Source organism: Halomonas cerina (assembly GCF_014192215.1).
Lineage (GTDB): Bacteria > Pseudomonadota > Gammaproteobacteria > Pseudomonadales > Halomonadaceae > Halomonas > Halomonas cerina.
On sequence record NZ_JACHXP010000010.1, the window covers coordinates 1 to 112,813 of the forward strand.

The window sequence follows — 112,813 nt, forward strand, 5'->3', positions numbered from 1 at the left end:
CGCGCCCACCATGGGCACCCCGAAGTGGGCTTCGTACATGGCCGGGACATTCGGCAACATGACGGCCACCGTATCGCCCCGGGTGATGCCGAAATCTTGCAACATGGATGCCAGTCGACGACAGCGGGCATAGGTCTGCTGCCAGGTGTAACGCGTCTCGTGGTAGATCAGCGCCGTCCTGTCGGGATAAACAGCGGCCGCCCGTTTGATGAAGCTCAAGGGAGACAGCGCAACATGATTCGCCGCGGTTTTCTCGAGAGCCTCATTGAAATGGCAAATATCATTCATGGATCAACCCCTGTTATTTTAGGGAAGGGTTCATAACCCGACCTTTCTACCGCCACGACGGCGGTACGAGCCATTCGCTGTTCAGCCGTCACCACGCTGATCGACGACCATGCCGCCATAGGGGCCGCGGCCTGAGCGTTCCCACGGCACAGTGGCACTACTTCCCCGGCTGCTCCCAGACGGGTTGACGCTTGCCGAGAAAGGCATCGATCCCCTCGCCTGCATCGGGGCTCATCATGTTCTCCGCCATCACATCACCGGCGAAGTCGTAGGCATCGGCCAACGCCATCTGACGCTGGGGATGGAACATGGCCTTGCCGAAGCGTACCGCCGCCGGACTCTTGCTCAGGATCTGTGCCACCTTGTCGTCAACGGCGGCGTCCAGGTCGTCGTCCTCGGTGACGGCACTCAGCAGTCCCCACGCCACTGCCGTCTCCGCATCGATAAATTCGCCTGTCACCAGCATGTCGAACGCCCGCTTGGGGGAGACGCTGCGTGACAGCGCGACGGCCGGGGTCGAGCAGAACAGCCCCACGTTGATGCCCGAGACCGCGAAGCTGGCCGATTGCCCGGCGATGGCCAGATCGCAGCTGGCCACCAGTTGGCACCCCGCCGCCGTGGCCATGCCCTGGACCTTGGCGATGACCGGGACCGGCAGGGCGACGACACTCTGCATCACCCGGCTGCAGCGGCGAAACAACGCCTGGTAATAGGCCTGGTCGGGATTGGCACGCATCTCCCGCAGGTCGTGACCGGCGCAAAACCCCCGCCCATTGCCGCCGATCACCACACAGCGGACGGCAGGGTCGGCGGCGATCGCCTCCAGCTCCCGCTGCAAGGCGGTCAGCAGCGCGTCGGACAGGGTGTTGAATTTATCCGGGCGATTCAACGTGAGGTAGACGGCCCCGTCTTTATTTTCCCTGAGAAGAATATCTTCCGAAGATTGACTGTGATTCATAAGTGACTCCCGCCAGGAATGGCTGATTAAACATCATTGATCGTCACCTCGGCGGTGATCGAGTTACGGATAAAACAATTCCTGTGGGCACCGGCGTGCATTCGGGATATCGCTTTCTGGTCGGGCATTTTATCACCCCCGAAGGTGATGCGCGGTGACAATTCGATACGCGTCACCTCCATCCCCTTTTTATCGTTGCGCTCCAGATAGCCAACCGGATCGTCCTCATAGGATTCGACCTGGTAACCCTGAAAATCGGCGATGGCCAGAAAAAACAGCATATGACAGCTGGACACCGCGCTGATCAGCATTTGTTCCGGGTCGGCACAGCCTGGATCGCCCTTGAACTCGACCGACGCGGAAACATCAACCTGCTGTTCACCGTTCAACGTAACTCGATGATTACGCGAATAGGTGCTGGCATCGCTTTCGTGGGGGGCACGCTGCCAACGAATGACGGACTGATGGACTGACATAGAAAAACCTCCTGAGCATGCCCGCAGGCTAAGCGATCCGAGAGACACCCGTAAAACGACGATTGCTAACCAGGTGGGTTAGTCCAGCTAATGTGAAAGCTGGCCCCCAGGCCCGTCGCCCGCCAGCCGACACTGTGATGGAGGGAAAGAGCGAAGGGGAAGCGAGTTAGGCGGGAAGGGCTGAATGAAAAAAAATAAGCCAAATGCTTAGGAACGATCACTTTACCCCCTTGATTGACTCCGGGTAGCCTGCATTCAGTGTGACGTCATGTGGGATACGGTTAGTAAAACAACATGAGTACTTAATATCAAACCGATCACCCGATGAAATCGCAAAACGATGACGCAATCCCGAACACTCCCGCTCAACCAGGAGCGTCTTTAAAAGCAAAACTCTTATATCCCTACAATAAATACGAGGAGGCCACGATGTCTTTGATGAATCGGAAATACGGAGAGGAACATCCTTATTGGGCGGCCGGTCCTTTCAAGATCCGTCTACCCTTTATCCACTACCGCTGGGAAAGTGCGGAAACCATCCAGGCCCTGATCATGTTCGTCGTCGCCATGGCCATGATCCCGCTGCTGGAGAAATACCTGGCCCTGCCCTACGAGGTGGCCCTGGCGTTCGTGGTGGTCTGCGGCATCGGCTTCATGCTGCCCAACCTGCTGGGAAGCCCCTTCGTCCCCGGCTGGATCACCCCCGCCATCCCGGTGGTCCTGTTGTTCATCGGCCAGTTCGAGCCCGGTCCCGAGGCCATCAGGGCCCTGGTGGGGCTGCAACTGGTGATGACGTTCATCTTCTTCTTCCTGGGTATCACCCGCCTAGGCACCAAGCTGGTCAACCTCTTCCCCAGTTCCATGAAGGCCGGCATCCTGATCGGCGCCGGCATCGCCGCCATCACCGGCGAGATCGCCGAGGGCGGCCGCCTGGCCAATACCCCCTGGGCGCTGAGCATCGGCTTTGCGGTCACCGCCTACATGCTGTTCTCCCTCTCCTTCCGCGATCTGATCGAGAAGCACCGCTGGGCCAAGATCATCTCCAGCTACGGCATGGTCCCCGGGACTCTAGTCGCCATGGGAATCGGCTGGATGATCAGCGAATACCCCCTGCCGGCGGTGGAATTCGGCCTCTCCTCTCCGGCCTTCGCCGAGATGTGGAACTACCTGCCCTTCACGGTAGGCTTCCCCGGCCTGGATATCCTATGGATGGCGATTCCCACCGCGATCATCGCCTACATCATCGCCTTCGGCGATATCATCGTTGGCCAGAGCCTGTTGGCCCGGGTCGATCACCTGCGTCCCGACGAGAAGATCGAAGTCAACGTCGACCGGGTGCATATCATCACTGGCATCCGCAACCTCCTTCACAGTCTGTTCGCCCCCTACCCTGGCCTGGCCGGTCCCCTTTTCACCGGCGCCATGGCCACCATCGCCGAGCGCTATCGCTACGGCCGGTCGGCCATGGACACCATCTACAGCGGCGCGGGAGTGTTCTGGATCGTCGGTTTTCTCGCACTGTTCCTGCTGCCCCTGGTCACCCTGTTCAAGCCGGTACTGCCGATCGCCCTCTCCATCACCCTGCTGATCACCGGCTACCTGTGCATCAGTGTCGGGGTGGAGCAGGTCAAGAACGCCACCGCCATGGGGGTCGCCGGCACCATGGGGGTCGTACTGGCGGTCTACGGTGCCACCTGGGGATTGGGTGTCGGTATCGTCCTCTATCTCATCATCGAAAAGCGCAGCAAGAAAGCGTTGGCGGAACATGTCGGAGAGGAGCCCGAAGAGCCTATCCATATCGAGGAAAAGGCCGCCGACTTCGGTAACACCTGACCTCTCTATAGCTTGCCACCGGCGATTGGCCGAGCCGGTCAATCGCCACTTACCAACAACAGTATGCATGCCCCTGAGCGTCGGTGAAATCGATATCGACGGAAAAGGGTTGAGGCGTTACCTTGGTGAAGGTCGCTTCTTATTCGGGGATAGGGAATCAATAGGCGTAATCAGATAAAGAAAAGCCCCCGAACCAGTCGCCTGGCTCGAGGGCTTTTTCATGACAGGCCAATGGTGGATACGGCTCCGATGGTCAGAGGCCGGCCCTGGCGGCACGGTGCGCATGCAGCTTCCGGTAGCTCTCGATCAGGCGCTGGTGCTTCTCCAGCCCCTCCAGCGCCAGACTGGTCGGCGTCAAGCCGTGGAAGCGAACGTCGCCGTTCACCGAGCCCACCACGGCGTTCATGGTCGCCTCGCCGAACATGCGCCGGAAGTTGTACAGGAAGTCCTCCAGTTCCAGGTCGTCATCGAGGAGGATCTCCAGTACCGCACTCACGGCGCGATAGAAGAGATTGCGCGCCACGGTGTTGTCGTTGTACTGCAGGAAGATGTCGACCCGCTCCAGCGCCTCCTCGTGCTGGCCCAGTGCCAGGTTGATCAGCAGCTTCAGCTCGAGGATGGTGAGCTGGCCCAACTCGGTGTTCTCGTCGAACTCGATGCCGATCAGGGTGATGATGTCCTGGTGGTCGTCGATCTGGCTCTCTTCCAGGCGCTCAAGCAGATCACTCAGCCGCGCGTCGCTGAGCTCGTGCAGGTGCAGGATGTCCTCACGGAACAGCAGCGCCTTGTTGGTATTATCCCAGATGAGGTCCTCCACCGGGTAGACCTCGGAGAAGCCGGGCACCAGGATGCGACACACCGGCGCGCCCAGGTCCTCATGGACGGCGATGTAGGACTCGAGGCCCAGTTCCTCGAGGATGCCGAACAGGGTCGACGCCTCCTCCGCGTTGGTCCCGGAAAAGTCCCAGTCGACGAAGTCGACGTCCGGCCGGGCGCTGAAGAAGCGCCAGGAAACCAGCCCCGAGGAGTCGATGAAGTGCTCGACGAAGTTGTTGGGCTCGGTGACGGCCAGTGAATTAAAGGTCGGCGGCAGGAAGTCGTTGAGGCCCTCGAAGCTGCGGCCCTGGAGCAGTTCGGTGAGGCTGCGCTCCAGCGCCACCTCGAAGCTCGGGTGCGCCCCGAAGGAGGCGAAGACACCGCCGGTCTTGGGGTTCATCAGGGTGACGCACATCACCGGGAACTGCCCGCCCAGCGAGGCATCCTTGACCAGTACCGGGAAGCCCTGGGCCTCCAGCGCCTCGATGCCCTCGACGATGGCCGGGTAGCGCGCCAGCACCTCCTGGGGCACGTCCGGCAGCGCCAGCTCCTCCTCGATGATCTGCTTCTTCACCGCCCGCTCGAAGATCTCCGACAGGCACTGTACCTGCGCCTCGTGCAGGGTATTGCCGGCGCTCATGCCGTTGCTGAGGTAGAGGTTCTCGATCAGATTCGACGGGAAGTAGACCACCTCGCCGTCCGAGTGGCGCACGAAGGGTAGCGAGACGATGCCGCGCGCCGTCTGGCCGGAGTTGGTGTCGATCAGGTTCGAGCCGCGAAGCTCCCCCTCCGGGTCATAGATCGCCCGGCAGTACTCGTCGAGGATGCCCGCCGGCAGCGCGTCATCGGGGCCGGGCTGGAACCACTCCTCGTTCGGATAGTGAACGAAGGCGCTGCCCGCGACCCGCTCGCCGAAGAACTGGTCGTTATAGAAGAAGTTGCAGCTCAGCCGCTCGATGAACTCGCCCAGCGCCGAGCACAGCGCGCTCTCCTTGGTGGCGCCCTTGCCGTTTGTGAAGCACATCGGCGAGGCGGCGTCGCGGATGTGCAGCGACCACACGTGAGGCACGATGTTGCGCCAAGAGGCGATCTCGATCTTCATGCCCAGATCGGCGAGGATCGCGGTCATGTTGGCGATGGTCTGCTCCAGCGGCAGGTCCTTGCCCTCGATCCAGGTGCCTTTCTCGTCATTCGCGTCGTCCTGCGGCGAGCCCAGCACTTTACCTTGCAACAGCGCCTGGGCGTCCTCGTCGATGTTCTCCACGGTCTCGATCTGAAACTCGGGCCCGGTCTGCACGACCTTCTTCACCGTGCAGCGGTCGATGGCGCGCAGTATGCCCTGGCGATCCTTGTCGGAAAGATCCGCCGGCAGTTCCACCTGGATCTTGAAGATCTGGTTGTAGCGGTTCTCCGGGTCGACGATGTTGTTCTGCGACAGCCGGATGTTCTCGGTGGGGATGTCCCGCGCGTTGCAGTACACCTTGACGAAGTACGCCGCGCACATGGCCGAGGAGGCCAGGAAGTAGTCGAAGGGGCCGGGGGCCGAGCCGTCGCCCTTGTAGCGGATCGGCTGGTCGGAGATGACGGTGAAGTCATCGAACTTGGCCTCCAGCCGGAGGTTGTCGAGATAGTTGACCTTGATTTCCATTGACAAAGCACCGGATTTGTGGTTTCAGGCGGGCGTAGCGCGTAACCCGCCATTATCCAGCTTTTCCGGCCCTTCGTCTTGGGCGAGTGGTCAAAAAATCGCCAACCCGGGCGATCCGGGGGAATGCCCCGCTCCGGCCCGAAGCCCTGACGTTGGCTGAAGGGCCTCATGATGCTACTGGCGCATGCCAGTGAGAGAGTCCCTGCCGTCTGCGTGAGAGGCGCCGACGGCGTCATGCCGACGATGATCAAAATCTGTAGCTGAACTCTATCATGTGAAAGTCTGCCCCGGTCGTGTCTGATCCATTAACGCCGGCATCGGAATAGTGAAGAAACCGATAGCCAAGCCCCAGCTTTTTATATAAAGGAATACTGATACCGGAGGTCAGGGCAAACTGGAAAGGTCCGCCATAATCCTGCGTCCCAAAGCGATACCGACTGAACAGTGCTCCACCTGCCCCCACATCCAGGATAAAACGCCCGTCTTCACTCCCCAGCGTCAACTCCGGGATGAGAGAAACGGCGAAAGCATTTCTCCCCGCTCCCCGCAAAATCCCGGCACTCGCCATCAAACGGGTGTCCATCCCCCAGCCTGACGTGGAGTAGCGCTTCCATGATAGCTCGAAGTTAGCCGACAGGTCGTACTCCTCAAAATCTTCCGGCGCCTCTTCTCCCAGCAAGGTCTGCTCTGAAATTCGTGCGCGTAGGCTGAGACTCTGTAGTCTCAGATCGTCAGAGTAGCTCAGGCTGGGAGCGAGAAGGCAACAGATGACGATCGGCAACAGCCAGAAATAAAATACACGGTGAGAAAGAGCGATTACCGGCAGCATATATTCTAGTGCAAGAAAGGTCGTTTCAACCATTCTTTTGTTAACGCCTGAGTTAGAGTTCAATTCCTCCAACATGTCCGAATACGACCCGGACAATAGCTGATGCGGCTCGACACCCAAGTTCTTCAGAAGACTATTGGCGATTCTTGTCCCGTAGCCGGCAGTTTCTTCCGCAGTTAGAGTGCAATTCCTCCAGCATGTCCGAATACGACCCGGACAATAGCTGATGCGGCTCGACACCTAAGTTCTTCATAAGACTATTGGCGATTCTTGTTCCGTAGCCGGCAGTTTCCTCCGCCGATAGCACTACCTCAAGTTCCAGAAAGTTTCCAAGCCCCGCAACCTCATCCACATGGACTCTTGTCTGCCCGATGAAGTATAAGCTTCTACGCTTTCTAACCGTAACGTAAAAACCGCCAACTGTTATAAGAGACAAACGCAACGGCCAATACAGTATGCCTAATGGAACTCTCCAGTACGACGAGGTTTTGGGGCCAGCACGATCCGCGCGCCTGTAGAAGATAATCTCCCCATTGCTTCCATTTACACTACGAAGCTTGAGCCTGCCAACGCGGAGACGGACGTAACTGTCCACTTGGTCAAGGACATATGGCCCCTTCGCATCCAGTTGTTTGAGCCGATAGACAACCGAATTGTGGTTTTCAATCTTCGCCTTGAGTTCAACGTTCTTTGACATTTTAATCCTATGAATTAACGAAACGCAGCCAATCCCGCGAAACTTCGTTCAAGAAGCTATATGGGGACTCATGCACAAATCCAGGCACATATTTGTCGCGCCGCTTTAATAGCAACATGCTGCAAAGCAATATTTCGGAGAAAACAAGATCAAGAATCTCGTTAGGAATACTTGGAAGAATGAAGTTGACGGCCGCACCATTCTTAGCCACCACAACGCTTCTTGAGTGTGGCAATTTATATTCCTCGAGAGCGTCACCTAATGGCACCACGCCAAGCGCTTGGTCACGCACCTCTGAAACATCGAACTCGGTATCTTTAGACCCAACGCTAGCTAAGATGACATTGTTTCGACACTCCTCGATCTCTTCGTATGTCATCGCACCATTTGGGTCGCCAGTTGCCGAAAATATTATGTCTGCGTGCTTAATTAGCTCTCGTTTCTTATGGACGCTGTAGCCATCGATAAAGGCGCCTAAGTTCTTAAAATCATGCTTATCATATACATATACGCTTAGATCAGCGGACCGTAGCGCGCGCGCTACATTCTTTCCGATCATTCCGTATCCGATAACTAGCGCGTTGCGTCCTGAAAGTGAAATTCCACTCTTGCGGAGAGTGTAGTCCATTGCGAGAACTGCATCTCTGCCCACAAATCTCGCTTCAATCTCTTTCAGCACACTTCTTGCGACTGAGAATATCGGAATCTTTATTGATGCAGCGGCATCAAGATACCGGTTGTGCCCGAAGGTCGTATCTTCGACGACGCCAACGAACAACTCGAGGTCAAGGGCTTCTCGGGAAAGCCTAGAGAGTGGCGCGGCAAAGTAGCCGCCAACATCAACAATCAGTATGCGTTTACCGTTAGCTTTCGCATTTTTGAGCGCTTCTTGCAGAAGCCGGTCGAGAAAATCCGTCTCTTCAAGTTCCTTGTAGGATTTGAAGTATGTTGGAAAGCCCTTGTCCTCCATCCGCCTTCGCACACCGGGGTCGATGGAGTAAGGCTTGGCAAGTACCGCGCCGAACTCTGCTCCAGCGTCATTCAGGTGATAGAGCATTTCCTCCGTCGTTGGCAACAGATGCTCCAAGACGAGCACTATAGTCTTCGAAAGTTGCTTACGATTGCGTTCCTGCCTAGCATACTTTCGAAATACTCGCAGCTGCGATTCGTGGAAGTGATAGGTCATGGGCCTCTCTATTAGCCTCGTTGCATTCTAACGCAGGCATAACGGGCCGGTTTGTGGAGCAGCAGCGGAACAAACCGGTTCCGTTGATGCATTAGTTAAGTGGATGTCAGGTGCCGAAATTCTCTCGGCTCCAGTTTTGTATCGGACAATATTTTGCGGCTAATGAGGTCTTTCCGAATTGCCAAAATCAATGCACCCAAAGCCTCTTCTTTTTCCTGGTGTGAAGCCTGCCTATCAGTGTGGACGGTGTCGATGAATGCGTATACCTTTCGGATTACGTCGTCTGGACAATACATCCAACATAAGTTGAGCTGATCTATAAAATGATTTTTAAGGTGTTTGCTTTCATCAGCTGTCCAGCTACTAACATAGAACCCCTTTAATGATTTTATCAGCTCCTGATACCTATCTTCTTTCCGCTGATATTCCTCCCAATACCTCTTTCGTCGCTCGTTCACGAACCACGCGACGACAGCTCCAGCTAAAGGAAGGAAAAACTTAAGGAACTCAATCATCAGATTTCAATTCCTTTCACTTAACTGTTCAGCATTTATTCGCCGAGCGGAGCATGGCGAATAAATGCCCATTGGACTAAACCGCCCATCAGGCTGCTATACAGCTTCTATAGGGTATTGTATTTGCCGGAGTGCGACCTGATGCCTCAGGTCGCGCGGGCACAGATCTGGTGTGACGCGTTCGGGCAGTGATGTGAGTCATGATCCCCCTCTCCTCCGGACCCAATTTTCCCAACGTAGCGCGCCGATTGATCAAAATCCATCAACCCCGGCTTATTCATGAGGCAGGCCTGAAAACGAAGATAGTCGGGTAGACCGGGCGATCGCCCGACCCGGCCCCCCACAGATCCGGACATGCGCAATTAACGCATCCGGCTCTTCAACCATCAGTTTCGCTGAAGGATCAGCATTGGTGCACAATCCTCGCCTTGGGGAACGGCAGTACCTTGAAGAGTTGAAGCGCTTTCCGCCACACAATATTTGCCTTTTGGGATCGCCGGCTCAGCCATTTGATCCAACACCACTTCACCCGATGGCGAAACGTCTGTATGGACCGCATGTTGCCGCGAATACCATAGTAGGCAACGTGGCCCTGGACCTTACGACTCAACTTCCTGTGCTGTTCCCGAATCGGCAAATGACGGTTCCACCGGCACCACTGCGCGATGCGCTTGAGCCCACGCCGAAACCTATCTTTTCGCCGTCTTGCGCTTGATAACCAAGAGCCCGCGGCGTGACTTCCCCCAGTAGTGGGTGAAGCCCAGAAAGTCGAAGGTCTCGACACGCTGATCTCGATGCGGGCGGAACCTCACCAGACGGGTCTTGGTCGGGTGCAGGGTGAGACCGAAGCGCGCGAAGCGCTTGGGCAGCACCTCCAGCACCTTGCGGGCGTCGGCTTCGCTGCTGAACGCGAGCACGGCATCGTCGGCGAAACGTACCTCGAACGCGCGTCCGCGCAGGCGTGGCTTGACGTCTTCCTCAAACCACTCATCCAGCACGTAGTGGAGATAGACGTTCGCCAGCAACGGGGATATCACACCCCCTTGCGGGCTGCCTAACTCACCCTTCTGCTATTGCCCATCTTCCAGAACCCCGGCCTTGAGCCACTTGCCGATCAGGCGGAGGATCACACCGTCCTTCACTCGTTGCTGCAGAAAGTCACGCAGGTGCCGGTGGTCGATCGTGTCGAAGAAAGCCTGGATGTCCAGGTCGATGACCCAGCCACCTCCCATCGACGACAGGCCATCCCACACCGCCTTGATGGCCTGGTGCGCCGAGCGTCCCGGCCGAAAGCCGTACGAACAGTCCAGAAAGTCATGCTCGTAGAGGGGCTCCAGCAGGGACACCACGGCACGTTGCAGGACCTTGTCTTCGAAGGTGGGAATGCCGATCGGCCGTGTGGTGCGCCCATCCCCCTTGGGGATATGGACACGCCGCACCGGCGGCGCCCGATAGCACCCGCTCTTGGCCGATTCCAGCAGACGCTGGATGTTGGCCTCGGAGTCGTTCGCGAAGTCGTCCGCCGTCTGGCCATCGATCCCGACGGCACCGTCGCGGCGGGTCATCAGGGTGGCCGTCTTCAACCACTGGGCGTCGATATGATGCGCCAGTGACGTGAAGGCACGCTGCGGGAAGCGCTCTGCCAGCGCTGCTATCCGCACTTGTTTCGTGGACATGACCTCAGGTTCCTGAGCACCTGTCATGTTGCCCTCATGCGGTTCTGATGGTTGGCCACCCCTTCCCTCCACCGGGTCCCGTCGAGCCGGTTCTCCGCTTTCATGAGTACTATGGGTGGCTCCGACTCCCATTCCCCCATCTGGCCGGCTCGCTGCCCTTGCCGTGCCATACCTTCTGAGTGACTGTTGTTTCGCTCCCATCACCGCCGGTCACTACAGCGCTGGGCCAGGGAGCTTGGGGTCAGGTGGCTCCCGTACCTGGCGTTGTTGAATCGAAGGAGGGAAATGGGCCTCCCAGGTTCCTGGGAACCCCCTGTGTGAGCATGCCCTGCTCTAATGACCCCGGCGACCCTCTCTCACCAAGCCTGTTCGGTGAGTTCGTGTTGCCTTCCGCTATCCGCAGGGCGTCGGCGATCGCATGGTGAAAATTTCGGGGCTCAATGACACGGCCTACTCACTTGCTGCCTACGCTTCACAGCGGCGGTTACCCGACGCTGCGCAAGACTCGCTACCGGATGGCGGCTACCCTTGGCCGGGTGGGAATTGCACCCACTGGGGTTCATTTCACCCTTTCTGCAGGCACTGAGCCTGTTTCCGGGTGACCAGGCTTCGCCTGGCGCACGCGAATGGTATTCTCTAACGGAATCAGTCTGTTCCGGCAAGAACACGATTCCAAGAGGCCATTCGCCATGGGTGAAAGCGTATCTCCCTGGACTCCCTCCTGCAACGGCTCTGTCAGCGTCCAGCTGAGTGGCCACGCCACGAGCAGTGATTCGGGCGCGTTACTGCTGCGCGAAGCCCTCGATCGCAGCGGCGTGATCGAGGCGCTGGAAGACCATCTGGTTGATCGACGCCATCCGCTGCGCATCCGTCACTCGCTGGCCAATCAGCTGCGAACCCTGGTGCTGCAGCGTGCGATGGGCTGGATCGACCTCAGCGATACCGACACGCTGCGCCGTGACCCGCTCTGGCAGTTGGCCTGCAGCGATGCGCGCGGGATGACACCCTTGGCCCAAGATCGGCCATCTCAAGCCACGCTGTCGCCGCTGCTGACCTGCCTGGGCCGCAACGACAACATCGATGCCGTGCACGAGGGCCTGCTGCGACTGGTGGTCTGGCGTCTGACCTCGCTGAAGAATGGCGAACGCCCCGAGCAATTGACCTTGGACATCGATGGCTTGCCGATCGAGGTCCACGGCCACCAGGGCGGCTCGGCGTTTCATGGGCTTTATGGGGCACGTATCTACTCGCCGCTGATCGCCTCGCTGGCCGAGACCGGCGACATGGTCGGTGGCCTGCTGCGCGAGGGCAATGCCGGCCCAGCCGAGAATGCCGATACCTGGATCCCGCACTTGGTACGGCGGCTCAACGAGAGTACCGGGGCCAGTGTCCGGGTGCGCATCGATGCGGGCTTCACCGACAACGACACGCTGGAGGCCCTGGAAGATCGCGGCATCGAGTACCTGGGACGGCTGCGCAGTCACTCGGGCCTCCAAAAGCTGGCGGCGCCGTACCTGAAGCGGCCGCGAGGTCGTCCACCCGAGCACCCTCGAGAATGGTGCCACGACCTTGAGTACCAAGCCGGTTCCTGGCCGGCGCCACGGCGTGTGGTGCTGGTGGTACAGGAACGCCCCGATGACCTGCTGCTGCATGCCTTCTTCCTGGTCACCAACCTCGGCAAATTCGACTGGCCGCCGGAGAGGGTCCTGGCGCTCTACCGCAAGCGCGGCAGCGCCGAAGCACACATGGGCGAGGTGAAGTCGGCGTTGGATGTGCATCTCTCGTCGACCGATCGCGGCGCCTCCACCGTCCAGGACGTTATGGCCCGCAACGAGGTGAGCCTGCTGCTGAGCCTCTACGCCTATCAGGTTCTGCATGGGCTGAGGCGCCTGCTGGAGAGCCGGACGCTATAGGGTTGGAGCATGATGCGGATGCGCGAACAGGTGCTCAAGGTCGCGGCCACGCTGACGGTACACGCCCGGCGCATCACCGTGCACCTCGGCGATGCCGCCGACAAATGGTGGCCCACCTTGCTGAAGGGACTGCCTCGGCTGACGGCTCTGGTCTGATCTTCGGCGTCACCACGTTCCATGCAGCAGGCAAGGCGACCACAGTGGAGGTCGACGGCCACGGCTGTGCCGGCGATCGACATTGATTTCTAAAAGCTATAAAAAGGCCGGCCAAAAGCCGAGTCGGGTATAGATCAACCGGCTACCAAACGGCCGCACGACGTTGAAGTGGGCCGATACCGGCAACCCCTTGGCTCAACACCCTCATTCGGCGCCCTGATGAATGAGGCGGATCAACGGGACGAGTGTCGCCATGGCCCGCGAGCGGGCCGGATCGCCGAGTTCGTTGTGGTCGTATGGCGTTACTTCATGCTCAATAGCGTTGCGCCTTGTGGTTGGGTGGTCGGCCGCGTGTGAGTCGCCGGGGCGTGAGGGTCCCGATCACCCGCAGTGTCGGTTGCCCGCAGTGTCGGCAAGTGTAGGTTGGCTCCAAGTCGCCGACGGCAGTATCGGCATCCGGTGCCGTCTCGACGACCGCCAGCGCCAGGCGGATCTGTGCCAGGCGTCGTCGCCGGCAGCGATTGGCCAGAAAGCCGTAGTGACTGACCCGCATCAGCCCCTTGGGCAGGACATGGAGTAGGAAGCGGCGCACGAACTCCTCACCATCGAGGACGAGCTGTTTGTGTCGCTCGCGGTCGCGGTAGTCCTTGTAGCGCAGGGTCACCTGGTGGTCGCCCATGGCGAGGATCCGAGCGTTGCTGATGGCGATCTGGCGCGTGTAGCGCGCCAGGTAGCGGACCACGGCGTGCGTGTGCTCGAGACAGTCCTTGCTGTAGACCACCCACTCGGTGGCCATCAGGGCGTTGAGTCGATCATCGACGTCACCGGCCCGCCTGATCCGGTGGAGGTCGCCGGCCTTGGCGGCCTGGCGCAGGGCACTGACCAGGTGGCCACGCAAGTGGCGCGACAAACACGCCATGCGAGCCGCTTCGCTGCCGGGCCCCGGCTCGTGTCACACCCTGCGACACAGCTTCGCCACCCAGTTGCTGAGCCAGGGCACGGATATCCGCACGGTACAGGAGTTACTCGGACACAAGAGCGTGGAAACCATCCAGATCTACACGCATGTGCTGGGCAAGGGCTTTGCCGGCGTGCGCAGTCCTCTAGGAAAAAGGAAAGTCAGAAACACCGGGCACGCTACCGCCCCTACCCTGCACGCCGCGGTGGCCTCTGCCATCCGTGCGGTAGTCCCTTCATTTCTTGTTGCTGCGTTACCCGGCCATCTTCAGCGGCCTTTGGACAAGCCTAAGCAGGTGTAACGGCGGAGGCAAAGCGCCCGTTGGCTAACGCCAGGAGAAGAGTGGCCGCCACAGTCATCCCGCCTCAGGACCGAGCAGCCACCGGTGTTATTCCTCTCCCTCCTCCACCTCCAGTCGTCGGTGCCACTCGGCGATGCTCTCCTCAGGGTAGCCGGCGAAGCACTTGTCGTTTTCCCGCGCCTCGCCCGGAGCGTCTCGGCGCGCCCGCTCAGGTTGATGGCATAGCCGCCATCACCCGCCGTCTTGCAGCAGATGGAGCAGTAGCAGCGCTGGTAAGGATAAGGATGGAGCGAGTCGACGCTGAAGCGCACCGCGCCGCAGTGACAGGAACCCTCGAGCAGCATGTCGTCTCCTCCCGGCCGCGTGGCAACTTCCAGTCTAGGCGCTTTGCGAATCTGTCGGCGCACGTCGACTTGCCGAGACCCCCCATCACCTGCATCGACGGCAGGCTCAGACGTCCACCATCTGCCAGTTGCACAGCCCAGCCTGCTCCGGCGCGGCGGGAACGTGGTTGGCCGCACTGGTGGGAGCGACGTTTCGGTCATGGTCGGCATCACCAGGGGCAAGCCCAGCAGCATCAGTAGTGGCGATATCGTCATTGTGGCCACAGGCATCCCCTCTCTCGAGCATCGGGCAGTGGCCGAGTCGCCTGGTTCAGACGGTGCTCGCAGTCATGCAGGGCTTCCGGCCCGGTGATCGGCTCGCTGAGCCGACAACGGTCGGTTTCGATCAGTCCCACGTCGCTCAGCGCGATGGCACGCACGTTTTTCCGCCGCTCATCGGGTATCAGGAGTTGCATGTGCCCATCGATCAACGCGGGCTTCGACAGATCCAGCTCTGGCGAACCATAGGCATGGTTCGAAAAGCCGCTCAGCGCGTCGATCTCCACCAGACGCTCACCGCGACGTCGATAGACCCTCAGCACGCCGCCGATGTGGGGGGTCGTCACTGCGGCGATCTCCGCCTCACCGTTGCCGCTCAGGTCGGCGACGCCGACCGGGTTAAGCCAGCGGTTCGGCTGGCCGATGGGAGCCGACTGGGCCAGCATCTCGAGCTGGCGGTGGCCGAGGCCGACGAGCGCCAGTCGCGACCCGCTGTCACGGGCACTGATAATCACCAGCAAGGCCGGCGGCGACTGCTCTGTCAACTGCACGAGACGCGGCACAAGGTCCTCGAACACCTCATCGCTGGGCAGCTCCAACACCGCGTCTCGCCCGGCATCGGTGGTCGCGACCAGGCGCGCGTATTCATGCGGCCGCCCCAGGGCGAAGTGCCCGTATCGCTCGACCGGCTCGGCATAGCGGGCAGTGACGATCCGCTCCGCCCAAGCGGCAGGCGCCAGCAGCACGATCAGCGCACCTAGCGCGAGAAGGTAAGGATTCATCGTCCTGCTCCCCTGAGATGGGTGGCTACTGCGGACCGTGCCAGCCTGAACCATACTGCTCAGGCGCCTGATTCGTGAATATAGCGGGCCATTCGACTCATCCGATCGATCGTCGTGTCTCGACATGGGTGTCGCTCGCCATGATCGGTCGAGTCCGACAGACGCCTTCCGTGAATGGTGATCAAGGGACGCTGGATACGAGTGTGGTGGCTGGTCATCACGGTGTTGCTGTCGGCGGCGCTGGCATTGGAGGAAATGGGGTCTTTCCCTCATTGCTACTCCCCATCGTTCCTCGCCGAAACATCGGACCGGCCCTGAAGAGTGCTCCCTCGACGAGAGACGGCGGGCCCCGAGCCGGGACGTGGTGGATGCGCTAACGCTTATCCCCCCTACCAGTCATCCGGTTACGCCAGCCGCTTCCCAGTGAAATGCGATGAATCGAGAAAATGGGACCTTTTCCCGATTGTCTATCCCGGATGGCCGAACTCGCCTAGGGTGTAGGGAGAGGCAGGCAACCGGGGTATGACCGACGGAGCGCCGATGAGACGTCTGTTGTTTCTTGGCGCGACACTGATCCTGGTGGGCGTGGTCGCGGTGGCACTGCATCAGCCGGCGCCGTCGAGCGTGCCGGCCATGGGCCAGGAGAGCGCGGCGGCGGATCTCCGCTCCCGTCGCGGGGCGCTGGTGGATCAGGTCGTGTTCACCCGCGAGGATGAGGCGGGCCGAGTCACGGGCCTGATCGAAGCGGGCACCCATCAGGTCTTCACCCAGGGCATTTCCAATCCCGCCGTCTTCCGCCGGCTGCGCGATTCGCTCGCCACCGGCTACGACCTCTCCTACGGCACCTCTAGTGAGCTGACCCTGAACCCGGCCGGGCCGGAGTTGGCCGACGGCACCCTCAATCCCTTCCATGTGCCGGCCATTCGCGAGGCGCTCAACCGCCTGGTGGATCGCGAGTATATCGCCCAGGAACTCTATGGCGGCCTGGCCGAGCCGCGTTTCCTGCCGCTCTCCACCGCCTTTCCCGACTATGCCCGCCTGGCCGCCGTGGCCCGGGAGCTGGAGCTGCGCTACGCCCATGACCCCGACGCCGCCCGCGAGGTGATCCACCGCAAGATGGCAGCACTCGGCGCGCAGCTTCGCGAGGGCCTGTGGCACTACGAAAGCGAGCCGGTGCGCCTGATCGTGCTGATCCGCACCGAAGACCAACGCCGCCAGGTCGGCGACTATGTCGCCAACCTGCTGCAGGCGCTGGGCTTCATCGTCGAACGCCGCTATCGCACCGCCGAGGAGGCCTCGCGGATCTGGATCGCCACGGACCCCAAGGCCGGGCAATGGCACCTCTACACCGGCAGCTGGATCAGCATCGAGGTCCAGCGCGATCAGGCGGAGGTCTTCAGCTTCTACTACACCCCCCGGGGACGTGCCGAGCCCCTGTGGCAGGCCTACGAGCCGGCCCCGGCATTCGACGAACTCGCCGACCGCCTGCACCGCCGCGACTACCGCGACTGGGAAGAACGCCAGGCGATGATGGCGCGGGCGCTGGAGCTGGCCATGCAGGATTCGTCGCGGATCTGGCTGGTCGACCAGCTCAACGCCTCGGCGCGGGCCGCCAACGTCGAGGTGGCCGTCGATCTCGCCGGAGGGCTCGCCGGCTCGGCGCTCTGGCCCTACACCCTGCGCTATGCCGACCGGGTGGGCGGGCGCATGGTGTTCGGCACGCCGGGGCTTTTGACCGAGCCGTGGAACCCGGTGGCGGGCAGCAACTGGATCTTCGACCAGATGATCATGCGCGCGACCCAGGACCCGGTGGCGCTGCCCGACCCCTTTACCGGGCTCTATCGCCCCCAGCGCATCGCGCAAGCCGCGGTGACCGTGCAGGAGGAAGTGACGGTCGCGCGCACTCTCGACTGGTTGAGCGTCTCGACGGCGGCGGAGATCGTCGTGCCGGACGACGCCTGGATCGATTGGGACGTCGAGGCGGGTCGCTTCGTCAGCGTCGGCGAGGCCCACGACGCGCCCGTCACCGCCCGAACCCGGGTCCGGGTGCGCTACGATGCGGAGCTGTTCGCGCAGCGCTGGCACGACGGTTCGCCGCTGTCGCTGGCCGACTTCGTGCTGCCGTGGATCCTGACCTTCGCCCGGGCCGACGAGGCGAGCCGGCTCTTCGACCCTGCCTACCTGCCCACCTTCGAGGTCTTCCAACGCCACTTCCGCGGCTGGCGCATCGTCTCCCGCGACCCGCTGGTCATCGAGGTCTTCAGCGATCAGGTCTTCCCCGATGCCGAGACCCTGGTGGCCACTCGCGCGCCCGGGCCGCAGCCGTGGCACATCCTGGCCCTGGGGATCTTCGCCGAGCGCCAGGGGGAGCTGGCGTTCTCTTCCAACAAGGCGGACCGACGGCGGGTGGACTGGATGAGCCTGGTGGCCGGGCCCAGCGTGCCGATCCTCGCCCGCCATCTAGAGCGGGCCCGCGAGCACACCGCGTCGCCCTTCCCCGGCGTGCTCGACGAGTTGCTCGAGGAGGACGAGATCGCCGCCCGCTATCAAGCGCTCGCCGACTGGCAGGCGCAGCGCGGTCATTTCTGGGTCGGCAACGGTCCCTTCCTGCTCGATTCGGTCCATCCCGTGGCGGGCAGCCTGGTGCTCGAGCGCTTCCGCGACTTCCCCGACCCCGCCGACAAGTGGCTGGGCTTCACCCGTCCCGCCATTCCGGAACTCGACCTCGCCGGTCCCCTGGTCACGGCGCTCGGCACGGCGGACGAGGGCGACGCGGCGACGTTTCACCTGGCGGTGACCCTGGAGGGCGAGCCCTACCCGCCGGAGGCGATCGATCGGGTGCAGTTCCTGCTCTTCGACGGCCGCGGGACCCTGGTCGAGCGCGGCGCGGCCGAACCGAGCGCCCCCGGGCATTGGCGGATCGCCCCGTCCCCGGCGGCACTCGCCGGCCTGGGCGTCGGTGCCAACCGCCTGGAGGTCGCCGTGACCAGCCACCGCGTGGCCCTGCCGGCCTTCGCCTCGCACGTCTTCGCCACGGTGCCGCCCGGCGGCACGGAGCCCTCGCCATGAGATCCCGGCAGGCAGCGGCCGTCACCGAGCCCTCCGCCCGCCGCGGCGGGTGGCGCGACCTGCGCCGCCTGCTGCTCTACACGGTCAAGCGGCTGCTGGCGCTGTTCGTCACCGTGCTGGTCGGGGTCTACCTGACCATCCTCATCGCCAACATGGGGGGGCAGGTGGACGAGCTGCGCCGCGTGCAGATCCGCAGTGAGGCCGCCGAGGCCGTGCGTGCCGACCCCGCCTTCCAGGACATGCCCGCCGATGAGCGCAATGCCCTGATCGAACGGCAGGTGGCGCTGGAAGTCGAGCGGCTGCGCCTCGACGAGCCCTTCCTGGTGCGCAGCGTCGACTACCTGCAGCAGGCGCTGCGCCTCGACCTGGGGCGTGCCGAGCAGATGCACAGCGACCGGGGCTCGCGCGACGTCTACGACATCATCGTCGAGCGCCTGCCGGCGACCCTGCTGCTGTTCGGTACCGCCAACCTGCTGGTCTTCTTCGTCTCGGTGTTCGTGGCCCTGTTCCTGTCGCGGCGCTACGGCAGCGCGCTGGATCGCAGCGTGGTCGCCCTGGCCCCGACCTCGGCGGCGCCGGGCTGGTTCTACGGCATCTTCCTGATCCTCGTTTTCGCCTTCGTGGCGCCCCTGCTGCCCGCCGGCGGCATGGTGGCCGTGCCGCCGCCGGAAGACGGCTGGGCCTACGGCGCCAGCGTGGTGCGCCACATGCTGCTGCCGGTGGCGGCCATGTTCCTGTCGCAGATCTTCATCTCCATCTATTCCTGGCGCACCTTCTTCTTGATCCACTCCAGCGAGGACTACGTGGAGATGGCCCGCGCCAAGGGGTTGCCGTCAGAGCTCATCGAACGGCGCTACATCCTGCGCCCCACCCTGTCGCCGATCGTCACCAGTTTCCTGCTGATGCTGATCGGGCTGTGGAGCGGCGCCATCATCCTCGAGCAGGTGTTCAACTGGCCGGGGCTGGGCTCGCTGCTCTTCCAGGCCATCGGTTACCGCGATACCCCGGTGATCATCGGTGGCGTGGTGATCTTCGCCTACCTGCTGGCCGCGACGGTGTTCGTGCTCGACCTCCTCTACGCGCTGCTAGACCCGCGGGTGCGCCTGGAAGGAGGACAGCGATGAGCGGCGCACGCTGGCGGGAGGGGTGGCGAGAATTGCGCCGCTACCCCTCCGCGCTGCTGGGGCTCGCGATCATCGCCGCGCTGGTGGCGCTGGCGCTCTACACGCCGATCGCCATCCCCTACGGCGAGGCGCTGGCCAAGTGGCGCGGCAGCGAGGCCTGGCAGCGCAATCCCGTCAATGCGGCCCCGCTGTGGCTCGACCGCCTCACCGGCGGCGAGGCGCCGCGCACCCAGGTCGTCGCAAGCGAATCGGCGCCGGTCGAGGTGCGCGCCTTCGAGGGCGGGCGCCGCCTGCGCATCCCGCTCGCCTTCGACTTCGATGCCGGCGACTTTCCCAGCGAACTGAACCTCTTCCTGCGCGCCCCGGGCCATGCGCAGCCGCCCTTCGCGCGGCTGAGCTGGCAGACGCCCGACGGACGTGAGCTGGCGCTGGGCGGGTATCGCATCGGACCACGGGAGCGCATCTCGCTGTCCCAGGACCGGGCGCTGGAGCGTCGGCTGGGCGGGCTGGTGCCCCACATCGGCCTGCTGGCCGAGCCGGGCTCGGCGAACGAACCCGACGCCGAGCCGCGGGTGCTGCCCGGGCGCTATACGCTGCTGCTGGACGTGCTGGTCTTCGACGAGACGGCGGCCTTCGACGCCGAGCTGGTGCTCTACGGCCGGGTGCACGGCATCGCCGGCACCGACCATCAGCGCCGGGATCTCCGCCTAGCGCTGATGTGGGGCACGCCGGTGGCGCTCGCCTTCGGCCTGCTGGCGGCCGTGGGCACCACCGTCACCACCCTGGTGATCGCCGCCGTGGGGGTGTGGTATCGCGGCTGGGTCGATGCCACCATCCAGCGGCTCACCGAGGTCAACATGATCCTGCCGATCCTGCCCATCCTGGTGATGGTCGGCACCCTCTACTCGACCAGCATCTGGCTGATGCTCGGCGTGGTGGTGGTGCTGGGCATCTTCAGCGCCGGCATCAAGATGTACCGGGCGATGCTGCTGCCGATCCGCGAGGCGCCCTACATCGAGGCGGCCCAGGCCTACGGGGCGAGCAATGCGCGCATCGTGCTGCGCTACCTGATTCCGCGCATCCTGCCGGTGTTGATCCCCACCTTCGTCACCCTGATCCCCACCTTCGTGTTCCTGGAGGCATCGCTGGCCGTGCTGGGCCTGGGCGACCCGCTGCTGCCCACCTGGGGCAAGGTGCTCAACGATGCCCAGTCGCAGAGCGCGCTCTACAACGGCTACTACTACTGGGTGGTGTCGCCGGCGGTGCTGCTGATGCTGACCGGGCTGGGCTTCGCCATGCTCGGCTTCGCGCTGGACCGCGTCTTCAACCCGCGGCTGAGGAGCCTGTGATGCGCGACCGGACGCTGCTGCGCGTGGAGGCGCTCGAACTGCACTACCAGACCCGGCAGGGGGCGGTGCATGCCGTCGACGGCGTGAGCTTCGACCTGCACCGCCAGGAGGCGCTGGTGGTGCTCGGCGAATCGGGCTGCGGCAAGAGCTCGCTGGCCAAGGCGCTGATGCGCCTGCTGCCGCGCAACGTCCGCCACACGGCGGGGCGGGTCACCCTGGACGGCGTCGACGTCACGGCGCTGCCCGACGAGCGCTTCCGCCGCGAGGTGCAGTGGTCGCGCCTGGCGCTGGTCATGCAGGCCTCGATGAACGCCCTCAATCCCGTCGTGCGGGTCGGCGAACAGGTCGCCGAGCCCTTGCGGGTGCTGCGCGGCTGGCCCAGGGGCAAGGCCCTGGCCAGGGCCGCGGAGGTGTTCGAGCTGGTGGGGGTGTCCACGGACTTCCTGGCCCGCTACCCCTTCGAGCTCTCCGGCGGCATGCGCCAACGCGCCGTGCTGGCCATGGCGCTGGTCGCCGAGCCGGCGCTGGTGATCCTCGACGAGCCTACCTCGGCGCTCGACGTGCTCACCCAGGCGAGCATCATGAACGCCCTGAAGCGGGTCAAGCGCGAGCTGGGTACCAGCTTCATCCTGATCACCCACGACGTGGCCACCTCCAGCGAGTTGGGGGACCGGGTGGCGCTGATGTATGCCGGCCAGCTCGTCGAGGTGGCCGATGCCGCGCGCTTCTTCACCGAACCGGCGCATCCCTATTCGCAGATGCTGATGGCCAGCGTGCCGCGCCTGCACCAGCGGGCCCGCCCGGAGGCGATCCCCGGCGAGCCGCCGAGCCTGGTCGTCCCGCCCGGCGGCTGTCGCTACGCCGAACGCTGCCCGTATCGCTTCGCGCGCTGCGACAAGGACCCGCCCGCCTTCTCGCTCGGCGAACGCCACCGGGCCCGCTGCTGGCTGCACGCCGACGATGCTCCGGCCGGAGGTGGCGCATGAGCTCGCCCCCCACCCATGGCGCCGATGACAAGGCGCCGCTGATCGCCGCCCGCGACCTGCACACCTGGTTCGAACTGCGCCAGTGGGGCTTTTTGCGCGTGGGCGCGGTGCGGGCCGTGGACGGCGTCGAGTTCGCCCTGGCGCCTGGCGAGGCGGTGGCCTTCGTCGGCGAGAGCGGCTGCGGCAAGAGCTCGCTGGCGCGGACCCTGCTCGGGCTGCACCGCCCCACGCGCGGCGAGGTGCGCTTCGCCGGCCGCTCGCTCGGCGACCTCGAGGGGCGCGCGCTCAAGGCGTATAGGGCCGAGGTGGGCTACGTGCAGCAGGACCCCTACGGCGCACTGCCGCCCTTCCTGGACGTGCGGCGCATCCTCGCCGAGCCGCTGATCGTGCACGGGGTGCGCGACCGGGCCAAGCGTGAGCGGCGCATCCGCGCGGCCCTGGAGGAGGTGCGCCTGTCGCCGGCCGAGGCCTTCCTCGGCCAGTTCCCGCACATGCTCAGCGGCGGCCAGCAGCAGCGGGTGGTGATCGCCCGGGCGCTGATCCTCGCTCCGCGGCTGCTGATCGCCGACGAGCCGGTCTCGATGCTCGACGCCTCGGTGCGGGTGGAGATCCTCGAACTCCTGCGGCACATCCAGCGCGAGCGCGGGCTGACGCTGGCCTTCATCACCCATGATCTCTCCACGGTGCGCCACTACGCCGAGCGCATCTTCGTGATGTACGCCGGGCGCGTGGTGGAGAGCGCGCCGGTGGACGACCTGCTCGATCACCCCCAGCACCCCTACACCCAGGCGCTGCTCGCCGCCATCGCCGACCCCGACGCCGCCAACGCCACCCGGCTGCGCGAGGTGCCCGCCGGCGAGCCCCCGAGTCTGCTGCATCCGCCGGCGGCCTGCCGCTTCCACCCGCGCTGCCCGCACTTCATGGCCGGGCTGTGCGACGTCGAGGATCCCCCCGACTTCGAACCGCGCCGCGACCACCGCTCGGCCTGCTGGTTGCATAGGTGAGCGGTGGCGCCGGTGCGGAGGGCAATAGGCCAAGACAGGCACCGAGCGCCAACGAAAAGCCCCCGAGCCGGCTGACCGACTCGGGGGCGATGCCTCGGGGCAAAGATGGGCCAGCGACTCATGCGTTCACGGTCAGGACGGCGGGGCCGCGATCCCCGACCACTTTTCGTGTCGGCGGGCGACAGTGCAGGACGAGGCAACAGGGCAGCGCTGGGCAGCTGCAGACATGGCCGAGGCGTTAGCTTAAATACGGACCATTTCTGTCTTGACGATGGGGTCCACTATAACCCTCCAGCGGCATGTTGGTCGGGGGCAGGCCGTAGAAACACACCCTGCCGTTCACCGAGCCGACCACGGTACTACCGCGGGATGAATGGCATCGTGGTCATGCAGGCACCTGCCAATGGGAGCAATTCCTAACGTGAATTGGGCCGTACCAAACCCTTGGGTGGCTTGGTCGATCTCTTGTTCTCCCCCTTGAGTTTGGGAAGGCGTCCATACACATCCTGGTCTTTCATTGCGTGGTGCGGGGCACTTTCATGTCTTGTTCTGCCCAGGACCCTTGTTACGACGCTCCTCGGCAATATTACGATACCTCTCCGCCCAGAACGGCCCGAGATATTCACTGAATACACTTTCGGCGCGGTGCGTCCTGAGCCCCATGTCCCGGAGGAGCCAGTCCGTATAGTGAGCGATATATCCGCCGATGAAATGGGCTTCCGGTTGATCCGGAAACACCTTTGCGGTCCACTCCAGTACGCGGTCGATGTCCCTGTCCATCTCGTTCCGATTCGGCAATTCCAATTGCCCTTGGAAATACTGTGAGAGCCAATGGGCACTGATCTCTGATGTAAGCGGTGCGTTGCCAGAACTGGCATAACCGATGAAGCCCATACAGGGCTCGCCCGGCGGTAAAATATGGCGGTACAGTCGAAAATGGCCCGTCGGGCACACCTCACGCTGCAGCTCAGGTTCCAGAAACTTCACATCGCGCCGCCATCCCGTCGCGCAGATGACCGTGTCGCCGGCAATTTCCTCCCCGGTGTCCAGGCGCAAGGTTTCGCTGTCCACGAATGCGTCGACACCCGCCCGGCGGATGGAGACGAGCCCCTGCTGCACACATTCGTACAGCTCTGTACCGATGCCCTGATGATAGATGTAACGATGGATCGGTGCGTCCGGCACCATCTCCGCCGATATCCCCGCCTCGCGGGCCACTACCCGGCACTGCAGCCGCCAGAATAACCAAAGGACTGGCGCGAGTGGCCTGCCAATCCAGCGAAATACGCGCTCAGGGCGTGACAACGTATGAAAAGCAGGGAAAGTGAGGATTTCGGTGACACGATTGAAAATCCGCCTGTCAATGCGCTTTCCGGACAGATATCTCGGCAGCATCCAGTAGGGTCGACGGAACACCAATGTGCAGGAGAGCGCATTGTGTGCCGCGACAGCGGCGCAATCCATTGCGGACTTCCCAGCGCCTATGACCACAACTCTTTGATCCTTTAGCGCCTCTCGATCCGGAGTCTGGCTGGAGTGGATGATTGACCCGGAAAACCGCTCCGATCCGGGAAAACTGGGAATATACGGCCAGGACAGGACACCATTGCAGACCACAACGAAATCGAAATGATGCCCTTCCGGGTTTGTGCTGCCTCCAACCCGGCACGCCTCGACACGGAATCGGCCTCGCGAATCTTCATCCAAGTCGCGGCGCGATACCGAGAGTACTTCGGTCGCCAGACAGAGATCCGAACGGAGCTGGAACCGGTCAACGTAGGCTTCCAGGTAGTCACGGACTTCCTGCGCCGATGGAAACTCCGCCGTGCCCTTCGGGTAGGGGAAATCGGAAAACACATAGGTTTCGCGCGGATTGTTAGTGCCTAAACCCGGATAGGCTCGCGAGCGAGCCCAGACCCCGCCCAGGGTTGTCTCCTTTTCGAAAATGGTGACGCGAAATCCATCCTGCTTGAGCACTTTGGCACTGACCAGACCGGCTACGCCAGCGCCGATAATGCAAGCCGCTCCTCTATCGCTCATAAAATATCCCGCGAAGTTCCTGGCGGATCACTGGGTTCTCGGCAAAAATTCCACCAAGTGCTCGACCACCTGTTGGTAGCAAGGATGGGTGCCCTTCCTTTGGCCGAGGCTGTGTGAAAACGTAGCTCACGCTATACTCTACCCGTGACAGCTCGTGGAGGTGCCGATGAAGCGCTTCGTTGCAGGTGAGTCCCGGTCTCAAGCCACGTTGTTCCCTGAGCTTCTTGATGATTTTGTCTCGGAGGACAACCCGGTCCGAGCCATCGAGGCTTTTGTCGAGGCTCTCGACCTCAGACAACTCGGCTTCAAGGGAGTCGATCCTCAGGCCACCGGCCGACCCGCCTATCACCCCGCTGTACTCCTGAAAATCTATCTCTACGGATACCTCAATCGTGTCCAATCCAGCCGCCGCCTGGAGCGCGAGGCGCAGCGCAATGTCGAGCTGATGTGGCTGACAGAGCGCCTGGCGCCGGACTTCAAGACGATTGCCGACTTTCGAAAGCACAACGGCAAGGCGATCCGCGCCACCTGCCGAGACTTTGTCGTACTATGCCGGCGCTTGGGGCTCTTCTCACAAGCGATCGTTGCCATTGACGGGAGCAAGTTCAAGGCGGTTAACAACCGAGACCGCAACTATACGTTTGCCAAGATGAAGCGGCGTGCAGAGGAAATCGATAAAAGCATCGAGCGTTACCTACGCCAACTCGATTCAGCCGACCAAGGCGACCCCGCTGATACAGAGGCGCAGACAGCACAGCTGAAGGAAAAGATCGCCGCCCTCATCGAGGAAGTGCAGCAACTGCAATTCATTGAAATACAAAGAACCCAGGCACCTGACCAGCAAGTCTCGTTGACAGATCCTGATTCCCGCTCCATGACGGCGCGAGGCACCGGGGTAGTGGGGTACAACGTACAGACAGCTGTGGATAACCGGCATCACTTGATCATCGCCCATGAGGTCACCAACGTTGGTAGTGACCGCAGTCAACTTTCCAGGATGGCCAATCAGGCGCGTGATGCCAGCGGCATCAAAGATCTCACCGTCGTGGCTGATCGCGGTTACTTTAAGGGAGAAGAGATTCTCGAGTGCCACAAGGCTGGTATCACCACCTATCTCCCCAAACCGAAGACCTCACCGAGCCAGGCCAAGGGAATGTTTCCCAGAGAGACATTTCTCTTCATCCCCTAAAGCAACGAATACCGCTGCCCTGCAGGAGAGCGACTGATCTGGCGTTTCAAGAGCGTCGAAAAGGGTCAGACGCTGCATTGTTACTGGAGTTCAGCCTGCCCGACCTGCACGATGAAAGGGCAATGTACCACTGGTAAACACCGGCGTATCAAACGCTGGGAGCATGAGGATGTGCTTGAGGCGGTACAGTCTAGGCTGGACCAGAAACCGGAAATGATGCGTCTCAGACGCCAGACAGTCGAGCACCCGTTCGGCACACTGAAGGCCTGGATGGGAGCGACGCATTTCCTGACCAAGAGCCTCAAGAACGTCAGCACGGAAATGAGCCTTCACGTGCTGGCCTACAATATGAAACGCGTCATGAAGATCCTCGGCACCAAGGGGTTGATTCAGGCGATGCGGGCATAGTGTGCCTGCCGCTCTCTGTAGCGCCTGTAGCGCCTGTAGCGCCCTATGATGCTCTCCAGGAAAGATTTCTCGGGGCGCGCGATTTTGAATAACCTCGTATGTGACGATGACGGAAGTGCTTTGAGACGTCGCGTTGGTCGCTGGGCGTGGCCTGACAGCCGGATGCGGGAACAGGCAACGGATTTTTGGGTTTTCACACAGCCTCGGCCTCTTCCAGGCCAGATGTGACCAGCAAACTATTGCCTCAGGTCTGTAAGACCGCAGCTCAATTGGAAACAACTGTCCCAGCTGCGAACGACTGAGTACTACCGCTTGACGAGATCGGTCTGCCCAACGCCGGCCATCAGCCACGCGAGGTACGAGCGTCGGCTGTATGGCCTTGTTATGCATACAGCAGTCGGCCTCGCGGCTCCGGGATCGGCCGACCAAGTTCTCGTGCAATCTCGATCCACTCCTTAATGACTTGCTGAGCATTTGCTACGGCCTGTTCGTAAGTTTCTCCGTCAGCCATACAACCCGCGAGCTCCGGGACCTCGACGACGAAGGATTGGTCTTCATCGCTCCAGTAGATAATCAACTCATACTTAATCGACATCAGTCTCTCCCAACCGGTACTTGACCAGGATGTTCCTAACCTGTTTGACCTGATAAGGCTTGGCTTTGCTCCCTTTTGGCTGCAGGTTCACTATCTCTGCCACCCCATCCCGCGTGAATATATGGTGACTGCCTCTGACTCGTTCTTCGAATCCAAGTCGAACCAGAAGCTGGCACAGGAGTGAAAACTCAACATTCGTGTCTGAGCTTCCCGATAGGATCTTCTGTCTTATCTTCGAATATTTCCCCATTGTCTATTCATCCGTACGCCCACCGGGTTACAGTCTGCAACAGGTATTAGACAGCGTGCTCGTTGATTGACTTGAACGCGCGTGCTCGTTCAACAATCTTATCAATCGCGAATTTTTCTAGCTAACTCTTTGATCTTACGGAGCCTGAATCATGATTCGGCCACCTATGCAGGATTCGCGCGCTTGCGCGTTTTGCCAGGCCCAATAATACTGTATGCATATCCATGCATCGAGGGCCGCCATATGGATTCGCACAGCAGACCGCCGAAGCTGATGGACCGAGTGAAGGCCACCATGCGAGTGAAGCGCTACAGCCCACGCACCGAAAAGACCTACTGCTACTGGATTCGCTACTTCATTCGCTTCCATGGTGTCCGACACCCTGCCGTCATGGGTGGCACAGAGGTACGTGCCTTTCTGGAGCATTTGGCGGTGGAACGCCGGGTGGCGGCGGCCACGCAGAACCAGGCGTTGAACGCTCTCGTGTTTCTCTATCGGCATATTCTTGATCAGCCTTTAGGGGATATCGGGGAGTTCTCGCGCGCCAAGCGCCCTCGCCGGCTTCCGGTGGTGCTTTCTCACGAGGATATCATGCGAGTGCTGAGCCATCTGGCTAGCCCCATGCACCTGATGGCCACCTTGATGTATGGCTCGGGGCTGCGACTCATCGAGACCTGCCGGCTACGTGTTCGCGATATCGACTTCGAACGCCAGGTTGTAACGGTGAGAGCTGGCAAAGGCGACAAGGATAGAACCACACTGCTCCCAGCGATCAGCATTCCCTCCTTGCGGCAGAGCATCACCGTGGCCAACCATCGGCTTGATGATCGCCTGCAACATGGAGGCGTGCCCGTGACGCTGCCCCACGCCCTCGACCGCAAGTACCCCAATGCGGGAGTTTCCCTCGCCTGGCAATGGCTCTTCCCCGCCAGCCGCCCCTGTTTCGATGATACTGGCAAGGTGGTGCTGCATCATATCCATCCATCGGCGGTGCAGAGAGCCGTTAGGCACGCCATGCGGGCCGCTTCACTTACCCGTCCCGGCTCCTGCCACACCCTGCGACACAGCTTCGCCACTCAGCTGCTGAACCAGGGCACGGATATCCGCACGGTTCAGGAATTACTCGGGCACAAGAGCGTGGAAACCACCCAGATCTACACCCATGTGCTGGGCAAGGGCTTTGCCGGCGTGCGCAGTCCCTTGGGATAAAGGACCATCAGGGACGTCGGGCACGCTACCGCCTGCCCCACCTGCATGATGCGGCGGCGCTCCAGCCATCTCCTTCGGTAGTCTCTGCGAGTCCCTTGTGGCCATCTTCTGCGGCCTTAGCCCCAAGACTATGGAATCGGCGCCTCGGGTGCAAAGCTCACTTTGGCCATGTGCCGAAAGGGCACTTCTAGGGACACGATCCGGGCTGACCTCAGCGCGGCGGCGTGAGGTCGCGGCGCATGATGGTCACCGCCTCGCCGCGGTAGTGGCAATCCTCCAGGTCCTTCCAGCCCAGGCGCCGGTAGAGCGCCTGCTGATTCGGCGTGTAGAGGTAGAAGCGGTGGTAGCCGTGGGCCCGGGCCTCTTCCTCCACGGTGCGCCACTACGCCGAGCGCATCTTCGTGATGTACGCCGGGCGCGTGGTCGAAAGCGCGCCGGTGGACGACCTGCTCGATCACCCGCAGCACCCCTACACCCAGGCGCTGCTCGCCGCCATCCCCGACGCCGCCAACGCCACCCGGCTGCGCGAGGTGCCCGCCGGCGAGCCCCCGAGCCTGCTGCATCCGCCGGCGTCCTGCCGCTTCCACCCGCGCTGCCCGCACTTCATGGCCGGGCTGTGCGACGTCGAGGATCCCCCCGACTTCGAACCACGCCGCGACCATCGCTCGGCCTGCTGGCTGCATCGCTGAGCGCCGTCGGGTGGCTACACTGATTAGGATCAATCGACGAGGCGCTGAAGTATCTTTGAGAGGTGGGCCATGAGCAACGAGAAGAGCTATCAGGGCAGCTGTTTCTGCGGGGCCGTGCAGGTGACGGTGACCGGCGAGCCGGCCGGCATGGGCTATTGCCACTGCGCATCCTGCCGGCACTGGTCGGCCGGGCCGGTGAATGCGTTCACCCTGTGGAAGCCGAAGGCCGTGCAGGTCACCCGGGGTGCCGACAACCTGGCCAGTTACAGCAAGACCACGGGCAGTCGGCGCCAATGGTGCAAGACCTGCGGTGGCCATGTGATGACCGAGCACCCCGAGATGGGGCTGATCGACGTCTATGCCGCGATCATCCCCGACTACCCCTTCGTGCCGGCGCTGCACGTTCACTATCAGGAGTCCGTGCTGCCGCTGCGCGACGGTCTGCCCAAGATGCGGGACGTGCCGGCGGAGATGGGGGGGCTCGGGCGAGACGCTGGATGAGTGAACCACAGCGTCGAGCGCGGGCCGGCCAGTGGTGGTGCCTTGGGGTGGTAACCCTGTTGCTGCTGGGCTGCAGCGGTGGGGATAACCTCTCCGAGGTCCCCTTGCCGGTGCTGGCCAACCATCCCGAGGCCCACGACGGTAACCGGGTGGCGACCCAGGGGGTTGTGCGCCATTTCGAGGCGCCGTTGCACTACTGGATCGAAGACGAGGACCTGCACCGGGTCGAGATCTTTCCCCACGAGGCAATCGCCCCTTACCTGGGTGAGGCCGTGCGGGTGGAGGGGCGTTTCCGCTTCTCGCGCGACACGGGGCGCCGGCTGACGCTCGAGCGGGTCACGCCGCTCGACGAGGCCAAGTGAGCTTGGCCAGTGGGTTGGATGGCCTTTCCCCGGCCACCGCGGGAAAACGCCCGGCTCACTCCAGGGTGACGGGCGAGACGAATCCCGGCGGCTTCAGCGCCAGCACCGAACACTGCAATTGATAGAGCACCGCCTCGGCCGTGTTGCCGATGATGAAGCCGGGGATCCCGGTCCTCGCCACCGTGCCCATCACCACCAGGTCGGCCTTCAGCTTACCGACCAGTTCAGGAAGCTTCTTCTTCGCTCCCCCCATGGTCAGGTGTACCCGGGGGGACAGGTAGTCATAGGCGTCCGGCCCGATGCGCTCGCGAAGGTGATGCGTCAGCCTGTCCATCCCGACCTGGTGACGGGAATGCTCGCCCTCGACGATGTGTCGCTCCGTCGTGTCGGGATCATTGGCCCAGAGGCCCACGAAGCCGGCTTCCGGCGCATCCCAGGCATGCACGAGATGCAGCTCAGCGAAGTCGGACAGCGCCAGGGAGCTGGCGATATCCAGGATGCTGTCGTTGAGCGCCTGTTCTCCGGGCACGGCGCGGTGGACGTCGAAATCGACGGCCGCGACGATGCGCCGGTAGTTGGGCTTTTCCTCCGGTTTCATCAGCCACACCGGACAGGGGCACTTGCGCATCAGGTGCATGTCATCGCTGCCGAACAGCAATCGGCTCCATTCCGGGTTTTCCGCCGTCTTGATCACCAGATCATGGTCATCGCGCAGCACGGCTCGAATGACCTCGATGAATTTGATACCGGTCAGCACCTCGGTATGGCAGGTGATCCGGTCGGCGTGGGGCAGAATCAGCGATTCGATCCAGGTGCGGCGCTCGGCGATCACCGCTTGCCTGACCTCGACGGATGATGGACCTCGAGGCGCCAGCGAGAGATCCAGCATTTCCTCGGGGAGGACATCGATGAGGGTCAGCATCGCCTGGTTGTTCTCCGCCAGGGATACCGCTCGGGCGAGCCCCGCCTCCTGGGGGACGGAGGGCTCGATGACATAGAGGATATTCCTGAAACGTTTCATGCGCTCTCCCCTTCCCGAGGTTCGACTGATGATTGGGGGGCCATTACCCGGATGGCTGCTTCCCTTGCGGCGTCTGCATAGGGCACCAGCACCAGGTCCACGCCGTCTTGCTCGAAGCGTCGGGCATCCCGCTGATGTGAGACGGCGATCGCGACTTTTCCCGTGAACCCTTGCTGACGAAGGCCATGCAGGAGCATGCGATTGACGGCGCGATCCCGGAGGGTGCTGACGACCCAGCGAGCCTGGTGCAACGGCAGGGTCGCCAGGAACTCCGGATCTTCCGCATCCCCGTAGCACACCCGGTAGCGGTCGCGTGCATGTTGCTGGACGGTGGTAGGATCGAAATCCACCGCCAGGAGACGACAGCCCCGTTCCCGGAGGTCTGCCGCGAGGGCCGCCCCGTAGCGCCCCAGCCCGATCAGCAGGACATCCACTTCATTGTTGGCCCCCACCAGGCTATCGAGTTCCCGGTGCGGCACCTGGCGCTCGAAGAGCGACAGTCGCGGCGCCAGGCGCTCGTAGATGACGTGCGAGTAGAGAATCATGTAGGTGGACACGCTGATGGTGATCAGGCCGACGAGGGTGATCAGCCCCACCGTCTCCTGTTGCAGGTGTCCCAGGGTCAGGCCCATGGCCGCCAGGATCAGCGAGAATTCGCTGATCTGGGCCACCGTGAGGCCGGCGAGGAAGCCCGTGCGCTTGCGGTAGCCCATGTAGCCCATAATCGCCATGACGATCAGCGGATTGCCGACCAGCACGAAGAGGGAGAGGACCGCCGAGGAACCGAGTTGTGCCCCGAGGGTGCCGAGGTTCAGGGTCGCCCCCAGCTCGATGAAGAAGAACAGCAGCAGGAAATCGCGCAGGCTCACCAGGCGCGAGGCCACCTGTTCACGATAGGGGGTCGAGGCGATGGATACCCCGGCGAGAAAGGCCCCCACCTCCTTGCTGAACCCGAGGGCCTCCCCCGCCGTGGCGCCGATGACTGCCCAGGCGATGGCGAAGAGCATCAGGAGTTCCGAAGAATGGGCCAGCCGATGCAGCAGCCTTGGCAAGACATAGCGCATCAACAAGGCCAGTCCCGCTAGCATGGCAGCGCCCGTCAGCAAGACCTTCAGGGCTTCCCAGCCCATGTTGACGTCACCATCGGCCTGGCCGTAGGCGGTCAGGCCAATCATGACCAGGACCACCACGATGTCCTGCACGATCAAAAAACCCACTGCGATGCGCCCATGCAGGGAGTCCACCTCCCGCTTGTCGGACAGCAGCTTGACGATGATGATGGTACTGGAAAAGGTCAGGGCGACGGCCACGTAGAGGGCGGTCACCGGCGACATGCCAAGCCCCAGCGCGATGAGGTAGCCCAGTGCCGAGGTGAACACCACCTGCCCCAGGCCGGACGCGAGGGCCACCGGCCCCACGGTCCGAATGATGTGCAGGTCGAGCTTCAGCCCCACCACGAACAACAGCAGGGCGATGCCGAGCCGGGCGAACAGCTCGATCTCGGTTCGCTGCTCCACCATGCTCAAGCCCGACGGCCCGAGCAGGATGCCCACGCCGATGAAGGCGACGATCAGCGGCTGACGCAGCAACTGCGCCAGTGCGCCCCCCAGCACGGCGAGACCGAGGATCACTCCAATCTGGGCAAACACGCTCTCGAGCATCATTGGCGACTTCGCAGGTGATTAAGAGATTTGCTGATTATCCGGGATTGGTTCAAGTTACGGTCTCTCGCGCGCTCCAAAGCGCCGTTCCTCCTAGATTGAACCGAGATGACTGCGACAGTATCGAGGCTGCAGCAGCCCATCGCCTCAGTCTTCGCCCTCTTCCAGCCCCAACCGCTGGTGCCACTCGGCGATGCTCTCCTCGGGATAGCCGGCGAAGCACTTGTCGTTCTCCCGGGCCTCGACCTCAACCCAGCTGGCCTTGCTGTCCAACAGCAGGTGAACCCGCTCGGGCGGCACCGGCAGGTCGCTGTCGATGGCTGAGGCGAAGGGGTGGACCAGCCCCGGCCAGCGCGGGTCATAGACCCACAGCGCCGAGGCACAGTGGCGGCAGAAGTGGCGCTCGCCGGGGCTCGCCTCGCCGTCGATCACAGCATGGTAGACGCCCTTGTGCTCGGCACCGTCGATCTCGAGCGTCTCGGCACGCCCGCTGAGGTTAATGGCGTAGCCGCCGCCCCCGGCGGTCTTGCGACAGATGGAGCAGTAGCAGCGCTGGTAAGGATAGGGGTGAGGCGAGTCGACACTGAAACGCACCACACCGCAGTGGCAGGAACCTTGGAGCCGCATGGTCGTTCTCCCTGAGTGCCGTGGGTGCTTCCAGTCTAGTTGACAATCCTCCTCTCCCTGACGGAAGAGGATTCCCGGGTTGTCGCCTTCCCGGTTCCTGCTTCATCGCCCGTCGCCCTTGGTGATGGCACCGCCAGTCTTACACAGGCTCCACAGGCTTAACCTCCCGTGTGCCCCACGGTAGTTTGCTCGTGATGGCGGAGCTTGTCGGCGCCCGCCAGGATCGCCTTGCCCGCCTTCAAGATGTTGCGGGCCGCATTGATGTCGCGGTCGATGCCCCGAGTGCCGCAGGCAGAGCAGTCCCAGCGCCGGATGTCGAGCGGCATCGTGTCGGCGATGTAGCCGCAGTGGAAACAGCGCTTGGAGCTGGGATACCCCTTGTCGATCTGGACGAAATCGCGACCGTACCACTCGGCCTTGTAGGCGAGCTGGCACGTGAGCTGATGCCAGCCCACGTCGCTGATCGCCTTCGACAGTGACCGGTTCTGCAGCAGGTTCTTGACCTGCAAGCTCTCGGCAGCAATGACTTGGTTCTCGTGAATGAGCTGCGTGGTGAGCTTGTGGGTGGCATCCCGGCGCTGGTCGGCCCGCTTGGTGTGCAGGCGCGCCACCTTCTGCCGGGCCTTGGCCCGGTTGTTGGAGCCGCGCTGCTTGCGCGACAGTGCCCGCTGGGCGCGGGTCAGCTTGCGCTCGGTCTGCCGGATGACGCGCGGGTTTGGGATCTTGTCACCGTCGCTGGTAATGAGACGGTGCGTCAGCCCCAGGTCGAGCTATATTTAGCCTGTCAAAGAGAGGCGCTAACGCGCCTCGCGCTACCTCGGCGGTTCCTTCCTTCCTCGCACTCAAAGTACGAGGTTTGACGCGCAATCTGATCACTCCGGAAGGCAAATGCTGACGACGGTACCTCAAGCGCTGCTGTCGGGTAGTGTCCCGTGGTTTCCAGGCCCGACGCTCCTGCGTAGGCTGGAAAGGGCCAACCGCGTCGAACGGAAGCCCCTTATGCCACGACTGATCGATTTCCAGGACCCTGAGGAAAGCACACGCTGGCGTCCCATCAATGACGATGTCATGGACGGTGTCTCCGAGAGCGAGATGCGTGCCGAATCAGGAGTCAGCGTCTTTACGGGGAAGCTGTCGCTCGACCACGGCGGTGGGTTTGCCTCCGTGCGCCGCGAGCCTCAGGACTACCGGCTGGCGGGCCGGGCGGGGCTGCAAGTGGAGGTGCGCGGCGATGGACGGCGTTACCAACTGCGCCTGCACACCCACCAGCTATTCGACGGGGCGGCTTACCGCGCCGTCTTCCAGCCACCGGCGGGCGAATGGCAATGCATCGCCCTGCCCTGGGGAGTGTTTGAACCGGTGTTTCGCGGCCGTGTGCTGGAAGATGCCCCACCGCTCGACCCAGAGGACATCCAGCAGGTCGGCCTACTGATCGCCGACCGTCGCGCCGGGCCCTTCCGCCTGGAGATCGCCGGCCTCGAGCCCCTGGACGACGCCGATCAGGCTGCCGAGAGCGACGCTCGCCCCCTCGCAGCAGACTCCGTCGCGACGAGCGACGCACCTATGAATCAGGGCACACCCTCATCGGGCCGCCGACTGCGCCTGGTCTACGATGGCGCCTGCCCCATTTGCCGGCGCTATGTACGCTGGCAGCGCATTCGCCGCGAGGTCGGTGAGCTCGAGCTGATCGATGCCCGTCAGGACAGCGAGGCGCGTCGCGAACTCAGTGCGCAGGGTATCGACCTGGACCAGGGATTCGCCCTACAGATCGGCGATCGCTGGTATCACGGCGGCGACGCCCTGCATCGTCTCACCCTGCTCAGCACCCGCAGCGGCGTCTTCAACCGGCTAATGTATCACCTGTTCGCCAGCCCACAACGCACCGACCACCTCTACCCGTGGCTCAAGGCCTGTCGCAATGGCCTGCTGCGCATGCTTGGCATCTCGCCCATCGGCAACCTGCGACGACCAAAATGAGATACCCGTCTCTAGGCTGTTGCCAATGTGAATGCTCCCACGCAACTTGAGGGTGCCCAGGCGATGCCGCTGGCGTACCGCCTCGATCGCCGCTTGACTAGCGCATCACGCTGCGCATCGATGCGTAGGATGCGCGGCTGGTTTGCTCAACTGTCACTGGCATATCCGCTAACCGTCCTCTATCACTGTAGCCGTAGCCGCATGGTACGAAAGCGCCGGCGATACCGACTGGGGGTCAGGCCCACCCGGCGACTGAACAGGCGTCGGAAGAAGCTCGGGTCGGCGTAGCCGACCTGCTCGGCGACCTCGTCGATGGGGTCGTCGCCGCTCTCCAGGATCTGCTTGGCTTCCTCGAGGCGCAGGGTGTGTACGTACTCCATGGGCGTCATGCCGGTGGCGGCCTTGAAGCGGCGCTTGAAGGAACGCTCTGAAAGGCCGCTGAGTCTGACCATGCCGGCCACCGGTGAAGGGGTGTCGTAGTGCCGGGCGACCCACACTTGGCAATTGACGATACAGGCATCCTCGCTCTGGCGGTTGCAGGTCAGGGCCGCGTAGGGCTGCTGGCCCTCCTGATGCCAGTCGATCAAGTTGATACGCGCCAGACGCATGGCCTCGTCGACACCCACCAGCCGCGCCACTAAAAACAGCGCCAGATCAACCCAGGAGGTGCCGCCACCGGCCATGATCAGCCGCTCTCCTTCGCCACTTATCACCAGGCTACGATGGGCGTGAACACGCACCCGGGGGAAGCGACGCGCCAGGGCATCGCAGTAGGCCCAGTGGGTGGTGGCGTCCTGATTCTCCAACAGACCCGCCTCGGCGAGCAGCAGCGCCCCGGTGCAGGCGGCGGCCAGCATGGCGCCTCGGGCCTGGCAGGCCCGCAGCCAGGCGATCTCCTCCGCGTATCCCTCCAGACTGGCACCGGGCGCGACGAAAAGATCGGGGATACATACCACGGCCGGCGCCGGGCACTCGGCCATGGCGGCATGGGGCTCGATCCAGGCTCCGTTGAGGGCACGGAAGCCATGGCCATCTCGGGAGACGATCAGCGGCTTCAGCAGGGGCTCGCCCATCCGGCCGTGGGTCAAGAACTCCCAGTCGCGACCGGCCGAGCCCAGCAGGTCATACATGCCATACAGCGTGGAGGCGGTCGCATCCGGTCCGGCCAGAAGCGCCACGGTGGCTGCCATGCTGGCAGGTTCGACAAGCAGGCTCATGGCAGAAATCCCCCCTTTGCGTCGCGATCCGCCTGAGTGGCGGCCCGGCGCCAGGCGCTCAACCACGGCGGCCTGTTGTTGCTGACCTCGATCGGCCACCGCACCGGGCTGCTGAACGCCCTGGCCGGCCAGGCGCCGCTCACCAGCCAGGCCCTGGCCGAGCACGCCGGCCTCCAGGAGCGCTACGTGCGCGAGTGGCTCGGCGGCATGGTGGCCGCCGAGGTGATCGAAACCGATTCCGCCACCGCCACCTACTGGCTGCCCGACGAACACGCCGCGCTGCTCACCGATCAGGGCCCGGCCAACCTGGCTATCTATGCCCAGTTTATCCCCTTGCTGGGCAGCGTGGAGGATGACGTAGTGCACTGCTTTCGCGAGGGCGGCGGCGTACCCTACGCCCGCTATTCGCTGAGCCATTGCATGACCGTCTCGCTGGCCCAGGGCGGCGAGGGCCTGGGTACCATGTGGGGACGTGAACGCGCCCTGGCCTACCTGGAAGCGGCCGGCTTCCGTGATATCCGCGTCCATCAGTTGGAGCACGACATCCAGAACGACTACTTCGTCTGTCGGCTTTGAGCATTACACTGGGGGAGAAACCGGGCCGCCAGGCGGGTGCTGGGCGGCTCCTGCCCACCTCCACCGGCGGAGGCGACATGATCACCCTGGAGCATCTGCAGCAGGCGCAGGCGCGCATCGCCGATACCCTCTCTCCCACGCCCCTGGTGCTCGACCACGCCTTGAGCGACCAGCTGGAGCGGCGGGTGTGGCTCAAGGGCGAGCTCTTCCAGCGCACCGGCGCCTTCAAGCCGCGCGGGGCACTGAACTGGCTGCGTACGGCTCGCCCCGAGGAGCTGGCCGGTGGGCTGGGGGCCGTTTCCGCCGGCAACCACGCCCTGGGGCTGGCCTGGGCGGCCCGCGACGCCGCAGTCCCGGTGACCATCGTAATGCCCGAGAACGCCAGTCCCTTCAAGGTGGCCGGCAGCCGGGCGCTGGGCGCCGAGGTGATCCTGCATGGCGACATCAACGAGGCCTGGGCGTTGATGCATCGTCTGGTCGAGGAACGTGGCCTGACCCTGGTGCATCCCTACGACGACGAGCGCATCATCGCCGGCCAGGGCACGGTGGGCCTGGAGATCCTCGAGCAGGCCCCCGAGGCCTCCGTCATTCTCTGTCCCATCGGCGGCGGCGGGCTGATCGGCGGCATCGGCCTGGCCGTCGCCGCGCTGCGCCCGTCGCTGACCCTCATCGGCGTGGAGCCGGCAGGTGCGGCCAGCATGGCTCACGCCTGGTCCCGAGGTGGCCCGGTGCGGCTTGAGCGAGTCACGACCTGCGCCAAGAGCCTGGCCGCCGCCCTGGTCGGCGAGCACACCTATCCGCTGAGCCGAGCCCACGTCCACGCCCTCGCTGCGGTCGACGAGGCCGCCATCCATCGTGCCATGCGCCACCTGCTCTACCAGGCCAAGCTCGCCGCCGAGCCCGGTGCCGCCGTGGGCGTGGCCGCCCTGCTGGAAGACACGGTAGCCCTGCCGCCGGCAGGCGATATCGTGGTGGTGATCACCGGCGGCAACCTGGGCCGCGAAGAGCTCGAGGATTTTCTTTGAACACCGCAGGCACCAGGGACTGAGTGAATTCATGCTGTCACTCCCGGCGGAGGGACTAGCCTGAGAATCGCCACCCCGGCATGTCGCCGGCGGTCTAGCCATGAACGGAGGTGCACGATGTCCATATCGAACCATCCAGCCCGTCCCCTGCTGGCCATTCTGTTCGGCGCCTGTCTGCTGTTACCCACCGCCGCTTTGGCGATGTCTCACGGCGACGAAGAGGACATGTCGCAACAGGACGCCATGGAGCAGGAAGCCACGGACACGCAGTACATGGACAAGGACAAGGACGACAAGGCACATGACGACATGTCGGCGGATGACAAGATGATGGAGGACCAGGAGAAGATGATGGAGGAAAGCGCCGAGACGATGCAGGAAGATGCCACCCAGTAACCCCGCCTCTCCCGACCGGCCGCTCCCCGCGAGTGGCCGGTCGGTATCCCCGAGCAGTGCGCCGGGCCTCTTGTCCGCCATACGCTTTCGACAAGCCTCATCTTCGACAATCCCCATTGCGACAAGACAGCCAGCGAGAGAAGCTGAGCCTCGAGCACATGCCTGACAGGGAGGCTTGCTACGCCATGTGGGATCAACACGAAATACGCCTGTCGCCCCGCTCGCGGGGCTTTTACCTGATCACCGATGAGATTCGCGATCACCTGCCGCGGCTGGCCGAACTACGCATCGGCCTGCTCCACCTGCAGCTGCTGCACACTTCCGCCTCGCTGACCCTCAACGAGAACGCCGACCCGGACGTGCGCCACGACATGGACGCCTTCCTGCGCGACCAGGTGCCCGGCGACCTGCCCTACTTCCGACATACTCTCGAGGGCCCGGACGACATGCCTGCCCACGTGGCCGCCAGCCTGTTCGGCACCCAGCTGACCCTCGCCGTCCGCGACGGCCGCCTGGCGCTGGGCACCTGGCAGGGCATCTGGCTCGGCGAACATCGCGACCACGGCGGCGCACGACGCCTGATGGCCACCCTGCAGGGCGCCTAGCTCTTGGCCAGGCGGCATCTCGCTGCGGCGTATGCCGCCTGCGTCACCGGGGTCTATGCTGAAAGCATGGAGGACGACATCTGCGAAGGGAGGCCCATCACACGACCTGTCGGCCCGTGAGGCCGAGGGAGGCCTGTCATGACCATGCCGATGACACTCAAGGAGTACCTGCACGCCTGCGACATCGACTTCGAGGAGGTGCCCCACCCACGGGAAGTCAGCACCAGCCGCATCGCCCAGCTAGCGCATGTCGGTGGCAACCAGATGGCCAAGGCGGTCATGCTTCACGGCGACGCCGGCTATCGATTGGCCGTCGTGCCCAGCACCTGCGACACCGACCTGGAGCGGCTCTCGCAGCTGTTCAACGAGAAGCTGGAACTGGCCTCCGAGGCCGAGATCCAGCAGCAGTTTCAGGACTGCGATCCAGGGGCCACGACGCCGGTAGGCCAGGCCTACGGCCTGAAGGTCTATCTGGATGAGCAACTGCGCCATCAGCCGGACATCTACTTCGATGCCGGTGACCACGAGACCCTGGTCCACATGAGCGGTCATGAGTTCGACCGCCTGATGGCCCAGAACCCCTACGGGATGTTCAGCCGCCACCACTGAGGTGTCCGGCACGCTCGATACGGCCATGCCCCTGGCGGTTGTGGCCGTTCTGCGTTGCTCAAGCTGGCCGGGAGGCCTTCAGCAGTAGGTTGCGCGGGGTCAGCGCGCGGGCACAAAAGCTCCCGAGGGTCACCCGGAAGCCCGCCTCCTCGAGCCGCAGGGCCCGATCCAGCACCAGCCACACCTCGAGGGGGCGACGAAACAGGTGCCGCACGAGTTCCAAGCGTGACACCTCGGCCAGACGCTGCCAGCCGGCCCGTTCATGGGTCGCCCAGTCGACTCCCTCCGGTAGCACGAGCCCTTTCTGTTCGGCGGCCCAGCGACAGAAGTCGGCGAAGGTCGCCGGCAGACGGCCGTAGGCCAGGCTCGGTACCGGCAGGTAGGTGTTTCGTCCCCGCAGGCGACGCTGCAGCCGATCGAAACCCAGCCGCCAGGCATTGGCCCACTCTCGGTGACGACGCACCCCGCGCGGTGCCGTCACCGTCTCCTGGACGGCCATCGTCAGGTCCTCGCGGGTCAGGGAAAGCCGGTAGGCCGTCGACAGTTCGCGTCCCAAACGGGATAGCGGCCGATAGGTCTCGGCAGCGGTACGCTGGTAGCAGCAGGGCGCCAGAGTGAGCGAGGCGCCGCTCTGAGCCGCCAGCTCCAGCAGCCGCCCGTGAAGGTCACCGCAGGCATGCAATGCCGCCACCTGTGTAGCAGGTGTCAACCAGCGGCGGGCCTCGTCGTCCAGCACGTCCTGGTTAACCAGCCGCACCGGCAGGCCCTGCTGCTCGGCCAGGGCCTGCCCGGCCCTGCACAGCCCAGGCTGCCACTCCAGGGCCGTGACCCGTGTCTCCTGCAGCCGGCTCAGCGCCCGGGCGAGGTGTCCTTTGCCGGCACACCACTCCACCAGGGCCTGCCTCGTCGCCACCTGCGGGGCAAAGGCCGCAATCTGCTGCCACTTGCGTGCCCCGACCCCCTCCCCCCAGGCAGAGGGTAGATCGCCCGACGCGACGCCGAGATCGGGCAGCTCGACCAGGCGGGCCAGCGCCTCGACCGGAAGCCAAGCGGCCAGCGGCGAGGCCTCGAAGGGCGTGTCCTGCAAGCGCGCCACTTCGGCATCGGGCAGCGACAGCAGGGCCTCGGTCAGGCCGGGGCACGACCCTGTCCAGGAAAACTCGGAGTGCCGGAAAGGCAGGGGCTGCCACAGCGGCTGCCATTCGGCCAGCCGGACCGTCAGGCGGCGAAAATGCTCGGCGTGGGATAATGACATCGGGTGTGCTCGGAAACGGTGACGCCGCGCAGGGTAGCGCATCCGCTACCCGGCATCACGAAAGACAACTATGGGCTACGAAATGGGATGGTGATAAGGGATGCCGGCTTTGCAGTCCCTCGCTCACCGGTTACGGTGCAAGGGTACGACCACCCCCTTTTCACGAGGAGAGGCCCATGAGCCAACGGGATGCCTACGAACGCAAGCTCGCGGCCCAGCTGGACGAGCTCAACGCCGAGATCGATCGCCTCAAGGCCCGCGCCGCCAAGGCCGAGGCCGACTCGGAGATCGACTACCAACGCCAGATCGATGACCTGAAGGCGCGCCGTGAGCAGGCCCGCCAGAAGTTCCACGAGCTGCGTGATGCCAGCGAGGATGCCTGGGAGGAGGTTCGCCAGGGGGCCGAACGGGCCTGGCATGACCTGAGCGATGCCGTCCGCTCGGCCTCGAAGAAGTTTCGCTGATGCCCCTGGCCAGGACCTTGCCATGCCCCCTGCCCAACGCCCTCGTGCCCTGACCTACCTTCGCGCTTCCGGCCTAGCCCTGCTGATCAGCCTTGGCCTGCCGCTTACTGCCCTCGCCGAACGCTGCCCGATGCCGGGCCAGTGGCAGCGCGGCGACGGCACGCCGGTGGCCACCGACATCTTGATGGAGGAGCTTGCCGGCCAACGCATCGTGCTGCTGGGCGAGCAGCATGACCGCCTCGCCCATCATCGCTGGCAGTTGCACACCCTGGCCGGCCTGCACGCGCTGCGCCCGGAGCTGGTGATCGGCCTGGAGATGCTCCCCCGGGAAGCCCAACCGGCGCTGGATGCCTGGGTGGCCGGCGAGCTCGGTGAGGCGGCCTTCCTCGAGGCCAGTGGCTGGCAAAAGGCCTGGGGGCTCGACCCGGCCCTCTACCTGCCGATCCTGCACTTCGCCCGCATGCACCGCATCCCGCTGGTGGCGCTCAACGTCACGCCGGCGCTGCGTGGTCGCCTGGCGGGGGACGGCTGGGAACGGGTGCCGGCCGGCGAGCGCCATGGCATCACGCCCCCCACCGCACCGCCGCCGGCCTACCGACAGGCCCTCGCCGAGGACTTCGAGCGCCATGGCGAAGGTGACCGCAATCGTCATACCGGTCAGGAGAACGACGCTGGCCACGCGGAAGCGCCGGGTGACGAGCGCCACGCCGCCCTGGAGCGCTTCATCGCCGCCCAGCTGGTCTGGGACCGCGCCATGGCCAGCGCGCTGGCCGAGGCCAGCGAAGACGGCAGGCTGGCGGTGGGTCTGATGGGGCTTCGCCACCTCAGCTACGGGCATGGTGTCCCCCACCAGCTCGCCGGCCTGGGCGTGGCCGCCCAGCGCGCGGTGCTCCCCCGCGAGATGGGCCCCGACTGCCAGGCCCCGCCCGGGGGCCTGGCCGATGCCTTCTTCCTGCTCGGCGATGAAGCGCGCCACACGCCGCCCGAGCCGCCCCGGCTCGGCGTGCAGGTCGGCCCTCACCCGGAGGGCGTGCGGATCGAAGCGGTTACCCCGGGCTCGGTGGCCGAGGCGGCCGGTCTCGCCAAGGGCGACGTGCTGCTGGCTGCGGCCGGTCGGCCGCTGGATCGCCCCGGTGAGCTGGTCGAGCGGGTCCGTCGCCAACCGCCCGGCACCCTGCTGCCGCTGACGCGCCGCCGCGGCGGCGAGACGACGGAGGTGCTGGCCCGTTTCCCGGCCCCCTGACACGCAGTGGGCGTGCGTGCTCCGGCTTGCCCTGACGAGGTCACGCACCTACACCTAGGACATGGACACCTCCTCGGCCCCTTTCCACGGCACGCGGATGATGGTGCGCTTCCTGGGGCTGGTGGTGCTGGGGGCCGTCATCGGGGGCGTCGCCGCGCTGCTCGCCGCCGGTTTCGTCATCGCGGTGCTGGCCCTTAACGAGTGGCTGCTAATCTCGCCGCGCAGCCGCATGATGTTCGACCATGGCACCTTGCTGGCGCTGGCCACCGTGGCGGTCCCAACAATCGGTGGCCTGGCCGCGGGCCTGCTGCATCGCGGCATCCCCGAGCGGCGTCCCCACGGGCCGGCCGACGTGATCGCCGCCGTCCAGACTCGCCGCGGCCGGCTGCCGGCCCGGGCCGGCAGCCTGTCCGCGCTTAGCGCCTTGGTTTCGCTGGGCAGCGGTGCCTCGGTGGGCCAGTACGGGCCGCTGGTGCATCTGGGGGCGACGCTGGGCTCCCAGGTCGCCCGGCGGCTGCACTTCGGTCGCTCGGAGGACAACATCACCATCGCCTGCGGGGTCGCCGCGGCCATCGCCACCGCCTTCAACGCCCCGCTGGCGGGCATCGTCTTCGCCCACGAGGTGGTACTGCGCCACTACGCCCTGCGGGCCTTCGCCCCGATCGCGGCGGCGGCCATCGTCGGCCACGTGATCGCCATCGTCGCACTGGACCGGGGAGCGCTGTTCCACGTCACCAATACCGTGCTGCCGCGTCCCTGGGAGTTCGCGCTGTTCGTGGTCATCGGCGGGCTCGGGGCGCTGGTCGCCGGGGCCTATACCCGAGCGATCCTCGGCGTCGCCCGCCAGGCTGCCCGGCTGCCCGTTCTCCCCTGGCTGCGACCGGCCCTGGCGGGCGCCCTGCTGGGGCTCGTGGCACTGTGGGTGCCGGATATCCTGGGCATGGGCCAGGAGACCCTGCGCTTCGCCACCATCGATGGCGCCTACGGCACCCGGGAGCTGCTGCTGGTGCTACTGCTCAAGCTCGCCGCCACGGCGCTGTGCATCGGCATGGGCTTCGGTGGGGGCGTATTCAGCCCGGCGCTGGTCATCGGTACCCTGTTCGGCGCGCTGTGCGGCCAGGTGGTCGGCGCCGTGGTTGGCACCCCGATGGACACCTTCGTGTTCTATGCGGTGTGCGGCATGGTGGCGGTGACCGCCCCGGTGATCGGCGCCCCGCTGACCAGCCTGCTGATCGTGTTCGAGCTCACCGGCAGCTACACCCTGACCACCGCCGCGCTGGCCAGCGTGACCCTGGCCAGTCCCATTGCCGCCCAGCTGTTCGGCCGGTCGCTGTTCGATATCCAGCTCCGCGAGCGCGGCCTGGATCTATCGGCCGGGCGTAGCCAGGCGCTGCTCCAGGAGGCGCGGGCGCACGCGCACCTCTCCCGGGACTGCGTGATCCTGGCGTCACGGATGGCGCTGGGCGAGGCGATCCACGTGCTGACCCGGGCCCGCCACGGCGAGGCCCACCTGCAGGATGCCCGGGGTGGCTACCGCGGCAGCGTGACTCTGGCGGCGCTGGAAGCCACCCGGGAGCGCGAGGGCAACCAGGCGTCGGTCGAAACGATCGACCTCGAGGTGCGTCCCGTCGTGCGCCCGACGACCTCGATCCTCGAGGCCATGGACCTGCTGCGGGACTTCACCGGCGAGGCTATCCCCGCCGTGGACGCGAATGGCCATCTGGTCGGTGTGGTCTACGAGGCCAGCATCGCCCGCGCCTATCTGCAGCAAAGCGATGAGCTGCGCCAGGAGGAGCATGGTCATGGCTGAGCGAGGATGGCGACGGGCCGGCTGGCTGCTCATGGGGCTCGTGGCGCTCGTCACGCCCCCGGTCGCCGGCGATGATGGCAACGGCAATGTCGATGCCCTGACCGTGCTGAGCTGGGGCGGCGCCTACGAGCGGGCCCAGCGCGAGGCCCTCTTCCGCCCGTTCACGGCGACCACGGGCATACCGGTTGCGGTGGCCCGCTACGATGGCGGCCTGACGGCACTGCGCCAGGCCGTGGCCGACGACGAGGTGCCCTGGGATGTGATCGACATGACCCGCAGCGAGGCCATGGCCGCCTGCGAGGAGGGCCTGCTCGAGCCGCTGTCGCCGTCGCTGCCGGCGCCGGCACCGGATGGTACCCCGCCGGAGACAGACTTTCTGGACGACGCCTTCGGGCGCTGCGCCATCACCCACAGCATCTTCGCCACCGTGGTCGCCTATCGTCGCGACGCCTTCCCCGGCCAGCGGCCCACCGCGATCGGCGATCTGTTCGACCAGCAGCGCTTCCCCGGCCCGCGTGCCCTGCAGCGCACCCCGGCGGTCAACCTGGAATGGGCACTGCTCTCCTACGGGGTTCCCCGGGAAGAGCTCTATCGCCTGCTCAGCACGCCGCGAGGGCTGCGCCTGGCCCTGGCTCGGCTGGCGAGCCTCGAGGAAGTGCACTGGTGGGAGGCCGGCGACACCCCGCCACGCCTGCTCGCCGAGGGCAGGGTGGTGATGGCCTCGGGCTACAACGGACGCTTCTTCGATGCGATGGTCAACCGTGAGGTGCCCATCGAGATCCTCTGGGATGGCCAGGTCCAGGAGCACGAGACATGGGTGATCCCCCGCGGCAGCCCCCACCCTGAGGCGGCCCGGCGCTTCATCCGCTTCGCCACCGACACCGAACGCCTCGCCGAGCTGGCCCGGCGCATTCCCTATGGTCCCGCCCGCCACTCCGCCGCCGTACGGGTCACCACCCACCCGGACAATGGCCGAGACATGCGCCTGCACATCCCCACCCATCCGCTGAATGCCCAGCGCGCCGTGACCAAGGATGAGGTGTGGTATGCCGAGACCCTGACGCGCCTCAACGAGTACTTCAGGGACTGGCTGGCCCGGCGCCGCGCCCCCCAGGTGCCGCGTAAGGTTCTAGACTCAGAGTGATCGGGCGATGCAGCGGCGCGATCCGCGACGTGGCGGAGGGTGACCGGCAGAGCGGCATGGCGACACGGGAGAGCAACGTGGCGACAGCAATGCAACACCCCGGGCCTCTGGCCTCGGCGGTCGGTGTCGGTGGCGAGGCGATTCGGGTTCGGGGGCTGGTGCAGGGGGTCGGCTTTCGCCCCGCGGTGTGGCGCCTGGCACGCGACCTCGGGCTCACCGGCGAGGTCCGCAACGATGCCGAGGGGGTGCTGATCCGCCTCTGGGGCGAGCGCGCGGTCCGCGAGCGCTTTCGCCGTCGCCTGCCTGACGAGGCGCCCCCACTGGCGCGCATCGATTCGCTCGAGACCACGCCGCTCGACGACGGGCCACCGCCACCGAGGTTTCACATCGCCACCAGCGCCGGTGGCGAGGTGCATACCGGGATCGTGGCCGATGCCGCGACCTGTGCCGCCTGCCTCGCCGAGGTGTTCGACCCCGCTGATCGCCGCTACCGCTATGCCTTCGCCAACTGCACCCACTGCGGTCCGCGCCTGTCGATCGTGCACGCGCTGCCCTATGACCGCGCCGCCACCAGCATGGCGGCCTTCCCCCTGTGCCCGCGCTGCCGTGCCGAATACCACGACCCGGCAGACCGCCGCTTCCATGCCCAGCCCACTGCCTGCCCGGCGTGCGGCCCACGACTGTGGCTGGAAGCCACCGGCGCAGAGCCGTTCGCGCCGCATACCGACCCCCTCGCGGCCACGCAGCGACTGCTCGAGGCCGGGCATATCGTGGCCATCAAGGGCATCGGCGGTTTTCACCTGGCGGTGGACGCGACCCACGACGCGGCGGTAGCGCGACTGCGACAGCGCAAGCGGCGTCCCGACAAGCCCCTGGCGCTGATGGTCCGCGATGTCGCCATGCTGCGGCGCTACTGCCGGCCGACCGACGACGAACACGCCCTGATGCAGGGTCCGGCCGCGCCCATCGTGCTGCTCGCGGCCGAGGGTCCCGAGACCCTCGCCCGGGGCGTGGCGCCCGGCCAGCGCCATTACGGCGTCATGCTGCCCGCGTCACCCCTGCACCACCTGCTGATGGCCGACCTCGAGGCGCCCATCGTGCTGACCAGCGGCAACCGGGCCGGTGAACCGCCATGCCGGACCAACCAGGAGGCGCGCCAGCGCCTGGCCGGCATTGCCGACGCCCTGCTGCTGCACGACCGCGACATCGTCGATCGCCTCGACGACTCGGTGGTGCGCTGGGTGGCCGGGGTCCCCACCCTGCTGCGACGTGCCCGCGGTTACGTGCCGACGCCCCTCGCCCTGCCTGCCGGCTTCGAAGCTACCCCATCGGTGCTGGCCCTGGGTGGTGAGCTCAAGCATACCTTCTGCCTGCTCAAGGATGCTCAGGCGCTCCTCTCCGCGCATCTCGGCAACCGCCATGACGCCACTGTTGACGCCGCCCACCTCCCGACCCTGGCACGCTACCTGGCGCTGTTCGACCATCGCCCGCAGGTGCTGGCGATCGACCCCCACCCCGACTACCGCTCCAGCCGGGAAGGCCGCGACCGGGCCGCCGCCGAGGGCCTCGCCTTGGTCGAAGTCCAGCACCACCATGCGCATCTCGCCGCCTGCCTGGCCGACAACGGCCTTGCCCGTAACAGCGCCCCGGTGCTCGGCATCGCCCTCGATGGCACCGGCTATGGCGATGACGGCACGCTGTGGGGCGGGGAGCTCCTGCTTGCCGACTACCGCGGCTATCGGCGCCTCGCCTCCCTGGCACCGGTCGCCCTGCCCGGCGGTACCCAGGCGATTCGTCAGCCCTGGCGCCTGGCCTATGCCCACCTCTACCGTGGCTTCGACTGGGCCGCACTGGCGGCCGACCATCGTCATCTGGCGTTCTTCCAGGCGCTGGAGGACCAGCCGCTGGCAACCCTGGCCTGCATGCTCGACAGCGGCTTCAACAGCCCCTCGAGCAGCGCCTGTGGCCGACTCTTCGACGCCGTGGCCGCACTGCTTGGTCTGTGCCTGACGGTGAGCTACGAGGGCCAGGCGGCCATCGAGCTGGAAGCCGCCGTCGATCCCCGGGCGCTGGACGACGGCCACGCCTACCCGTTCACCATCGTCACCGAGAACGGCCTGCCTCGCCTCGAGCCGCAGCCGATGTGGCAGTCCCTGCTCGACGACCTGTGCCGGAACCTGCCGATTGGCGTCATGGCGGCGCGCTTCCATGCCGGCCTGGCCGACGGTCTGGCGGCGATGGTGGACCATCTGCAGGGCCAGCATGGCGTGATCGGGGCCGGACGCATCGCGCTGTCCGGCGGCGTCTTCCAGAACGCGGTGCTCGGCGAGGCGCTGATCCAGCGGCTCGAGACGCGCGGCTGGCAGGTGCTGCGCCACGAGCGGGTCCCGACCAACGACGGCGGCCTGAGCCTGGGGCAGGCCATTGTCGCCGCCGCGCGCACCCTCGCCCCCCCAGAGGACAGCTCATCATGTGTGTAGGCATTCCCGGCCAGATCGTGGCCATCGTCGATGCCGCGACCGATACCGCGACGGTGGAGATCGGTGGCACCCGCCGCGCCATCAACATCGCCTGCGTGGTGGAGGGGCGACCGCACGCCGCCTGTGTCGGCGAGTGGGTACTGGTGCACGTCGGCTTCGCCATGAGCCGGCTCGACGAGGACGAGGCCCTCAAGACCCTCGAGCTGCTCCAGGCCTTAGGCGAGATGAACGAGGAACCCTGCCTGCGGCAGGACACACCGGCTCGCGGAGACCGACATGGCTGACGACACCGACCCCTTGCGCGATCTCTATCCTTTCCTGCACGGCGATCGCCAGGATCCCGACGCGGTGAATGCCGCCTTGCTGGAGTCCGTGCACCAGAAGGCGGCCCACAGCCTGGAGGTGAAGCGCGACTTCTTCGCCCGCAACGGCCAGGCGGTGGTCGAGGCCGCCCGTGCCATCGCCGCCGTCTACCGTCGCGGCGGGCGCATGCTGGCGATGGGCAACGGCGGCTCGAGCTGCGACGCCGCCCACTTCGCCGTGGAGTTCCTGCACCCCATCACCACCGGTCGCCCGGCGCTCACCGCCATCAACCTGGCCAGCGATCCGACCATGCTGACCGCGGTGGGCAATGACGTGGGCTTCGCGCATGTCTTCGTGCGCCAACTCATCGCCCTGGGCCGTCCTGGAGACGGCCTGATGGGATTCTCCACCAGCGGCAACTCGGACAATCTGCTCAAGGCCTACGCCAAGGCCCGCGAGATGGGCCTGACCACCCTCGGCCTGGCCGGCGGCGATGGCGGTGAGATGGTCCGCTGTGCCGAGCTCGATCACTGCCTGGTGGTGGCCACCGACAGCATCCACCGGGTGCAGGAAGTGCATGTGGCCACCTACCACATCCTCTGGGACCTCGTGCATACCCTGCTTGCCGATGAACGCGGCGGACTGGAGACGCCCCCATGAAGTATGTCGACGAATTTCGCGATCCTCACAAGGCCCGGCTGCTGATCCAGCGCATCGAGGCGCTGGTGGCGCGCAACCCCGTCTGCCGCCGGCGCCCGCTGCAGCTGATGGAGGTCTGCGGCGGCCACACCCACTCGATCTTCAAGTACGGTATCGAGCAGCTGCTGCCCCGGGAGATCGAGCTGGTCCATGGACCTGGCTGCCCGGTGTGCGTACTGCCCATGGGCCGCGTCGATGACGGCGTGGCCCTGGCCGAACACCCCAACATCATCTTCACCACCTTCGGCGATGCCATGCGCGTGCCCGGCTCGAGGAAGAGCCTGATGCAGGCCAAGGCCGAGGGCGCCGATGTCCGCATGGTCTACTCGCCGATGGATGCCCTGGCGCTGGCCCGCGACCATCCCGACCGCGAGGTGGTGTTCTTCGCCCTGGGCTTCGAGACCACCATGCCCTCTACCGCGCTGACCGTGCTGCGCGCGGAGGCCGAGGGCCTCGACAACTTCGCAGTGTTCTGCAACCACATCACCATCATCCCCACCCTCAAGGCGATTCTCGACTCGCCGGAGATGACCCTGGACGGTTTCCTGGGCCCGGGCCATGTCAGCATGGTCATCGGCAACGCCCCCTACGCCTTCATCGCCCGGCACTATGGCAAGCCGCTGGTGGTCTCCGGCTTCGAGCCGCTGGATATCCTGCAGTCGATCTGGATGGTCATGAAGCAGCTCGATGAAGGCCGCTGCGAGGTGCAGAACCAGTACCAGCGGGTGGTGCCCGAGGCCGGCAACGCCGCCGCCCTGCAGGCCGTGCAGCGAGTCTTCCAGTTGCGCGAGTTCTTCGAGTGGCGCGGACTGGGCTCCATCGACCATTCCGGGGTGCGGCTGCGCGATGCCTATGCGCGCTTCGACGCCGAGCGCAAGTACTCGGTGCCCAACCTCAGGATCGCCGATCCCAAGGCCTGCCAGTGCGGCGAGGTACTCAAGGGGGCGATCAAGCCCTCGCAGTGCAAGGTGTTCGGCACCGCCTGCACCCCGGAGACCCCGCTGGGCTCCCTGATGGTCTCCTCCGAGGGCGCTTGCGCGGCGGTCTACCGGTATGGTCGCCTCGATCTGGTCGACGTTCTCGGGGAAGGCCAGCCATGACGGATGCCATCCATCGGCCGACTCCCGGTCGTCGCCTCCGCCGCGGCAAGGTCCGCGGCGACACCATCACCCTGGCTCACGGCAGCGGCGGCAAGGCCATGCGTGACCTGATCGACGATGTCTTCGTCGGCGCCTTCGACAACCCGGCCCTGGCACCGCTGGAGGACCAGGCGCGCCTTGCGCTGGCGGACCTGACGCGACACGGCGATCGCCTGGCCTTCACCACCGACACCTACGTGGTCGACCCGCTGTTCTTCCCGGGCGGCAACATCGGCGAGCTGGCGGTCAACGGCACCGTCAATGACCTGGCGGTCGGCGGCGCCCGCCCCCTGTACCTGTCGTGTGGCGTGATCCTCGAGGAGGGCTTCCCGATCGCCGACCTGCGGACCATCGCCGGCGCCATGCAGCGGGCCGCGGCCGCCGCCGGGGTGTCCATTGTCACCGGCGACACCAAGGTCGTGCCGCGCGGATCGGCCGACAAGCTGTTCATCAACACCAGCGGGGTCGGAATGATCGCGCCGGGGGTCGAGATCGCCGCCGAGCGGGCCCGCCCCGGCGACAAGGTCCTGGTCAACGGCTTCATCGGCGACCATGGCGTGGCGATCCTCGCCGCGCGCGACGACCTGGCCCTGGAGGTGCCCATCGAGAGCGACAGCCAGCCGCTGAACGGCCTGGTCACCACCCTGCTCGAGGCCTGCCCCGAGGTGCACTGCCTGCGCGACGCCACACGAGGAGGGCTGGCCACGGTGCTCAACGAGTTCGCCCTGGCGGCCGGGGCCTGCGTCGCTCTCGATGAGGCGACGCTACCCGTACGCGAAGCGGTCAGGGGCGTCTCCGAGATCCTCGGGCTCGACCCGCTGTACTACGCCAACGAGGGCAAGCTGGTGGCCGTGGTGCCCGCGGCCTGTGCCGACACCGCCCTGGCGGCGATGCGCGCCCACCCGGCGGGACGCGACGCCGCACTGATCGGCGAGATCAGAGACGGCCCGGCGGGCAGGGTGATCCTGCATACCGGCTTCGGCGGCGGGCGCATCGTCGACATGCTGGTCGGCGAACAGCTGCCGCGCATCTGCTGAGCCGGCGCCACGAACGGGGAAGTGCGCTTATGCATGAACTCGCCATCACCCGGAACATCGTCGAGGCGTGCCGCGCGCGCGCCGGGAACGCCCGTGTGCTGTGCGTGACCCTGGAGATCGGCACCCTGACCTGCGTGATGCCCGAGGCCCTGCGCTTCTGCTACGAGATCGTCACCGACGCCACCCCGCTGGCGGGCTCCGAGCTGGAGATCATCCGCCTGCCCGGTATCAGCCGCTGTCGCGACTGTGGCGGCGAGGTGATCATGCACGACCCGCTCTCCTGCTGCCCCTGCGGCTCGGTCCACCTGACCCCTCCCCAGGGGGGCGACGAGCTCAGGATCCGCTCGATGGACATCGAGGAGGCTGACTGATGTGTACCACCTGCGGCTGTTCCACCGGCGCCCACGCCACCCTCACCGACCCGGCCACCGGCAGGATCCTGCATCTGGAAAGGCCGGACGGCCAGGTGCCCCGACAGGAACCGGCCGATCCGTCCCCCGCGCCACCATCGGCCCCGGCCGAGAGGCATGCCCGGGCCCACGGCACCACCGTGCCTCTGGAGCAGGCGGTGCTGGCCGCCAACGACCGCCTGGCCGAGCGCAATCGCCGCTGGCTGGCCACGCGGCACATCCTGGCCCTGAACCTGGTGAGCTCCCCGGGCGCCGGCAAGACGACCCTGCTGGAACGCACCCTGCGGGAGTTGGGCGACGGCCTGCCGATCGGCGTGGTCGAGGGCGACCAGGAGACGTTGTTCGACAGCGAACGTATCCGGGCCACCGGCTGTCGCGCGGTACAGGTCAACACGGGCACCGGCTGTCACCTGGACGCCGAGATGCTTGCCCGCGCCCTGGGGCAACTCAATCCCCCCCGCCATTCGCTGGTGATGATCGAGAACGTCGGCAACCTGGTGTGTCCCGCCCTGTTCGATCTCGGCGAGGCCGCCAAGGTGGCGATCCTGTCGGTGACCGAGGGCGCCGACAAGCCGCTCAAGTATCCCCACATGTTCCGGGCCGCCCGACTGATGATCCTCAACAAGCTCGACCTGCTGCCTTACGTCGACTTCGACGTGGCGGCTTGCATCGCTTACGCACGACGGGTCAATCCCGACATCGATGTGCTGTCTCTCTCCGCTACCCGAGGCGACGGGCTGGCGGCCTGGTATCGCTGGCTGCAAGCGCGCCTGGCCCGGGTCTAGGGCACGGTGGGCATGACGCACTACCGCTTCGAGACCCGGTGGCGACTCGCCGCGCCCCTCGAGGAGGTCTACCAGGCCCTCTGTCAGCCATCACAATGGCCGACCTGGTGGCCGGGGCTCATCGCCGTGGAATCCCTGAGTGACGGACAAGCCAGCGGCATCGACCGGCGTTACCGATATACCTGGCGCAGCCGCCTGGGCTATCGTCTGCGGTTCGAGGTGCGCGTCACCCGGGTACAGGCGAGGCGGCTGATCGAGGCCGAGGCTCACGGTGATCTGGAAGGCCTGGGACGCTGGGAGTTCGCCGAGAGCGGTGCCACCACCGAGGTACGCTACCTGTGGCGAGTGACGACCACACCGCGCTGGATGAACCTGCTGGCTCCCCTCGCCCGTCCCCTGTTCGCCTGGAGCCACCACGCCATGATGCGCAACGGGGCCAATGGCCTGGCCCGGCACCTGGGGGCACCGCTGCTGGAAAACCGCCACGGGTCGGCCTGAGCTCAGTCACCTGGCCTGCATCGGCGGTGCCTTGCCATGGCGATGGAGGCGCCGCCGGCATCAGCCTTGCCGGAAGGCCGACCGGGCCTCAGCGGTCGGCGAGGCGCCCCAGCAGGGAAACCGGCCGTGATGACCAGGCCAGCCGCTTGAGCCCGGCCCACAGAGTCACCTGGTTGGCAGTCAGCATCTCGCGGCCCGCCTCCCGGACCAGCACTTCGCGCAAATGCAGGGAATTGATCGCCGTGTCCGGCACCAGCAGCGGTCGCGAGGTGTCCGGGTAGCGGGCACAGAAGCGTCGCACTTCACCGCGGAGGTCGGCCCGGTTCGAATCGGCGGCATAAGGGCAATCCAGCGCCTTGTCGTCGACCACGCTGACGCCGCCCTCACGCAGGAAGCTCACCAGCCGCAGGGTGACGTCATCGGGATAGGGGCTCAGCAGGTCCACCCGATCATGGCCAAGCGCGCCCAGCGCTTCGAGGAAGGCCAGCGCCGTGCTGGTGACCGGCACTCCCAGCCGCCGCTCCAGGGCGTCGCGCTGCTCGCGACTCCAGTCGAATCCGCCGATGAAGCTGGCGCTGGTGCAGGCCCAGACCACCGCCCGGGCGCCGCTCTCCCCCACGAGCGCCTCGCCGGCCGGGGCCAGGCGCTCCACGGCGCCTAGCGCCAGCAGCGCCGTCAGGGCGTGGTGGCCGTCGCTCGGGATCTTGCCCACCGCGATCCGCGGCAGCTCGCTGCCTTCGCCACTCACGGTATACCACTCATAGTCATCCGGCCCGTCATCGGGCAACAGGATGCCCAGGCAGGGGTCTTGTGCCATGGCGTCACCTCCGGTCTGATAGAGAAAGTCGGAACAAGGTAAAGTCGGAACAGAAAAAGTTGTGCATCCGGTCAGATGCCGCACCCAGACTAGCGCAGCTGACCGGCCGGATGGCAATCAACATAAGGCGTAGAGGGCAGCGGCGTCATCGAACCCGGCGCAAGATCTCTCCCGGGTCCCTCGACCGTCGCCTACGCTCACCGGGATGGAAAGCAAGGCACAGAAGGCGTCATGTTTTCCTGCCCCGCGACAGATGACCCCCACCACCCGGACAGGACATCCCATGATCAGGCTCCATCATTGCATCAGCGCCCGCTCCTTCCGCCCCCTCTGGATGCTCGAGGAGCTGGGGCTGCCCTATGCACTCAGCATGCATGACTTCCCGCCACGGGTACGCGACGAGGCCTTCCTCGAGACCAACCCGCTGGGCACGGTGCCCGCCTTCTTCGACGGCGAGGTCGGCATGACCGAGTCGGCGGCGATCTGCCAGTACCTCGCCGCCCGCCACCCCGAGGCAGGCCTGGAGGTGGCCAGCGACGCACCGGGCTTCGCCGACTACCTCAACTTCCTGCACTTCGGCGAGGCGACGCTCACCGTTCCACAGACCCTGGTGCTGCGTTACGCCCACTTCGAGCCACCCGAGCGGCGCCAGCCCCAGGTGGTGGAGGACTACAGCCGCTGGTTCCTCTCCCGGTTGCGCACCCTGGAACCGCGCCTGGAGCGCGAACGCTACCTGTGTGCGGGCCGCTTCACCGCCGCCGATGTCTCGGTAGGCTATGCCCTGCTGCTGGCCAGCCACCTGGGGCTGGATGCGCGCTTCAAGCCGGGCGTGCGCGAGTACTGGACGCGCCTGCAGGCCCGCGAGGCCTTCCAGCGTGCCTTGAAGGCCGAGCAGGACGCGGCCCTGGCCCAAGGCGTCTCGCCGGAGACGGCGATGGCGATCCGCTAGGAGACGACAGTGGCACACTCGCGAGACTCGGCAACGCCGAGCATACTGATCACGGGATGTTCGAGCGGTATCGGTCATGCCGCGGCCCACACCCTGTCCGCCCGCGGCTGGCGCGTCTTCGCCACGGCTCGGGCCGAGGCGGATGTCGCCCGGCTCGTCGAGGAGGGCCTGGAGGCCCTGCCGTTGGACCTTGCCAGCAGCCCCTCGATCGAGGCCGCGGTCGACGAAGTGCTGGAGCGCACCGGCGGACGCCTGACGGCACTCTTCAACAACGGCGCCTACGGCCAGCCCGGTGCGGTGGAGGATTTGTCACGGGCGGTGCTGCGGGCCCAGTTGGAGACCAACCTGCTGGGGACCCATGAGCTTACCACCCGGGTGCTGCCGGCGATGCGCGCCCAGGGACAGGGTCGCATCGTGCAGAACAGCTCGGTGCTGGGCTTCGCCGCCCTGCCCTATCGCGGCGCCTATGTGTGCTCCAAGTTCGCTCTCGAGGGGCTCACCGACACCCTGCGCCAGGAGCTTCGGGGTAGCGGCATCCATGTCAGCCTGATCCAGCCCGGCCCCATCACCAGCCGCTTCCGAGAGAACGCCTACCGGGCCTTCAAGGCGAACATCGATCCCACGCACAGCGCCCATGCCACCACCTACCGTCGCGTGGAGGCCCGCCTGGCCAACCGCGAAGGCAGGGCGCCCTTCACCCTGGAGGCCGAGGCAGTGGTGGCCAAGCTGATCCACGCCCTGGAGAGCCAGCGCCCACGGCCTCGCTACGCGGTGACCCTGCCCACCCACCTGTTCACGGCACTGAAACGTGTCCTGAGCACCCGGGGCCTGGACCGAGTCCTGCTGCGTTCGACGCGGGACGAGCGAGAGTGAAGGCGACAAGGCGAGAAAGCAGCGCCTATCGGACCACGTCGTCCGGCGGCCGGTAGAAGGCAAACTCGTGTACACCGGGTTAGACTGGTCGACCTTTTCCCGTCGGGTCTTGCCTAGGAGACCGGCCATGTCCGCACCCGCCATCGCCGTCACTCGCACTCCCCTGGTCGCCGTCTACGGCACCCTGAAGCGCGGGCTGCGCAACCATCATTGGCTGAAAAGCGCCGAGTTCCTGGGCGAGGACCGCCTGACCACGGCCACCCTCTATGATCTGGGGCCCTATCCCGCCGCCAAGCCCGAGCCTTCCCGAGGCGTCGAGGTCGAGGTATTCCGGGTCACCGCACCGCTGCTGGCCGGCCTCGACCGGCTAGAGGACTACCGGCTCCGCACCCCCTGGGCCGGTGACTACCATCGTGCCATCCATCCCACCGCCTTCGGCCCCGCCTGGCTCTACCTCTACAACCATCCTGTGACGGGCTGTCCGGTGATCCGCGAAGGAGGTTGGCGACCACGCTAACGCCTTGCCTGTGATATAACCCCCGACTCGATACGTCACCAAGGAGGAGGCCATGGGTCGTTTCATCTTTTCTCTGATACTGCTGGCCGGACTGGCCTACGGCGGGCTCTATGTCTACTACGGCGAGACGGTGCAACAGGCGGTCGATGAACGCCTCGACGGGCTGGGCCTCACCGCCGTCGAGGTGGAAGGTGTCGACTTCAGCCCTCTCGCGCCCTTGGGTAGCGACGCGCGGATCACCGCCGAGGTCACCTACCAGGGCGCCGCGGCCACCCTCGATCTGCGGCTCACCGGCCATCCGCTGTTCTCGGAGGAAATCCGCCTGGAACTCGACGGGTTGCAGGCGCTGAGATTGACGATCGGGGCCGAGGGCTGACAGGCGTGCGGTCTGCCGTGAAGTGACTGCCCTCACTGCGTCGCCAGGTCGATGATCGCCGCCGCCAGGGCCTCGGCCAGCCGGGCCATGGCCGGGTAATCCAGGGTATCCGGCGAGTCACCGGGACCGTGGTAGTAGGGAGTACGGAAGTCGGCGGTATCGGTAAGCATCATGGCCGGATAGCCCATCGTCCAGAACGCCCAGTGATCCGAGCGCTGGATGTCGCCAACGAGTTGCGTGGGCACGGCCAGGCCTTCGGTAGGCAGCGTGGCATGCCGGCGCAGGGCGCCGACGACTCGCCTCACCCAGGCCCTTGACGCCAGGTTGCCCACCCCGGCCACGAAGTTGCCGGTGTCGGGATAGAAGTAGCCGACGAGTGGCGGGTAGCGCTGGCTGTGGGGAGCATCGGTGTAGTAGCCCAGCATCTCCAGGGAGATCATGCCCAAGACCTCCTCGTTCGCGTCACGCAACCGGCGCGCCAGATCCAGGCTGCCCATGGCCGGGCTGCCGAAGAACGGCGCCTCCTCGTTGACGAAGGCCACCAGCCGGACGGGGCGGTCGAGTGCCGTGCCCTGCAGGCGTCTTGCCACCTCCAGCAGGATGGCCACACCGGAGGCATTGTCGTCGGCGCCGGGGCTGCCACGCACCGTGTCGTAGTGGGCACCGATGATCAGCGTGGCGCGTTCCGCGCCATCCCCCGCCAGCCTGACCTCGATGTTATCGAAGCGGGTACCGCGGGCCGGAACGGCCTGCCGGACGGGATCGAGGCCGGCGTCACGCCACTGGCGTTCGATATAGGTGGCCGTCTCGCGCAGCTTATCGGGCCGCCAGTAGTGACGCTCGCCGATCCGCTGGCTCAGGATCAGGACATGGCCGCGGAGGCGATCACGCAGGGCTATCCCCTCGGCGTCCAAGGGCGGCGGTGTGACGCGGTAGGAGGTGCCCGGCATGTGCATGATGAGCCAGTAGCCGGCGAAAAGCGTCACCAGGACGATAACCAGCAGCACCCCGAGCCCCGCGATGACGACCTGCCATCTCATGTCGACGGCCCTCCCCTGCAGACGTTGGCCGACGCCGGCGACTCATCGACCAGGCGTGCGATGACCCTTGCAAGGTAGCAGTGCCGAAAGAAACGGGCAGCGCCGGGAGCCGTCGAGTGTCCCGAGGGGCAACAAAGCATGCTACGCTCGCAGCCTCAAGGCCGATCACGCCAGTCATCCTTTGGAGAACCCCATGACCCAGGCAAGCGCACGCCACATCCTGGTGGACAGCGAAGCGAAGTGCAATGAACTCAAGACCGAGATCGAGGGCGGCCGCGACTTCGCCGAGGTGGCCCGTGAGCATTCCCGGTGCCCCTCCGGCCAACAGGGTGGCGAGCTCGGTACCTTCGGCCCGGGACAGATGGTTCCCGAGTTCGACAGGGTGGTGTTCGAAGGCGAGCTGAACCAGGTTCACGGCCCGGTGAAGACCCAGTTCGGCTACCACCTGCTAGAGATCACCAGCCGCCGCTGAGCAGTCGCCCACCTCGGTTGGCGCCGTGCATGGCCTCCATGCACGGCTTTTTCTTGTACAGCCCCTGTATCATTTCGCCAGTCGCGCTAGGATGGGGAAGTATGCCATCCGACAGGAGGAACGCAGATGAATGACGAGACCTTCAAGCACAGCATCCGCAAGCTGCTGAAGACCGTTGGGGTCCAGTCCCAGCAGCAGATCGAGCAGGCGGTGCAGCAAGCCCTCGACGAAGGCCGCCTCCAAGGCAACGAGTCGCTGCCTGCCATCGTCACGCTCAAGGTGGCGGGACTCGACCTGGACGTCGAGTTTATGGGGGACATCGAGCTTGAGTGATACCCCGGTGATCGCCGTCGAGGGGCTCTCAAAGGTCTATGACGGTGGCTTCCAGGCGTTGAAAGAGGTGGACCTGGCGATTCGCCGTGGCGAGATCTTCGCCCTGCTCGGCCCCAACGGCGCCGGCAAGACCACGTTGATCAGCGTGATCTGCGGACTGGTCAATGCCAGCGCCGGGCACGTCTCCGTCGACGGCTACGACAATGTCCGCCATTTCCGCGAAGCGCGCTCGCGCATCGGTCTGGTGCCCCAGGAGCTGACCAGCGAGGCCTTCTCCACGGTATGGGACACGGTGAGCTTCAGCCGCGGGCTGTTCGGCAAGCCCCGGGACCCGGTCCATATCGAGAAGGTACTGAAATCACTCTCCCTGTGGGACAAGCGCCGTAACCGGTTGATTACCCTGTCTGGCGGCATGAAGCGCCGGGTGCTGATCGCCAAGGCGCTGGCCCACGAGCCGGAGATCCTGTTCCTCGATGAGCCCACCGCCGGGGTCGACGTGGAACTGCGCCGCGACATGTGGGAGGTGGTGCGTGGCCTGCGCGACAACGGCGTGACCATCATCCTTACCACTCACTACATCGAGGAGGCGGAGGAGATGGCCGACCGCATCGGCGTGATTCGTGCCGGTGAGCTGGTGCTGGTGGAGGAGAAGCACGAGCTGATGCGAAAGCTCGGCCGCAAGGAGCTGACCCTGCACCTTCGCGAACCCCTCACCACGGTGCCCGAGCGGCTGGCCCACCACGACCTGAGGCTGGCCGATGACGGCCACGCCCTGGTCTACACCTACGACGGCCGCCATAACGGCGACGACGACCAGGCCGGCATCGCCGACCTGCTGGCCGATCTGGAAGAAGCCGGCATCCACTTCAAAGACCTCCATACGCGACAGAGCTCGCTGGAGGAGATCTTCGTCAGCCTGGTTCGGGAGAAGGCATGAACCTGCAGTCCGTGAAGACCATCTATCTGGCCGAGATGGCCCGCAGCCTGCGTACCGTGCTGCAGAGCGTGATCTCACCGGTGATCTCCACTTCGCTCTACTTCGTGGTGTTCGGTGCCGCCATCGGCACCCGCATCAGCGAGGTGGACGGGGTGAGCTACGGTGCCTTCATCGTGCCCGGGCTGATCATGCTGATGCTGCTGACACAGAGCGTCTCCAACGCGTCCTTCGGCATCTTCTTCCCCCGCTTTTCGGGGTCGATCTACGAGATCCTCTCGGCACCGATCTCGTATTTCGAGATCGTACTGGGCTTCGTCGGCGCGGCGGCCACCAAGTCGGTGATCCTGGGACTGATCGTGCTGGCCACGGCCAGCCTGTTCGTGCCCTTCTCCATCGCCCATCCGGGGATCATGCTGCTGTTCCTGGTGCTCACCGCTCTGACCTTCAGCCTGCTGGGCTTCATCATCGGCATCTGGGCCGACGGCTTCGAGAAGCTGCAGCTGGTACCGCTGCTGGTGATCACCCCACTGACGTTCCTCGGCGGCACCTTCTACTCCATCGACATGCTGCCCCCCTTCTGGCAAGCGGTGACCCTGATCAACCCGGTGGTCTACCTGGTCAGTGGCTTTCGCTGGAGCTTCTACGGCATGGGTGACGTCAGCATCTGGGCGAGCCTGGCGATGATCATGTTGTTCCTCGGCATCTGCCTGGTGGTGGTGAACGTCATCTTCCGCAGCGGCTACCGCCTCAAGCCGTGAGCCGGATGCCCTCGGTGAGGGAGCTCAGTCGGCTGTGCGGGGCTTCGGCGGGTCGGTGCCAGTGCGGTATCATCGCCGCCTTTCCACGGCGAGCCGACACCAGGGAGCTATGCTGATAGCGCATCGTTTTGCAACCCGGAGGCCTGCCATGACTCGCTGCATCCTGCTTCTTCAGGGCCACCCCGACCCGGCGGCGTCCCACCTCTGCCATGCTCTGGCTGACCACTACATCGCCGGTGCCCAGGAGGCAGGGCACGAGGTCAGACAGGCGGTTATCACCCGCCTGGACTTTCCCCTGTTGCGCAGCGCTGAAGACTGGAAGGAGGGCCGCGTCTCGGAGGGGCTTGCGGCGGTGCAGCAAGATATCGCGTGGTGCGACCACTTGGCGCTCGTCTTCCCGCTGTGGCTGGGTGATATGCCGGCGCTGGTGAAGGGATTCCTGGAGCAAGTGATGCGCCCGCACTTCGCCTTCGAATACGTGGAGGGCAATCCCCTGGGACGCAAGGGGCTCAAGGGCCGGTCGGCCCGGGTCGTGGTCACCATGGGCATGCCGGCAGCCATCTATCGGCATATTTACCGGGCACACAGCATCAAGGCCCTCGAACGTAATGTGCTGGGTTTCGTGGGCTTCTCGCCCGTGCGTGAGACCTTGATCGGCTCGGTCGAATCCCTGAACGAGAAGGCAGCGAACAAGTGGTTCACACGACTGGAAAAACTAGGAAGCAAGGCAGGATAAAGACTTAAATATTAGCAATTTACACTTAAAACTTCCGCAGTAAGCAATAACTTACAAGTCACGCCATATATCCGCGATATCCTCTCTAGGTCACTGGCATCCTGAAAGATTCATGACCATGCTTGCTGGGGCCTGTCCTTCTGCACTGCGAGGGATACGCCCCCTATGGCCTCTACGTCGCCGGAAACAGGAATGCGTCAGTGCTTTCTGTTGCCGAGGAAGACGAGGACTTCAAAGGAACGTGACGCATGGCTGCCGAGTCAATCGATCACCGAGTGAATAAACGCCTGGACTGGCGCGCCGAGTTCTGTGACCCCGCGCTCGAGGCCTTCTTCCGACGCAGCATGCAGGCGCACGATGCCTGCCAGATGCGTCATGCGCTGTGGGTGATCGCTTGTCTGTTCCTCACCTTCAGCCTGGCCGACTACACCCTGGTCGAGGCCGACGAGGCCTTCACGGCGTTGATGGCCATGCGGCTGACCGTCGCCCTGGCCTGTGCGCTGCTGGCCATGGCGGTCTGGCAACGCCCCTCACTGGCACAACGCACCCTGCCGATCAATGTGGTGTGCCTGTTGACGATCACTGGCCTGCTGATGACCTTTCGCCTGAACCCGGAGGGTGCCCTGCTCCACCTCGCCTCCGTCGTCTCCGTCAGTATGGTCCTCTACCTATTCGTGCCCAACCGCCTACCCTGGAGGCTGGCCGGTAACGCCTATCTGGTCTCGGGGTGCATCGTCGCCATGCTGCTCTGGTCCATCCTGCCCTCGTCCCTGCTGGCCACCAGTCTGCTGCTGATGGCCTTCGTCAACCTGCTGGGCTGGATGACCGTCAACCGTCTGGGCCGTTTGCAGCGCGAACAGTTTGCCCTGTTGCTGGAGGAGCGAAACACCAATCGCCGACTCGAGGTGGAGATCGCCGAACGCAACCTCCTGGAGGAGCGCCTGCGCCACATGGCAAGGATCGACCCCCTGACCGGCGTGGCCAACCGGCGGCGCTTCTTCGAACTCGCCGAGCAGGAGCGTCGCCGGGCGAACCGTGACGGCACGCCCCTCTCCCTGTGCATGGTCGATATCGACCATTTCAAGGCCATCAATGACCGCCATGGCCACGCCATCGGTGACTTGGCTCTGACCATGGTGGCCGCCCGCTGCCAGTCGGTGCTTCGCGAGAGCGATATCATCGGCCGCTATGGGGGGGAGGAGTTTATCATCGCCCTGCCGCTGGCCAACCTGATCACTGCCCGGAACATTGCCGAGCGACTGCGCCACGCCATCTGCCGCCAGCCACTGGACGTCGACGGCCTTTGCCTCCCGCTGACGATCACGATCGGTATCAGCCGGGTCGACGACAGCGAAACCGGCCTCGAGGAGAGCCTGCAACGCGCCGACCGGGCCCTCTATGCCGGCAAGGCGAGTGGGCGCAATCGGGTCGTGGTCATGTCGCCCGAGGCACCCGGCGTTCCCTTCACTGGGACACCGCCGCGCCTCATACCCGTTGCGACTGCAGCCAATGTCGCAACTGCGGCGCCTGCAGAAGCCCGGGCTGGCGAGCCACCTCCTGGCCCTGCCTGAACACGATCAGGGTGGGGATGCTGCGGATACCGAAGCGGCCGGCCAGCCCTGGCTCGGCCTCGGTATCGAGCTTGGCGAAGCGCAGCCGGGGCTCAAGCTCCCGGGCCACCTCGGTGAAGATCGGGGCCATCATCTTGCAGGGACCGCACCAGCTGGCCCAGAAGTCCACCACCACCGGCAGCTCACTGCGGTTGACGACGGCCTCGAAGTTGTCCGAGGTCAGCGCCACCGGTTCACCGGTGAACAGCGCCGCCTTGCACTTTCCGCATCTCGGCCCCTCCTCCAGCCGTGAGTGGGCGACCCGATTGAGGGCGCTGCAATGAGGGCAGGGGATCTTCAAGAAGTCTGGCATCTGGGCGTCTGACATGGGGAGGCTCCGAACCGGCATTGCTGGCCCCGACTATGGCGCCGACCCGGCAGAGGATCAAGTCGAGCGGCGTCGTGCCCTGTCGCCATGCAGGTCCCTTGGCACACTGGTATCTTGGCTACCCACTGCCGATGCCGAGCCCGCTCATGAGCGCCCACCCCGATCCGCGAATCCTGCTGCGCCTGCTGGGCATGTTGCGACCCTACCGTCGGCGGCTGCTGGTGGCCGGCCTGATGTTGTTCCTCGCCGCGGCCAGCGTGATGCTGCTCGGCCAGGGGCTGCGCCTGGTGATTGACCAGGGCTTTCTTGCCGAAGACCGCGCCCGCCTCAACGAGGCACTCGTCATGATGCTCGCCGTGGTGGCCGTGCTGGCCGGTGCCTCGGCGCTGCGCTATTACCTGGTGAGTTGGATTGGCGAGCGGCTGGCCGCCGACCTGCGTCGCCGGGTATTCGACCACCTGCTCACCCTCGAGCCCGGTTTCTTCGAGCACGCAAAGGGAGAAAGCGGCGGTGCCGGCGAGATCGCCTCCCGGCTGACGGCCGACACTAGTGTACTGCAGAGCCTGTTCGGTTCGTCGCTCTCGCTGGCCCTGCGCAACCTGGTGATGCTGGTCGGCGCGGTGGCCCTGATGCTGGTGACCCAGCCCTGGCTCTCGGCGCTGGTCCTGCTGGGGATCCCCGCTACGGTGCTGCCGATCCTGTGGTTCGGTCGTCGGGTACGTCGCCTCTCGCGCCACAGCCAGGACCGGGTGGCCGAACTCGGCCGCTATGCCGGCGAGTCGCTGGCCGGCATCCGCACGGTACAGGCCTTCACCCATGAAGAGATCGAGCGGCGGGACTACGGGGCGCGCGTCGAAGAGGCATTCGGCAGTGCCGTGGCCCGCACCCGCCAGCGGGCCTGGCTCACCGGTATCGCCGTACTGGTGGTGTTCATCGCCGTGGGGATCATGCTGTGGCAGGGTGGCCAGTCGGTACTGGCCGACACCCTGACCGCTGGCGAGCTGTCGGCCTTCGTCTTCTATGCGGTGCTGGCGGCCGGCGCCGTGGCAACCCTTGCCGAGGTAGCCGGCGATGTGCAGCGGGCGGCCGGCGCCGCGGAACGTCTGCTGGAGCTGCTGACGGCGCGGCCCCGCATCCGGGCGCCGGCCCAGCCGACCCACTTGCCCACGCCCGTGGCCGGCGACTTGCGCCTGGAGGGGGTGCGCTTCACCTATCCTGGGCGCTCCCAGCCGGCCCTCGATGCCCTCGACCTGCATGTCCGACACGGCGAGCGCGTGGCCCTGGTCGGCCCCTCCGGCGCCGGCAAGAGCACCCTACTCAGCCTGCTGTTACGCTTTTACGACCCGGATGTAGGGCGAATCTGCCTGGATAGTCTCGACCTGCGAGACCTGGACCCGCGGGTACTGCGCTCGACCATGGGCCTGGTGGCCCAGGAGCCGGTGCTGTTCACCGGCAGCGCCGCCGAGAACCTGCGCTATGGCCGGCCCGATGCCCCCCTTGAGGCACTTCGCGATGCGGCCCGAGACGCCAACGCCCTGGCCTTCATCGAGGCCCTGCCACAGGGTTTCGACACACCCCTTGGCCCCGGCGGAGTCCAGCTGTCCGGGGGCCAGCGCCAACGCCTGGCCATCGCCCGGGCGCTGCTCAAGAACCCACGCATCCTGCTGCTGGACGAGGCCACCAGCGCCCTGGACGCCGAGAGTGAGCGCCAGGTGCAGCAGGCCCTCGACCGTCTGATGCAAAACCGCACCAGCGTGGTGATTGCCCATCGCCTGGCCACGGTGGTGGCCGCCGACCGTCTGCTGCTGCTCGACGGCGGGCGCCTGGTGGCCGCCGGCCGGCACGACGAACTGCTCGCGACCAGCACGCTCTACCGCCATCTGGCGGAACTGCAGTTCGGGGTCGCCGAGCCGGGTAAGCCGACAGGTGAGACGGCGGCACCGGGCCGGTGAATGCCTCAGGCAGGATAGTGCACCGCCAACCAGATGGTGTCGCGCTCGGGATCGGTCCAGGCCACCCGATGCCGACGATGGGCGGGAATCTGCAGGTGGTCGCCCGGGCGCAACCTGACCGCCTCGCCGTCCTCGAAGACGACCTCGCCCTCGCCCTTCAGCACTATCACCCACTCGTCCCAGGCCTGGTCATACCAGCCCGAGGTCGGCGAAGTGTGGCCCCGCGAGACGATGCGCTCCACCCGCACTGCCTCGCCCGTGACCAGGGTCTCGAACCGCTCGTCGTCGAGACGGTCCGGAATGGCGTCGAAGAGGTTCGGCATCGCGATCTCCAGGTAGGAGGTGTCACACCTCGATCACCAGCTCGGGACGGAACAGCGGCGGGTCGAACTCGTCCGGATAGCCGCCGGGATTGGCGATGACCCGGGTGCCGTTCACCTCCCGCGTTACCGGCTCGTGCACATGGCCGTGGATCCAGACCGCCATCCGCCCCATCAGCCGCGGCAGGTGCGAGGCGAAGGCCGGCGAGAGGTCGTCGTCTCGGTAGCGGGGCGGAATGCACTCGGCCAGCGGGGCATGGTGGCTGATCACCACCCGCGGCCCGGCGAAGGGACGCGCCAGTTCGGCCTCGAGCCAGGCCAGGGCCGCGGCATGCAGCCGTCGGCTCTCCGCCGGGCTGAACACCTCTCCTTCCGGCTGCTCGATGATGCGAAAGTCCGGCATCAGACAGCGCGCGGTTTGTTCGATCAGCGCCGGGTCGTGATCCGGCCGATCGACATGCAGGGCGAAATCGGTCCAGAGGGTGGTGCCATGGAAACGTATCCCGCCCAGGGTCAGGCTGCGGTTGTCCAGCAGGTGAACCCCCTGGCGCTCGGCCTCGACGGCCAGTTCGGCACGCAGGGCCGGCATGGAGGTGGCATAGAACTCGTGGTTGCCGGGCACATAGAGGATCGGCCTGCCGACGAAGCGCTCGGCGGCCCAGGCGAGGCCTTCGGTCTCACGGTGGATGTCGCCGGCCAGGATCACCATGTCGGCCGCCACCTCCGGCAGCTCGCGCCCCCCGTCGAAGTGTTCCAGGTGCAGGTCGGACAGCACCCTGATGCGCATGAGTGACCTCTCTGTCGGCAGGAACCGTTCTCACACCATAGCATCCTTGCCACCGCCCCCCTTATCCCCGATCCATGCCTGACCTCGGCCCAGGCTCGGCTAGACTAAAATGAGGGATAGCCAGGAGGTGTCATGACGCGACTCAATGTGACTCAGAAACTGATCGATGCGCACCTGCTGAGTGGCCATATGGTGGCGGGCGAGGAGATCGGGCTGGCCATCGACCAGACGCTGACCCAGGACGCTACCGGGACCCTGGTGATGCTGGAGTTCGAGGCCATGCAGCTCGATCGGGTGCGCACCGAACTCTCGGCCCAGTATGTCGACCACAACCTCTTCCAGGAGGACTTCAAGAACCCCGACGACCACCTGTTCCTGCAGAGCGCCTGCCGCAAGTTCGGCGTCTGGTTCAGCCCGGCGGGCAACGGGGTCAGCCACCCCGTCCATCAGGAACGCTTCGGCATCCCCGGCAAGACACTGGTCGGCTCGGACAGCCATACGCCGGCGGCGGGTGCCCTGGGCATGTTCGCCACCGGCGCGGGCGGGCTGGAAGTGGCCCTGGCCATGGCCGGCAAGCCGCTCTACCTGAAGATGCCCGACGTGGTGGGCGTGGAGCTGACCGGCGAGTTGCCCGACTGGGTCAGCGCCAAGGATGTGGTTCTGGAGATGCTGCGCCGCTTCGACGTCAAGGGTGGAGTGGGCAAGGTGTTCGAGTACTACGGCCCCGGCCTCGATAGCCTGAGTGCCATGGATCGCCACGTGATCGCCAACATGGGCACCGAGATGGGGGCCACGACCTCGGTATTTCCCTCCGATGGCGAAGTGAAGCGCTTCCTGGAACAGCAGGAACGCGGCGACGACTGGCAGGAACTGCTCGCCGACGACGGCGCCGACTACGACGAGCATGTATCGCTCGACCTGTCGACGCTGGAGCCGCTGATCGCCCTGCCCAGCAGCCCCGGCAATGTCCGTCCGATACACGAGGTGGCCGGCGAGGAGATCTATCAGGCCTATATCGGCTCCTCGGCCAACCCCGGGCTTCGCGACTTCGCCGTGCCAGCGATGATGGTCGAAGGCCGTCAGGTCCCCCCCGGGGTATCGTTCGACGTCAACCCCACTTCACGCCAGATCCTGGAGATCCTCTCCAACGAGAGCTACCTGACACGCCTGATTCGGGCCGGCGCCCGCCTGCACCAGGCCGGCTGCAATGGCTGCATCGGCATGGGCCAGGCCCCGGCCAGTGGACGCAACAGCCTGCGCACCGTGCCGCGCAACTTCCCGGGGCGTTCCGGCACCCCCGAGGACCGCGTATTTCTGTGCAGCCCGGAGACCGCCACCGCCTCGGTCCTGACCGGCAAGATCACCGACCCGCGTGACCTGGACATGGACTACCCGCGCTTTCGCGAGCCCGAGCAGGTGGCGGTCAACCGCGAGATGCTGCTCGCCCCTGCCGAGGACAGCGGCCTGGTGGAACTGATCAAGGGACCCAACGTGAAGTCGCTGCCGGCGTTCAAGCCCATCCCCGCCTCCTTCACCGGGCCGGTACTGCTCAAGCTCGGCGACGATGTCTCCACCGACGAGATCATGCCCGCCGGCGCCGAGGTGCTGCCGCTGCGCAGCAACATCCCGGCCATCGCCGAGCACGTGTTCCGGGCCGTCGACGGCGACTTCAGCCAGCGTGCCCATGATCTGCAGGGCGACGGCTTCTTCATCATCGCCGGAAAGAACTACGGCCAGGGCTCGAGCCGCGAGCATGCCGCCATCGCCCCGCGCTACCTGGGGCTGCGCGCGGTATGCGCGCTCTCCTATGGACGCATCCACTGGCAGAACCTGGCCAACTTCGGCGTGGTGCCGCTGACCTTCACCGACCCCGAGGATCTCGAGGCCATCGAGCAGGGCGACGAGCTGGCTCTGGACGATATCATCGCCGCCCTCGACAGTGGTGAGGACATCACGCTCCACAACAGGACTCGCGATCAGCGCTATACCATGCGCCACGACCTGAGCCGACGCCAGATCGACATGATCCGTCACGGCAGCCTGATCGAGCTGGTACGACAGGAGACCTAGGAGGTGATGCCGACTGCTCCCAGAAGTCCGCGCCGCCATTCCTACCTTCCCCCAGGAGAGACCATCATGAAGGTCGCCTACCTGTTTGCCACCCAGCGCCATAACGTCTCCCACGTACTTGCCCGCCTGATTCTTCCGCAACTGGAAGAGGGTCGGCATGGCGCCGAGGTGGTCGGCATGTTCTTCTTCGAGGACTACAACTATGTGCTGGTGGATGGTAACCCCATCGGCGAGCGCCTGCATGCCGTCGCCGAGCAGAGCGGCATGCTGCTCATGGGTTGCGATCGGTGCTGCTACGAGCGCGAGATCGCCGACCGGCTGATACCCGGTATTCCCATCGGCTGCTTCCCCGACCTTTACGCCGCCCTCGCCGGCAACCCACCCGATCAGGTGATCACGCTGTAACGAGGCGAGGGTGATATCGGGTGGCTGCTTCTAGGTGACTGCTCCCCGCCCGGGTGGGCGAGGCTTCCCGCGGATTTTTGCTAAAAGAAGCTCAATCCCACCTGGAAGAGCCGTTCCACATCGCGGATGCGGTGCCTGTCGATCACGCACAGGATGACGTGATCCCCGGATTCCACCACCACGTCGCCGTGGGCGATCAGCACCTCCTTGCCGCGCACGATAGCCCCGATGGTGGTGCCACTGGGCAGGTCGATCTCGCCGATGGCACGCCCGACCACCCGGGAGGAGTGGAGGTCACCGTGGGCGATGGCCTCGATGGCCTCCGCCGCTCCACGGCGCAGCGAGTACACGTTGACGATGTCGCCGCGCCGCACGTAGGTGAGCAGGCTGCCTATGGTGGTTTGCTGGGGGGAAATGGCGATGTCGATCTCGCCCCCCTGGACGAGATCCACATAGGCGGCGTTGTTGATCAGCGTCAGCACCTTCTTGGCGCCCATGCGCTTGGCCAGCAGCGACGACATGATGTTGACCTCGTCGTCGTTGGTCAGGGCGCAGAAGATGTCGCAGTCCTCGATGTTCTCCTCCTCCAGCAGCCGCTTGCTGGTGGCGCTGCCATGCAGCACCACGGTGCGGTCGAGGTGTTCGGAGAGCAGGGTGCAGCGCTCGAGGTGGTGCTCGATGATCTTGACCTGGTGGCTGTGCTCCAGGTGCTCGGCCAGACGCTCGCCGATGTTGCCGCCGCCAGCGATCATCATCCGGCGGAAGTCGTGCTCCAGGCGCCTGAGTTCGCTCATCACCGCACGGATGTCGCGGCGGGCGGCGATGAAGAACACCTCGTCGTCGGCCTCGATGACGGTGTCGCCGCGCGGAATGATCGGCCGGTTGCGGCGGTAGATGGCCACCACTCGGGTATCGACGTTGGGCATGTGGCGGCGCAGGAAGCCCAGGTCCTGACCGACCAGCGGACCGCCGAACACCGCCTGGACCGCCACCAGCTGGACCAGGCCCCCGGCGAACTCCAGCACCTGCAAGGCGCCGGGGTGCTCGATCAGCCGGTGGATGTGGTCGGTGACCACCTGCTCGGGGCTGATCAGCACGTCGATGGGCACCGCCTCTTGGGCGAACAGTTCCTTGCGGGCCAGATAGGCGGTGGCGCGCACCCGGGCGATCTTGGTCGGCGTGCGGAACAGGGTGTGGGCCACCTGACAGGCGATCATGTTGACCTCGTCGGAATTGGTCACCGCGATCAGCATGTCGGCATCCTCACCGCCGGCCTGGCGCAGCACCATGGGGTAGGACCCCGCCCCGGTCACGGTGCGGATATCCAGCCGGGTGTGCAGTTCCCTCAAGCGCTCGCCGTCGATGTCCACCACCGTGATGTCGTTCTCTTCACGGGCTAGATGCTCGGCCAAGGTGCCGCCGACCTGACCCACGCCCAGGATGATGATCTTCATCAGTTTACGCGGGATACCCCGCCCTTTGAGAGCGGGGAGGGATAGCGCGTCGCCCTAAGGGCGACTATGCCACCGCTCTCCCTTCTCCTCTATCGTGAGTGAATGGTGTCAGGTGATAACGGTAGCCATCACCTCGCTGGATCACAGTGCAGTGGCGGTAGGAAATCCCCTGCACAACGCCGTGCTCGGTCTGGATGTTGAAGCTGCCGGTCTGGCGGATCGCCACACGACCCACATGGGTGCCGGCCTTTTTGCCGTTGGGCACTACTGCCTTGACCATATCGCCGGTCTGGAAGCCGTGCACCTGCTTCCGGCGCATCAGGGTGCCGCGTGGAAAGCCAAACTTATCCAGGCGAGTGCGCTGGTAGCTGCCCCGGCCCATGGCCCTGAGAGTCAGCGTCGGCACCTGCCAGCCGTGCAGGGCCTCGACCTGACCGACACAGGCGGCATCCAGCGCGTGCGTCTTGGGGATGCCGAGGCGCTGACGGTTGTACTTGGTCAGGCCGCCTGTCCCTACCGCGACAGGCAGCCCCTTGCGTTTGAGGTTTCGGTTCAGCGCCCAGCGAGTGGTATTGACGGCACTGGCATCGCGCAGCGGCCTGTCGTGCTGCTGGATAACCCGCCGGTAGCGGGCGTCTGCCGATTGGCGATGCTGTCTCAGCCGCTTTTTTAGTCCTCTGGCGGTGGCAAAGAAGGCATCCAGCGTGTCGGCGCTCTTCTCCTGATTGCAGTCATGGCAGGCCAGCGTCAGATTGCCGATGCGATTTGACCCCCCGCGCCGGCGCGGCTCGATATGCTCGATCTCCAGCGGGGTGTTCCTGGCGCCGCAGTAGGCGCACTCGCGCCTCCACTTCTCCAGCAGGTACTCGCGGATCTCGTAGCCCAGCAGGGTGCCCTGCTGGTACTCGACGCCGGAAATCTCGGGATTGTCGAGCTTCTGGGTGTCGAAGCGCACCAGCTCCTGGCTGAGAGAGGTGATCGGTGCCAGGCGGCAGAGCCGATCCACCCAGGCAGAAAGGGTATCGACACGGTGCTGCAGGCTGGGCGCCAGCCAGCCGTCGCGGCGGGTGCGATTGTCGAAACGTGGCGCACGATGACGCAGGTTCTTGGTGCGACGGCGGCGGCGGAAGGCACGGCGCTGATCCAGCGCCTCACGGATCTGAAAGCCGCGATGCACCAGCTCGAACAGACACAGCACATGACGCTTCCCGACCTCTCTCTCTTCGCTGTTTTCGCGCATCAGCGCCAGCCCGGTGATACGGCTGCCGGGGTCGATGCCCAGCCTCAGCGGCTGCGTCTCGCCGTCCACTCGATCCTTGAGGCGAATGGTGAATGGATAGCGCTTGTGCACCACGGCCCGGCCTCGCGCCAGCATCAGCCGAGCCCGCTTTTCCGAGCACGGCATCAAGGGCCGCTTCTGTCTATCCAATACGAAAACCGCCATAGCGATTTCCTCCTTGTCGTTGCCCTTACGGGCCTTGTGCCGTGGGCCTGTCGGCCCATCTCCCCTCGGGAATGTCCATGACCGGCTCCTGCGTTGCCGCAGCGATCAGAACCTTCGGCGCTTTACCTTTCGCCAGCATGATCCTGATCTTCCAGCGCCCACCGCTGAGGAAGCACGGTGGGGTGGGTCTTGACGACCTGTCACGAACGTAGCGGGTGGGTGTCCGCTTTCCCTGGTCAACCGAGCCTGCTTTCACAAGCTCCGCCCTTCAGGGCAGGGTAATTGACGGTTCGCCTCCGGGGGTCCGAGTGGTTCCTACATGGACAGGAAGGTCACGACATGGCGCGTCATGGCTCGGTCAACAGGCGGTAGCCGATACCGGCCTCCGTCTGCAGCAGGGTCGGTGATTGCGGGTCGTCACCCAGCTTGTGGCGTAGCTTGCTGATCACGATCCGCAGATAATGGGAATCGTGGGCATGGACGGGCCCCCAGATCTCGCGCAGCAACTGGGTCTGGGTTACCACCCGACCGGCCTGGCGCACGAGTCTCTCCAGCACGGCGTATTCCTTGGGAGTCAGATGAACGGGCATGTCATTCAACCGTACACGCCGAGCTTGGAGGTCGATGCATAGTCCCCCATGCCGGTAAGGCGGGATGGCTTCTGACGACGTGGCAAGGGATTGGCGCCTCAGCAGAGCACGGATGCGGGCCAACAGTTCGCGGATACCGAATGGCTTGGTCACATAGTCATTAGCCCCATTGTCCAGGGCCTGGACCTTTTCATTCTCCTGCTCGCGCACGGAGACCACGATCACCGGCACATCGCTGTGCCGCCGCAGGACTTCCAGAACGGTCTGACCATCCATATCCGGCAGCCCAAGATCCAACAGTACCAAGTCGATACCGCCGGCCTGGATCATCGGTATGCTTTCTGCCCCGGCGGCTGCCTCGATCACCTCGAATCCCTGCGAACTTAGACTGATGCGCAGGAAGCGGCGGATCTGCGGTTCATCATCGATGACCAGGATCCTAGAGCGTTCAACCGGCATCAGGGACCTCCTCGGGCGCTGGCAGGGGGAGACGAATCTCGATGGTGGTACCATGACCATCCGAGCCAGGGCGGGCGGCGATGGTGCCACCGTGGGCCCCCACCATGCCGCGGCAGATCGCCAACCCCAGCCCGGTGCCATGGCGGCCACGGTCGCCCTCGCCGCCAGTGAAGAACATGTCGAACACGGCGTCGCGTTGGGCCGGGGCAATCCCGGGGCCCTGGTCGCTGATGCGCAGGACCAGCCAGCCCTGCTCCGATAAGGTTTCACCCTGAATCCGGATCCGACCATAGGGTGGCGAGAAGCGTGCCGCATTGTCGATGATGTTGACCAGGCCCTGCTCGATCAGCGCCGGATGCACATGCAGCAACGCTAGGTCATCGGGCCAGTCACACTCCACGGGCAGTCCTTCCAGTGACGGACCCAGACGTTTGAGTGCCGAGGCCACCAGATCCTCAAGGGAGACCCAGTCGCGCTCGACCCGGAGGCTGCCCTGCCCCAGGCGGGTCATGTCCAGCAGGTTCTGGATATATCGGTCGAGACGCTCGCTCTCGCTGAGAATGCTGTCGAGTAGCTCGTGTTTGTCCTGGTCGCCTAGCTGGGCATCGAGTTCCCGTAATGCGCTGGCTGAACCGATGATCGACGCCAGCGGGGTTCTCAGGTCATGAGACACCGAGGAGAGCAGGGCCGAGCGTAGCCGTTCGTTCTCCTCGGAAAGCCTGACGGCACTCAGGTCATCGACCAGGCGTGTTCGCTCCAAGGCCATGGCCAGTTGGCGGACCAGCGCATCGATCAAGGCCTCCTGGTCGGCGCTGGGAACGCTGTCACGAACCGACAGCTTGAGGCCCACGACCCCCAGCAGACGCCCCTGCTCACAGAGGAGGATGAAGCGCCAGGCCAACTCCGACAATTCCTCGCTGCCGAATCCGCATGTCCGTCCCCGCTGAGCACACTGCTGTGCGGCCTCTTCGGCGGCGGGATCCAGCACACTGCCGGCCGGGAGTGCCTGACGAATGCGCAGAGGGGCGCCCCTGGAATCAGCCTCCAGGATGACCACGGGTACCGAGAGCCAGCGCTCCAGCGTCGAGGCACCGATCTGGCGTACCTGATCTCGATCGGTGGCCACGGAGAGTGCCCGGGAGTATTCCAACAGGCGATGGGTATGCTCACGATTGGCACGCAGAGCCATCAGGCGCTGGCGACTACTGCCGGCCAGCTGGCCGACCACCAGGGCCACCAGCAGGAAGAAGGACACGGTGAGCAGCTGCTCCTGCTCGCCCATGGCCAACGAGAAGCGTGGCTGGGTGAAGAAGAAGTTGAAGGCCAAAAATCCCAGGACGGCACTGAGCATCGCCGCCCGGGTACCGGCCAGGGTGGCACTGGTCAGCACGGCGGCGAGAAACAGCAGGGAGAGGTTGGCCAGTTCCAGCCAGACGCTGAGTCCCCAGGCCATCCCCAAGGCCGCAAGGGTGGTCGCGATCGCAATCGCTGGCTCCTGCCAGCGCCAGGCCTGCCAACGCGGCCTGGGTCGCCAGCGCTCACGGGGGGCGCCGCCCGACATCACGATCAGATCGAAACTGCCTTCGTGCTGGGCCAACCGGTCGGGCAGCGAACGACGCCAGATCCGCCAGCCGGAGGGCCGTGAGCGGCCCACCATCAGGGTCTGTACCTGCTGAGATTCGGCGTAGTCGAGCAGCTCATCGGCCCAGCCCTGGCCCTGAAAGCATCGTGTCTCACCGCCCAGGCGGATGGCCAGGGCGAATGCCCGCTCGATACGCAAGCGACGTCTGCTGTCTTCGCGTCGTGCCTCGACGTGGACCGCTCGCCATCGTATGCCGTCACGCTGAGACAACCGGTGCGCAGCACGCACCAGATCGCTGTCCTGCTGACCACCACTCAGGGCCACCAGCAGGGTCACGCGCGACGGTCCATTGGCCCCTGGCCTATGCTCGTATTGCGCTTTCCCGCTTTCCCGGCTGGCGATTGATAATATATCGTCCATCAGGCTCCTCGTCTCTCGTGCCTACACTAGCGACGCCAGAACATAGGGGTCAGGAGCACCAGCACCGTCAGGATTTCCAGCCGTCCCATCAGCATACCGATGCACAGCAGCCACTTGGCGGCCTCCGGCAGGGTGACGAAGTTGCCCGACGGCCCGATGATGTCACCGAGTCCTGGCCCCACGTTGGCCACGGCCGTGGCGGCGCCGGACAGGGCGGTGATGAAGTCCAGGCCCAACAGCGCCAGCCCCAGCGCGACTCCGGCAATGGTCAGGAAAAAGAAGAAGGAGAATGCCACCACCCCTCGGGTAATCTCGTCGGTCAAGGGCTGACCATTGTAGCGCGAGGCAAACACACCGCTGGAATGGATCAGGAAACGCAACTGGCTAACCAGCAGCAGCATGGCGATCTGAAACCGGAAGATCTTCATGCCTCCCGCGGTAGAACCGCTGCAGCCCCCGACGAAGGTGAGGTAGAAGAAGGCCACCGTGGCCATGGGGCCCCAGAGCGTATAGTCATCCGAGGCATAGCCGGTAGTGGTGACTACGGAGATGACGTTGAACACCACATGAGTCAGGGCTTCGAAGGGCGGGGTTCCCAGCCACATGCGCCAGCCGGTCAGCAGCAGGCAAACGATCGTGAGCAGGGTGAGCAGGCCGTGCACCTGCTGGTCTCGCCACAGTGCCATCCTCGCGCCTCGCAACACCCGAATATAGAGTACGAAGGGAAGCGATCCGCAAAGCATGAACAGGCTGGCTAGCCACAATAGGTGCGGGGATTGCGCATAGGCGCCGAAGGAAGCATCGGAATTGGCGAAGCCACCCGTGGCCACCGACGTCATGGCGTGGACCACGGCATCCAGGGGTGCCATGCCGCCCAGCCAGTAGGACACCATCGCTAACACGGTGATGCTGCCATAGACACCGAGGGTGGCCTTGGCGATACCGCCAGTGCGTGGTAACACCTTTTCGGACCAGTCGGAAGATTCGGTATGAAACAGGCGCATACCACCGACCTTCAGGAAAGGGAGGATGGCGATGCCCATGACGATAATGCCGATGCCACCAAGCCACTGCATGATGCCTCGCCACAGCTTGAGGCCATCGGAAAGGTCACCGATGCCGACCAACACGGTCGAGCCGGTCGTGGTAATGGCCGATACCGACTCGAATACCGCATTGGTGAAGGAGAGTTGGGGGGCACCCAGGATCAGCGGCAGACTGGCGAATCCGCTGATGGTGACCCAGCTCAGGGTCGTTAACACGAACATCTGCCAGGGCTTGAGTTCCACGGGGACGTGAAAAGTGACGGTCCAGGTGAGGGCTACTGCCGAGAGCACGAGGAGGATCGACAGACCGAATGCCATGGCGTCGGGATCCTCCTCGATCAGCAGCACTCCCCAAGGCAGAACCATGAATAGCGCCAGGACCAGCCAGAGGACCGAGGCAGCCTTGAAGACCGGCGCCCAGAGTCGAGCACGCTCTATCACTTGCCGATGCAGGCGCAACGTCCTGGACATGCTATTTCCCCAGCCATGATATCCGGGAACTCATGAGATCATGGCGCGATATAAAAAATCCGTAAAAATTGTGGACCGCCGACCACGAAGGCGAGGAGAAGACGCTGCTTTAGCGCCACGATGTAAAGAATGCGTAAAAATAGCCGACGTGGCCAACCAAGGTTCTTGCAAATCATGGCGCGCTGCCTGACCCTTTCACTACATGATATTTAGTGACCAGTCTCTACTGATTTTTTCTTCCCGCCGCCAGGGCCAGATCTCATGTCTCAGGAAGATAACCCGCTCTCTTTTCATACCGTTTCCGCAGCCGCCCAGTCTGTAAGTCCCGAAGTACGACGTGCTCACGCCGTATCGGCTGCCATGGAGCTGATTGTCGCCAAACTCAAATCGCCCGGTGGGGGAGATATCGATGCAGAGCTCCAGAAACTAGATGAATATGCCAACAGGATTCAGGAGGCGTTGCGCCATGCCAGGCCAGCAGAGAGCCTGACAGAGGTTAAAGACGACACATGACTCAACGGCGTTACCCACGGGTGATGTGATACCGGCGTGAGGCCTGCTGCTCAGTCCAACATGGTCGCCCGCCCCATTATCCGTCCAATTATTCATTGGCCCCGTTATATGATCGCCCTTGGCTCACCGACGCATATAGAGCGTTCGCTGCAGCAGCTTGTTGGACTTGAAAGGCAGGAAGAACAGCGACAGGAGATCATTTCTCTCGACAATCCACTTGATCGACAGCGGCGCCAGGACACTGATCAAAAAGGCAGTAAACGCCAGCCACATCCCATCGACCCTCTCCGCGGCCAGGCGCTCCAGCAGCGAATAGGTTCTGTCGCCGATATAATTATGGAAGATCAGTATATAAAGACTGGACTTTCCGAACATAACCAGAACTGACTGCATTCGTTTCAATCCTGCAATGAGCATCGAGATCTGCAAGATGAAATAGATGCCGCAAAACGCGCCGACTATCGACAACAAGGGGCTGACAAATACCCTCCTATTCAGGTCGATATGAGCATCACTCCACAGGGCAATGACCAGAAAAACCAGCAGGGAAAGCCCAAGCAGTGAACGCCTGAACCTCAAGTTGACAACATGGGTTCTGAGAAGCTTTCCTGCGACAAAGAATACCGATGTCACCAGAACAATGTCCATGCTGAACGGCAGTCCTGGCAAGAAATATGAATGTTTTAACAAGGATATATCGACTTGCCAGAATGTATCGATGTTATAGGCACCCACCAAAAGCAGCAGTATCAAGCACAGCCATTGCGCTGACAATGGCAGCCTGTTGAAGTAAGCATAATGGAACATGAGATACGCGAAACAATACACAAGAAACAGGTGAGTAAGAAACCACATGGGCTCCCACTGAATTGTATCGCCATTCCCATAGAGGATGCCGACAAGCTTCCCGGCCGGATCCCCGACATCTTTGAGCCATGTATAGGCTAGCAGAAGCAGTAGCACGGAAAAATAAGGCTTCAAGAGCGCTTCTGATTTTTTCCATAGGAAGACGCTCGGGCGGGACAAACACGTAAAGAACACGCCGGAAAGGAAGAAAAAAAGCGGCATCCGGAAGAGGGACATCGGCTCAATAACCCCCGGGAGGAAAACCGTCATTTCGCTATGAAACAATGCCACCAGCGTGATGGAGATGCCCTTCGCGATGTCGATATGCTCTACACGATCATTCATCCGTCTTCCTTGAAAGAGCTAATGGTTGGCCGGATGGCAGCACAGCTGTTCAGTGTTCAGTATCCACGGTACGCCTCCATCACGAGATACAATTATCAACATATAGCATTAAAAACTTAACTTTAGTTTCCAGTTGGCGCAATTGTGATTTTTCTCCCATGGTCTATCGCAAGAAAGTGAGCCATGCCGCTCGACGGCGGCTTCTGGTGGACAGAGCACGTGTTGGTGACTTGATAAAAAAGCCTGTCGTCGCGCATGCTTGTGACTTTCGCCTTCTGCCTGGAGACGTCCCCATGCCCCAACTCCGCCTCGGCTTCATCGGTATCGGCCTGATGGGAGATCCCATGACGCGTCGCCTGCTCCAGGCCGGCCTCGACGTGACCGTATGGAATCGCTCCCCCGACAAGGCCGAGACGCTGCGCAAGATCGGCGCACAGGTGGCGGGCTCCATCGGCGAGCTGGTGAAAGCGGTGGACGTGGTGCTGCTGTGCCTGGCCAACACCGATGTGGTGGAGGAGGTGGTATTCGGTAACGGCGGCGTGGCCCAGCACGGCCGGGCAGGCCAACGGCTGGTGGACCTCTCCAGCAGCGACCCAACGGCGACTCGCGACTTTGCCGAGTGGCTCGAGAGCGAGTGCGGCATGCGCTGGGTCGATGCTCCCGTCTCCGGCGGAGTGGCCGGTGCCGAGGCGGGCGAGCTGGCCATCATGGCCGGCGGCGAGGCAAAGGACATCGAGGCGATCCGGCCCCTGCTGGCCCCCCTTTCCACTCGCCTCACCCATATGGGCCCGGTGGGCAGCGGCCAGGTGACCAAGGTGTGCAACCAGATGGTGGTAGGCTGCCAGGCGGCGGTGCTGGCCGAGATGGTGGCTCTGGCCGAGGCCAGTGGTGTGGATGCTACCCGTCTCACCGAGGCGCTGGCCGGCGGCTTCGCCGACTCCAAGCCCTTTCGGATCCTGACGCCGCGCATGGCAGCGAGCGACTTCGAAGCCCCTCCCTGGCACCTGCGCACCCTGCTCAAGGACCTGGACATGGCAGTGGCCCAGAGCCAGCGCAGCGGCAGTGCCGCCCCCATGAGCGGCCTGGCCGCCCAGTTGATGCGTGCTCATGCCGGTCGCGGCCATGCCGCGCATGATCCGGCGATCCTGGTCGAGGCCTACCGCAACGCTTGAAGGCAGCGTCGCCCCGGCCTGGCGATATCAGGGGAGCGAGGCCATCCTGACCCTGGGTGCTGTTATCCCTCTCAGGGGGCGAGGAGGCCACATGAGCCGGACGGGACGTGTGCATATCGGGACCTCGGGCTATCAGTACGCTCACTGGCGAGGGGTCTTCTATCCGGACGCCCTGCCTCGCGAGCACTGGCTCGAGCATTATGCCGCACACTTCGCAACGGTCGAGATCAACAACACCTTCTACCACCTGCCCGACGCGGCCACCTTCCGGGCCTGGCGGGATGCCGTGCCCGCGGGCTTCCGGTTCGCGGTCAAGTTCAGCCGCTTCGGCAGCCACCTCAAGAAGCTGAAGGATCCCCACGACACCATCGGCCGTTTCCTGGAGGGAGCCAGCCTGCTCGGCAACAAGCTGGGGCCGATCCTGGTGCAACTGCCGGGAAGATGGCGCGTCAACACCGAGCGCCTAGACGCCTTTCTCGAGGCCACCCCGCGCGACCATCGCTGGGCGGTGGAATTCCGGGATGCCTCCTGGCTGTGCGACGAGGTCTATCAGGTGCTGGAGGCCCACCATGCGGCCCTGTGCCGGCACGACATCTTGCCCGACCACCCTCAACGGCTCACCGCCGACTGGACCTACCTGCGCTTCCATGGCGACCCCTATCGGGGGCGCTACTCCCCACAGTACCTTACCGCCCAGGCCCGGCGGCTTGTGGACCTCACGACGGACGACCGTGACGTCTACGCCTACTTCAACAACGATGAGGCTGGCTACGCCGTCGAGAACGCCCGACAGCTGCGCCGCTACCTCGCGCGCCGAGCTCCCCGGCCGATGGCGTAGGGCGCCTGCCGGGAGAGACGATTGTCCCGGCGACACCCCTTACGTACACTCGTTTGAATTTCTCCGACGACCTTCACACGAGGCGATCCATGGCGTTCGACAGCACTTCCACCTATGTAGCCACCGCGGCCCTGAAACAGGCGGTGAATGCCGCCGTGACCCTGGAGCGGCCGCTGCTGATCAAGGGCGAGCCCGGTACCGGCAAGACCCTGCTGGCCGAGGAGCTGGCCAGCTCACTGGGCACGCAACTGCTCACCTGGCACATCAAGTCCTCCACCAAGGCCGCCCAGGGGCTCTACGAGTACGACGCGGTGAGCCGCCTGCGCGACTCCCAGCTCGGCGTGGAGGGCGTGGAGAACGTGGCCAACTATATCAAGCCGGGCAAGCTGTGGGAGGCCTTCACCGCGGACGAGCGGGTGGTGCTGCTGATCGACGAGATCGACAAGGCGGACATCGAGTTCCCCAACGACCTGCTCCAGGAGCTGGATCGCATGGAGTTCCATGTCTACGAGACCGGCGAGACCATTCGCGCCCGCCACCGCCCGATCATCGTCATCACCTCCAACAACGAGAAGGAGCTGCCCGACGCCTTCCTGCGCCGCTGCTTCTTCCACTACATCGAGTTTCCCGACCGCGAGACGATGCAGGCGATCATCGACGTGCATTTCCCCGATATCGCGCCCAAGCTCGTCGGCGAGGCGCTGGAGGTGTTCTTCGACCTTCGCCAAGCCCCGGGCCTCAAGAAAAAGCCCTCCACCTCGGAGTTGGTGGACTGGCTCAAGCTCTTGATGGCCGATGACCTGGCCCGTGAGGCGCTCTACCAGCGCGACCCGGTGAAGGCGATCCCGCCGCTGGCCGGGGCACTGGTCAAGAATGAACAGGATACGCAGTTATTGGAGCGTCTGGCCTTCATGCTGCGTCGTCAGGGGCACTGAGCCATGTTTATCGGCCTGTTCGAGACCCTGAGGCGCCACGGCGTCCCGGTGTCGCTGCGCGAGCTGCTCGATCTGCACGCGGTGGTGGCGCACGGCGTGGTGGTCGCCGACCTGGAGGCCTTCTATCGGATCGCACGCACCGTCATGGTCAAGGATGAACGCCACTTCGACCGCTTCGATCGCGCCTTCGCTTCGTGGTTCGAGGGGCTGGAGAGCCTGGATGCGGCCATCGAGGCGTTGATTCCCGACGACTGGCTGCGCCGCGAGTTCGACAAGCAGCTCTCCGACGAGGAGAAGGCCCAGATCGAGTCCCTGGGCGGCCTGGAGGCGCTGATCGAGACCTTCAAGCAGCGTCTCGAGGAGCAGCAGGAGCGCCACGCCGGCGGCAACAAGTGGATCGGCACCGGCGGCACCAGCCCCTTCGGCGCCTACGGCTACAACCCCGAGGGCATCCGTATCGGCCAGGACGGCTCGCGACACCGCCGCGCGGTGAAGGTGTGGGACGAGCGGCGCTTCCGCGATTACGATGACTCTCTGGAACTCGGCACGCGCAACATCAAGATGGCGCTGCGAAGGCTCCGCAAGTTCGCCCGCCAGGGCGCGGCGGAGGAGTTCGACGTCGACGCCACCATTCGCGAGACGGCCCGCGACGCGGGGCTGCTCAACGTGCAGATGCGCCCCGAGCGCCACAACGCGGTGAAGGTGCTGCTGCTGCTCGACGTGGGCGGCTCCATGGACGACCACATTCGCACCTGCGAGGAGCTGTTCTCGGCGGCACGCGCGGAGTTCAAGCACCTGGAGCCCTATTACTTCCACAACTGTGTGTATGAAGGCCTATGGCGGGACAATGCCCGGCGGCACGGCGAGCGTATCCCGACGCTGGACGTGCTGCACACCTACGGCGCCGACTACCAGGTGGTGATCGTCGGCGACGCCGCCATGTCGCCGTACGAAGTGACCCACCCCGGCGGCAGCGTCGAGCACTTCAATGACGAGGCCGGCGCGGTGTGGCTCAGTCGCCTGGTCGACGCCTTCCCGCATCTGGCCTGGCTCAACCCCATGCCGCCCCGGACCTGGGAATTCACCCCCTCCACCCGGCTGATCCGCGAGCTGATCGAGGACCGCATGTATCCCATGACCCTAGAGGGACTGGAAAGCGCGATGCAGGCGCTGGCACGGTAGACCATCTCGGCCTCTGGCACCCCCTGTGGTCGCCTGTGCTGCTCACCAGGTGATGTGTACCGATACCGGCACGTGATCGCTTGTCTGGTTGGCCCGGGTCAACAGCGCGTTGATCCGCTGATGGATGGTATGTTCCACAAGGCCGGCGCCAGCCTTGATTCGCGGGCATGCCCTCTCGCCCACCAGCGACTGGGTGAAGAGAATGTGATCGATCAGTTGGAAGCGGGTGGAATCGATTGGCTCGGAAGGCAATGCCTCGGCGTCCGACCGGCGCCGGGACCACTCCTCGATCCGGTCCCGAAACCCGGTACTCCAGCGTAGCCGGTCGTCGAAGTCGAACAGGGCATGGTTAAGGAAGTGACGAGCGAAGAACACATCGCCCTGCATGTTGGAGACCAGGTCAAAGAACAGGAACTGCCGCTCGAAATGGCCCCTTCCGGGCCCGTCGTTCAGGTCGCCGAGAACGAAGATACGGGGCTGGGGATGCTGATCGAAACGTTGTTCGATGTAGCGCCGAACGTCATAGGCCTCGGTCGCGAGCCGGATGCGTGCCCGTAGCGCCTCGCTCACGAACTCCTCGGTCAATTCGCCCTGCTGATCGAAGGGGCTCATTCTGTTGACCTTGCTCTTCAGGTGCACGCCAATGAACTCGACCTCCACGCCTTCAAGGTTGAGCAGGAGCGTCTGGGGATGTCGCCAGTGGCTGTGTTGCTGGACGGCCAAATCGCCCCAATCGTGCACCGGCCATCTGGGCTGTCGGGTCAAGTCCCGCCAGACCCGGGGATCGAGCAGCGTGGCACGGGACGCCTGGAACAGGCCCTCGCGTACCAGGAACCAGATCCACTGGTTACCCGTGGCGACGTTGCCCTGCATAGCGTAGAGCTTCTGCAGGGCCCGTCGCGGGTTGGCGGGCTCCTGCTGCAGGATCGCCTCGGTGGCGGGGATCGTCGCCACCCGATAGCGTCCCTGTAGCCCGCCTGGCGAGCTTGCCCATGCCAGCAGATCCGGCAGGTTGCCCGGTCCCTCCTGAAGACAGAGGATATCGGGATCGATCGCCGTGATCTCGTCCACGATGCCCTGCAGCTTCGGTTTCCGGTTGTCCGACGGGATCGGCAACAACCTGCCCAGATGCTCGATGTTCCAGGTCGTCAGCTTCAACGTCGCCATACGCGTTTCTCCTAGGCAGCCCCGACCTCCAGACCTGCCACAAGCGCCTTCGACCTTAGGTTAGCAACTCCCTCGTCTTGTCGCCGGATGCCCCCTGTTCACGTCTCGTCGCCACCCTGGCGGTTCCGGGACGGCATCGCGAGTCGTTTCGTCCCTACGCATTGCCCCTCCCCGGTGAGAGTCTGGGGGCGCCGAACAGACGCCATCGGCAGGGCCGCTTCAAAAATAACCATTATAGGCTATTATACATATTTATAACTTTAATGGGCTATTTAATTGAATTATTCCTCAAAAAGGTTATATTAATAGCATACTTGGAGCCCGCCAATGACACGACGCATCGCAGTGATCACCGGGGATGTCATCGACTCCCGCCACATCCACGACACCCGGCGGCTCTCCCGGGTGCTCGATGACACCATGGCGTTGCTGCGTACGCGCTTTGCCGGGCGTACCCAGCGCTACCGAGGCGACGGCTTTCAGGCGGCCTTGCCCGGGGCAGCGGAGGCGATCAGTGTCGCCGTGCTGCTGCGCGCCGCCCTGATCCGCCATTCGACCCGCGACCAGCGCTGGGACGCCCGCCTGGCCATCGCCATCGGCAATGACGACGAGTGGGAGCGGAGCCCGCCTCTCGGCGAGGCCAGTGGCGCGCCCTATGTGGCTTCCGGTCAGGCTCTGGACGCCCTGGACGACGATAAACACCTGTGCCTGATGCTCGAGGGTGCCGCGGGGGACGGCTGCCTGGAGCTGCTGCTGCGCTTCGTTGATGAACGCCTCGACGACTGGTCAGCGGCGTCGGCAGAGGCGGTCTACCATCAGCTGTGCCAGGCCGAGTCCCAGCAGGCGCTAGCCGTGCGCTTGGGCATCAGCCAACCCGCCGTGCACAAGCGCCTGCACAACGCCCGATGGCCATTACTGAAGGCAACTCTGGAGTTTCTGGAGCGGCGTATCAAGGAAGAGGGCCAGGTCCCATGATCACGCCGGCATCGTTGCTGCTCGCCCTGCTACTGGCTCACCTGGCCGGCGACTTCCTGCTGCAGCCGCATACCTGGGTCGAGGAGCGCTACCGGTTGCGCCACCGTTCCCCCCGCTTGCTCCAGCATGCGCTGGTACACGGTCTGCTGGCCGGCGCCGTGCTACTGCTCGCCACCGACCAGGCGATATCCCGCGGCATCGGGGCGGTTTTGCTCGCTACCCTGGTGGTGGCCGGGAGCCACTGGTTGATCGACCTGGCCAAGGCCCGGCTGCCGGCTGGCGAGCTGCGCTGGTTCCTGCTCGACCAGGCCAGCCACCTGCTGGTACTGGTGGTGCTGTGGCTGGCCTGGATCGGCAGCGGACAGCCGCTCACGGCCTTGTGGCACTGGCTGACCACCCCGGTGGTACTGGGGCTGGCCGTCGCCTACCTGCTGGTCTCCCGGCCGCTGGCCATTATCATCGCCCTGGTCATGCAGCGCTGGAGTGAGCAGCTCGAGGAGACCGGTACCCTGGCCCGGGCCGGCGCTCGCATCGGCATGCTCGAGCGCTTCCTGGTGCTGACCCTGGTGCTGCTCGACCAGCTCACGGCGGTGGGCTTCCTGCTGGCCGCCAAGTCGGTACTGCGCTTCGGTGACCTGCGCGAGGCCCAGGATCGCAAGCTCACCGAATACGTGCTGCTCGGCACCCTGCTCAGTGTCTCCACCACCCTGGTGCTGGGCATGCTGGTGCGCCTGCTGCTGCTGGAGGACTGAGCCATGCCTTGGCGAGTTATACCGCTGTTGGCCGTCCTTTTCGTGGCGGCGCCTGGGGCCTAAGCCGGGGCGGCGCCAGCCGCCCCCGACCGTGACGGCGCCGCGTCCTGCTCAGGCGCCGTCACGATACGCATATGCTCCGGCATTTGGGACAGCATCGTGTGCATCTCGTCGCTGCTGGAAAAGTGCAGGATCAAAATCCCCAGGGGGTCGCCGACCGGCTCGCCGGGCTGCACCCACATTCGACGGCTGACGATCTTCGCCTCGAGGCGCTCGGACATCTCGATATCGACGAGTCGGCCGGACTCGCGGGAACGGATAATGTAATTCGACCAGCACCCGCTGGGAACGGCCTGCTGGAGCGGCCCACACGCCAGGCCCAGGGCGGCGTCGACGGTGTACTTGCACAGGTCCACGCCGGTGGCGTGCTTGATCACGTCGGGAATACCGTCGCCACCGTTGCGGGGACCGGCCTCGAGGAACCAGATCTCCCCCCGGGCATCCACCAGGTACTCGACGTTGAAGGGGCCGGTATGACAGCCCAGCAGGCTCAGCAGTCGCTCGAGCTCATGGGCGGCCTTGGTGCCGATCCCCGGGTCGAGCAACGTTGGGTAGCTGTTGGCGGCCGGGGCGGGGGGCGACCAGGCCGGATCGAAATGGGCATCCGCCCATAGCCAGAACCTGAGCGTGCCCTTGACCATGAACACGTCGCTATCGATCTGATAGCCGACCTTGTCGATCCGCTCCTCGACGACCACCTTCTTGCCTCGGGAGCAGCTCAGGGCGTAGGCAAAGGCGGCGTCGAGCCGCTCCGGCGCCTCGACCAGGGAGATGCCCCGGTTGCCGGAGGCATCGATCGGCTTGACGAACACCGGTAATCTGAGCCCCTCGAGCCAGATCCTGGCCTCCTCGAGGCGATGGAAGGCGCGTGACCTGGGCGCATTGAAGCCGTTGGCGGCCAGGAACGCTCGAAACCGGTCCTTGTGGGCCAGCGTCAGCACGGCGTCGTAGGGGTTGCCGGGCAGTCCCAACCGCTCGGCGACATAGGCCGCGGTGGGGGCGGCGGAGTCGGCGGCGTAGGCGACGACGCCGTCGATGCCGAGCCGCCGTGCCAGCGCCAGTACGCCCTCCTTGTCGGTGGTGGATACCTGATACGCCTCATGGGCGAGCCCATGCCCCGGCTTGTCCATATGCATGTCACAGGTAATGACGTGGTGATGCTGCTCCCGGGCGTAGTAGATGGGGGGCAGTTGATGGGCACCCGCACCCAGAAAAAGAATCTTCTTCATAGTGTTCCCTGTCCGTGATCCCCGATGTGGCCATACAGGTGGCGTCAGACCGAGCCGCGCCGCTGTCCGCACCTCATGGACTCGACGCCTCGACACCGCCTTCGCGCTAATTAACGTTATGACTTAATTTATATACACACTTTTACAATCCGCGAGCTTCCGGAGGCAGATTTTTTTCATCCGAAGGGCGCCAACCCCCTAAGCAATTCTCGCGGCCAGCGTGCCGGCGCCTTGGAGGGATTCCCCAAGGACCCGCCCTGCCCGCCTTTTGCCGCCAACCGGGCTTGGCCGTACAATGCTCGGTCATTGCCGCCGCCTCGCGCGGCGCCCTGTCATTCGCTTCTGCACAAGCACCGCTCGAGGAAACGCCGGACCCATGCGCGCCACCGACCTGTTGATCGCCACCCTCAAGGAAACCCCCGCCGACGCCGAGGTCATCAGCCACCAGCTGATGCTGCGCGCGGGCATGATCCGTCGCCTGACCTCCGGCCTCTATACCTGGCTGCCGCTGGGCCTCAAGACCCTGCGCAAGGTCGAACGCATCGTCCGCGAGGAGATGGACCGCGCCGGTGCCCAGGAGGTGCTGATGCCCGCCGTCCAGCCGGCAGAGCTATGGCAGGAGTCCGGCCGCTGGGAGCAGTACGGGCCTGAGCTATTGCGCCTCAAGGATCGTCACGATCGCGACTACTGCGTCGGCCCCACCCACGAGGAGGTGATCACCGACCTGGTGCGCAAGGAGATCGCCAGCTACAAGCAGCTGCCGGCCAACTTCTACCAGATCCAGACCAAGTTCCGCGACGAGATCCGCCCGCGCTTCGGGGTGATGCGTTCCCGCGAGTTCCTCATGAAGGATGCCTATTCCTTCCACGTGGACGAGGCCTCGCTGATGGAGACCTACCAGCGGATGTATGACGCCTACGTGCGCATCTTCACTCGCCTGGGTCTGAACTTCCGCCCGGTGATCGCCGATACCGGCGCCATCGGCGGCACCGACTCCCACGAGTTCCACGTGCTGGCCGACTCCGGCGAGGACGACATCGTCTTCTCCACCGCGTCCGACTACGCCGCCAACATGGAGAAGGCCGAGGCCCTGCCGGCACCGCCAGGCAGCGAGGTCGAACGCCCCGCGCCCGGCGAGGCCCTGCACCTGGTCGACACCCCCGATGCCCGGACCATCAAGGCGCTGGTCGAGCAGCACGGCCTACCCATCGAGAAGACCCTCAAGACCCTGATGGTCCACGGCGTCGAGGGTGGTCTGGTGGCCCTGCTGGTGCGCGGCGACCACGAACTCAACGAGATCAAGGCCGAGAACCAGCCCGAGGTGGCCAGCCCCCTGACCATGGCCGGCGAGGAGGAGATCCGTGCCGCGGTGGGGGCCGGCCCCGGCTCGCTCGGCCCGGTGGGTCTCGAGATGCCGATCATCATCGACCGCAGCGTGGCCCTGATGAGCGACTTCGGCGCCGGTGCCAACGTCGACGGCAAGCACTACTTCGGCATCAACTGGGAGCGCGATGTGGTCCTGCCCCGGGTCGCCGACCTGCGCAACGTGGTCGAGGGCGACCCCTCCCCGGATGGTCAGGGCACCCTGTCGATCAAGCGCGGCATCGAGGTCGGCCACGTCTTCCAGCTGGGCCGCAAGTACAGCGAGGCGATGAACGCCACCGTGCTCGGTGACGAAGGCCGTGAAGTGCATCCCTGGATGGGCTGCTATGGGATCGGGGTGACTCGGGTCGTGGCCGCCGCCATCGAGCAGAACCACGACGCCGCCGGTATCATCTGGCCCGACGCCATCGCCCCCTTCCATCTCGCGCTGGTACCGATGAACGCCCACAAGTCGCAGCGGGTGCGCGAGGAGAGCGAACGCCTCTACCAGGCCCTCACCGCCGCCGGCTTCGAGGTGCTGCTGGATGACCGCGACCTGCGGCCGGGGGTCAAGTTCGCCGATCATGAACTGATGGGTCTGCCCCATCGCCTGGTGGTCGGCGACCGTGGCCTGGACAAGGGAGAACTGGAATACAAGGGACGCCGTGACAGCGATGCCACCATGGTGCCGGCCGGAGAAATCCTCGACTTCCTGGGCAAGAAGATCGCGAGCTGAGCGTTGGCGGGCCGCCGTGGTGATGGCCTGCGGCCTGCTGGCGATGCCCGTCTCGGGCCAGGAGGGTGACACCTTCCTGGCGGCCCTGCCGGTCGTCTCGTCGCCTTCGCCGATGCCTTCCCCCGACACGCTGCGCGATACCTTCGCCGGCAGCCGCGAGGCGACACGCTCGCCGGCCGAGGTCTGGGCCGCTCGCCAGTGGGTCAATACCATGGCGCCCCGGCTCGCCGGTCGCATGCCGGACCCGGCCCGGCACCAAACGCTGCTTACCCGGATCTATCACGAAGCAAGGCTGGCCGGGCTGAGCCCGGAACTGGTGTTGGCGGTGATCCAGGTGGAGAGCGCCTTTCAGGCCGAGGCCGTCTCCTCAGCCGGCGCCGTGGGCCTGATGCAGATCATGCCGTTCTGGATCCGCGAACTGGGCCTGCCTGCCGACGACCTTAAGGACCCGCAGCGCAACCTGCGCTATGGCTGCACCATCCTGGCCCATTACCTGGCCGTGGAAGACGGCGACCTAACCCGGGCCCTGGCCCGCTACAATGGCAGTCTCGGCAAGACCTGGTACCCGGAGCGGGTGATGCGTGCCCTAAGCCGCCACTGGTCACCGGTGAGTCCCGCCGCCATGCCCGTCACCGCCGGGCGCTGACCCTTGGCGGGGCAAAAGCGGCCATAAGAAAATAAAAAAGGCCGACCCATTTGGGTCGGCCACTGGGGGGATATCCCCCCTCCCCTGACGACTCTAGAGACGGCTGGCTCAGTGCTTTCTCTTACGACGACTGTCGTGAATGATGAAACCGACCCAGCCGCCCATGAATGCGACCATCATGCCGACGGTGACCAACCCGAAGATTACGGCGTCATCCAGATACATGGTGGTGTCCTCCCGTCGCGATGTGTTGAGAGAACTTTAACCGGTCAGGGGAGGGAGAAAGCTGACCTGCATCAAGTTTCGCCGCCCGCGCGACGGGCGGCCCCAGCGTACTTGATCCAGGTCAGGTTTCACGGGACTTTCTTGTCCTCGACCTCGCGATGGTCGGTGCCCAGCGGCAGCGGATGCCCCTTGGCCAGCTCGGCGCGGGTCGCCTCGCGCACCTCGAGCACCTCGAGACGATAGCGCAGGGTCTGGCCGGCCAGAGGGTGGTTGGTGTCGATCACCACGCTGTCGTCACGCACCTCGACGACGGTGACGATCTCGGGCCCGTCGTCGCCAGGGGTCTGGAAGCGCATACCCGGCACCAGGTTCTCGACCGGGAAGGCACTGCGTCCCACCTCGCGTACCAGGGTCTCATCCCGCAGGCCATAGGCGTCGGCGGGCATCAGGGTGACGCTGAGCTCGGCCCCCTCGGCACGGCCCTCCAAGGCGCGCTCGAGGCCGGGCATGAGGTTATCGTGGCCATGCAGGTATTCCAGTGGGCGCTGGCGGGCGCGGGAGTCGTCCAGGACCTGGCCGTCCTGGTCACAGAGCACATAGTGCAGCGTCACGACCCGTTGCGGGGCGATGGTCATCTGGCTCTCCTGAGGTAGGGGGATGAGTCGAAGGGGAATGGGACACTAGTCGCGCCGGCGCAGCTGGCCAACCGGCATCTCCAGGCGCTGCTGCTTGTGGAGCATGTTGAGCAGCACGATGGCCCGCTCCTCGCCCTTGTGGCTGGCGAAGATCGCCTGCAGATCCTTGAAAGGGCCCTCGCTGATCTCGACCACCTCGCCGGCACGGAAGTAGACGTTCGTGCTCGCCGCATCGTCGTCGCTGGCATGATGGCGCAGCGTCTCGACTAGGTCGTCACTGACCGGCACCGGCAGGTCGAGCCCGAAGGTGACGATTCTCAATACACCGCGCGTGGAACGGATCGGCCGCCAGTTGCTCTCGAGCCGGTCGAGGCGGATGAACAGGTAATGGGGGAACAATGGCTCGTCGATCCACGTCAGCTTGCCACGACGCTTCTTCTGTACCTGGAGTACCGGATGGAAGATCTCGTAGTCCTGGTTGCCCAGATGCTCGGCTGCACGGAAGGATTCGCCGCCCTTGCACTGGATGACATACCAGCGCGGGATAGCATCCTGAGCCTCTTCCTGAGGCCTCTGTTCGTCGCTCATGTCGTACCTGTCGGGTTGGTGCTGGTATCACTGCCGGGGCTCTGCAACAATCCCTGCCCATGCCGGGACCGGTCGATCCGGCCCGGGTGATGAGCGGCCCGGCTGCCGGTTCCCGATGTTACCATCGTTGACCTCGGTCCGTGGCCCCGGCCAAGACCCGAGACGCAAGGAGTGCTGTCCGCCATGCCCAGCCCCCCCGTTCACCGCAGCTGGCGGGATGCCCTGTCGATCTACCTGCAGGCGCCCGTGATCACCATGCTGTTTTTGGGCTTCTCGGCCGGCTTGCCCTTCCTGCTGGTGTTCTCGACCCTCTCGGCCTGGCTGCGCAGCGAGGGCGTGGAGGTGGCGGCCATCGGCTTCTTCGCCTGGATCGGCATGCTCTACTCGATCAAGTTCTTCTGGGCACCGGTGGTCGACCGCCTGGCCCTCCCGGGCCTGACCCGCGCCCTCGGCCAGCGCCGTGGCTGGATGCTGCTGGCGCAGGCGATGATTGTCACCGGCTTGGTGGGCCTCTCCACCCTGGACCCGGTGAGCCATCTGCCCCTGGTCGCCGGCTTCGCGCTGCTGGTCGCCTTCGGCTCGGCGACCCAGGACATCGCCATCGACGCCTTCCGCATCGAGTCGGCCCCGGAGGACACTCAGGCCGCCATGGCCTCCACCTACATCATCGGCTACCGTGGCGGCCTGCTGGCCGCCGGTGCCGGCGCCCTCTACGTGGCCTCGCTGGCCTCCTGGGAGGCGGCCTACCTGGCCATGGCCGCCCTGGTGGGCGTGGGCGTGGTCACCGTGCTGCTGCGTCCCGAGCCGGCGCGGCTCTCGCTGACCACCCAGCTGATCCATGAGCCTCGGGTGCGCGCCTTCCTGCGCGCCAGCCGCGGCAGACCACGCCTCCTGCGCCGCCTCGGGGCCTGGGTCACGGGGGCCATCGTCTGTCCCTTCACCGACTTCTTCTCCCGCCATCGGCACCGCGCCCTGTGGCTGCTGCTGTTCGTGGCGGTGTTCCGGATCAGCGACCTGGCGATGGCCTCCATGGCCAATCCGCTCTACATCGACCTGGGCTTCAGCTTGGCGACCATCGCCAACGTGACCAACGTCTTCGGCATCGCCATGAGCATCGGCGGCGGCATGCTCGGCGGGCTGCTGGTGGCGCGCTACGGTATCGGGCCCATCCTGGTGCTGGGAGCGGTCGCGGCGGCCCTGACCAACCTGCTGTTCGTGGCCCTGGCCCTGGTCGGTGACCGGCTGCCGATGCTGGTGATGGCCATCGTCGGCGACAACCTGGCCAATGGCCTGGCCAGCGCGGTGTTCATCGCTTTCCTGTCGAGCCTGACGGCCCGGGCCTACACGGCAACCCAGTATGCGCTGTTCTCATCGCTGATGACTCTGCCCGGTAAGTTCCTCAGCGGTTTCGGCGGGCTGGTGGTCGCCGGTCAGGGCTATGCCACCTTCTTCCTCGTTTCCACGGCACTCGGCCTGCCGGCGATCCTGCTGGCGATCTGGATCCGCCGTGACCCGTCGCTGGTCCCACCCGCCACGCCCCGCTCGGCATGACGGGCGAGGCCATGGCGATGCTCACAGCTGCTGGCGCAGCCACTCCAGCGCGCCGGGGGTAGCCCGCCACTGGTCACGCATCAGAGTCCGGTACTGCCAGGCCTCGGCTCGCGAGCCGGGGGTCGCGGCGACATCGTTGCCGCCGGGCACCGGTCGCGGATTCTCGGCACACAGCAGCTCGGCGGCATGGGGATTGTGATGCCGGGCCTGGGCCAGCGCCTCGCGCGCCTGCTCGCGGCGGTCGAGACGCAGCAGCGCCAGCACCTTGCCCATCAGCATGCCGAGCAGCGGCTCGTCCTCTCCCGGCCGGTGCAGCGCCTGCTCGCTCATCGCCAGCGCTTCATCGTCGCGCCCCTCGCGCAGCAACTGGTCGAGTACCAGCTCGCGAAGGCCCAGGCTGTCCTGATCATCCAGGGCGAGCAACCGCTCGGCGAGCTCCCGCGAGCGTTGGCGTGCCCCCCGTTCCATGCCGACCACCAGGGCCAGGCCGGTGCGCAGCAGCACGGCGTTGTCGGCGGTATCCCATAGGAAGGGACCCTCGCCGGCGGCCCGCACCTGGTCGAGCCAGCGCTCGAGGCGGTCGGCCAGCGGCGCGAAGAGGCTCGGCACCATCCACGGCAGGCTGCCGAAGCGGCTAGTGAGTGCCAGCGCCAGGCACTGGACCACAGCGGGTGAATCGAGCCACTCGGGATGGGCGCACAGCGCCGGCAGCCACTCGCCGGCCTGGGGCCAGGGGTCGGCCTCGAAGCCCAGCGGCGCCTCGCTGTCGACCGAAGCCTGGAACAGCCGCTGCCAGGCGGCATGCAGGGTATCCTCCCGGGCCGTGGCGTGATAGGCGAGTGAGCCATCCGCCTCGACGCGCACCGCCAGGCGTGGCGCGGTAGGCAGCGCCTCGAGCAGCGCCTGCAGCGACATCAGCGGCTCGGCTAGGTCCTCCTCGGCATTGAGCAGCTGCTCGGCCAACGTCGCCCCGGGATTCGCGGCCAGATCGGCCAGGAACTGCAGCTGTTCCGACTCGAGATCGCCCTGGCGGGCGAGGCGCCGGAACCAGAAGCGCGAGCGCTCCGCGGCCTCCTGCTCATGACCCTCGTGGAGCAGCAGCATGGCCTCGATGTAGGCCAGGGTCGGCGAGTCGGGTAGTGCCTGCTGGGCCCGCACGAAGGCGGCCCGGGCGCTGTCCAGATCGTCATTATCGAGATGCATCAGGCACAGCCGCTCCAACGCTACGCCACGCAGGAACAGCGGCCCGCGCGTGAGCACCTCGTCGAGCAGCGCCTCGCGCTTGCGGTGGAACCCCCGCTCCTGATAGAGATCGACGAGCAGCTCGAAGGCCGGCTCGGCCTGCTCGGGCAGCCGGTCCCAGTCGGCGTGATCGAACAGCGCCTCGAGGATCTGCTGGGCGCGGCCGCGCTGGCCGGACTCGGCGGCGATCAGCCCGGCCTCGAGCAACGCCTGGGCCGGGGCCCGACCGCTAGCCAGCGCCGCCTTGAGGGTGGCGCCCTTCCACTCCCGCAATGACAGCATCCACATCAGATGGGACGGCACGTGCCCCGGCAGGTGCACCGCGCCGCAGCAGTGCTTCATCTTGCGCCCTGAGTCGCACCAGCAGGGCTCGTTGCGACCCGGCCGGGCCAGGGGCTCGGGCGCGAAGTCGAGCCGCTCGAGAGGGGTCTGGGACCACAGTTCCGGTGCCAGCGCCTGGGCCAGCGCCGGGTCGCCGCCGACCAGGGACGGCCCCTCGCGGCGCGCCCAGGCCATCAATGTCGGGTAGCGCTCATCCTCCCGGATCACCGCCAGGGCCCCCGAGGCATACCCCAGCAGTTGCTCGACCCATACTGCCAGCATCGCCGCCTCCCATACCGGAAAACCGCACAGTCTACCAGCCGCCCGCGGTCCTGGGCAGGGCCTGTCAGGCCGTGGTGCGAGCCAGCAGCGGCCGGGTACGGGCATGCATGTCGAGCCGTGCGCCCAGCCGTACCAGGTTCCAGTAGTGGCCATTGAGGGTCCGTGACAGCAGCAGGGTATCCACCGGTGGCTGCAGGCGGTCCATGGCGGCCCATACCTTGGGACTCAGTTCGCGCAGGCGCCGATGCACCCGCACGTCACCGAAGTCGCTGGGCCCCGGCGTGAAAAGCGGCGCGATGGCCTCGGCGGCCTCACGGTAGAGCGACAGCGGCGCGCCCTGTCCCTGGCGCCCCCCCAACGCCAACAGGGCCTCGTCCATGGCCATGGGGTCCATAGCCAGCGTCGCCTCGAGAAGGCGCATCATGGCCGAGAGGCGGGCTTCGGGGACGAGGATCACCGCGCCCAGGTCATAGATCACCAGTCGTCCCTGGTCGTCGGCGGCAAAGTTGCCGGCGTGAGGATCGGCATGCAGTTCGCCATGGGTGAAGAGCTCCTCGGTGAGCCAGTCGGCCAGGGTCGTGGCGATGCGCTGGCGGAGCGCATCCTCGGCGTCCTCCAACTCGCGCAGCGGGGTGCCGGCGACGTAGCGCATGGCCAGCACATGCGGACCGCACAGGTCGGGCAGCGGTTCGGGAATCACCAGGTGCTCGAGGTGAGCATAGCGGGCTCGGTAGCGGGCCAGCGCCTCGGCCTCGGCGTGGTAGTCGAGTTCGCCGCGCAGGCTTACCGCGAGTTCCTCGAACAGCGCGTCGAGCCGCGCCTGGGGCACGTTGAGCCAACGTCCCAGGCGCATGAGCCGCCGCACCTGCACCAGGTCCCGCTCCAGCACCTGCTCGAGGCCGGGATATTGCACCTTGAGCACCACCGTCTCACCCTGTCGGGTCACGGCCCGATGCACCTGGCCCATGGAGGCGCTGGCGAAGGGACGCGGCTCGATCTCGCGGAAGGTGGCGTCGAGATCCTTGAAATGCGCCTCCAAGGGCCGGCGGATGCTTTCCCAGGGCATCGGTTCGGCCTGTCGCTGCAGGCGGGAGAGCTCCTCGGCGAGGTCAGGCGGCAACAGGTCATCCCACTGGGACATGATCTGGGCCAGCTTCATGGCTGGCCCCTTGAGTTCGGAGAGCCCCTCGAACAGCGCCTCGCCGAGCGCACGCCAGTCGGCCTGACCGCCGAGGCGGGTACGGATCAAGGCGCCGCCCGTGCGGGCCCCGAGGCCCAGCAAGCGGCGGGTGCGACCACGCTCGCGCATGTTATCTCTCCCGAAGATTTTTCCGATACAATAATTGTACACCAAACTGGTAAGGCTACATCTGGCAGGCCCCCATGAATACTGGAAGAATGTCCATCTCCTGACCATCACGCGAGGTCCCATGCGCCTGATCATCGCCGAGAAGCCCAGCCTGGCCCGAGCCATCGCCGCGGCCCTGCCCGGCCAGGTCCGTCGCGACGACGGCGCTCTGGTAGCCGGTGACACCGTGGTGACCTGGTGCCTGGGGCATCTGCTGGAGCAGGCCCCGCCGGATGCCTACGATCCGGCCTTCAAGACCTGGCGGCTCGACCACCTGCCGATCCTGCCCGAGCGTTGGAAGCTGACCCCGCGCCCCAAGGCGCGCGACCAGCTGGCGGTGATCCGTCGGCTGCTCAAGCAGGCCGACGAGGTGGTGCATGCCGGTGACCCCGATCGGGAAGGCCAGCTGCTGGTCCAGGAGGTGATCGAGGCACTCGGCTGGAAGCGCCCGGTGGCCCGTCTGCTGGTCAGCGACCTCAACCGCCCGGCGGTGCAGCGCGCGCTCACCCGCCTGGAGGACAACGCCCGTTATGCGCCTCTCTACCGGGCAGCGGCCTCTCGGGCCCGCGCCGACTGGCTCTATGGCATCAACCTGACCCGGGCCTGGACGCTGATCGGTCGCCAGGCCGGCCACGACGGCGTGCTCTCGGTGGGCCGGGTGCAGACCCCGGTACTCGGTCTGGTGGTGCGCCGGGACGCCGAGATCCGCGACTTCACGCCTTACCCCTTCTTCGTGCTGTGGGTCGATCTGGCGATCACCCGCGGCACCCTACGGGCCTGGTGGGTGCCGGACGAAGGGCACCCCCTCGATGACCAGGGTCGGCTACTGACCCGGGCGCCCGTCGATACCCTCGCCGAGCGCCTGCCGGGGGCACAGGGCAGGGTCAGCGCGCTGGAGACCCGGCACAACCGACAGGCGGCGCCACTGCCCTATTCCCTGTCGGCACTGCAGGTGGATGCCGCGCGACGTTACGGACTCTCGGCCAAGGCGGTGCTGGACATCTGCCAGCGCCTCTACGAGCGCCACCGGCTGATCACCTACCCGCGCTCGGACTGCCGCTACCTGCCCGAAGAGCACTGGGCCTCGGCACGGGCCACCCTGGAAGGCGCCTGCCGCACCGACGATACCCTCGGCGGCTGGCTGGACGGTGCGGATTTCTCGCGGCGCTCCAAGGCCTGGAGCGACCAGAAAGTCGGCGCCCACCATGCGCTCGCCCCCACCGGCAAGCCCGCCGACCTCTCACGGCTCGAGAAGGCCGAGGCCGATGTCTTCCGACTGATCACCCGCAACGTCCTGGCCCAGTTCTACCCGCCGCTCGAGACCCGGGACGTGAAGGCGGCGTTTTTGATCGACGGCGAAACCTTTCGCGCCAAGGGACAGGAGGTCCTCGCCCCCGGCTGGAAGCCGCTGTTCACTACCCGCGACGAGGCCCCGCCCCTGCCGCCACTCGCGGAAGGCGAAGCCTGCCGCGTCGAGGCCGCCGGCGTGGAGGATCGCGAGACCCGTCCACCGGAGCCGTTCACCGACGCCAGCTTGATCAAGGCGATGATGAACATCGCCCGCTATGTCGAGGACCCGGCGGTCCGGCGCACCCTGCGCGACTCCGATGGTCTGGGCACCGAAGCCACCCGGGCCGGCATTCTCGAGACCCTCATCGAGCGCGGCTACCTGGTGCGCCGGGGCAAGGCCCTGCGGGCGACGCGGCTCGGCAGTGCACTGATCGCCTCGCTGCCTGAGGCCGTGGGCCGACCGGAGCGCACCGCGCTCTGGGAACAGCGCCTGACCGCCATCGCCGAGCAGGATGACGAACCCGGCCCCTTCCTCAACGCCTTGGTGGAGGACCTGCACGGCCTGCTCGCCGCCGCCGATGCCGGTCGCCTGGCCCGCTCCCTGCAGACGGCCCGCGGGGAAGAGACTGCCCCATCCCGACGCCGGACGCCGTGGAAAACGGCGCGCGGCGCGAAGCGCGGTGGACGCTCGGGCCGCGCCGGCAAGCCCCGCCGGAGCCCCTCCTGATGCCGCCCCGGAGAGCCCCGTGACCATGACCGACCCGATACCGCTGATCATCGGCCCCGGCGCCTTGGGCAGGCTGCTCGCGGTGCGCCTCGCCACCCGGGGGGAAACCTGGCTGGCGGGACGCCGTCGCTTGCCCGCGACACAGACGCTGACCACCCCGGAGGGACAGACGCTGGTGCGTTGCCTGCCGACGACCACGCTGGATGCTCTTCCTACCCACACCCCGCTGGTGGTGCACCTGACCACCAAGGCGATGGCCGTCGAGGCCGTCGTCGCGTCGCTGCGACAGCGGCTCCCTGCCGGCACCCCGCTGGTCCTGTGGCAGAACGGTTTCGGCGTCCAGCGGCTCGTCAGCGACCACTGGCCCGGCCCGGTGCTCTGCGCCACCACCACCGAGGGGGCCTACGTGGAGGATGACCGGCATGTGGTCCACGCCGGCCATGGGCAGACCGCGCTGGGCAGCCTGGATGGCCGCCATCAGGACCTGGCCCGACGCCTCGCCGGACGGCTCACGGCGGCGGGGCTGCCCACCGAGTCGGTGCCCGACATCCGCCTGCGGTTATGGCGCAAGCTAGCCGTCAATGCGGCGATCAATCCGCTGGTGGCCCGGTTCCGCATCCGCAACGGGCAACTGCGCGACCGTCCCTTCCGGCCCATGGTCGACGCCGTGATCGATGAGGTCGCCGTGATCCTCGACGCCGAGGGTGTCACGCCACCCGAGGGGGTAGGTGTTTCCGGCTGGCAGGCCCTGGTCTGGCGGGTGGTGGAAGGCACCGCCGGCAACCGCGCCTCCATGCTCCAGGACGTGCTGGCCGGCCGGCCTACGGAGCATGAGGCGATCCTCGGCCCCCTGCGTGCAGCGGCCCGCCACCACGGCCTCCCGACCCCGACCCTGGACGCCCTCTATCGAGAGCTCGACGGGGTGAAGTGACACTCGGGCGTCTCCGAGCGCCAACAAGTTGGCGCTGACACCGAGGCCTTGCTAACCTGAAAAAAATAATGACTAGAGATCGGGCACGCCACCCTTCTTTCCGATCCAAGGCCAGGGTCCATGACAGCCACTTCCAGAGTACTCGCCCCGCTGGCGACCCTGCTGGTCGTCGGCCTCTTCCCCCTCTCGACGAAGGGCGATGATGCCGCGCCGGCTTTCGCGGGCGGCAAGAGCATGCTGACACTCGACAACGGCCTGGTGGTTCAGGGCCGCGATGTCCAGACACCGGACGGCTATACCTCGGGCTTTCGTGTCACGGCCGGCTTCACCCCCGCCCACCTGCCCCGCCTGGATTTGGGCGCCGAGATCAGCTATCGGGAGAGCGACGACGTCCCGGTGGCGAGAGACGGCGACCAGCAGTTACTGGATACCACCAGCCTGGGCGGCAGCCTGGTAGCCGGCCTGCGCCTGGGCAACTTCGGTCTCTATGCCAAGTCCGGGTTCGCGGAATGGCAGGGCGACCCCGAGGGGCGCGCGTCCTCGATGGAAGCCGGCGGGACCGCGCGGGTCCAGGGATTCGGTGTCCGCTGGCAGGGACGCCGATTCGTCACTCGGCTGGAGACCGAGGAAATCGATGCTCCGACCATGGCCCATCTCAATCTGGTGACGGCGTCCATCCACTACCCGTTCTGACCCCCACCGCTACAGCCGCCGCGTATAGGCGGCAGCCAGCAGGCCGACCTCGCGACCAACCAGGCCGCCACGCTGTTGCCAGGCGAGCGCCACCCCTAGCAGGGCACACAGGGGCGACAGCAGCTTGCCGTCCCTTCCCTTGATCATCGTCGCGCCTGCCCTGCCCACATCATGTGACACCAATGTCGCCACCGACGGCTGTTGAGTTCGACGTTTTCAGCCTGCTGACGTATAACCGGCATTCCTTACTTCACTCCGAGGTTCTTCCATGCGCAAGACACTCCTGGCGCTCGCCACCGGTCTGGCGGCCACGACCGCCCTGGCCGCTGGCCAGCATGGTGGTCACCACGAGGCCCCCAAGGACGGCAACGTGGACCGTACCATCAGTTTCGAGGCCGGCGACATGTGGTTCATGCCCGGCCAGTTGGATATCCAGCCGGGCGAGATCGTGAAATTCGAGATCACCAACACCGGCAACCTCCAGCACGAGTTCGTGATCGGGGATGCCGCGGCCCAGGCGGCGCATCGCGAGATGATGCGTGACATGGCTGCGAGTGGGCATGGCCATGGCAGCGGCCATCATGGCGGTGGCCACGGCGATGCCATGCCGTCGGTAACCATCGACCCGGGCGAGACCGCGACGCTGGTGTGGACGGCTCCCGCCGACGAGGAGGAGGTCGAATTCGCCTGCAATATTCCCGGCCACTACGAGGCCGGCATGAACGGGGATATCGAGATTTCAGGCTAATCGACCCCGCCAGGTGGCGCCCCCCTGTCTCTTCCCTGCCCCACTTGCCTCTACCGGCGTCCGCCGGTTTCCCCGCCTTGCCCTCGATCAAGGTTTGCCTCGTCCAGGCGGATCACACTGTGTCCACAAAGACGTCGCGAGGCGAGACACCCGCGGGAGCCTCGTGACCTCGCACCTGGACAGCGGGCCCATGTCATCGCCCTTGACCCTTGGGTAACACAAGGGTGGTAAGCTAAAGCGGTGGTCACCCAGTGGCGCCATGACCACCATTCATCATCCCTACGCCTATCGCGTAGGCCGCTCGACTAAAAAGGAGGAAGACAGCCTCCATGGACCAGCATCGACACTCCGATGGTCATGTGCACACCGCTCATCGGGCCGGCAGTCACGACGAGGGCAAGACACAGCCGCGTGCAGACGCTGGCCAGAGCGGCGCCCGCTACATCTGCCCCATGCATCCCGAGGTGGTGTCCGACCAGCCGGGGGACTGCCCCAAGTGCGGCATGGCGCTGGAACCGCGGCAGGTGACGGCCAAGGAGGAGGAAAACCCGGAACTCCAGGACATGACCCGGCGCTTGTGGGTCGGCCTGGTCCTCGCGGTCCCGGTGGTCATCCTGGCCATGGGAGGCATGATCCCCGGCGTGAACATGGAGGCCCTGGTGCCCCACGGCATCCGCGTCTGGCTCGAGCTCGCCCTGGCCACCCCGGTGGTGCTGTGGAGCGGCTGGCCCTTCTTCGTGCGTGGCTACCGCTCGGTGATCAACAAGAACCCCAACATGTTCACCCTGATCGCGCTGGGGACCGGCGTGGCTTACCTCTACAGCGTGATCGCCGCGGCCTTTCCCCAAGTCTTTCCCGCCTCCTTCCGCGATGAGGCCGGCCAGGTGGGCGTCTACTTCGAGGCCGCCGCGGTGATCGTCACCCTGGTGCTGCTCGGCCAAGTCATGGAGCTACGCGCCCGCAGTCAAACCAATGCCGCCATCAAGGCGCTGCTGGGCCTGGCGCCCAAGACCGCGCGGCGCCTCGGAGACGACGGCAGCGAAGAAGACGTGCCGCTGGAGCAGGTCCAGATCGGCGACCGGTTGCGGGTGCGTCCCGGCGAGAAGGTCCCGGTCGACGGCGTCGTCGTCGAGGGCAGCTCCTCCGTGGACGAGTCGATGATCACCGGCGAACCCATCCCCGTCGAGAAGGCCCAGGGCGAGAACGTCATCGGGGCCACCGTCAACGGCACCGGCTCGCTGGTGATCGAGGCCCAGCGGGTGGGTAGCGACACCCTGCTCGCGCAGATCGTGCAGATGGTCGCCGAAGCCAGCCGCAGCCGGGCGCCGATCCAGAACCTGGTGGACGTGGTGGCGAGCTACTTCGTGCCCGCTGTCGTGGTAACAGCGGTCATCACCTTTATCGTCTGGGGGATCTGGGGACCCGAGCCGGCGATGGCCTATGCGCTGATCAACGCCGTGGCGGTGCTGATCATCGCCTGTCCCTGTGCCCTGGGCCTGGCCACGCCCATGTCGATCATGGTGGCCAGCGGCAAGGGCGCCTCGCTGGGCGTGCTGTTCAAGAATGCCGAGGCCATCCAGACGCTGCGCCGGGTCGACACCCTGATTGTCGACAAGACCGGCACCCTCACCGAGGGCCGTCCACGGCTGCAGGATGTGGTGGCCGCCGAGGGCTTCACAGAGGACCAGGTGCTGCGCCTGGCCGCCACCCTGGAACACGGCAGCGAGCATCCCCTGGCGGCGGCCATCGTCCAGGGGGCCGAGGCGCGCGGCGTCTCGCCCGAGCGCTACACCGACTTCGAATCGGTCACCGGCAAGGGGGTCAAGGGGCGCGTCGGCGAGCAGGCGGTGGCACTGGGCAACCGCGCCCTGATGGAAGCCGAGGGGATCGCGGCCGACCGGCTTGCCGAGCGCGCCGAGGCCCTGCGCGCCGAGGGCAAGACGGCCATGTTCGTGGCCATCGACGGGCGCCCCGCCGGGCTCGTCGCGGTGGCCGATCCGGTCAAGGAGACCACCCCCGAGGCGATCCGTGCCCTGCACCAGGACGGCATCCGCATCGTGATGCTCACCGGCGACAGCCAGACCACCGCCCAGGCGGTCGCCAGACGACTGGGCATCGATGAGGTGATCGCCGAGGTGTTGCCGGAGCAGAAGGCCGAGAAGGTCAAGGCACTGCAGGCCGAGGGCCGCTTCGTCGCCATGGCCGGCGACGGCATCAACGATGCCCCGGCCCTGGCCCAGGCCCAGGTCGGCATCGCCATGGGCACCGGCACCGACGTGGCCATGGAGAGCGCCGGGGTGACCCTGGTCAAGGGCGACCTGATGGGCATCGTGCGCGCCCGCCGGCTGAGTCGCGCCACCATGCGCAACATCAAGCAGAACCTGGTCTTCGCCTTCGGCTACAACAGCCTGGGCGTGCCGATCGCCGCCGGCGTGCTCTACCCGGCCTTCGGGGTGCTACTGTCGCCGATCATCGCCGCCGCGGCCATGTCGTTCAGCTCGGTCTCGGTGGTGGGCAATGCCCTCAGGCTGCGACGCCAAACCGTCTAATCGGTTGACTCTCATGCTCTACACACCCGATAAAGGAAACCCATCGATGAAAACGCGCTCTCCCGCTCTGTTGGCCGCCGGCCTGCTACTGGCTTCGGCCTCCACCCAAGCCGCCGTTCCCACGACCGCTACCCTGTACAAGAATCCGCAGTGCGGCTGCTGTGACGGCTATGCCGAACACCTCGAGGCCCGGGGTATCGAGGTCGAGATTATCGAAAACCGTGAGCTCCATATCATCAAGCAGGAGGCAGGCATTCCCTACGGCCATGGCTCCTGCCATACGGTGATGCTGGGCGACTACGTGATCGAGGGCCATGTGCCCTTCGCGGCCATCGAGACGCTGTTTGAGGAGCGTCCCGACGTCGACGGCCTGGCCCTCGCCGGCATGCCCCAGGGCACGCCTGGCATGCCCGGCCCCCAGCAGGCCCCCTACGAGATCATGAGCTTCACCGCGGGCCAAGCCAGTCTCTTTATGACGTTGTGACCGCGCCCTTCGCCACGCGACGGGGAAGGGCGTGGAAACTCGCGCGCCGATGTTGACGCGCTTGCCGCGGGTACAACTTAGCCGGTATTGCGCAGGCCCGCGGCGATGCCCGCCATGGTCACCATCAGCGCCCGGGAAAGGTCCGCGCTGATCGCGCCGTCGGCATCGCGGTTACGCTGGAGGAGCTCGGCCTGCAGGCCGTGCAGCGGATCGATATAGGGATTGCGGACCTCGATCGCCTGGCGGATCAGGGGCGTGTTCTCGAGCAGCTCCCCCTGGTCGAGGATCTGCAGGACCGAGGCATGGAGATGCTCGAAACGCTCGCGCAGACGCCGGCCCAGTTCCTCCAGGGCCGGCTCGTCCACCAGCCGGTGTTCATAGTAGGCGGCGATATCCACGTCGGCCTTGGCCAGCAGCATCTCCAGCATGTCCAGGTAGGTCCCGAAGAAGGGCCACTGCTCGCGCATTTCCTGAAGCCTCTCCAGTCCGCCCTCTTCGTCGAGGCGGCGGGTGAAGGCCTCGCCGCTGCCGAGCCAGGCCGGCAACATCAGGCGGGTCTGCGTCCAGGCGAAGATCCAGGGAATCGCCCTCAGGGTTTCCACGCCCCCATCCTGGCGACGCTTGGCAGGGCGCGACCCCAGTGGCAGACGCCCCAGCGCCCCCTCGGGCGTCACCGCCCGGAAGTAGGGCACGAAGTCCGGATCCTGGCGCACCACCTTGACATAGGCCTCGTGGGCCACCTCGGCCAGGCGGTCCATCTCGTCGCGCCACTCGGGCCGTGGCGACGGTGGCGGCAGCAGCGAGGCCTCGAGCACCGCGCAGGCGTAGATCTCCATGGAGCGCAGGGCGATCTCGGGCTGGCCAAACTTGAAACGGATCATCTCGCCCTGTTCGGTGACCCGCAGGCTGCCGTTCACCGAGCCCGGCGGCTGGGAGAGGATGGCCGCATGGGCGGGGCCGCCACCACGGCCGACCGTGCCGCCGCGACCGTGGAAGAGAGTCAGGTCGACGCCGTGACGCCGGCAGACCTTCACCAGGGTCTCCTGGGCGCGGTACTGGGCCCAGGCGGCGGCCAGCTGGCCGGCATCCTTGGCGGAATCCGAGTAGCCGATCATCACCTCCTGGCGATCCCCTGTCAGGACCCGGTAGCCCGGCAGGTCCAGCAGCTGGTTGATGACATCGCCGGCCCGGTTGAGGTCATCCAGGGTCTCGAACAGCGGCGCGATCGGCAAGCTGACGCTGCCGCCCACCTCCTTCATCAGCAGCGCCACGGTAAGCACGTCGGACGGCTGCGCGGCCATGGAAATGATGTAGGTGCCTAGCGCCTCGCGATGCTCGCCGGCGATCACCCGGAAGGTGTCGATTACCTCGCGGGTCTCGGTGGAACACTCCCAGCGGCGAGGAATCAGAGGACGCCGGGAGGCCAGCTCGGCCAGCAGGAACTCCTGGCGCTGCGCCTCGCTCCACTCGCGATAGTGGCCGAACCCCAGATCATCGGTGAGCTCATCCATGACCTGCTCGTGACGGCCGGCCTCCTGGCGCAGGTCGAGCTTGGTCAGGGTCACGCCGAACACCGCCACGCGTCTCAGGGTGTCGAGCAGTACCCCGTTGGCGATGGTGTCTAGCCCCGCATCGCACAGCGAGCGATAGCAGGCCAGCAGCGGGGCATACAGCTGCTCACGGGTCTCGATAACGGGACCGCCGTCATGCTCCCTGCCATCGAGCTGGGCCTTGGCCCAGTCCCGCGTGGCCTCGACCCGGGCCAGCAGGCGCTTGAGCAGCTCACGATAGGGCTCGGCCACCTCACCCACCTCGGCCTTGAGGGCGCTGTTGGCCTTCCACATCGAGAGCTCGGCCTTGAGCTGCTCCAGGTCACGCAGATAGAGGTCGGCGGCCATCCAGCGCCCCAGCAGCAGCACCTCCCGGGTCACCTTGGCGGTGACATTGGGGTTGCCATCCCGGTCGCCGCCCATCCAGGAGGCGAAGCGGATCGGCGCGGCATCCAGCGGCAGCCGTTCACCGGCCGTCTCCAGTAGCAGGTTGTCCAGGTCACGATGGAAATCGGGAACCGCCTGCCACAGGGAGTTCTCGATCACCGCGAAGCCCCACTTGGCCTCGTCCACCGGAGTCGGGCGCTCATGGCGGATCTCGTCGGTGTGCCACGCCTGGCTGATCAGCTCCTCCAGACGCCCCTGGGCGCGTGCCCCGCGCTCCGGATAATCGTCGGAGGATTCGATGGCGGTCAGGCAGTCATGGATGGCATCGTATTTCTGGATCAGGGTGCGGCGGATGACCTCGGTGGGGTGCGCGGTCAGCACCAGTTCTACCCGCATGTCGGCCAGGCTCTCCACCAGCCTGCGCGGCGAATGCCCGGCTTCCCGGGCCCGTTCGAGCAGTTCACCTAGCACCGGCTGGGTTCCCGGCTTGTAGTCCTCGACGCGGCGAAAGCGAGCCCGGTAGTGCTGCTCGGCGATATTGGCCAGGTTGAGGAACTGGTTGAAGGCCCGGGTCACCGGCAGCAGATCGCTGTCCGACAGGTGGCGCAAGTACTCGATCAGTTGGCCATGACTGCCGGCCTCGCGCTGGCGACCACTCTTGGCCAACGCTCGGATGGTCTCGATGCGGTCGACGAACTCCTTGCCGAGGTCGTCGGCGATGGTGCGCCCGAGGCTATCACCCAGGATACGAACATTGTCGCGTAGCGATTCGTGCAGATCGTGACTCATGGCCGGGAGTCTCCTTGCGGCGGTGGCGAAGTGGAGGTGTCATCGTGCTGCTTGGCCGCCTGCCAGTGGCGCTCCAGACGCGCCAGCCCGGCCTCGGGGAGCGGTGTCCCCTCGGCGGCGAGCGCCGCCTCCACGTGGCGAAAGCGGCGCTCGAAACGGGCATTGGTGGCCCGCAGGCACTGTTCGGGATCGGCCTTGAGGGTGCGTGCCAGGTTGGTCACGGCGAACAGCAGGTCGCCGACTTCCTCGGCGGCGTGGTCGCGGTCGCCCTCGGCCAGCGCCGCTTCCACTTCCTCGAGTTCCTCGCGGACCTTGGCGATCACGCCCCGCGTATCGGGCCAGTCGAAGCCAACCCGTGCGGCGCGCTTGGAGAGCTTGGCCGCCCGGGAAAGCGCCGGCAGGGTATGCGGCACCTCATCGAGCACCGAAGGCGGCGTCGCCTGGCCGGCGGCGCGCCTCGCGCGCTCCTCGGCCTTGAGGGCCTCCCAGCGGGAGTGCACCTGGCGGGTTTCCACCTCCGCGGCGCTCATGCCTGTGCGGCGCGAGCCCAACGTGCCCTCGGGAAAGACATGCGGATGACGGCGCAGCATCTTGTCGGTCAGGGTGTGCACCACGTCATGGAAGTCGAAGCGCCCCTCCTCGGCGGCGAACTGGCTGTAGTACACCACCTGGAACAGCAGGTCGCCGAGCTCGCCGGGCAGCTCGTCGAAGGCCCGCCGCTCGATGGCATCGGCCACCTCGTAGGCCTCCTCCAGGGTATGGGGGACGATGGAGCCCCAGTCCTGCTGTACGTCCCAGGGGCAGCCCCGCTCGGGATCGCGCAGTACCGCCATCAGGGTCAGCAGATCGTCGAGGTCATAGCGGGTCTGGCTCAAGTCGTGTTCCTCTTGCCCCGGCGTTTGCGCTTGCCCTTGCCGCCCCCGGTGCGCAGGCGACGCACCTCGATGACGTTGGGCAGCTGCTGGATGCGCGAGAAGAGCCGCCCCAGGGTCTCGAGGCCATCCACCTCCAGGGTGATGGCCAGGCGAGCGATGCCGTCATCGGTGTCGGTGAGTGTGTTGACCGCCAGCACATTGACCTTCTCGTTGCTCAGCACCCCGGTGACATCGCGCAACAGGCCGGAACGATCCCAGGCCTGGATCTCGATCTCGACCGGATACTGGGTGCGGGACCGCTCCCCCCATTCCACCTCGATGATGCGCTGGGGCTCTTCCATGCGCAGCTGCAGGATATTGGGGCAGTCCTGGCGATGCACAGTGACGCCGCGCCCCTGAGTGATGAAGCCGACGATGGGCTCCCCGGGCACCGGATGACAGCAGTTGGCCATGCTGGTCTTGAGGTTGCCCACGCCCAGCACGGTGATGTCACTGCCACTGCCCTTGCCGGCCGACCGGCGCGGCTTGGCCAGCAGGCGGTCGAGCTGCTCCTGATCATCGGTCTCGCCGAACAGCTGCTGGGCTTGGTGCAGCACCTGACCGATGCGCAGGTCCCCGGCCCCCAAGGCCGCATACATGTCGTCCGGGGTGGCGTAGTTGACCTTGTGGGCCAGGGTGGTGAGGTCCATGCCCTCCACATCGAGCCGCTTCATCTCGCGCTCGAACAGTGCCCGCCCCTCCTCGAGGTTGCGATCCCGAGCCTGGTGCTTGAACCACGACTGGATCTTGGCCCGGGCCCGGGAGGTGCGGACATAGCCTAGGCTGGGATTGAGCCAGTCACGGCTGGGGCCGCCCTTGCGGGCGGTGAGGATCTCCACCTGCTGACCGGTCTTGAGCCGGTAGGTCAGCGGCACGATCCGCCCATTGACCTTGGCGCCCCGGCAGCGGTGTCCCACCTCGGTATGCACGCGATAGGCGAAGTCGATGGGCGTGGCGATACGCGGCAGGTCGATGACATGGCCGTCCGGGGTGAAGACATAGATGCGATCCGGCGCCACGTCGCTGGACAGGCCCTCACGCAGGTCACCGAAGTCACCGACCTCCTCGTGCCACTCGAGTACCTGGCGCAGCCAGGCGATCTTCTCCTCATAGCTGGCGCTGCGGGCGCTGGTATCGTGGCCCTTGTAGCGCCAGTGGGCGCACACCCCAAGTTCGGCCTCCTCGTGCATGGCGAAGGTGCGAATCTGGATCTCCAGCACCTTGTTCTCGGGGCCGATCACCGCGGTATGCAGCGATTGGTAGCCGTTCTTCTTGGGATTGGCGATGTAGTCGTCGAACTCGTTGGGCACGTGGTGCCAGCGGGAGTGGACGATCCCCAGCACCGTATAGCAATCCGCCACCTCGGGCACCAGGATGCGCACCGCCCGGATATCGTGCACCTGGGAAAAATCGATGCGCTTGCGCTTCATCTTGCGCCAGATGGAGTAGATGTGCTTTGCCCGGCCATCCACCTGGAAGCGATGAATGCCCTGGGCGGCCATCAGCGACTTGAGGGTTTCCACCACGTCGTGGATGTAGCGGTCGCGATCCAGGCGCTTCTCGGCCAACTGCCGGGCGATGGTCTTGTACTCCTCCTCGTGCAGGTAGCGGAAGGAGAGATCCTCGAGTTCCCACTTGAGCTGGCCGATGCCCAGCCGATGGGCGAGCGGTGCATAGATGTCGAAGACCTCCCGGGCCACCTGCAGGCGCTTCTCCCGAGGGGCGTCGCGGACCTGACGCAGGGCGCAGGTCCGCTCGGCGATCTTGATCAGCGCGACCCGCACGTCGTCGATCAGGTTGACCAGCATCTTGCGCAGGTTATCCTGCTGATCGTGCTGGACGAGGCCCTGGCTCGGGGTCTGAGAGGTACTGATGGCCGCCATCTGCAGCACCCCGTCGATCAGGCGGGCGACCTCGGCGCCGAAGCGCGTCTCCACGGCGTCGAGGTCGATCAGCTTCTCGCGGACGGCGCGGTAGAGGACGGCGGCCTCCAGCGCCGGCTGGTCGAGCTTGAGCTCACCAAGGATGTCGGCCATTTCCAGGCCCATGCGAAAGCTTGACCCGTCCTTGAGCCAGGCCTTGTGGGGCCGGTCCGACTCCAGCTCCAGCCGCTGGGCAAGCTCGCAAGCCTCGTGCAGCTCACCGGGATCCCGCAGCTTGGCATCTTCCTGCAGGCGCGCCACCCAGCGGTCGATATCCACCGTCCCGTCCCGGGTCAACGGCTGGTCTTCACGCACTTTAACCATCGAGGGATGCTCCTTGATGCTGCCGCACCGGCGTCGGGTGCTCGAGCAGCAGCATGGCTTCCAAGTGTGAAGTGTGCACGAACATGTCCGCTACCGCGGCACGCACGACGCGATACCCGCCATGCACAAGGCATGCCACATCCCGCGCCAGGGTTGCCGGGTCACAGGCGACATAGAGCACCTGAGCCACCGGATGGGCCGCCAGCTGGTGACAGACGGCCTCCGCCCCGCTCCGGGGCGGGTCGAGCACGACGCACCCGGGAGAAACCGTCTCCAGCAGGGGCCGGATCGCCGTCGGGTCGTTCAGGTCTGCCTGCCGCGCGCCCACGTCGAGACCGTTTCGGCACGCATTGTCGGCGAGGCGCTCGACCATGGCGGGGCTGCCTTCCACTGCAGTGACCCGGGCCCCGCCGGCGGCCAGGGGCAGGCTGAAGTTGCCCACCCCGGCGAAGAGATCCAGTACGCGCTCGGGCAGCGGGGTGAGCCAGGTCCGGGCCGTGGACACCATCTCACGGTTGACGGCTTCGTTGGCCTGGAGGAAGTCGCCGGGGGCGAAACCGAGGGTCAGTTCCTGCTCGCCGGCCGGCAGTCGGCAGCTGAGCGCAGGCGCCTGGGTCAGCCACTCGAAGGCCGGCGCCTCGCGACCGAGCCAGCGGCCCAGGTGCATTCCCTGCGCCTCGGCGAAGGCCCGCCAGCGACGAGTATCGGCATCGTGCTCGCGCAGTTGGCGGACTACCAGGCTCACCCCCTGATCGCTCTCTAGCAGCTCGAGGTGGCCGACATGACGCGGGGCGTCGAGGCTTGCCACCAGCGAGTGCAGGGGGACGAGCAGGCGAGACAGCGACGGCACCAGCACGGGGCAGTCGCCGATATCGACCAGGCGATGCTGGTGCCGAGCGCGGAAGCCGAGGTGCACACGGCCCTCGCCATCGACCCGGACCCCCAGCCGGGCACGCCGCCGGTAGCCCTCGCTCGCCCGGTGCAGCAGGGCCAAAGATGCCTCGAGTGCGATCCCCTGACGCGCCAGCAGCTCACGCAGCACCTCGGTTTTGTGGCGCCGCTGCGCCGGGACGGCCAGGTGCTGGAGGTCACAGCCCCCGCAAGTGCCGTAATGGGCGCAGGGTGGCGTGGCACGCTCCTGGGACGACGTGATGAGCTCGCGGACATGGGCCTCGTCGAACCGCTGGCGGGTACGGTGCACAGCGATGCGCACCCGCTCCCCCGGTAGCGCTCCCTCGACGAATACCGTCTTGCCGGCAGCGGTGCGCGCCACACCGCGCCCGTCATGGGCGAGGCTTTGGATCTCGACGCTTCCCTCTTCCTCGTCCACCGCCACCGGCTGGGAGCGGCGTGCATCACCACGGCCCTGTAGTCCCGAGACGCCCGACCGCAAACGCGGCGGACGACGCTTACCCAGCATGGCCATTTCAGACCTCCGGGGCAAACAGGCCGGTGGAGAGGTAGCGGTCACCGCGGTCACAGACGATGAAGGCGATCACCGCGTTCTCGGCCTCGGCGGCAATGCGCAAGGCACCGGCCAGGGCCCCGCCGGAGGAGACCCCGGCCAGGATGCCCTCCTCCCGGGCCAGGCGTCGCATATGCGTCTCGGCCTCGTGCTGGCCGATATCCAGGATACGATCGACCCGCGCCGCCTCGAAGATGCTCGGCAGATACCCCTCCGGCCAGCGGCGGATGCCGGCGATACTGGCACCATCCTCGGGTTGCAGGCCGATGATCTGCACCGCGGGATTGCGCTCTTTGAGGTAGCGCGACACCCCCATGATGGTGCCGGTGGTCCCCATGGAGCTGATGAAGTGGGTAATGGTACCGCCGGTCTGCTCCCACAGCTCCGGTCCGGTGGTCCGGTAGTGGGCCAGGGGATTATCGGGATTGGCGAACTGGTTGAGGGGCTTGCCCTCGCCGCGGGCGATCATCGCCTCGGCCAGGTCGCGTGCCTCCTCCATGCCCCCTTCCTTGCTGACCTCGATGAGTTTGGCACCATAAGCGGCCATAGCCTGCTTGCGTTCGCTGGAGGCACTCTCCGGCATGATCAGCACCATCCGATAGCCGGTGATGGCAGCGGCCATGGCCAGGGCGATGCCGGTATTGCCGGAGGTTGCCTCGATGAGGGTATCGCCCGGCGCGATCTCGCCGCGTACCTCGGCCTGCTCGAGCATCGACAGTGCCGGACGATCCTTCACGGACCCGGCCGGGTTGTTACCCTCCAGCTTGGCGAGCAGGCTATTGCCCCGCCCGGCCGTGATACGCTTCAGACGGACCAGCGGCGTCTGGCCGACGGTCTCCTCGAGGGTGGGGAAATGCATGCAACCTTCCTTGTGGAAACGTCTTTTCGCCATTATATCCGGGGGCGCCCGGTGTGGACAGGCATCGTCCCGCCCTGTGGCATACTGGCCGCGCCTCCTGACCCGAAGAGCCAGCCGCATGACCTTGAAGACTCGCCTGATGCTGACGAACCTGGTATTGCCGCTTCTCCTGCTGGCCATGGTGATCGGCGTGGTGCTGGTACTGGCAGGGCAGCGTGAGCGTACGGCCCTCGAGACGCATCTGACGCAGTCCGCCGACCTGCTTGCCCCGAGCCTCGGGACGGCGCTGGCCGATGGCGACCACGACGCCCTGGCCCCACTCGCCGGGCGGCTGCTCGCGCTCGCCCCTGTTCGCGGCGTCAGCGTGCAGGTCGACGGAAAGGCCACCCTGCTGGAACTGGGGACGGCGCGTGACCTGCCGTCGCCGCCCGCCGACGGCACCCTACGCTGGATCGATCGCGGTCGCCAGTGGATCCTGCAAACCCCGCTGCCTCTGGCATCCGGGGCCTGGCTGACGCTGGACATCGATGCCTCCTCCCTGATGCTGGCCCACTACCAGCACCTGGCCATCGGCGCACTGGCGTTGCTGCTGGCCGGACTGCTGCTGTTCGGGGTGACCTTCGCCTGGATGCGGCACCTGACCCAACCCCTCGAGGAGACCTGCCGGATGCTGGATCAGCTGACATCCGGCATCCCGCCGGCTCACCTACCGGCCCCCGTGGAGCCCGAACTCGCGGCCCTGACCCACCGGATCAACCGGCTGGCTGATCATCAGGTAGCGGCCCGCGACGACCTGGAAGCGCGGATCACCCAAGTCACGAACGAGCTTCAGACGGCCATGGAGACCATCGAGGTCCAGAACATCGAGCTGGACCTCGTCCATCGTCGCGCCCTGGAGGCCAATCGGGCCGAGTCGGCGTTCCTGGCCAACATGAGCCACGAGATCCGCACCCCCCTCAATGGCATCGCCGGCTTCTGCCGGCTGCTCGGGCGTTCACGCCTCGAGCCTCGCCAGCGCGAGTGGTTGGAGCACGTCCAGCGGGCCTGCGACACCCTGTTGATGCTGGTCAATGACATCCTCGACTATTCCAAGATCGAGGCCGGCTGCATGGAGCTCGAGTCAACGCCGCTGGACATGGTCGCCTTGGTCGACGAGGTGCTGGGCCTGCAAGCCCCGCTGGCCCAGCAAAAGGATCTTCAGTTGCTAGGCCTGGTCTACGATGACGTGCCTCCCACCCTGCGTGGCGACCCGCTGCGCATTCGCCAGGTGTTAACCAACCTGGTCAACAACGCCGTCAAGTTTACCGACCATGGCGAGGTCATCGTGCGGGTGATGGTCGAACAGGCTCGACCCGGGCGCATTGTCCTGCGGATCACCGTCAGCGACTCCGGCATTGGGATGACGGAGCAGGCGCGCCAGCGACTCTTCCAGGCCTTCCGTCAGGCCGAGGCCAGCCATTCACGCAAGTTCGGCGGCACAGGCCTGGGGCTGGCCATCAGCCGCCAGCTGGTCGAGCAGATGGGTGGCGAGATCGGCGTGACGAGCACGCCCGGCCAGGGCACGACCTTCTTCTTCACGCTGATGCTGGAAGGGCATGAGGGCGAGCCGCCCCCGCCCGAGATGTTTCTGGATGGCGAGCAGATCCTGCTGGAGGAACCCCATGCCCCCACCCGGTGGGCGCTGCGACACCTGCTGACCCGCTGGGGCGCCCAGGTCATCGACCGTGACCACCCCGCCGAGGGGACCTGCATGCCGTCCTTTCTCCTGATGGCCCCAGGGGCCGAGGAACTCGCCGAGGCACGCCTCGCCGCCCTGCAGCAGCGACTCGACCGGCTGGGCTGCCCCGCCCTGCTGCTGGTGAATACGCCCCCCCTGGACCTGCCCGAGTTCTCCCTGCCTCACGGCGGCGAGGTGCTGGGCAAGCCGCTATCACGCGCGGCCCTGTTCAGAGCCCTGCAACGTCAGCGTCGCGAGTTCTCCCGCCCCCGCCTGCCGACACCCACCGATACCACTCGGCTGCTGGTCGTGGATGATACCGACACCAACCGCCGGCTGCTGCAGGCCATGCTCGAGGGTCCCGGCCTCGAGGTCACG

The 112,813-nt window shown here is 65.5% G+C and carries 102 protein-coding genes and 5 pseudogenes (1 of these 107 cut by a window edge); 62 read left to right on the forward strand and 45 right to left on the reverse strand.

From position 1 onward, the window contains the following. The 3 genes from FHR94_RS10925 to FHR94_RS10935 form a co-directional block, all read right to left on the reverse strand. On the reverse strand, positions 1–288 hold a 288-nt coding region (locus FHR94_RS10925; RefSeq protein ID WP_183325763.1), incomplete at its 3' end, for an AMP-binding protein. A 157-nt stretch (positions 289–445) separates the two neighbouring features. Next, positions 446–1,246 (reverse strand): enoyl-CoA hydratase, encoded by an 801-nt coding sequence (locus FHR94_RS10930; protein WP_183325764.1) that lies wholly within the window; start codon positions 1,244–1,246, stop codon positions 446–448. Between the two features lie 26 nt (positions 1,247–1,272). Next, positions 1,273–1,722, reverse strand: a complete 450-nt coding sequence (locus tag FHR94_RS10935) for an OsmC family protein (protein WP_183325765.1) — start codon at positions 1,720–1,722, stop codon at positions 1,273–1,275. Positions 1,723–2,151: 429 nt separating this feature from the next. Between FHR94_RS10935 and FHR94_RS10940 the strand changes: the two genes are divergently transcribed. Further along, positions 2,152–3,555: a solute carrier family 23 protein gene (locus FHR94_RS10940; protein WP_183325766.1), complete on the forward strand. Its 1,404-nt coding sequence runs from the start codon at positions 2,152–2,154 to the stop codon at positions 3,553–3,555. Positions 3,556–3,808: 253 nt separating this feature from the next. Here FHR94_RS10940 and FHR94_RS10945 read toward each other — a convergent pair whose 3' ends face one another. The 5 genes and pseudogenes from FHR94_RS10945 to ltrA form a co-directional block, all read right to left on the reverse strand. Then, positions 3,809–6,019, reverse strand: a complete 2,211-nt coding sequence (locus tag FHR94_RS10945) for an OsmC domain/YcaO domain-containing protein (RefSeq protein WP_183325767.1) — start codon at positions 6,017–6,019, stop codon at positions 3,809–3,811. Positions 6,020–6,266: 247 nt separating this feature from the next. Next, positions 6,267–6,923: an acyloxyacyl hydrolase gene (locus tag FHR94_RS10950; RefSeq protein WP_183325768.1), complete on the reverse strand. Its 657-nt coding sequence runs from the start codon at positions 6,921–6,923 to the stop codon at positions 6,267–6,269. Positions 6,924–6,981: 58 nt separating this feature from the next. Then, positions 6,982–7,545, reverse strand: coding sequence for a class IV adenylate cyclase (locus tag FHR94_RS20070; protein ID WP_183325769.1), 564 nt, complete (start codon positions 7,543–7,545; stop codon positions 6,982–6,984). A gap of 7 nt (positions 7,546–7,552) precedes the next feature. Beyond that, positions 7,553–8,731, reverse strand: a complete 1,179-nt coding sequence (locus tag FHR94_RS10960; protein ID WP_183325770.1) for an adenosylhomocysteinase — start codon at positions 8,729–8,731, stop codon at positions 7,553–7,555. A 1,204-nt stretch (positions 8,732–9,935) separates the two neighbouring features. Further along, a pseudogene (ltrA, locus tag FHR94_RS19665) lies at positions 9,936–11,123 on the reverse strand (group II intron reverse transcriptase/maturase). Between the two features lie 449 nt (positions 11,124–11,572). On the opposite strand from ltrA, the pseudogene FHR94_RS10970 reads away from it, so the two are divergent. Then, positions 11,573–12,991: pseudogene (locus tag FHR94_RS10970) on the forward strand (IS1380 family transposase). A gap of 313 nt (positions 12,992–13,304) precedes the next feature. Here the strand turns inward: FHR94_RS10970 and FHR94_RS10975 are convergent. Then, positions 13,305–13,901: pseudogene (locus tag FHR94_RS10975) on the reverse strand (IS91 family transposase); the annotation flags it as partial. A gap of 7 nt (positions 13,902–13,908) precedes the next feature. Here FHR94_RS10975 and FHR94_RS20075 point away from each other — a divergent pair. Together FHR94_RS20075 and FHR94_RS20080 are read left to right on the forward strand one after the other, a co-directional pair. Continuing rightward, positions 13,909–14,001, forward strand: a pseudogene (locus FHR94_RS20075) (hypothetical protein); the annotation flags it as partial. Between the two features lie 30 nt (positions 14,002–14,031). Continuing rightward, positions 14,032–14,250, forward strand: coding sequence for a hypothetical protein (locus FHR94_RS20080; RefSeq protein ID WP_425485374.1), 219 nt, complete (start codon positions 14,032–14,034; stop codon positions 14,248–14,250). Here FHR94_RS20080 and FHR94_RS20150 read toward each other — a convergent pair. Continuing rightward, complete coding sequence (locus tag FHR94_RS20150) at positions 14,217–14,864, reverse strand: GFA family protein (RefSeq protein ID WP_484494477.1); 648 nt, start codon at positions 14,862–14,864, stop codon at positions 14,217–14,219. The genes FHR94_RS20080 and FHR94_RS20150 overlap by 34 nt on opposite strands. Continuing rightward, positions 14,846–15,598, reverse strand: coding sequence for a hypothetical protein (locus FHR94_RS10985; protein WP_183325773.1), 753 nt, complete (start codon positions 15,596–15,598; stop codon positions 14,846–14,848). The genes FHR94_RS20150 and FHR94_RS10985 overlap by 19 nt, the downstream gene beginning before the upstream one ends. 576 nt (positions 15,599–16,174) lie before the next feature. Here FHR94_RS10985 and FHR94_RS10990 point away from each other — a divergent pair. Genes FHR94_RS10990 through FHR94_RS11010 form a run of 5 tightly spaced genes read left to right on the forward strand, consistent with a single transcriptional unit; the run spans position 16,175 to position 23,166 of the window. Beyond that, positions 16,175–18,703: an ABC transporter substrate-binding protein gene (locus tag FHR94_RS10990; protein ID WP_221188456.1), complete on the forward strand. Its 2,529-nt coding sequence runs from the start codon at positions 16,175–16,177 to the stop codon at positions 18,701–18,703. Continuing rightward, positions 18,700–19,827, forward strand: coding sequence for an ABC transporter permease (locus FHR94_RS10995; RefSeq protein ID WP_183325775.1), 1,128 nt, complete (start codon positions 18,700–18,702; stop codon positions 19,825–19,827). The genes FHR94_RS10990 and FHR94_RS10995 overlap by 4 nt, the downstream gene beginning before the upstream one ends. Then, positions 19,824–21,176, forward strand: a complete 1,353-nt coding sequence (locus tag FHR94_RS11000; protein WP_183325776.1) for an ABC transporter permease — start codon at positions 19,824–19,826, stop codon at positions 21,174–21,176. The genes FHR94_RS10995 and FHR94_RS11000 overlap by 4 nt, the downstream gene beginning before the upstream one ends. After that, complete coding sequence (locus FHR94_RS11005) at positions 21,176–22,162, forward strand: ABC transporter ATP-binding protein (protein WP_183325777.1); 987 nt, start codon at positions 21,176–21,178, stop codon at positions 22,160–22,162. The genes FHR94_RS11000 and FHR94_RS11005 overlap by 1 nt, the downstream gene beginning before the upstream one ends. Further along, positions 22,159–23,166, forward strand: coding sequence for an ABC transporter ATP-binding protein (locus FHR94_RS11010; protein ID WP_183325778.1), 1,008 nt, complete (start codon positions 22,159–22,161; stop codon positions 23,164–23,166). Before FHR94_RS11005 ends, FHR94_RS11010 begins: the two co-directional genes overlap by 4 nt. Before the next feature lie 537 nt (positions 23,167–23,703). Here FHR94_RS11010 and FHR94_RS11015 read toward each other — a convergent pair. After that, positions 23,704–25,206, reverse strand: coding sequence for a flavin-containing monooxygenase (locus tag FHR94_RS11015; RefSeq protein ID WP_183325779.1), 1,503 nt, complete (start codon positions 25,204–25,206; stop codon positions 23,704–23,706). Positions 25,207–25,372: 166 nt separating this feature from the next. Between FHR94_RS11015 and FHR94_RS11020 the strand changes: the two are divergent. Next, a pseudogene (locus tag FHR94_RS11020) lies at positions 25,373–26,803 on the forward strand (IS1182 family transposase). A 382-nt stretch (positions 26,804–27,185) separates the two neighbouring features. On the opposite strand, the gene FHR94_RS11025 reads toward FHR94_RS11020, so the two are convergent. After that, positions 27,186–27,398, reverse strand: coding sequence for a type II toxin-antitoxin system HicB family antitoxin (locus FHR94_RS11025; protein ID WP_183325780.1), 213 nt, complete (start codon positions 27,396–27,398; stop codon positions 27,186–27,188). Continuing rightward, positions 27,388–27,648: a type II toxin-antitoxin system HicA family toxin gene (locus FHR94_RS20085; protein ID WP_183325781.1), complete on the reverse strand. Its 261-nt coding sequence runs from the start codon at positions 27,646–27,648 to the stop codon at positions 27,388–27,390. Before FHR94_RS20085 ends, FHR94_RS11025 begins: the two co-directional genes overlap by 11 nt. Positions 27,649–27,891: 243 nt before the next feature. On the opposite strand from FHR94_RS20085, the gene FHR94_RS11035 reads away from it, so the two are divergent. Next, positions 27,892–28,857, forward strand: a complete 966-nt coding sequence (locus FHR94_RS11035; protein ID WP_183325782.1) for an integron integrase — start codon at positions 27,892–27,894, stop codon at positions 28,855–28,857. 211 nt (positions 28,858–29,068) lie between these two features. Here FHR94_RS11035 and FHR94_RS11040 read toward each other — a convergent pair whose 3' ends face one another. Continuing rightward, positions 29,069–29,230 (reverse strand): GNAT family N-acetyltransferase, encoded by a 162-nt coding sequence (locus FHR94_RS11040; protein ID WP_246389922.1) that lies wholly within the window; start codon positions 29,228–29,230, stop codon positions 29,069–29,071. A 1-nt stretch (position 29,231) separates the two neighbouring features. On the opposite strand from FHR94_RS11040, the gene FHR94_RS11045 reads away from it, so the two are divergent. The 3 genes from FHR94_RS11045 (at position 29,232) to FHR94_RS11055 (ending at position 30,409) form a co-directional block, all read left to right on the forward strand. Further along, entirely contained in the window at positions 29,232–29,546 is a 315-nt protein-coding gene (locus FHR94_RS11045; protein WP_221188457.1) for an oligopeptide/dipeptide ABC transporter ATP-binding protein, read from the forward strand. Positions 29,547–29,615: 69 nt separating this feature from the next. Further along, positions 29,616–30,047 (forward strand): GFA family protein, encoded by a 432-nt coding sequence (locus tag FHR94_RS11050; protein ID WP_183325783.1) that lies wholly within the window; start codon positions 29,616–29,618, stop codon positions 30,045–30,047. Continuing rightward, positions 30,044–30,409, forward strand: coding sequence for a single stranded DNA-binding domain-containing protein (locus FHR94_RS11055; protein ID WP_183325784.1), 366 nt, complete (start codon positions 30,044–30,046; stop codon positions 30,407–30,409). Before FHR94_RS11050 ends, FHR94_RS11055 begins: the two co-directional genes overlap by 4 nt. Before the next feature lie 55 nt (positions 30,410–30,464). Here the strand turns inward: FHR94_RS11055 and FHR94_RS11060 are convergent, their stop codons facing one another. From FHR94_RS11060 to FHR94_RS11075, 4 genes are all read right to left on the reverse strand, one after another. After that, on the reverse strand, positions 30,465–31,430 hold the full coding sequence (locus tag FHR94_RS11060) for a universal stress protein (protein WP_183325785.1): 966 nt from the start codon (positions 31,428–31,430) through the stop codon (positions 30,465–30,467). Then, positions 31,427–33,094, reverse strand: a complete 1,668-nt coding sequence (locus tag FHR94_RS11065) for a cation:proton antiporter (RefSeq protein WP_246389924.1) — start codon at positions 33,092–33,094, stop codon at positions 31,427–31,429. Before FHR94_RS11065 ends, FHR94_RS11060 begins: the two co-directional genes overlap by 4 nt. 144 nt (positions 33,095–33,238) lie before the next feature. Further along, positions 33,239–33,718: a GFA family protein gene (locus FHR94_RS11070; RefSeq protein WP_183325786.1), complete on the reverse strand. Its 480-nt coding sequence runs from the start codon at positions 33,716–33,718 to the stop codon at positions 33,239–33,241. A gap of 158 nt (positions 33,719–33,876) precedes the next feature. After that, entirely contained in the window at positions 33,877–34,482 is a 606-nt protein-coding gene (locus tag FHR94_RS11075) for an RNA-guided endonuclease TnpB family protein (RefSeq protein WP_343064668.1), read from the reverse strand. Between the two features lie 235 nt (positions 34,483–34,717). On the opposite strand from FHR94_RS11075, the gene FHR94_RS19675 reads away from it, so the two are divergent. Beyond that, positions 34,718–35,695 (forward strand): CIA30 family protein, encoded by a 978-nt coding sequence (locus FHR94_RS19675; RefSeq protein WP_246389926.1) that lies wholly within the window; start codon positions 34,718–34,720, stop codon positions 35,693–35,695. Positions 35,696–35,877: 182 nt separating this feature from the next. On the opposite strand, the gene FHR94_RS11090 is transcribed toward FHR94_RS19675, so the two are convergent. Next, the gene (locus FHR94_RS11090; protein ID WP_183325787.1) at positions 35,878–36,912 is read right to left on the reverse strand and encodes a GlxA family transcriptional regulator; all 1,035 of its coding nucleotides are present in this window, start codon (positions 36,910–36,912) and stop codon (positions 35,878–35,880) included. 36 nt (positions 36,913–36,948) lie between these two features. On the opposite strand from FHR94_RS11090, the gene FHR94_RS11095 reads away from it, so the two are divergent. The 5 genes from FHR94_RS11095 to FHR94_RS11115 all read left to right on the forward strand — a co-directional run bounded on the left by FHR94_RS11095 (position 36,949) and on the right by FHR94_RS11115 (position 40,123). Then, positions 36,949–37,488: a hypothetical protein gene (locus tag FHR94_RS11095; protein ID WP_183325788.1), complete on the forward strand. Its 540-nt coding sequence runs from the start codon at positions 36,949–36,951 to the stop codon at positions 37,486–37,488. A 77-nt stretch (positions 37,489–37,565) separates the two neighbouring features. Then, positions 37,566–38,513, forward strand: a complete 948-nt coding sequence (locus FHR94_RS11100) for a threonine ammonia-lyase (protein WP_183325789.1) — start codon at positions 37,566–37,568, stop codon at positions 38,511–38,513. A 117-nt stretch (positions 38,514–38,630) separates the two neighbouring features. After that, positions 38,631–38,909, forward strand: a complete 279-nt coding sequence (locus FHR94_RS11105; RefSeq protein ID WP_183325790.1) for a hypothetical protein — start codon at positions 38,631–38,633, stop codon at positions 38,907–38,909. A 185-nt stretch (positions 38,910–39,094) separates the two neighbouring features. After that, the gene (locus FHR94_RS11110; RefSeq protein WP_183325791.1) at positions 39,095–39,514 is read left to right on the forward strand and encodes a secondary thiamine-phosphate synthase enzyme YjbQ; all 420 of its coding nucleotides are present in this window, start codon (positions 39,095–39,097) and stop codon (positions 39,512–39,514) included. Positions 39,515–39,652: 138 nt separating this feature from the next. After that, positions 39,653–40,123, forward strand: coding sequence for an aminoacyl-tRNA deacylase (locus FHR94_RS11115; RefSeq protein ID WP_183325792.1), 471 nt, complete (start codon positions 39,653–39,655; stop codon positions 40,121–40,123). Positions 40,124–40,181: 58 nt separating this feature from the next. Here FHR94_RS11115 and FHR94_RS11120 read toward each other — a convergent pair whose 3' ends face one another. Further along, a complete protein-coding gene (locus FHR94_RS11120; RefSeq protein WP_183325793.1) occupies positions 40,182–41,378 on the reverse strand; it encodes a methyltransferase in 1,197 nt (398 codons plus the stop codon). A 176-nt stretch (positions 41,379–41,554) separates the two neighbouring features. On the opposite strand from FHR94_RS11120, the gene FHR94_RS11125 reads away from it, so the two are divergent. The 12 genes from FHR94_RS11125 (at position 41,555) to FHR94_RS11180 (ending at position 53,390) form a co-directional block, all read left to right on the forward strand. Continuing rightward, positions 41,555–41,842, forward strand: a complete 288-nt coding sequence (locus tag FHR94_RS11125; RefSeq protein ID WP_183325794.1) for a sll1863 family stress response protein — start codon at positions 41,555–41,557, stop codon at positions 41,840–41,842. 22 nt (positions 41,843–41,864) lie between these two features. Beyond that, on the forward strand, positions 41,865–43,085 hold the full coding sequence (locus tag FHR94_RS11130; protein WP_183325795.1) for a ChaN family lipoprotein: 1,221 nt from the start codon (positions 41,865–41,867) through the stop codon (positions 43,083–43,085). 97 nt (positions 43,086–43,182) lie between these two features. Next, positions 43,183–44,895 carry a chloride channel protein gene (locus tag FHR94_RS11135; protein WP_246389928.1) on the forward strand — a complete coding sequence of 571 codons (1,713 nt, stop codon included), beginning with the start codon at positions 43,183–43,185 and terminating at the stop codon, positions 44,893–44,895. Further along, positions 44,888–46,039 carry an extracellular solute-binding protein gene (locus FHR94_RS11140; RefSeq protein ID WP_221188458.1) on the forward strand — a complete coding sequence of 384 codons (1,152 nt, stop codon included), beginning with the start codon at positions 44,888–44,890 and terminating at the stop codon, positions 46,037–46,039. The genes FHR94_RS11135 and FHR94_RS11140 overlap by 8 nt, the downstream gene beginning before the upstream one ends. 77 nt (positions 46,040–46,116) lie before the next feature. After that, positions 46,117–48,519: a carbamoyltransferase HypF gene (hypF, locus tag FHR94_RS11145; protein ID WP_221188459.1), complete on the forward strand. Its 2,403-nt coding sequence runs from the start codon at positions 46,117–46,119 to the stop codon at positions 48,517–48,519. Next, positions 48,510–48,803, forward strand: a complete 294-nt coding sequence (locus FHR94_RS11150) for a HypC/HybG/HupF family hydrogenase formation chaperone (protein ID WP_183325796.1) — start codon at positions 48,510–48,512, stop codon at positions 48,801–48,803. The genes hypF and FHR94_RS11150 overlap by 10 nt, the downstream gene beginning before the upstream one ends. After that, positions 48,796–49,482, forward strand: a complete 687-nt coding sequence (locus FHR94_RS11155) for a D-sedoheptulose-7-phosphate isomerase (protein WP_183325797.1) — start codon at positions 48,796–48,798, stop codon at positions 49,480–49,482. Before FHR94_RS11150 ends, FHR94_RS11155 begins: the two co-directional genes overlap by 8 nt. After that, positions 49,479–50,621: a hydrogenase formation protein HypD gene (gene hypD / locus FHR94_RS11160; protein ID WP_183325798.1), complete on the forward strand. Its 1,143-nt coding sequence runs from the start codon at positions 49,479–49,481 to the stop codon at positions 50,619–50,621. The genes FHR94_RS11155 and hypD overlap by 4 nt, the downstream gene beginning before the upstream one ends. After that, entirely contained in the window at positions 50,618–51,697 is a 1,080-nt protein-coding gene (gene hypE, locus FHR94_RS11165; RefSeq protein ID WP_183325799.1) for a hydrogenase expression/formation protein HypE, read from the forward strand. The genes hypD and hypE overlap by 4 nt, the downstream gene beginning before the upstream one ends. 29 nt (positions 51,698–51,726) lie before the next feature. Then, on the forward strand, positions 51,727–52,068 hold the full coding sequence (locus FHR94_RS11170; RefSeq protein WP_183325800.1) for a hydrogenase maturation nickel metallochaperone HypA/HybF: 342 nt from the start codon (positions 51,727–51,729) through the stop codon (positions 52,066–52,068). Then, the gene (gene hypB, locus FHR94_RS11175) at positions 52,068–52,892 is read left to right on the forward strand and encodes a hydrogenase nickel incorporation protein HypB (protein WP_183325801.1); all 825 of its coding nucleotides are present in this window, start codon (positions 52,068–52,070) and stop codon (positions 52,890–52,892) included. Before FHR94_RS11170 ends, hypB begins: the two co-directional genes overlap by 1 nt. A 12-nt stretch (positions 52,893–52,904) precedes the next feature. Beyond that, positions 52,905–53,390, forward strand: a complete 486-nt coding sequence (locus FHR94_RS11180) for an SRPBCC family protein (RefSeq protein WP_183325802.1) — start codon at positions 52,905–52,907, stop codon at positions 53,388–53,390. A gap of 88 nt (positions 53,391–53,478) precedes the next feature. Here the strand turns inward: FHR94_RS11180 and FHR94_RS11185 are convergent, their stop codons facing one another. Then, a complete protein-coding gene (locus tag FHR94_RS11185; protein ID WP_183325803.1) occupies positions 53,479–54,207 on the reverse strand; it encodes an aspartate racemase/maleate isomerase family protein in 729 nt (242 codons plus the stop codon). Between the two features lie 283 nt (positions 54,208–54,490). Here FHR94_RS11185 and FHR94_RS11190 point away from each other — a divergent pair, with 283 nt between their 5' ends. From FHR94_RS11190 to FHR94_RS11205, 4 genes are all read left to right on the forward strand, one after another. Beyond that, entirely contained in the window at positions 54,491–55,156 is a 666-nt protein-coding gene (locus FHR94_RS11190) for a glutathione S-transferase family protein (RefSeq protein ID WP_183325804.1), read from the forward strand. A 9-nt stretch (positions 55,157–55,165) separates the two neighbouring features. After that, positions 55,166–56,029, forward strand: a complete 864-nt coding sequence (locus FHR94_RS11195; protein WP_343064666.1) for an SDR family oxidoreductase — start codon at positions 55,166–55,168, stop codon at positions 56,027–56,029. Positions 56,030–56,156: 127 nt separating this feature from the next. Continuing rightward, positions 56,157–56,546: a gamma-glutamylcyclotransferase family protein gene (locus FHR94_RS11200; RefSeq protein WP_183325805.1), complete on the forward strand. Its 390-nt coding sequence runs from the start codon at positions 56,157–56,159 to the stop codon at positions 56,544–56,546. Between the two features lie 52 nt (positions 56,547–56,598). Continuing rightward, positions 56,599–56,922 (forward strand): hypothetical protein, encoded by a 324-nt coding sequence (locus tag FHR94_RS11205; protein WP_183325806.1) that lies wholly within the window; start codon positions 56,599–56,601, stop codon positions 56,920–56,922. Positions 56,923–56,954: 32 nt separating this feature from the next. On the opposite strand, the gene FHR94_RS11210 is transcribed toward FHR94_RS11205, so the two are convergent. Further along, complete coding sequence (locus FHR94_RS11210) at positions 56,955–57,962, reverse strand: M20/M25/M40 family metallo-hydrolase (RefSeq protein ID WP_183325807.1); 1,008 nt, start codon at positions 57,960–57,962, stop codon at positions 56,955–56,957. A gap of 193 nt (positions 57,963–58,155) precedes the next feature. Here FHR94_RS11210 and FHR94_RS11215 point away from each other — a divergent pair, with 193 nt between their 5' ends. The 6 genes from FHR94_RS11215 (at position 58,156) to FHR94_RS11240 (ending at position 62,769) form a co-directional block, all read left to right on the forward strand. Then, positions 58,156–58,434, forward strand: coding sequence for a peptidylprolyl isomerase (locus FHR94_RS11215; protein ID WP_183325808.1), 279 nt, complete (start codon positions 58,156–58,158; stop codon positions 58,432–58,434). A 126-nt stretch (positions 58,435–58,560) separates the two neighbouring features. Beyond that, a complete protein-coding gene (locus tag FHR94_RS11220) occupies positions 58,561–58,767 on the forward strand; it encodes a DUF6494 family protein (protein WP_183325809.1) in 207 nt (68 codons plus the stop codon). Further along, positions 58,760–59,704, forward strand: coding sequence for an ABC transporter ATP-binding protein (locus tag FHR94_RS11225; RefSeq protein ID WP_183325810.1), 945 nt, complete (start codon positions 58,760–58,762; stop codon positions 59,702–59,704). The genes FHR94_RS11220 and FHR94_RS11225 overlap by 8 nt, the downstream gene beginning before the upstream one ends. Further along, a complete protein-coding gene (locus tag FHR94_RS11230) occupies positions 59,701–60,462 on the forward strand; it encodes an ABC transporter permease (protein WP_183325811.1) in 762 nt (253 codons plus the stop codon). The genes FHR94_RS11225 and FHR94_RS11230 overlap by 4 nt, the downstream gene beginning before the upstream one ends. A gap of 148 nt (positions 60,463–60,610) precedes the next feature. Further along, entirely contained in the window at positions 60,611–61,198 is a 588-nt protein-coding gene (locus tag FHR94_RS11235) for an NAD(P)H-dependent oxidoreductase (RefSeq protein ID WP_183325812.1), read from the forward strand. 248 nt (positions 61,199–61,446) lie between these two features. Further along, the gene (locus FHR94_RS11240) at positions 61,447–62,769 is read left to right on the forward strand and encodes a GGDEF domain-containing protein (protein WP_183325813.1); all 1,323 of its coding nucleotides are present in this window, start codon (positions 61,447–61,449) and stop codon (positions 62,767–62,769) included. On the opposite strand, the gene trxC is transcribed toward FHR94_RS11240, so the two are convergent. Then, on the reverse strand, positions 62,684–63,136 hold the full coding sequence (gene trxC / locus FHR94_RS11245; RefSeq protein ID WP_425485371.1) for a thioredoxin TrxC: 453 nt from the start codon (positions 63,134–63,136) through the stop codon (positions 62,684–62,686). The genes FHR94_RS11240 and trxC overlap by 86 nt on opposite strands. Before the next feature lie 146 nt (positions 63,137–63,282). On the opposite strand from trxC, the gene FHR94_RS11250 reads away from it, so the two are divergent. After that, the gene (locus FHR94_RS11250) at positions 63,283–65,088 is read left to right on the forward strand and encodes an ABC transporter transmembrane domain-containing protein (RefSeq protein WP_183325814.1); all 1,806 of its coding nucleotides are present in this window, start codon (positions 63,283–63,285) and stop codon (positions 65,086–65,088) included. 5 nt (positions 65,089–65,093) lie between these two features. On the opposite strand, the gene FHR94_RS11255 is transcribed toward FHR94_RS11250, so the two are convergent. Further along, on the reverse strand, positions 65,094–65,411 hold the full coding sequence (locus FHR94_RS11255; RefSeq protein ID WP_183325815.1) for a cupin domain-containing protein: 318 nt from the start codon (positions 65,409–65,411) through the stop codon (positions 65,094–65,096). 22 nt (positions 65,412–65,433) lie between these two features. Beyond that, entirely contained in the window at positions 65,434–66,195 is a 762-nt protein-coding gene (locus tag FHR94_RS11260) for a metallophosphoesterase (protein ID WP_183325816.1), read from the reverse strand. 132 nt (positions 66,196–66,327) lie between these two features. On the opposite strand from FHR94_RS11260, the gene FHR94_RS11265 reads away from it, so the two are divergent. Next, positions 66,328–68,265, forward strand: a complete 1,938-nt coding sequence (locus FHR94_RS11265) for an aconitate hydratase (protein ID WP_183325817.1) — start codon at positions 66,328–66,330, stop codon at positions 68,263–68,265. 66 nt (positions 68,266–68,331) lie between these two features. Beyond that, on the forward strand, positions 68,332–68,670 hold the full coding sequence (locus tag FHR94_RS11270) for a SaoD/DsrE family protein (protein ID WP_183325818.1): 339 nt from the start codon (positions 68,332–68,334) through the stop codon (positions 68,668–68,670). An 80-nt stretch (positions 68,671–68,750) separates the two neighbouring features. Here the strand turns inward: FHR94_RS11270 and trkA are convergent, their stop codons facing one another. The 5 genes from trkA to FHR94_RS11295 form a co-directional block, all read right to left on the reverse strand. Then, positions 68,751–70,124, reverse strand: a complete 1,374-nt coding sequence (gene trkA, locus FHR94_RS11275; protein ID WP_183325819.1) for a Trk system potassium transporter TrkA — start codon at positions 70,122–70,124, stop codon at positions 68,751–68,753. Positions 70,125–70,188: 64 nt separating this feature from the next. Continuing rightward, positions 70,189–71,568 carry an RNA-guided endonuclease IscB gene (gene iscB, locus FHR94_RS11280; RefSeq protein WP_183325820.1) on the reverse strand — a complete coding sequence of 460 codons (1,380 nt, stop codon included), beginning with the start codon at positions 71,566–71,568 and terminating at the stop codon, positions 70,189–70,191. 347 nt (positions 71,569–71,915) lie between these two features. After that, complete coding sequence (locus FHR94_RS11285) at positions 71,916–72,617, reverse strand: response regulator transcription factor (protein ID WP_183325821.1); 702 nt, start codon at positions 72,615–72,617, stop codon at positions 71,916–71,918. Further along, a complete protein-coding gene (locus FHR94_RS19680; protein WP_183325822.1) occupies positions 72,607–74,535 on the reverse strand; it encodes an ATP-binding protein in 1,929 nt (642 codons plus the stop codon). The genes FHR94_RS11285 and FHR94_RS19680 overlap by 11 nt, the downstream gene beginning before the upstream one ends. 110 nt (positions 74,536–74,645) lie before the next feature. Next, positions 74,646–76,136: a TrkH family potassium uptake protein gene (locus FHR94_RS11295; protein WP_425485372.1), complete on the reverse strand. Its 1,491-nt coding sequence runs from the start codon at positions 76,134–76,136 to the stop codon at positions 74,646–74,648. Between the two features lie 261 nt (positions 76,137–76,397). On the opposite strand from FHR94_RS11295, the gene FHR94_RS11300 reads away from it, so the two are divergent. Next, a complete protein-coding gene (locus tag FHR94_RS11300) occupies positions 76,398–76,649 on the forward strand; it encodes a hypothetical protein (protein ID WP_183325823.1) in 252 nt (83 codons plus the stop codon). 123 nt (positions 76,650–76,772) lie between these two features. On the opposite strand, the gene FHR94_RS11305 is transcribed toward FHR94_RS11300, so the two are convergent. Then, a complete protein-coding gene (locus FHR94_RS11305) occupies positions 76,773–77,840 on the reverse strand; it encodes an acyltransferase family protein (protein ID WP_183325824.1) in 1,068 nt (355 codons plus the stop codon). 293 nt (positions 77,841–78,133) lie between these two features. Here FHR94_RS11305 and FHR94_RS11310 point away from each other — a divergent pair, with 293 nt between their 5' ends. From FHR94_RS11310 to FHR94_RS11325, 4 genes are all read left to right on the forward strand, one after another. After that, positions 78,134–79,012: an NAD(P)-dependent oxidoreductase gene (locus FHR94_RS11310; protein ID WP_183325825.1), complete on the forward strand. Its 879-nt coding sequence runs from the start codon at positions 78,134–78,136 to the stop codon at positions 79,010–79,012. A 91-nt stretch (positions 79,013–79,103) separates the two neighbouring features. Then, positions 79,104–79,850: a DUF72 domain-containing protein gene (locus tag FHR94_RS11315; protein WP_183325826.1), complete on the forward strand. Its 747-nt coding sequence runs from the start codon at positions 79,104–79,106 to the stop codon at positions 79,848–79,850. A gap of 89 nt (positions 79,851–79,939) precedes the next feature. Then, positions 79,940–80,785, forward strand: a complete 846-nt coding sequence (locus FHR94_RS11320; protein ID WP_183325827.1) for an AAA family ATPase — start codon at positions 79,940–79,942, stop codon at positions 80,783–80,785. A gap of 3 nt (positions 80,786–80,788) precedes the next feature. Next, the gene (locus FHR94_RS11325; RefSeq protein ID WP_183325828.1) at positions 80,789–81,967 is read left to right on the forward strand and encodes a vWA domain-containing protein; all 1,179 of its coding nucleotides are present in this window, start codon (positions 80,789–80,791) and stop codon (positions 81,965–81,967) included. A gap of 42 nt (positions 81,968–82,009) precedes the next feature. On the opposite strand, the gene FHR94_RS11330 is transcribed toward FHR94_RS11325, so the two are convergent. Then, positions 82,010–83,134, reverse strand: a complete 1,125-nt coding sequence (locus tag FHR94_RS11330; RefSeq protein ID WP_183325829.1) for an endonuclease/exonuclease/phosphatase family protein — start codon at positions 83,132–83,134, stop codon at positions 82,010–82,012. Positions 83,135–83,461: 327 nt separating this feature from the next. On the opposite strand from FHR94_RS11330, the gene FHR94_RS11335 reads away from it, so the two are divergent. Both FHR94_RS11335 and FHR94_RS11340 read left to right on the forward strand, forming a co-directional pair. After that, on the forward strand, positions 83,462–84,109 hold the full coding sequence (locus FHR94_RS11335; RefSeq protein ID WP_183325830.1) for a hypothetical protein: 648 nt from the start codon (positions 83,462–83,464) through the stop codon (positions 84,107–84,109). After that, positions 84,106–84,861 carry a DUF3307 domain-containing protein gene (locus tag FHR94_RS11340; RefSeq protein WP_183325831.1) on the forward strand — a complete coding sequence of 252 codons (756 nt, stop codon included), beginning with the start codon at positions 84,106–84,108 and terminating at the stop codon, positions 84,859–84,861. The genes FHR94_RS11335 and FHR94_RS11340 overlap by 4 nt, the downstream gene beginning before the upstream one ends. Before the next feature lie 59 nt (positions 84,862–84,920). On the opposite strand, the gene FHR94_RS11345 is transcribed toward FHR94_RS11340, so the two are convergent. Next, a complete protein-coding gene (locus FHR94_RS11345) occupies positions 84,921–86,150 on the reverse strand; it encodes an ATP-grasp domain-containing protein (RefSeq protein WP_183325832.1) in 1,230 nt (409 codons plus the stop codon). A gap of 376 nt (positions 86,151–86,526) precedes the next feature. Here FHR94_RS11345 and FHR94_RS11350 point away from each other — a divergent pair, with 376 nt between their 5' ends. Together FHR94_RS11350 and FHR94_RS11355 are read left to right on the forward strand one after the other, a co-directional pair. After that, positions 86,527–88,248: a proline--tRNA ligase gene (locus FHR94_RS11350; protein WP_183325833.1), complete on the forward strand. Its 1,722-nt coding sequence runs from the start codon at positions 86,527–86,529 to the stop codon at positions 88,246–88,248. 22 nt (positions 88,249–88,270) lie between these two features. Then, positions 88,271–88,894, forward strand: coding sequence for a lytic transglycosylase domain-containing protein (locus FHR94_RS11355; protein ID WP_425485373.1), 624 nt, complete (start codon positions 88,271–88,273; stop codon positions 88,892–88,894). A gap of 108 nt (positions 88,895–89,002) precedes the next feature. On the opposite strand, the gene ccoM is transcribed toward FHR94_RS11355, so the two are convergent. The 3 genes from ccoM to rfaH form a co-directional block, all read right to left on the reverse strand. Beyond that, on the reverse strand, positions 89,003–89,119 hold the full coding sequence (gene ccoM, locus FHR94_RS19850; protein WP_281376006.1) for a cytochrome c oxidase subunit CcoM: 117 nt from the start codon (positions 89,117–89,119) through the stop codon (positions 89,003–89,005). Between the two features lie 128 nt (positions 89,120–89,247). Continuing rightward, on the reverse strand, positions 89,248–89,754 hold the full coding sequence (locus FHR94_RS11360; RefSeq protein WP_183325834.1) for an FKBP-type peptidyl-prolyl cis-trans isomerase: 507 nt from the start codon (positions 89,752–89,754) through the stop codon (positions 89,248–89,250). Positions 89,755–89,799: 45 nt separating this feature from the next. Further along, positions 89,800–90,342: a transcription/translation regulatory transformer protein RfaH gene (gene rfaH, locus FHR94_RS11365; protein ID WP_183325835.1), complete on the reverse strand. Its 543-nt coding sequence runs from the start codon at positions 90,340–90,342 to the stop codon at positions 89,800–89,802. Positions 90,343–90,525: 183 nt separating this feature from the next. Between rfaH and FHR94_RS11370 the strand changes: the two genes are divergently transcribed. Continuing rightward, a complete protein-coding gene (locus FHR94_RS11370; protein ID WP_183325836.1) occupies positions 90,526–91,893 on the forward strand; it encodes an AmpG family muropeptide MFS transporter in 1,368 nt (455 codons plus the stop codon). Positions 91,894–91,914: 21 nt separating this feature from the next. Here FHR94_RS11370 and FHR94_RS11375 read toward each other — a convergent pair whose 3' ends face one another. Together FHR94_RS11375 and FHR94_RS11380 are read right to left on the reverse strand one after the other, a co-directional pair. Next, positions 91,915–93,738: an SEC-C domain-containing protein gene (locus tag FHR94_RS11375; RefSeq protein ID WP_183325837.1), complete on the reverse strand. Its 1,824-nt coding sequence runs from the start codon at positions 93,736–93,738 to the stop codon at positions 91,915–91,917. Positions 93,739–93,802: 64 nt separating this feature from the next. Then, complete coding sequence (locus FHR94_RS11380; RefSeq protein WP_183325838.1) at positions 93,803–95,047, reverse strand: ABC1 kinase family protein; 1,245 nt, start codon at positions 95,045–95,047, stop codon at positions 93,803–93,805. Positions 95,048–95,168: 121 nt separating this feature from the next. Between FHR94_RS11380 and FHR94_RS11385 the strand changes: the two genes are divergently transcribed. The 3 genes from FHR94_RS11385 to FHR94_RS11395 all read left to right on the forward strand — a co-directional run bounded on the left by FHR94_RS11385 (position 95,169) and on the right by FHR94_RS11395 (position 98,727). After that, complete coding sequence (locus FHR94_RS11385; RefSeq protein ID WP_183325839.1) at positions 95,169–97,103, forward strand: DNA topoisomerase III; 1,935 nt, start codon at positions 95,169–95,171, stop codon at positions 97,101–97,103. A 25-nt stretch (positions 97,104–97,128) separates the two neighbouring features. Beyond that, positions 97,129–98,034, forward strand: a complete 906-nt coding sequence (locus FHR94_RS11390) for a ketopantoate reductase family protein (RefSeq protein WP_183325888.1) — start codon at positions 97,129–97,131, stop codon at positions 98,032–98,034. A 120-nt stretch (positions 98,035–98,154) separates the two neighbouring features. Then, the gene (locus FHR94_RS11395) at positions 98,155–98,727 is read left to right on the forward strand and encodes a hypothetical protein (RefSeq protein WP_183325840.1); all 573 of its coding nucleotides are present in this window, start codon (positions 98,155–98,157) and stop codon (positions 98,725–98,727) included. A 9-nt stretch (positions 98,728–98,736) separates the two neighbouring features. On the opposite strand, the gene FHR94_RS11400 is transcribed toward FHR94_RS11395, so the two are convergent. Further along, on the reverse strand, positions 98,737–98,874 hold the full coding sequence (locus FHR94_RS11400) for a hypothetical protein (RefSeq protein ID WP_183325841.1): 138 nt from the start codon (positions 98,872–98,874) through the stop codon (positions 98,737–98,739). 121 nt (positions 98,875–98,995) lie between these two features. Between FHR94_RS11400 and FHR94_RS11405 the strand changes: the two genes are divergently transcribed. The 3 genes from FHR94_RS11405 to FHR94_RS11415 all read left to right on the forward strand — a co-directional run bounded on the left by FHR94_RS11405 (position 98,996) and on the right by FHR94_RS11415 (position 102,508). Beyond that, positions 98,996–99,475, forward strand: coding sequence for a cupredoxin domain-containing protein (locus FHR94_RS11405; protein ID WP_183325842.1), 480 nt, complete (start codon positions 98,996–98,998; stop codon positions 99,473–99,475). A 329-nt stretch (positions 99,476–99,804) separates the two neighbouring features. Continuing rightward, entirely contained in the window at positions 99,805–102,024 is a 2,220-nt protein-coding gene (locus tag FHR94_RS11410) for a copper-transporting P-type ATPase (protein ID WP_281376007.1), read from the forward strand. Between the two features lie 46 nt (positions 102,025–102,070). Then, positions 102,071–102,508, forward strand: a complete 438-nt coding sequence (locus FHR94_RS11415) for a DUF411 domain-containing protein (RefSeq protein WP_183325843.1) — start codon at positions 102,071–102,073, stop codon at positions 102,506–102,508. A 77-nt stretch (positions 102,509–102,585) separates the two neighbouring features. Here the strand turns inward: FHR94_RS11415 and ppc are convergent, their stop codons facing one another. From ppc to cysM, 5 genes are read right to left on the reverse strand one after another with little or no spacing between them, the layout of a single operon-like run. After that, positions 102,586–105,234, reverse strand: coding sequence for a phosphoenolpyruvate carboxylase (ppc, locus tag FHR94_RS11420; protein WP_183325844.1), 2,649 nt, complete (start codon positions 105,232–105,234; stop codon positions 102,586–102,588). Then, on the reverse strand, positions 105,231–106,109 hold the full coding sequence (gene mazG, locus FHR94_RS11425; RefSeq protein WP_183325845.1) for a nucleoside triphosphate pyrophosphohydrolase: 879 nt from the start codon (positions 106,107–106,109) through the stop codon (positions 105,231–105,233). Before mazG ends, ppc begins: the two co-directional genes overlap by 4 nt. Beyond that, positions 106,106–108,394, reverse strand: a complete 2,289-nt coding sequence (gene relA, locus FHR94_RS11430; protein WP_183325846.1) for a GTP diphosphokinase — start codon at positions 108,392–108,394, stop codon at positions 106,106–106,108. Before relA ends, mazG begins: the two co-directional genes overlap by 4 nt. Then, positions 108,387–109,820 (reverse strand): TRAM domain-containing protein, encoded by a 1,434-nt coding sequence (locus FHR94_RS11435; RefSeq protein ID WP_183325847.1) that lies wholly within the window; start codon positions 109,818–109,820, stop codon positions 108,387–108,389. Before FHR94_RS11435 ends, relA begins: the two co-directional genes overlap by 8 nt. A 1-nt stretch (position 109,821) precedes the next feature. Then, entirely contained in the window at positions 109,822–110,718 is an 897-nt protein-coding gene (gene cysM / locus FHR94_RS11440) for a cysteine synthase CysM (protein WP_183325848.1), read from the reverse strand. Between the two features lie 118 nt (positions 110,719–110,836). Here cysM and FHR94_RS11445 point away from each other — a divergent pair, with 118 nt between their 5' ends. Continuing rightward, positions 110,837–112,813 carry the 5' portion of an ATP-binding protein gene (locus FHR94_RS11445; protein ID WP_183325849.1) on the forward strand. It continues 735 nt past the right edge of the window, so only the first 1,977 of its 2,712 coding nucleotides appear in the window; its start codon is at positions 110,837–110,839; the stop codon falls past the right edge of the window.

Excerpts from the sequence above, each read along its gene's own strand:
- FHR94_RS10930 (WP_183325764.1), bottom strand. The coding sequence starts at position 1,246 with ATGAATCACAGTCAATCTTCGGAAGATATTCTTCTCAGGGAAAATAAA.
- FHR94_RS10935 (WP_183325765.1), bottom strand. The coding sequence starts at position 1,722 with ATGTCAGTCCATCAGTCCGTCATTCGTTGGCAGCGTGCCCCCCACGAA.
- FHR94_RS10940 (WP_183325766.1), top strand. The coding sequence starts at position 2,152 with ATGTCTTTGATGAATCGGAAATACGGAGAGGAACATCCTTATTGGGCG.
- FHR94_RS10945 (WP_183325767.1), bottom strand. The coding sequence starts at position 6,019 with ATGGAAATCAAGGTCAACTATCTCGACAACCTCCGGCTGGAGGCCAAG.
- FHR94_RS10950 (WP_183325768.1), bottom strand. The coding sequence starts at position 6,923 with ATGTTGGAGGAATTGAACTCTAACTCAGGCGTTAACAAAAGAATGGTT.
- FHR94_RS20070 (WP_183325769.1), bottom strand. The coding sequence starts at position 7,545 with ATGTCAAAGAACGTTGAACTCAAGGCGAAGATTGAAAACCACAATTCG.
- FHR94_RS10960 (WP_183325770.1), bottom strand. The coding sequence starts at position 8,731 with ATGACCTATCACTTCCACGAATCGCAGCTGCGAGTATTTCGAAAGTAT.
- FHR94_RS20150 (WP_484494477.1), bottom strand. The coding sequence starts at position 14,864 with ATGCCTGTGGCCACAATGACGATATCGCCACTACTGATGCTGCTGGGC.
- FHR94_RS10990 (WP_221188456.1), top strand. The coding sequence starts at position 16,175 with ATGAGACGTCTGTTGTTTCTTGGCGCGACACTGATCCTGGTGGGCGTG.
- FHR94_RS10995 (WP_183325775.1), top strand. The coding sequence starts at position 18,700 with ATGAGATCCCGGCAGGCAGCGGCCGTCACCGAGCCCTCCGCCCGCCGC.
- FHR94_RS11000 (WP_183325776.1), top strand. The coding sequence starts at position 19,824 with ATGAGCGGCGCACGCTGGCGGGAGGGGTGGCGAGAATTGCGCCGCTAC.
- FHR94_RS11005 (WP_183325777.1), top strand. The coding sequence starts at position 21,176 with ATGCGCGACCGGACGCTGCTGCGCGTGGAGGCGCTCGAACTGCACTAC.
- FHR94_RS11010 (WP_183325778.1), top strand. The coding sequence starts at position 22,159 with ATGAGCTCGCCCCCCACCCATGGCGCCGATGACAAGGCGCCGCTGATC.
- FHR94_RS11015 (WP_183325779.1), bottom strand. The coding sequence starts at position 25,206 with ATGAGCGATAGAGGAGCGGCTTGCATTATCGGCGCTGGCGTAGCCGGT.
- FHR94_RS11025 (WP_183325780.1), bottom strand. The coding sequence starts at position 27,398 with ATGTCGATTAAGTATGAGTTGATTATCTACTGGAGCGATGAAGACCAA.
- FHR94_RS20085 (WP_183325781.1), bottom strand. The coding sequence starts at position 27,648 with ATGGGGAAATATTCGAAGATAAGACAGAAGATCCTATCGGGAAGCTCA.
- FHR94_RS11035 (WP_183325782.1), top strand. The coding sequence starts at position 27,892 with ATGGATTCGCACAGCAGACCGCCGAAGCTGATGGACCGAGTGAAGGCC.
- FHR94_RS11050 (WP_183325783.1), top strand. The coding sequence starts at position 29,616 with ATGAGCAACGAGAAGAGCTATCAGGGCAGCTGTTTCTGCGGGGCCGTG.
- FHR94_RS11055 (WP_183325784.1), top strand. The coding sequence starts at position 30,044 with ATGAGTGAACCACAGCGTCGAGCGCGGGCCGGCCAGTGGTGGTGCCTT.
- FHR94_RS11060 (WP_183325785.1), bottom strand. The coding sequence starts at position 31,430 with ATGAAACGTTTCAGGAATATCCTCTATGTCATCGAGCCCTCCGTCCCC.
- FHR94_RS11065 (WP_246389924.1), bottom strand. The coding sequence starts at position 33,094 with ATGATGCTCGAGAGCGTGTTTGCCCAGATTGGAGTGATCCTCGGTCTC.
- FHR94_RS11070 (WP_183325786.1), bottom strand. The coding sequence starts at position 33,718 with ATGCGGCTCCAAGGTTCCTGCCACTGCGGTGTGGTGCGTTTCAGTGTC.
- FHR94_RS19675 (WP_246389926.1), top strand. The coding sequence starts at position 34,718 with ATGCCACGACTGATCGATTTCCAGGACCCTGAGGAAAGCACACGCTGG.
- FHR94_RS11090 (WP_183325787.1), bottom strand. The coding sequence starts at position 36,912 with ATGAGCCTGCTTGTCGAACCTGCCAGCATGGCAGCCACCGTGGCGCTT.
- FHR94_RS11100 (WP_183325789.1), top strand. The coding sequence starts at position 37,566 with ATGATCACCCTGGAGCATCTGCAGCAGGCGCAGGCGCGCATCGCCGAT.
- FHR94_RS11105 (WP_183325790.1), top strand. The coding sequence starts at position 38,631 with ATGTCCATATCGAACCATCCAGCCCGTCCCCTGCTGGCCATTCTGTTC.
- FHR94_RS11110 (WP_183325791.1), top strand. The coding sequence starts at position 39,095 with ATGTGGGATCAACACGAAATACGCCTGTCGCCCCGCTCGCGGGGCTTT.
- FHR94_RS11115 (WP_183325792.1), top strand. The coding sequence starts at position 39,653 with ATGACCATGCCGATGACACTCAAGGAGTACCTGCACGCCTGCGACATC.
- FHR94_RS11120 (WP_183325793.1), bottom strand. The coding sequence starts at position 41,378 with ATGTCATTATCCCACGCCGAGCATTTTCGCCGCCTGACGGTCCGGCTG.
- FHR94_RS11125 (WP_183325794.1), top strand. The coding sequence starts at position 41,555 with ATGAGCCAACGGGATGCCTACGAACGCAAGCTCGCGGCCCAGCTGGAC.
- FHR94_RS11130 (WP_183325795.1), top strand. The coding sequence starts at position 41,865 with ATGCCCCCTGCCCAACGCCCTCGTGCCCTGACCTACCTTCGCGCTTCC.
- FHR94_RS11135 (WP_246389928.1), top strand. The coding sequence starts at position 43,183 with ATGATGGTGCGCTTCCTGGGGCTGGTGGTGCTGGGGGCCGTCATCGGG.
- FHR94_RS11140 (WP_221188458.1), top strand. The coding sequence starts at position 44,888 with ATGGCTGAGCGAGGATGGCGACGGGCCGGCTGGCTGCTCATGGGGCTC.
- FHR94_RS11150 (WP_183325796.1), top strand. The coding sequence starts at position 48,510 with ATGTGTGTAGGCATTCCCGGCCAGATCGTGGCCATCGTCGATGCCGCG.
- FHR94_RS11155 (WP_183325797.1), top strand. The coding sequence starts at position 48,796 with ATGGCTGACGACACCGACCCCTTGCGCGATCTCTATCCTTTCCTGCAC.
- hypD (WP_183325798.1), top strand. The coding sequence starts at position 49,479 with ATGAAGTATGTCGACGAATTTCGCGATCCTCACAAGGCCCGGCTGCTG.
- hypE (WP_183325799.1), top strand. The coding sequence starts at position 50,618 with ATGACGGATGCCATCCATCGGCCGACTCCCGGTCGTCGCCTCCGCCGC.
- FHR94_RS11170 (WP_183325800.1), top strand. The coding sequence starts at position 51,727 with ATGCATGAACTCGCCATCACCCGGAACATCGTCGAGGCGTGCCGCGCG.
- hypB (WP_183325801.1), top strand. The coding sequence starts at position 52,068 with ATGTGTACCACCTGCGGCTGTTCCACCGGCGCCCACGCCACCCTCACC.
- FHR94_RS11180 (WP_183325802.1), top strand. The coding sequence starts at position 52,905 with ATGACGCACTACCGCTTCGAGACCCGGTGGCGACTCGCCGCGCCCCTC.
- FHR94_RS11185 (WP_183325803.1), bottom strand. The coding sequence starts at position 54,207 with ATGGCACAAGACCCCTGCCTGGGCATCCTGTTGCCCGATGACGGGCCG.
- FHR94_RS11190 (WP_183325804.1), top strand. The coding sequence starts at position 54,491 with ATGATCAGGCTCCATCATTGCATCAGCGCCCGCTCCTTCCGCCCCCTC.
- FHR94_RS11200 (WP_183325805.1), top strand. The coding sequence starts at position 56,157 with ATGTCCGCACCCGCCATCGCCGTCACTCGCACTCCCCTGGTCGCCGTC.
- FHR94_RS11205 (WP_183325806.1), top strand. The coding sequence starts at position 56,599 with ATGGGTCGTTTCATCTTTTCTCTGATACTGCTGGCCGGACTGGCCTAC.
- FHR94_RS11210 (WP_183325807.1), bottom strand. The coding sequence starts at position 57,962 with ATGAGATGGCAGGTCGTCATCGCGGGGCTCGGGGTGCTGCTGGTTATC.
- FHR94_RS11215 (WP_183325808.1), top strand. The coding sequence starts at position 58,156 with ATGACCCAGGCAAGCGCACGCCACATCCTGGTGGACAGCGAAGCGAAG.
- FHR94_RS11220 (WP_183325809.1), top strand. The coding sequence starts at position 58,561 with ATGAATGACGAGACCTTCAAGCACAGCATCCGCAAGCTGCTGAAGACC.
- FHR94_RS11230 (WP_183325811.1), top strand. The coding sequence starts at position 59,701 with ATGAACCTGCAGTCCGTGAAGACCATCTATCTGGCCGAGATGGCCCGC.
- FHR94_RS11235 (WP_183325812.1), top strand. The coding sequence starts at position 60,611 with ATGACTCGCTGCATCCTGCTTCTTCAGGGCCACCCCGACCCGGCGGCG.
- FHR94_RS11240 (WP_183325813.1), top strand. The coding sequence starts at position 61,447 with ATGGCTGCCGAGTCAATCGATCACCGAGTGAATAAACGCCTGGACTGG.
- trxC (WP_425485371.1), bottom strand. The coding sequence starts at position 63,136 with ATGTCAGACGCCCAGATGCCAGACTTCTTGAAGATCCCCTGCCCTCAT.
- FHR94_RS11250 (WP_183325814.1), top strand. The coding sequence starts at position 63,283 with ATGAGCGCCCACCCCGATCCGCGAATCCTGCTGCGCCTGCTGGGCATG.
- FHR94_RS11255 (WP_183325815.1), bottom strand. The coding sequence starts at position 65,411 with ATGCCGAACCTCTTCGACGCCATTCCGGACCGTCTCGACGACGAGCGG.
- FHR94_RS11260 (WP_183325816.1), bottom strand. The coding sequence starts at position 66,195 with ATGCGCATCAGGGTGCTGTCCGACCTGCACCTGGAACACTTCGACGGG.
- FHR94_RS11265 (WP_183325817.1), top strand. The coding sequence starts at position 66,328 with ATGACGCGACTCAATGTGACTCAGAAACTGATCGATGCGCACCTGCTG.
- FHR94_RS11270 (WP_183325818.1), top strand. The coding sequence starts at position 68,332 with ATGAAGGTCGCCTACCTGTTTGCCACCCAGCGCCATAACGTCTCCCAC.
- trkA (WP_183325819.1), bottom strand. The coding sequence starts at position 70,124 with ATGAAGATCATCATCCTGGGCGTGGGTCAGGTCGGCGGCACCTTGGCC.
- iscB (WP_183325820.1), bottom strand. The coding sequence starts at position 71,568 with ATGGCGGTTTTCGTATTGGATAGACAGAAGCGGCCCTTGATGCCGTGC.
- FHR94_RS11285 (WP_183325821.1), bottom strand. The coding sequence starts at position 72,617 with ATGCCGGTTGAACGCTCTAGGATCCTGGTCATCGATGATGAACCGCAG.
- FHR94_RS11295 (WP_425485372.1), bottom strand. The coding sequence starts at position 76,136 with ATGTCCAGGACGTTGCGCCTGCATCGGCAAGTGATAGAGCGTGCTCGA.
- FHR94_RS11300 (WP_183325823.1), top strand. The coding sequence starts at position 76,398 with ATGTCTCAGGAAGATAACCCGCTCTCTTTTCATACCGTTTCCGCAGCC.
- FHR94_RS11305 (WP_183325824.1), bottom strand. The coding sequence starts at position 77,840 with ATGAATGATCGTGTAGAGCATATCGACATCGCGAAGGGCATCTCCATC.
- FHR94_RS11310 (WP_183325825.1), top strand. The coding sequence starts at position 78,134 with ATGCCCCAACTCCGCCTCGGCTTCATCGGTATCGGCCTGATGGGAGAT.
- FHR94_RS11315 (WP_183325826.1), top strand. The coding sequence starts at position 79,104 with ATGAGCCGGACGGGACGTGTGCATATCGGGACCTCGGGCTATCAGTAC.
- FHR94_RS11320 (WP_183325827.1), top strand. The coding sequence starts at position 79,940 with ATGGCGTTCGACAGCACTTCCACCTATGTAGCCACCGCGGCCCTGAAA.
- FHR94_RS11325 (WP_183325828.1), top strand. The coding sequence starts at position 80,789 with ATGTTTATCGGCCTGTTCGAGACCCTGAGGCGCCACGGCGTCCCGGTG.
- FHR94_RS11330 (WP_183325829.1), bottom strand. The coding sequence starts at position 83,134 with ATGGCGACGTTGAAGCTGACGACCTGGAACATCGAGCATCTGGGCAGG.
- FHR94_RS11335 (WP_183325830.1), top strand. The coding sequence starts at position 83,462 with ATGACACGACGCATCGCAGTGATCACCGGGGATGTCATCGACTCCCGC.
- FHR94_RS11340 (WP_183325831.1), top strand. The coding sequence starts at position 84,106 with ATGATCACGCCGGCATCGTTGCTGCTCGCCCTGCTACTGGCTCACCTG.
- FHR94_RS11345 (WP_183325832.1), bottom strand. The coding sequence starts at position 86,150 with ATGAAGAAGATTCTTTTTCTGGGTGCGGGTGCCCATCAACTGCCCCCC.
- FHR94_RS11350 (WP_183325833.1), top strand. The coding sequence starts at position 86,527 with ATGCGCGCCACCGACCTGTTGATCGCCACCCTCAAGGAAACCCCCGCC.
- FHR94_RS11355 (WP_425485373.1), top strand. The coding sequence starts at position 88,271 with ATGGCCTGCGGCCTGCTGGCGATGCCCGTCTCGGGCCAGGAGGGTGAC.
- ccoM (WP_281376006.1), bottom strand. The coding sequence starts at position 89,119 with ATGTATCTGGATGACGCCGTAATCTTCGGGTTGGTCACCGTCGGCATG.
- FHR94_RS11360 (WP_183325834.1), bottom strand. The coding sequence starts at position 89,754 with ATGACCATCGCCCCGCAACGGGTCGTGACGCTGCACTATGTGCTCTGT.
- rfaH (WP_183325835.1), bottom strand. The coding sequence starts at position 90,342 with ATGAGCGACGAACAGAGGCCTCAGGAAGAGGCTCAGGATGCTATCCCG.
- FHR94_RS11370 (WP_183325836.1), top strand. The coding sequence starts at position 90,526 with ATGCCCAGCCCCCCCGTTCACCGCAGCTGGCGGGATGCCCTGTCGATC.
- FHR94_RS11375 (WP_183325837.1), bottom strand. The coding sequence starts at position 93,738 with ATGCTGGCAGTATGGGTCGAGCAACTGCTGGGGTATGCCTCGGGGGCC.
- FHR94_RS11380 (WP_183325838.1), bottom strand. The coding sequence starts at position 95,047 with ATGCGCGAGCGTGGTCGCACCCGCCGCTTGCTGGGCCTCGGGGCCCGC.
- FHR94_RS11385 (WP_183325839.1), top strand. The coding sequence starts at position 95,169 with ATGCGCCTGATCATCGCCGAGAAGCCCAGCCTGGCCCGAGCCATCGCC.
- FHR94_RS11390 (WP_183325888.1), top strand. The coding sequence starts at position 97,129 with ATGACCGACCCGATACCGCTGATCATCGGCCCCGGCGCCTTGGGCAGG.
- FHR94_RS11395 (WP_183325840.1), top strand. The coding sequence starts at position 98,155 with ATGACAGCCACTTCCAGAGTACTCGCCCCGCTGGCGACCCTGCTGGTC.
- FHR94_RS11400 (WP_183325841.1), bottom strand. The coding sequence starts at position 98,874 with ATGATCAAGGGAAGGGACGGCAAGCTGCTGTCGCCCCTGTGTGCCCTG.
- FHR94_RS11405 (WP_183325842.1), top strand. The coding sequence starts at position 98,996 with ATGCGCAAGACACTCCTGGCGCTCGCCACCGGTCTGGCGGCCACGACC.
- FHR94_RS11410 (WP_281376007.1), top strand. The coding sequence starts at position 99,805 with ATGGACCAGCATCGACACTCCGATGGTCATGTGCACACCGCTCATCGG.
- FHR94_RS11415 (WP_183325843.1), top strand. The coding sequence starts at position 102,071 with ATGAAAACGCGCTCTCCCGCTCTGTTGGCCGCCGGCCTGCTACTGGCT.
- ppc (WP_183325844.1), bottom strand. The coding sequence starts at position 105,234 with ATGAGTCACGATCTGCACGAATCGCTACGCGACAATGTTCGTATCCTG.
- relA (WP_183325846.1), bottom strand. The coding sequence starts at position 108,394 with ATGGTTAAAGTGCGTGAAGACCAGCCGTTGACCCGGGACGGGACGGTG.
- FHR94_RS11435 (WP_183325847.1), bottom strand. The coding sequence starts at position 109,820 with ATGGCCATGCTGGGTAAGCGTCGTCCGCCGCGTTTGCGGTCGGGCGTC.
- cysM (WP_183325848.1), bottom strand. The coding sequence starts at position 110,718 with ATGCATTTCCCCACCCTCGAGGAGACCGTCGGCCAGACGCCGCTGGTC.